The 115,343-nt window shown below is 50.5% G+C and carries 101 protein-coding genes, 2 tRNA genes and 1 pseudogene (2 of these 104 cut by a window edge); 51 read left to right on the top strand and 53 right to left on the bottom strand.

Translation table 11 applies throughout. The features are described from left to right. On the top strand, positions 1–870 hold the 3' portion of the coding sequence (locus GN112_RS00790) for a ribonuclease Z (protein ID WP_155308474.1). Its footprint begins 153 nt before the window's first position; only the last 870 of its 1,023 coding nucleotides appear in the window; its start codon lies beyond the left edge, outside the window; it ends in the stop codon at positions 868–870. A gap of 5 nt (positions 871–875) precedes the next feature. Here the strand turns inward: GN112_RS00790 and mqnC are convergent, their stop codons facing one another. The 10 genes from mqnC to guaB all read right to left on the bottom strand — a co-directional run bounded on the left by mqnC (position 876) and on the right by guaB (position 14,508). Continuing rightward, the gene (gene mqnC / locus GN112_RS00785) at positions 876–2,048 is read right to left on the bottom strand and encodes a cyclic dehypoxanthinyl futalosine synthase (protein ID WP_155308473.1); all 1,173 of its coding nucleotides are present in this window, start codon (positions 2,046–2,048) and stop codon (positions 876–878) included. After that, positions 2,045–2,830 (bottom strand): MqnA/MqnD/SBP family protein, encoded by a 786-nt coding sequence (locus GN112_RS00780; RefSeq protein ID WP_155308472.1) that lies wholly within the window; start codon positions 2,828–2,830, stop codon positions 2,045–2,047. Before GN112_RS00780 ends, mqnC begins: the two co-directional genes overlap by 4 nt. After that, positions 2,827–3,909, bottom strand: a complete 1,083-nt coding sequence (locus tag GN112_RS00775; RefSeq protein ID WP_155308471.1) for a radical SAM protein — start codon at positions 3,907–3,909, stop codon at positions 2,827–2,829. The genes GN112_RS00780 and GN112_RS00775 overlap by 4 nt, the downstream gene beginning before the upstream one ends. Before the next feature lie 104 nt (positions 3,910–4,013). Continuing rightward, complete coding sequence (locus GN112_RS00770; RefSeq protein WP_162458718.1) at positions 4,014–5,795, bottom strand: UbiD family decarboxylase; 1,782 nt, start codon at positions 5,793–5,795, stop codon at positions 4,014–4,016. Between the two features lie 123 nt (positions 5,796–5,918). Then, positions 5,919–6,764 carry a UbiA-like polyprenyltransferase gene (locus GN112_RS00765; RefSeq protein ID WP_155308469.1) on the bottom strand — a complete coding sequence of 282 codons (846 nt, stop codon included), beginning with the start codon at positions 6,762–6,764 and terminating at the stop codon, positions 5,919–5,921. Positions 6,765–6,779: 15 nt separating this feature from the next. Further along, positions 6,780–7,400, bottom strand: a complete 621-nt coding sequence (locus GN112_RS00760) for a 5'-methylthioadenosine/S-adenosylhomocysteine nucleosidase family protein (protein WP_155308468.1) — start codon at positions 7,398–7,400, stop codon at positions 6,780–6,782. After that, a complete protein-coding gene (locus GN112_RS00755; protein WP_155308467.1) occupies positions 7,400–8,206 on the bottom strand; it encodes a 1,4-dihydroxy-6-naphtoate synthase in 807 nt (268 codons plus the stop codon). Before GN112_RS00755 ends, GN112_RS00760 begins: the two co-directional genes overlap by 1 nt. An 11-nt stretch (positions 8,207–8,217) precedes the next feature. Continuing rightward, the gene (locus GN112_RS00750) at positions 8,218–9,354 is read right to left on the bottom strand and encodes a DegT/DnrJ/EryC1/StrS family aminotransferase (RefSeq protein ID WP_155308466.1); all 1,137 of its coding nucleotides are present in this window, start codon (positions 9,352–9,354) and stop codon (positions 8,218–8,220) included. Between the two features lie 139 nt (positions 9,355–9,493). Further along, positions 9,494–13,042, bottom strand: a complete 3,549-nt coding sequence (gene dnaE / locus GN112_RS00745; RefSeq protein WP_155308465.1) for a DNA polymerase III subunit alpha — start codon at positions 13,040–13,042, stop codon at positions 9,494–9,496. Beyond that, positions 13,042–14,508, bottom strand: a complete 1,467-nt coding sequence (gene guaB, locus GN112_RS00740) for an IMP dehydrogenase (protein ID WP_155308464.1) — start codon at positions 14,506–14,508, stop codon at positions 13,042–13,044. Before guaB ends, dnaE begins: the two co-directional genes overlap by 1 nt. A 309-nt stretch (positions 14,509–14,817) precedes the next feature. Here guaB and GN112_RS00735 point away from each other — a divergent pair, with 309 nt between their 5' ends. Beyond that, a complete protein-coding gene (locus tag GN112_RS00735; RefSeq protein ID WP_155308463.1) occupies positions 14,818–15,426 on the top strand; it encodes an L-threonylcarbamoyladenylate synthase in 609 nt (202 codons plus the stop codon). Positions 15,427–15,493: 67 nt separating this feature from the next. On the opposite strand, the gene sppA is transcribed toward GN112_RS00735, so the two are convergent. From sppA to GN112_RS00690, 9 genes are all read right to left on the bottom strand, one after another. Then, positions 15,494–16,384 (bottom strand): signal peptide peptidase SppA, encoded by an 891-nt coding sequence (gene sppA, locus GN112_RS00730; RefSeq protein WP_155308462.1) that lies wholly within the window; start codon positions 16,382–16,384, stop codon positions 15,494–15,496. 247 nt (positions 16,385–16,631) lie between these two features. Next, positions 16,632–18,374 carry a 30S ribosomal protein S1 gene (locus GN112_RS00725; RefSeq protein ID WP_155308461.1) on the bottom strand — a complete coding sequence of 581 codons (1,743 nt, stop codon included), beginning with the start codon at positions 18,372–18,374 and terminating at the stop codon, positions 16,632–16,634. Positions 18,375–18,753: 379 nt separating this feature from the next. Continuing rightward, the gene (cmk, locus tag GN112_RS00720) at positions 18,754–19,413 is read right to left on the bottom strand and encodes a (d)CMP kinase (protein ID WP_155308460.1); all 660 of its coding nucleotides are present in this window, start codon (positions 19,411–19,413) and stop codon (positions 18,754–18,756) included. Between the two features lie 35 nt (positions 19,414–19,448). Continuing rightward, the gene (hisC, locus tag GN112_RS00715) at positions 19,449–20,543 is read right to left on the bottom strand and encodes a histidinol-phosphate transaminase (RefSeq protein ID WP_331457505.1); all 1,095 of its coding nucleotides are present in this window, start codon (positions 20,541–20,543) and stop codon (positions 19,449–19,451) included. A 93-nt stretch (positions 20,544–20,636) separates the two neighbouring features. Next, the gene (locus GN112_RS00710; RefSeq protein ID WP_155308459.1) at positions 20,637–21,176 is read right to left on the bottom strand and encodes a 2-oxoacid:ferredoxin oxidoreductase subunit gamma family protein; all 540 of its coding nucleotides are present in this window, start codon (positions 21,174–21,176) and stop codon (positions 20,637–20,639) included. Positions 21,177–21,186: 10 nt separating this feature from the next. Beyond that, complete coding sequence (locus GN112_RS00705; protein ID WP_155308458.1) at positions 21,187–21,924, bottom strand: thiamine pyrophosphate-dependent enzyme; 738 nt, start codon at positions 21,922–21,924, stop codon at positions 21,187–21,189. Between the two features lie 5 nt (positions 21,925–21,929). Then, complete coding sequence (gene vorB, locus GN112_RS00700; protein WP_155308457.1) at positions 21,930–23,009, bottom strand: 3-methyl-2-oxobutanoate dehydrogenase subunit VorB; 1,080 nt, start codon at positions 23,007–23,009, stop codon at positions 21,930–21,932. A gap of 23 nt (positions 23,010–23,032) precedes the next feature. Then, the gene (locus tag GN112_RS00695; RefSeq protein WP_155308456.1) at positions 23,033–23,257 is read right to left on the bottom strand and encodes a 4Fe-4S dicluster domain-containing protein; all 225 of its coding nucleotides are present in this window, start codon (positions 23,255–23,257) and stop codon (positions 23,033–23,035) included. Positions 23,258–23,335: 78 nt separating this feature from the next. After that, on the bottom strand, positions 23,336–24,085 hold the full coding sequence (locus GN112_RS00690; RefSeq protein WP_231716900.1) for a cobalamin biosynthesis protein CbiA: 750 nt from the start codon (positions 24,083–24,085) through the stop codon (positions 23,336–23,338). Positions 24,086–24,307: 222 nt separating this feature from the next. On the opposite strand from GN112_RS00690, the gene GN112_RS00685 reads away from it, so the two are divergent. Then, positions 24,308–25,486 (top strand): exo-beta-N-acetylmuramidase NamZ family protein, encoded by a 1,179-nt coding sequence (locus GN112_RS00685; RefSeq protein WP_155308455.1) that lies wholly within the window; start codon positions 24,308–24,310, stop codon positions 25,484–25,486. A 65-nt stretch (positions 25,487–25,551) separates the two neighbouring features. On the opposite strand, the gene GN112_RS00680 is transcribed toward GN112_RS00685, so the two are convergent. Together GN112_RS00680 and GN112_RS00675 are read right to left on the bottom strand one after the other, a co-directional pair. Next, a complete protein-coding gene (locus GN112_RS00680) occupies positions 25,552–25,872 on the bottom strand; it encodes a hypothetical protein (RefSeq protein ID WP_155308454.1) in 321 nt (106 codons plus the stop codon). A gap of 362 nt (positions 25,873–26,234) precedes the next feature. Further along, entirely contained in the window at positions 26,235–26,516 is a 282-nt protein-coding gene (locus GN112_RS00675; RefSeq protein WP_155308453.1) for a hypothetical protein, read from the bottom strand. Positions 26,517–27,023: 507 nt separating this feature from the next. Here GN112_RS00675 and GN112_RS00670 point away from each other — a divergent pair. The 4 genes from GN112_RS00670 (at position 27,024) to GN112_RS00655 (ending at position 32,729) form a co-directional block, all read left to right on the top strand. Beyond that, on the top strand, positions 27,024–29,498 hold the full coding sequence (locus GN112_RS00670) for a 1-acyl-sn-glycerol-3-phosphate acyltransferase (protein WP_162458717.1): 2,475 nt from the start codon (positions 27,024–27,026) through the stop codon (positions 29,496–29,498). After that, entirely contained in the window at positions 29,495–31,204 is a 1,710-nt protein-coding gene (locus GN112_RS00665; RefSeq protein WP_155308451.1) for a sugar phosphate nucleotidyltransferase, read from the top strand. The genes GN112_RS00670 and GN112_RS00665 overlap by 4 nt, the downstream gene beginning before the upstream one ends. A gap of 47 nt (positions 31,205–31,251) precedes the next feature. Next, complete coding sequence (gene dapB, locus GN112_RS00660; RefSeq protein ID WP_155308450.1) at positions 31,252–32,079, top strand: dihydrodipicolinate reductase; 828 nt, start codon at positions 31,252–31,254, stop codon at positions 32,077–32,079. Between the two features lie 188 nt (positions 32,080–32,267). Continuing rightward, a complete protein-coding gene (locus GN112_RS00655) occupies positions 32,268–32,729 on the top strand; it encodes a chemotaxis protein CheX (protein ID WP_155308449.1) in 462 nt (153 codons plus the stop codon). Between the two features lie 119 nt (positions 32,730–32,848). On the opposite strand, the gene alaS is transcribed toward GN112_RS00655, so the two are convergent. The 5 genes from alaS to GN112_RS00630 all read right to left on the bottom strand — a co-directional run bounded on the left by alaS (position 32,849) and on the right by GN112_RS00630 (position 39,806). Next, complete coding sequence (alaS, locus tag GN112_RS00650; protein WP_155308448.1) at positions 32,849–35,476, bottom strand: alanine--tRNA ligase; 2,628 nt, start codon at positions 35,474–35,476, stop codon at positions 32,849–32,851. A gap of 65 nt (positions 35,477–35,541) precedes the next feature. After that, a complete protein-coding gene (recA, locus tag GN112_RS00645; RefSeq protein ID WP_155308447.1) occupies positions 35,542–36,579 on the bottom strand; it encodes a recombinase RecA in 1,038 nt (345 codons plus the stop codon). 42 nt (positions 36,580–36,621) lie between these two features. Continuing rightward, positions 36,622–37,194, bottom strand: a complete 573-nt coding sequence (gene thpR, locus GN112_RS00640; protein ID WP_155308446.1) for an RNA 2',3'-cyclic phosphodiesterase — start codon at positions 37,192–37,194, stop codon at positions 36,622–36,624. A 52-nt stretch (positions 37,195–37,246) separates the two neighbouring features. Beyond that, positions 37,247–38,416, bottom strand: a complete 1,170-nt coding sequence (locus GN112_RS00635) for a homocysteine biosynthesis protein (RefSeq protein WP_155308445.1) — start codon at positions 38,414–38,416, stop codon at positions 37,247–37,249. 19 nt (positions 38,417–38,435) lie between these two features. Further along, the gene (locus tag GN112_RS00630) at positions 38,436–39,806 is read right to left on the bottom strand and encodes a M23 family metallopeptidase (protein WP_155308444.1); all 1,371 of its coding nucleotides are present in this window, start codon (positions 39,804–39,806) and stop codon (positions 38,436–38,438) included. Between the two features lie 175 nt (positions 39,807–39,981). Between GN112_RS00630 and kdsA the strand changes: the two genes are divergently transcribed. From kdsA to GN112_RS00455, 34 genes are all read left to right on the top strand, one after another. After that, positions 39,982–40,770 (top strand): 3-deoxy-8-phosphooctulonate synthase, encoded by a 789-nt coding sequence (gene kdsA / locus GN112_RS00625; protein ID WP_155308443.1) that lies wholly within the window; start codon positions 39,982–39,984, stop codon positions 40,768–40,770. A 9-nt stretch (positions 40,771–40,779) separates the two neighbouring features. After that, complete coding sequence (locus GN112_RS00620) at positions 40,780–41,298, top strand: KdsC family phosphatase (protein WP_155308442.1); 519 nt, start codon at positions 40,780–40,782, stop codon at positions 41,296–41,298. Then, a complete protein-coding gene (gene lptC / locus GN112_RS00615; protein ID WP_162458716.1) occupies positions 41,295–41,864 on the top strand; it encodes an LPS export ABC transporter periplasmic protein LptC in 570 nt (189 codons plus the stop codon). Before GN112_RS00620 ends, lptC begins: the two co-directional genes overlap by 4 nt. Further along, a complete protein-coding gene (lptA, locus tag GN112_RS00610; protein ID WP_162458715.1) occupies positions 41,845–42,411 on the top strand; it encodes a lipopolysaccharide transport periplasmic protein LptA in 567 nt (188 codons plus the stop codon). The genes lptC and lptA overlap by 20 nt, the downstream gene beginning before the upstream one ends. A gap of 32 nt (positions 42,412–42,443) precedes the next feature. After that, positions 42,444–43,166, top strand: a complete 723-nt coding sequence (gene lptB, locus GN112_RS00605; RefSeq protein ID WP_155308439.1) for an LPS export ABC transporter ATP-binding protein — start codon at positions 42,444–42,446, stop codon at positions 43,164–43,166. A gap of 1 nt (position 43,167) precedes the next feature. Further along, positions 43,168–44,601, top strand: coding sequence for an RNA polymerase factor sigma-54 (rpoN, locus tag GN112_RS00600; RefSeq protein WP_155308438.1), 1,434 nt, complete (start codon positions 43,168–43,170; stop codon positions 44,599–44,601). 119 nt (positions 44,602–44,720) lie between these two features. Further along, positions 44,721–45,245: a ribosome hibernation-promoting factor, HPF/YfiA family gene (gene hpf / locus GN112_RS00595; protein ID WP_155308437.1), complete on the top strand. Its 525-nt coding sequence runs from the start codon at positions 44,721–44,723 to the stop codon at positions 45,243–45,245. A gap of 86 nt (positions 45,246–45,331) precedes the next feature. Next, positions 45,332–45,790: a PTS sugar transporter subunit IIA gene (locus GN112_RS00590; RefSeq protein WP_155308436.1), complete on the top strand. Its 459-nt coding sequence runs from the start codon at positions 45,332–45,334 to the stop codon at positions 45,788–45,790. Continuing rightward, positions 45,777–46,736 carry an RNase adapter RapZ gene (gene rapZ, locus GN112_RS00585; protein WP_155308435.1) on the top strand — a complete coding sequence of 320 codons (960 nt, stop codon included), beginning with the start codon at positions 45,777–45,779 and terminating at the stop codon, positions 46,734–46,736. The genes GN112_RS00590 and rapZ overlap by 14 nt, the downstream gene beginning before the upstream one ends. Before the next feature lie 51 nt (positions 46,737–46,787). Next, positions 46,788–47,201, top strand: a complete 414-nt coding sequence (locus GN112_RS00580; RefSeq protein ID WP_155308434.1) for a PTS sugar transporter subunit IIA — start codon at positions 46,788–46,790, stop codon at positions 47,199–47,201. Positions 47,202–47,339: 138 nt separating this feature from the next. Beyond that, positions 47,340–48,344 carry a type I glyceraldehyde-3-phosphate dehydrogenase gene (gene gap, locus GN112_RS00575; protein ID WP_155308433.1) on the top strand — a complete coding sequence of 335 codons (1,005 nt, stop codon included), beginning with the start codon at positions 47,340–47,342 and terminating at the stop codon, positions 48,342–48,344. 11 nt (positions 48,345–48,355) lie between these two features. After that, positions 48,356–49,117, top strand: coding sequence for a triose-phosphate isomerase (gene tpiA / locus GN112_RS00570; RefSeq protein ID WP_155308432.1), 762 nt, complete (start codon positions 48,356–48,358; stop codon positions 49,115–49,117). Between the two features lie 24 nt (positions 49,118–49,141). Next, positions 49,142–49,468 (top strand): preprotein translocase subunit SecG, encoded by a 327-nt coding sequence (gene secG, locus GN112_RS00565; RefSeq protein ID WP_155308431.1) that lies wholly within the window; start codon positions 49,142–49,144, stop codon positions 49,466–49,468. 23 nt (positions 49,469–49,491) lie between these two features. After that, a tRNA-Leu gene (locus GN112_RS00560) sits at positions 49,492–49,578 on the top strand. Positions 49,579–50,291: 713 nt separating this feature from the next. After that, entirely contained in the window at positions 50,292–51,572 is a 1,281-nt protein-coding gene (locus tag GN112_RS00555; protein ID WP_155308430.1) for a hypothetical protein, read from the top strand. Between the two features lie 63 nt (positions 51,573–51,635). Then, a complete protein-coding gene (locus GN112_RS00550; RefSeq protein WP_155308429.1) occupies positions 51,636–51,998 on the top strand; it encodes a hypothetical protein in 363 nt (120 codons plus the stop codon). Further along, complete coding sequence (locus GN112_RS00545; RefSeq protein ID WP_155308428.1) at positions 51,961–53,538, top strand: ArnT family glycosyltransferase; 1,578 nt, start codon at positions 51,961–51,963, stop codon at positions 53,536–53,538. Before GN112_RS00550 ends, GN112_RS00545 begins: the two co-directional genes overlap by 38 nt. Beyond that, the gene (locus GN112_RS34765) at positions 53,535–53,672 is read left to right on the top strand and encodes an NAD-dependent epimerase/dehydratase family protein (protein ID WP_155308427.1); all 138 of its coding nucleotides are present in this window, start codon (positions 53,535–53,537) and stop codon (positions 53,670–53,672) included. Before GN112_RS00545 ends, GN112_RS34765 begins: the two co-directional genes overlap by 4 nt. A 138-nt stretch (positions 53,673–53,810) precedes the next feature. Then, positions 53,811–54,932: a bifunctional glycosyltransferase family 2/GtrA family protein gene (locus GN112_RS00535; protein WP_155308426.1), complete on the top strand. Its 1,122-nt coding sequence runs from the start codon at positions 53,811–53,813 to the stop codon at positions 54,930–54,932. A 115-nt stretch (positions 54,933–55,047) separates the two neighbouring features. After that, positions 55,048–55,755: a class I SAM-dependent methyltransferase gene (locus GN112_RS00530; RefSeq protein ID WP_155308425.1), complete on the top strand. Its 708-nt coding sequence runs from the start codon at positions 55,048–55,050 to the stop codon at positions 55,753–55,755. 180 nt (positions 55,756–55,935) lie between these two features. Beyond that, on the top strand, positions 55,936–56,931 hold the full coding sequence (locus GN112_RS00525; protein ID WP_162458714.1) for a GHMP family kinase ATP-binding protein: 996 nt from the start codon (positions 55,936–55,938) through the stop codon (positions 56,929–56,931). Next, the gene (locus GN112_RS00520; RefSeq protein ID WP_155308423.1) at positions 56,932–57,648 is read left to right on the top strand and encodes a nucleotidyltransferase family protein; all 717 of its coding nucleotides are present in this window, start codon (positions 56,932–56,934) and stop codon (positions 57,646–57,648) included. It begins immediately after the preceding gene. A gap of 2 nt (positions 57,649–57,650) precedes the next feature. Then, positions 57,651–58,592, top strand: a complete 942-nt coding sequence (locus tag GN112_RS00515; RefSeq protein WP_155308422.1) for an NAD-dependent epimerase/dehydratase family protein — start codon at positions 57,651–57,653, stop codon at positions 58,590–58,592. Positions 58,593–58,637: 45 nt separating this feature from the next. After that, positions 58,638–59,738 (top strand): NAD-dependent epimerase/dehydratase family protein, encoded by a 1,101-nt coding sequence (locus tag GN112_RS00510; RefSeq protein ID WP_155308421.1) that lies wholly within the window; start codon positions 58,638–58,640, stop codon positions 59,736–59,738. Next, entirely contained in the window at positions 59,729–61,129 is a 1,401-nt protein-coding gene (locus tag GN112_RS00505; RefSeq protein ID WP_155308420.1) for a B12-binding domain-containing radical SAM protein, read from the top strand. Before GN112_RS00510 ends, GN112_RS00505 begins: the two co-directional genes overlap by 10 nt. Then, on the top strand, positions 61,126–62,538 hold the full coding sequence (locus tag GN112_RS00500; protein ID WP_155308419.1) for a B12-binding domain-containing radical SAM protein: 1,413 nt from the start codon (positions 61,126–61,128) through the stop codon (positions 62,536–62,538). Before GN112_RS00505 ends, GN112_RS00500 begins: the two co-directional genes overlap by 4 nt. A gap of 8 nt (positions 62,539–62,546) precedes the next feature. Beyond that, on the top strand, positions 62,547–63,980 hold the full coding sequence (locus GN112_RS00495; protein ID WP_231717212.1) for a flippase: 1,434 nt from the start codon (positions 62,547–62,549) through the stop codon (positions 63,978–63,980). Positions 63,981–63,988: 8 nt separating this feature from the next. Beyond that, positions 63,989–65,200 (top strand): glycosyltransferase family 4 protein, encoded by a 1,212-nt coding sequence (locus GN112_RS00490; RefSeq protein ID WP_155308417.1) that lies wholly within the window; start codon positions 63,989–63,991, stop codon positions 65,198–65,200. A gap of 30 nt (positions 65,201–65,230) precedes the next feature. Next, complete coding sequence (locus GN112_RS00485) at positions 65,231–66,520, top strand: glycosyltransferase (protein WP_155308416.1); 1,290 nt, start codon at positions 65,231–65,233, stop codon at positions 66,518–66,520. A gap of 15 nt (positions 66,521–66,535) precedes the next feature. Then, complete coding sequence (locus GN112_RS00480; RefSeq protein ID WP_155308415.1) at positions 66,536–67,744, top strand: class I SAM-dependent methyltransferase; 1,209 nt, start codon at positions 66,536–66,538, stop codon at positions 67,742–67,744. Next, positions 67,741–68,658: an NAD-dependent epimerase/dehydratase family protein gene (locus GN112_RS00475; RefSeq protein WP_155308414.1), complete on the top strand. Its 918-nt coding sequence runs from the start codon at positions 67,741–67,743 to the stop codon at positions 68,656–68,658. The genes GN112_RS00480 and GN112_RS00475 overlap by 4 nt, the downstream gene beginning before the upstream one ends. Further along, the gene (locus tag GN112_RS00470; RefSeq protein WP_155308413.1) at positions 68,659–69,840 is read left to right on the top strand and encodes a glycosyltransferase family protein; all 1,182 of its coding nucleotides are present in this window, start codon (positions 68,659–68,661) and stop codon (positions 69,838–69,840) included. Between the two features lie 40 nt (positions 69,841–69,880). Continuing rightward, positions 69,881–71,032 carry a glycosyltransferase family 4 protein gene (locus tag GN112_RS00460; RefSeq protein WP_162458713.1) on the top strand — a complete coding sequence of 384 codons (1,152 nt, stop codon included), beginning with the start codon at positions 69,881–69,883 and terminating at the stop codon, positions 71,030–71,032. A gap of 15 nt (positions 71,033–71,047) precedes the next feature. Then, positions 71,048–72,196: a glycosyltransferase gene (locus GN112_RS00455; RefSeq protein WP_162458712.1), complete on the top strand. Its 1,149-nt coding sequence runs from the start codon at positions 71,048–71,050 to the stop codon at positions 72,194–72,196. 8 nt (positions 72,197–72,204) lie between these two features. Here GN112_RS00455 and GN112_RS00450 read toward each other — a convergent pair whose 3' ends face one another. Then, positions 72,205–73,101 (bottom strand): glycosyltransferase family 2 protein, encoded by an 897-nt coding sequence (locus GN112_RS00450; protein ID WP_197743459.1) that lies wholly within the window; start codon positions 73,099–73,101, stop codon positions 72,205–72,207. Positions 73,102–73,143: 42 nt separating this feature from the next. Beyond that, complete coding sequence (locus GN112_RS00445; RefSeq protein ID WP_162458711.1) at positions 73,144–74,787, bottom strand: ArnT family glycosyltransferase; 1,644 nt, start codon at positions 74,785–74,787, stop codon at positions 73,144–73,146. A gap of 162 nt (positions 74,788–74,949) precedes the next feature. Between GN112_RS00445 and GN112_RS00440 the strand changes: the two genes are divergently transcribed. From GN112_RS00440 to GN112_RS00420, 5 genes are all read left to right on the top strand, one after another. Continuing rightward, positions 74,950–75,312 (top strand): glycosyltransferase, encoded by a 363-nt coding sequence (locus GN112_RS00440; protein ID WP_155308408.1) that lies wholly within the window; start codon positions 74,950–74,952, stop codon positions 75,310–75,312. Positions 75,313–75,358: 46 nt separating this feature from the next. Further along, on the top strand, positions 75,359–76,231 hold the full coding sequence (locus GN112_RS00435) for a Druantia anti-phage system protein DruA (RefSeq protein ID WP_155308407.1): 873 nt from the start codon (positions 75,359–75,361) through the stop codon (positions 76,229–76,231). A 55-nt stretch (positions 76,232–76,286) separates the two neighbouring features. Next, on the top strand, positions 76,287–77,690 hold the full coding sequence (locus tag GN112_RS00430; RefSeq protein WP_155308406.1) for a hypothetical protein: 1,404 nt from the start codon (positions 76,287–76,289) through the stop codon (positions 77,688–77,690). 477 nt (positions 77,691–78,167) lie between these two features. Further along, the gene (locus GN112_RS33510) at positions 78,168–78,551 is read left to right on the top strand and encodes a GtrA family protein (protein WP_162458710.1); all 384 of its coding nucleotides are present in this window, start codon (positions 78,168–78,170) and stop codon (positions 78,549–78,551) included. Positions 78,552–79,182: 631 nt separating this feature from the next. Continuing rightward, positions 79,183–80,430: a hypothetical protein gene (locus tag GN112_RS00420; protein ID WP_155308404.1), complete on the top strand. Its 1,248-nt coding sequence runs from the start codon at positions 79,183–79,185 to the stop codon at positions 80,428–80,430. Between the two features lie 46 nt (positions 80,431–80,476). Here GN112_RS00420 and GN112_RS00415 read toward each other — a convergent pair whose 3' ends face one another. From GN112_RS00415 to GN112_RS00370, 10 genes are all read right to left on the bottom strand, one after another. Continuing rightward, a complete protein-coding gene (locus GN112_RS00415) occupies positions 80,477–82,030 on the bottom strand; it encodes a hypothetical protein (RefSeq protein ID WP_155308403.1) in 1,554 nt (517 codons plus the stop codon). Beyond that, positions 82,023–83,828, bottom strand: coding sequence for a tetratricopeptide repeat protein (locus tag GN112_RS00410; protein WP_155308402.1), 1,806 nt, complete (start codon positions 83,826–83,828; stop codon positions 82,023–82,025). Before GN112_RS00410 ends, GN112_RS00415 begins: the two co-directional genes overlap by 8 nt. After that, positions 83,809–85,518, bottom strand: coding sequence for a hypothetical protein (locus tag GN112_RS00405; RefSeq protein ID WP_155308401.1), 1,710 nt, complete (start codon positions 85,516–85,518; stop codon positions 83,809–83,811). The genes GN112_RS00410 and GN112_RS00405 overlap by 20 nt, the downstream gene beginning before the upstream one ends. Before the next feature lie 30 nt (positions 85,519–85,548). Next, positions 85,549–86,727: a vitamin K epoxide reductase/DsbA family protein gene (locus GN112_RS00400; protein ID WP_155308400.1), complete on the bottom strand. Its 1,179-nt coding sequence runs from the start codon at positions 86,725–86,727 to the stop codon at positions 85,549–85,551. Next, positions 86,717–88,777 (bottom strand): tetratricopeptide repeat protein, encoded by a 2,061-nt coding sequence (locus GN112_RS00395; RefSeq protein WP_155308399.1) that lies wholly within the window; start codon positions 88,775–88,777, stop codon positions 86,717–86,719. The genes GN112_RS00400 and GN112_RS00395 overlap by 11 nt, the downstream gene beginning before the upstream one ends. After that, a complete protein-coding gene (locus GN112_RS00390; protein ID WP_162458709.1) occupies positions 88,752–90,827 on the bottom strand; it encodes a tetratricopeptide repeat protein in 2,076 nt (691 codons plus the stop codon). Before GN112_RS00390 ends, GN112_RS00395 begins: the two co-directional genes overlap by 26 nt. 194 nt (positions 90,828–91,021) lie before the next feature. Continuing rightward, a complete protein-coding gene (locus tag GN112_RS34760) occupies positions 91,022–91,402 on the bottom strand; it encodes a prepilin-type N-terminal cleavage/methylation domain-containing protein (protein ID WP_414736133.1) in 381 nt (126 codons plus the stop codon). A gap of 578 nt (positions 91,403–91,980) precedes the next feature. Further along, positions 91,981–93,372, bottom strand: a complete 1,392-nt coding sequence (locus GN112_RS00380) for a sigma-54-dependent transcriptional regulator (protein WP_155308397.1) — start codon at positions 93,370–93,372, stop codon at positions 91,981–91,983. 92 nt (positions 93,373–93,464) lie between these two features. Beyond that, on the bottom strand, positions 93,465–94,109 hold the full coding sequence (gene lepB / locus GN112_RS00375; protein ID WP_155308396.1) for a signal peptidase I: 645 nt from the start codon (positions 94,107–94,109) through the stop codon (positions 93,465–93,467). Positions 94,110–94,281: 172 nt separating this feature from the next. Further along, the gene (locus GN112_RS00370; protein ID WP_155308395.1) at positions 94,282–94,746 is read right to left on the bottom strand and encodes a phosphatidylglycerophosphatase A family protein; all 465 of its coding nucleotides are present in this window, start codon (positions 94,744–94,746) and stop codon (positions 94,282–94,284) included. Between the two features lie 126 nt (positions 94,747–94,872). Here GN112_RS00370 and GN112_RS00365 point away from each other — a divergent pair. Beyond that, positions 94,873–94,970 (top strand) — tRNA-Sec (locus GN112_RS00365). 105 nt (positions 94,971–95,075) lie between these two features. Then, a complete protein-coding gene (locus GN112_RS00360) occupies positions 95,076–95,792 on the top strand; it encodes an alpha/beta hydrolase (protein ID WP_155308394.1) in 717 nt (238 codons plus the stop codon). A 64-nt stretch (positions 95,793–95,856) separates the two neighbouring features. On the opposite strand, the gene GN112_RS00355 is transcribed toward GN112_RS00360, so the two are convergent. From GN112_RS00355 to GN112_RS00330, 7 genes and pseudogenes are all read right to left on the bottom strand, one after another. Next, positions 95,857–96,282 carry a PilZ domain-containing protein gene (locus tag GN112_RS00355; protein WP_155308393.1) on the bottom strand — a complete coding sequence of 142 codons (426 nt, stop codon included), beginning with the start codon at positions 96,280–96,282 and terminating at the stop codon, positions 95,857–95,859. A 54-nt stretch (positions 96,283–96,336) separates the two neighbouring features. After that, a complete protein-coding gene (locus GN112_RS34150; protein WP_231717210.1) occupies positions 96,337–97,035 on the bottom strand; it encodes an OmpA family protein in 699 nt (232 codons plus the stop codon). A gap of 495 nt (positions 97,036–97,530) precedes the next feature. Next, a pseudogene (locus GN112_RS34145) lies at positions 97,531–97,977 on the bottom strand (ExeA family protein); the annotation flags it as partial. A 48-nt stretch (positions 97,978–98,025) separates the two neighbouring features. Beyond that, complete coding sequence (locus GN112_RS00345; RefSeq protein WP_155308391.1) at positions 98,026–99,174, bottom strand: hypothetical protein; 1,149 nt, start codon at positions 99,172–99,174, stop codon at positions 98,026–98,028. Between the two features lie 18 nt (positions 99,175–99,192). Next, entirely contained in the window at positions 99,193–101,475 is a 2,283-nt protein-coding gene (locus GN112_RS00340) for a tetratricopeptide repeat protein (protein ID WP_155308390.1), read from the bottom strand. A gap of 304 nt (positions 101,476–101,779) precedes the next feature. Continuing rightward, positions 101,780–102,769 (bottom strand): UDP-glucose 4-epimerase GalE, encoded by a 990-nt coding sequence (gene galE / locus GN112_RS00335; RefSeq protein WP_155308389.1) that lies wholly within the window; start codon positions 102,767–102,769, stop codon positions 101,780–101,782. 69 nt (positions 102,770–102,838) lie between these two features. Further along, positions 102,839–104,560, bottom strand: a complete 1,722-nt coding sequence (locus GN112_RS00330) for a bifunctional sulfate adenylyltransferase/adenylylsulfate kinase (RefSeq protein ID WP_155308388.1) — start codon at positions 104,558–104,560, stop codon at positions 102,839–102,841. A gap of 639 nt (positions 104,561–105,199) precedes the next feature. On the opposite strand from GN112_RS00330, the gene GN112_RS00325 reads away from it, so the two are divergent. Then, a complete protein-coding gene (locus tag GN112_RS00325) occupies positions 105,200–105,793 on the top strand; it encodes a PEP-CTERM sorting domain-containing protein (protein WP_197743227.1) in 594 nt (197 codons plus the stop codon). Positions 105,794–105,953: 160 nt separating this feature from the next. Here the strand turns inward: GN112_RS00325 and GN112_RS00320 are convergent, their stop codons facing one another. Next, on the bottom strand, positions 105,954–106,172 hold the full coding sequence (locus tag GN112_RS00320; RefSeq protein WP_155308387.1) for a hypothetical protein: 219 nt from the start codon (positions 106,170–106,172) through the stop codon (positions 105,954–105,956). A 187-nt stretch (positions 106,173–106,359) separates the two neighbouring features. Here GN112_RS00320 and GN112_RS00315 point away from each other — a divergent pair, with 187 nt between their 5' ends. Further along, on the top strand, positions 106,360–107,925 hold the full coding sequence (locus tag GN112_RS00315) for an acyl-CoA carboxylase subunit beta (protein WP_155308386.1): 1,566 nt from the start codon (positions 106,360–106,362) through the stop codon (positions 107,923–107,925). Positions 107,926–108,218: 293 nt separating this feature from the next. Here the strand turns inward: GN112_RS00315 and GN112_RS00310 are convergent, their stop codons facing one another. Further along, a complete protein-coding gene (locus GN112_RS00310) occupies positions 108,219–108,707 on the bottom strand; it encodes a response regulator (protein WP_155308385.1) in 489 nt (162 codons plus the stop codon). Positions 108,708–108,709: 2 nt separating this feature from the next. After that, on the bottom strand, positions 108,710–110,227 hold the full coding sequence (locus GN112_RS00305) for a hypothetical protein (RefSeq protein WP_155308384.1): 1,518 nt from the start codon (positions 110,225–110,227) through the stop codon (positions 108,710–108,712). Between GN112_RS00305 and GN112_RS00300 the strand changes: the two genes are divergently transcribed. Next, entirely contained in the window at positions 110,216–110,497 is a 282-nt protein-coding gene (locus GN112_RS00300) for a hypothetical protein (RefSeq protein ID WP_155308383.1), read from the top strand. The genes GN112_RS00305 and GN112_RS00300 overlap by 12 nt on opposite strands. 176 nt (positions 110,498–110,673) lie before the next feature. On the opposite strand, the gene elbB is transcribed toward GN112_RS00300, so the two are convergent. From elbB to GN112_RS34755, 5 genes are all read right to left on the bottom strand, one after another. Next, positions 110,674–111,333 (bottom strand): isoprenoid biosynthesis glyoxalase ElbB, encoded by a 660-nt coding sequence (gene elbB, locus GN112_RS00295; protein ID WP_155308382.1) that lies wholly within the window; start codon positions 111,331–111,333, stop codon positions 110,674–110,676. An 18-nt stretch (positions 111,334–111,351) separates the two neighbouring features. Continuing rightward, positions 111,352–113,307: a heterodisulfide reductase-related iron-sulfur binding cluster gene (locus GN112_RS00290; protein ID WP_155308381.1), complete on the bottom strand. Its 1,956-nt coding sequence runs from the start codon at positions 113,305–113,307 to the stop codon at positions 111,352–111,354. Further along, the gene (locus tag GN112_RS00285) at positions 113,308–114,195 is read right to left on the bottom strand and encodes an electron transfer flavoprotein subunit alpha/FixB family protein (protein WP_155308380.1); all 888 of its coding nucleotides are present in this window, start codon (positions 114,193–114,195) and stop codon (positions 113,308–113,310) included. Further along, entirely contained in the window at positions 114,192–114,947 is a 756-nt protein-coding gene (locus GN112_RS00280) for an adenine nucleotide alpha hydrolase family protein (RefSeq protein WP_155308379.1), read from the bottom strand. The genes GN112_RS00285 and GN112_RS00280 overlap by 4 nt, the downstream gene beginning before the upstream one ends. A 154-nt stretch (positions 114,948–115,101) precedes the next feature. Further along, a protein-coding gene (locus GN112_RS34755; protein WP_269434879.1) for an enoyl-CoA hydratase/isomerase family protein crosses the window boundary here: on the bottom strand, positions 115,102–115,343 show its 3' portion. 133 nt of this gene lie beyond the right edge of the window; 242 of the gene's 375 nt are visible here — the last part of the coding sequence; the start codon falls outside the window, past its right edge; its stop codon occupies positions 115,102–115,104.

The raw sequence follows: 115,343 nt of genomic DNA, 5'->3' as shown, positions 1-115,343 counted from the left end.
TTCGTAACCCATACGCACATGGACCACTTTACGGGGTTCGACCGTGTCCTGCGACTGATGCTGGGACGCGACAAGGAGCTGGTCCTGGTCGGTCCCCAGGGGTTTTTATCGAACCTGTCGGGAAAACTGTCCGCCTACTGCTGGAACCTGGTTGAGAACTATACCAACCGGTTCATCCTGCATGCCATCGAACTGCACCCCGACCGCGCCCGGTGCTGCTGCTACCCCTGTCACAAGGGATTTCGTCCGGATGGAGAAATTCGGGAAACTCCTTTTGATGGCACGGTGCTAAGCGAGGGAGGATTGACCGTAAACGCCGTTCATCTCGATCATGGAACGCCGGTATTGGCCTTTGCCCTGCATGAACGCTTTCACATTCATATTCTCAAAACCGCCCTGGATCGGCTGGGCATTGCGCCGGGGCCGTGGTTGAACCGCCTCAAAACGCTGCTCTACGAAAGCGCCGATCCACAAACGGTTGTTGAGATTCCCGGTCCGCCGAGTGGAAAACCACGGCACTTGAAACTGGGCGAGTTGACCGATTCCATTGTGCGCATTTCACCGGGCGTTCATATCGCTTATGTAGCCGACATCGCCGGCAGCCCGGCCAACCTGCAGAAAGTGATTGCCCTGGCCGAAGGCGTTGACCATCTGTTCGTGGAAGCCGCCTTTGCCGACCGGCACCGCGAAATTGCCCGCCGGAAGCACCACCTCACCGCAGGCCAGGCCGGCGCCCTGGCCAGGTCCTGCGGCGCCAAGCAGTACCATCTCTTTCACTTCTCGCCACGTTATACGGACTGTCCGGAGATACTGGAAGCCGAGGCGTTGGCAGCGTTTCAAGGGCACCATGCCACATCCACGCAGGGATAGGTTGATTATGCCGGGGCGGCGCCCCCCGTACCGACAGGCAACGGCGCGGGATAGATATCCCGGACCTGATAATTTGAATCGCGCCGGGCAGGCGTGAAGCCGGCTCGCCGGATAATCGTGACCACATTGTCAACTGTCGCCCTGCGGTCATGGCCGGCTTCCCGGTGGACATGTTCCTCTACCAGCACGCCGCCAAAATCGTCGGCACCGGCAAGCAACCCCAATTGACCGGCAGCGATGTTCTCTGAAAACCAGGAGGACTGGATGTGCGTAAAATTGTCCAGCACCAACCGGGCCACGGCGATAATGCGCACGTAACGGGCCGGATGGGCGGGCTGTTTCACCTCACGGGCCAGATCGGTCTGCCCGGGTTTGAACGACCAGGGAATGAAACTGGTGAACCCCGCCGTACTATCCTGAAGATCGCGCAGCCGCAGCAGGTGATCGATAATTTCGGCGTCGCTTTCCACGTGGCCGAACATCATCGTGGCCGTGGTCTTAAAGCCGATGCCATGGGCGGTTTCACACACCCCCAGCCACGCATCGACACCGGCTTTGTGGGGCGCGATAATCCGGCGCACCCGTTCGGTGAGGATTTCCGCCCCACCACCGGGAATGGTTCGGATACCGGCCTCCCAGAGCATCCGGAGTACTTCGGCGACGCTGATCTTCTCCTTGTCGGCCATGAAGGCGATCTCGGCCGGGCTAAACGGGTGAACGTGCATGCCGGGGCAAGCATCGCGGATGGCGCGGATATACGCCAGCCACAGGCCGATGTCGACCACCGGGTTGTGCCCGCCTTGCAACAGGACCGTGGTCGCCCCTTTGTCGGCGGCCATCCTTACGCTTTCGGCCAGCTGCCCGGGGGTGAGCAGATAGGCGTCATTGTCACCGGCTTTGCGGCAGAAGGCACAGAAGCGACATCGGGTGACACACACATTGGTGTAGTTGGGATTGGTGTCGACCACAAAGCTCACCCGGGAATCGGGGAAGCGCCGCATCCGCTCCTGGTGGGCCAGGCGCATCAATTCTCCCATGGGCAGATCGGTCAGCAGATCGAGGGCCTGCTTGCGGTCGTAGCGGGTGTTTGTCTCAGCTACTGATTTTTCAGTCATCATCTGTTCGTGCATGGTATCGGCATCTCTTTTACAAATCGTCAGAATCCGTTTGGTGGTCATGTGGCAGGAAAAACCAGCCTGGAGCTATGCTTGTCCAGCATTTTGAAAAACCGGGCCTGCCCCTGGAGATCCTCGTCGTCCAGGCAGCGGCGAATCACCCGGAAATAGCGTCGGATCACCTCGTCGGTGACCCCAAGCGCCTCGGCAGAGGGCCCAACGGCCTGGTCGACAAGCTTTTTTTCCTGCACCTGGAAGACGTCCAGCCAGTGGCCGATGGCCGCCTTCACCGATTCCGCAGCATCCCTGCGCACCACCCAGCGGGCGAAGACAAACGGCAGGCGCTCAAACGCATACCACTTCTCGGCAAGGTCGGTCACATGCAGCCCCTCATCCTTCGCCAACCGCTGGTTTCTGACCAGCGCCCGGTCACCGATGAGCAGTTCGGCATCCGCCTCCCCGCGGTCCCGGACTTGCCGGGGCAGGCGGTCGAACCCCAGCCGGGTCCCCAGCAAAAGGTAGAGCAAGCGCACGCTGGAAGCGGTTTCACGGGTGATGCGCACGGTTCTGGTAGCATCCATTTCTTCAAAAGGAATCCGCGAGAAAAGCATCACGCTCAAACACGGCCCCTTGGCGGCAATACCGAAGCGCCCCACCATTTCAACCCGCTGGCCCAGTTGCCCGAGTCCGCCGACCGGCACGGCCGCCGCGGCCACGTTGCCGGCCATGAGGGCGGAGATACTCTCACGCGGCACCAGGGGAACGAAATGACATCCATCGGGCGCCCCCAACTGCCGATAGGGCGCCATATTGGTATATGGAATCATGGCGATCGGGACACTCATGCCACGCCCACCTGGAAAGAGAAGGCGCCGTCACGCTCCATCGGTGTGAAGCCGGCGGTCCGGATGGTCTCCTCCATCTTCTCCCGGGCCAGACCAACCGGTGTTGCCGCTCCGGCCAGGTGAGCAATCCGTTCTTCGCTGATGGTGCCGTCCATGTCGTCCGCCCCCCAGCTGAGGCCGGCCGCGCCGGTGGCCAACCCGGTCATGGGCCAGTAGGATTTCAGGTGCGGAATATTGTCCAGTACCAGACGGGAAATGGCCAGCACGGCCAGCGTCTCCAGAGGCGTGGGCCCCTTCTCGATAAAATTTCCGGCACCCGGCTGAAACGGCAGGGGGATAAAATAGGCAAAGCCGCGCGACTGTTCCTGTGCTTCGCGCAAGATCAACAGGTGCTGGATGCGCTCGACCCAGGTGTCACCGAATCCGAAAAGCATGGTGGCGTTGGTGGGGATCCCCTTGCCATGGGCCATTTGGTGGATGCGCACCCAATCTTTAGGACTGGTCTTGTTTTTCCAGTGCTGCCGGTAGAGCCGTTCGGAGAAAATCTCGGCCCCCCCACCGGGCATGGCGTCCATGCCGGCCGCCTTGAGCTGGTCGAGGACATCCGAGTCGCTCAGCCCGCCGGTTTTGGCAAAATATTCGATCTCCACGGCCGTATAGCACTTGATGTGCAAACCGGGGAAGCGTTGGCGCAGGCTGCGCACCAGTTCAAGATTGCGCGCGTAGGGCCAGATCTGATTAAGGCCGCCGACAATATGGGCCTCGGTGGGCCCCAGACGCGCGACTTTCTCCAAAATGTCCGCTTCCTCCAGCACGTAGGCATGCGGCGCGTTTTTCGAGGCGGCATAATTGCAGAAGGTGCAGCCGCTGCCGCAGATATTCGTAGGGTTGATTTGAATGTTAAAAACGTAAGTGGCCTGCTCGCCAAAACGCTGCCGGCGATTGGCCAGGGCCGCTGTTCCCAGTTGGTGCAGCCGATCCGGTGTAATGGCGTCGGCCAGCGCAAAGGCTTCTTCCCGGGTCAGCCGCTGGCAGCGGGCGCCCTTTTCCAGGGCCTGAGTAAATAACGAATGGCTCATCAACAACCTGTCCTTACCCGCCCGTTGATGGGTGCTGGGCCGACACCCCAAATGGCGCGGGCCGGGTCCAGTCGAAACGGATTGGGTGGTTGGTTTGCAATTTTTCAGAAATTCGGCAGGCCGAGCGTGTTCCACATCCGGTCGACTTTTTTCTCCACCTGCAGATCAAATTCAACCGGTTTGGGATACCCCCTTTTCCAGCGGGCGTCAATGGTAATGGGAAAATCAAAGATCAGCCGGTTGCCCGCCACCGTCCGTCCGGCCGGATAAATATCGGCCAGCGGGTCGAATCGGGTAAACCACCCCCAAAGCGTCAGCATCGGATCGTCCAGGGGCACATCATCGGAAACGATGACATGAAACAGGTAGTCCCGCGAGGCTGGATGGCGCATCAGCGCCTGACGCAGTGGTTCGATGTCCGCCAGGCCGGACCGGGTGCGAACCACCAGAAAAGCCGGGCCCAGGGCAGCGGTTTCGACGGCATCGGAACCCAGATCCGACGGTGCCGGCGGCGCAGCAGGAGGTGCTCCGCGCAGTGGCGGGCCGCCATCATCAATGGCCATGAGAATCAACCGGCTGCCGGTGTTCATGGCCGAACCGGTAAAATCCAGGGTGTCCTGGGCCGTGGGGGCGAGCAGATGGATTCCGCAGCTGGCATCCAGACGCTGCCACAGGGCACGGCTGACGGCAGTAAAATCTTTCACATTCACCCGGTGGTCGACGGTGATCATCACCTTGGTCAGGGAAACCTGGCCCTCGCCCAGCATCCCCAAGGTGTGTTTGAGGGCCTCTTTGGGGTAACGCTCGCGCACCGACATCACCGCCAGGGCGTGAAACCCGGTTTCCGGGTAGGCCCACAGGTCCACCACCGCCGGCCGGATCATCCTGAGCAGCGGCAGGGTCATCGCCTGAAGGGCCTCGCCCAGATAATAGTCCTCCTGCACGGGTTTGCCGACCACCGTCGCCGGATAGATGGCATCGCGCCGGGCCAAGATCCGCCGGACCCGGAAGACCGGATAATCCGCGGCGTGGGAGTAGTGTCCGAAATGATCGCCAAAGGGTCCCTCCCAGCGAAGATCGCCGGGGGTGACCGTCCCTTCGATCACAAACTCAGCCCGCGCCGGAACCCGGTGACCGGTACCGGGCCGCAAGATCACATCCAGGGGATGGTTCATCATGTAGGCGGCCAGCAGGCGCTCGTCAATGCCTTCGGGCATGGGTGCCACGGCAGCGGCGATCAACGCGGGCGGACCGCCCAGGATCACGCTGACCGGCAGGGGCCGGTCCATGGCCGTGGCCTTGTGGAAATGAAACCCCGCCCCCCGCTCGATCTGCCAGTGCATACCGGTACTCTTGGTGTCAAAGCGCTGCAGGCGGTACATGCCCAGATTGCCGGTGCCATTTTCCGGATCCGTGGTGTGAACCAGCGGCAAGGTGAAAAACGGTCCGCCGTCCTCGGGCCAGCAGGTGAGCACCGGCAGACGGGTCAGATCCGGTGGATCGGCAACGGTTTCCAGCACCGGTCCGCGTTTCACCCTGCGCATGCGTGCGGCACCAAAGCTCAGCAGGTCACGACGGGACTTGAATATGCTTTTCAGACTTGGCGGCATCAGGGTCTGCGAGAGGCGATGGACGCGCTCGCCCAACCTGGCCGGATCGCCACCGAAAACCAGATCGGTGCGGCGGCGGGTTCCCAGCAGATTGGTCACGACGCGGTAGGGTGAGCCGATCACATTTTCAAACAGCAGCGCCGGTCCGCCGGAGGCGATCACCCGGTGCTGGATAATGGTCATCTCCTGATCGGGATCCACCGCTGCGCGAATTCGGGCCAGTTCGCCGCGTTGCTCCAGATGAGTCAAAAACGATCGCAAGTCAACAAAACGCACCGCATATCCTTCCTGCAATATTGGGATTCATTCCAACCATTTTTCTCCGCGCCCCCAAACCGGCAAGCCTCGCAGCCTTGTTTTTCCACGACTGATGATCGGGCACGGTTCCGCGGGTCTCCTTTAAGCGACCATGGGGACCAGGGCACCGGCAATGCCGGCCAGGGTAGAAATGGGGAAAAATCGTTTGGGAACCGGAACGGCGGGGATATACATCATCAATAGGAATACCGCCGTGATGAAAAGTGCGGTCCATGCCAGTGGTCCGCCACCACCCATCAACCACACCACACCGACCAGAATCATCCAGCACAACAGATGCACGGCACCGGCCACCCGCTGGGCACCACCGGCCCCCAACCGGGCAGGCAGGCTGTGAATGTGGTTCCGGCGATCGCTTTCGATATCCATCATCGCGTAGATAATATCCGCCCCGCTGAGCCAGAAAAAGACAAAGCCTGAAAAAAGAAGCACCGTGACGGGGAAACGGGGGTGACCGGCAGCGGCCACAAACGCCCCCAGGGGAGCCAGGGCCAGACAGAGGCCGATGCCGAAATGACACAGGGGGGTGAACCGTTTGAGCAGCGAATATCCCAAAAGCGGCACCAGCGGGATGGGCGAAAGGATCAGGCACCAGTCATTCAGCGCCGCGCAGGCCAACAGGTAAACCAGAACCCCGCTCAGGGTCACGGCAATGGCCAGCGCCAGGCTCATTTTTCCGCTGGGCAGTTCCCGGCCGGCGGTGCGCGGATTCAACAGATCAATATGCCGGTCGAGCACCCGGTTCATGGACATACCGAAAACACGGGCGCCCACGGCGGCCACAACAATCAGCAGCATCACCCGGACGGATGGGAAACGGTCACCGGCCCCCATCCAGGCACCGGTAAAAATAAGCGGCAGGCTGAAGGCCGTGTGCTCAACTTTGGTGAAATTCAGAATTTTTTTCAGCGTGGATTCAGATGGCATCGTCTTTTGGATTCGCTATGGCTTCAAGTGTAATAACAGGGTCTCTGCAATTGTCGTCGCAATGCGGTCAATGTTGCGGGCCACATCCTGGCGACCATTTTCATCGGCGTTGTCGCTGATCCCCTTGATCATGGCACAGGGTACCCCATAGTGCTGGGCCACCCGCGCCACGGCCGCCCCTTCCATGTCCGCGAGATCGCCAATCGACGCCAGTTGCTCACGCCAGTCAGCGTTGAAAACCGGCCGGTCGCAGGTCACCAGTCGGGCGGTGCCAAGCGATGCGAACCAGGTGGGGTCGCAGGCCACCGGCGCCTCAGCATGGCCAAAGCGGTCACAGTCGCCTTCCACGGCCGTGCTGACCCGGAGCAATTCTTCGCATAGGGGGCGATCGGCCGTGCCGAGCCAGCCGCACAGCCCCGCGTTGATCAGGACGGAGACCCGCCAGGCCATCACCAGGTGGACGGCGGCCATGGCAGCCGCCACCTTGCCCATGCCGCTGACCACCACGATGGTATCCAACACGACCCTTTCTGCCGGTCGGAATAACGGAAACGGTTTTCCGGCGACTTCAACGGCCGCGGTTTGCACGAGAAATGGATCGGCCTCCTGACGGGTAGCAAAAACGAGACCGACCATCAGATGGCTCCGGCATCCCGGGCCATGCGGTCCAGGGTGTCGACGGCCTGAAAGCCCTGTTCGGGGAGCGTCAGGGTAAAGTCGTTGACAAAGGTCCGGATGTGGGCCGTGAGTACCGGCTCATCCATCTCCTGGGCATGCTGGCGGATGTAGGGCAAGGTTTCCGCAGGCGCTTGCATGGCCTGCCGGAGGCTGGCGTGGATCGCCGAATCCATTCTCCCGATCAGGGAGTCGCCGAGATCATGGCGCGCCGCAATGCAGCCCAGGGGAATCGGCAGCCCCGTCCGCTCCTCCCACCACGCGCCCAGATCCACTACCGGCCTGAAACCGGCCGCTTCAAAGGTAAACCGGCTTTCATGAATGATCACCCCGCAATCGGCGTCACCCGAAGCCAGGGCATCGAATATTTTGTCGTAGGTAGTGAACACCCGCTGCCGGGCCTCCGGACACCACAGGCGGAACAGGAGGTGGGCGGTGGTCCAACGGCCGGGCAGGACCACCCGGCAGCCGGTAAGATCGGCCCGGGTCAACGGACGCCGGGAGATCAGCACCGGTCCGCAGCCAAATCCCATGGCCGCACCACTGGAAAGCATGCGATACCTCTCCTTTACCCGCAGCCAGGCATAAAAGGAGAGCTTGCTGACATCCAGTTCGGCGTGCATGGCCATGGTGTTGAGGGTCTCGACATCGTGAAGCTGCGGCTTGATCGCATAGCCGTCGACCCCCACATCTCCGCTGGCAATGGCGTTGAAGATGAAGGTGTCATTCGGGCAGGGAGAATAGCCAAGGCTCAGTTCCTGTTCCACGCCTTATCCCCCTATGCGTTGACAAAGGCCGCGATCGTATCGACCACATACGCCTGCTGGGCTTCGGTCAGCTCCGGATAGATGGGCAGGGCCAACGTGCTCCGCGCGGCTGCTTCGGCGACCGGGAAATCGCCGGCTGCGTACCCCAACGGCGCGAAGCAGGCCTGCAAATGCAAGGGCACCGGGTAGTAGACTTCGCTGCCGATCGACTGCGCGGTCAGGTGATCCTTCAGCGCGTCGCGCCGCTTATCCACGCGAATGACAAACTGATTGTAGATGTGCCGGCTCTCCTTTTCCACCGGCAGATGAATCCTGTCCATCAATCCAGCGGCCGCGAACAACTCCCGGTAGCGGGCGGCATTGGCCTTTCGCGCCGCGCTCCATCCGTCCAGGTAGGCCAGTTTGATGGCCACGATGGCTGCCTGCAGGGCGTCGAGGCGAAAATTCCCTCCCACGTAATGATGATAGTACTTGGCATGGCCCCCATGGACACGCAGTATTTTCAAGTGCTCATAAACGGCCGGATCTCTGGCAGTAACAATGCCGCCATCGCCGAAAGCCCCCAGGTTCTTGGAGGGAAAAAAGGAGAAGCAGCCATAGTCACCCATGCTGCCCGCACGCCGGCCGTGGTATTCTGCGCCGATCGCCTGGGCCGCATCCTCGATTACCACCCACCCGTGTTCGGCAGCCAGTTTCAGGATCGGATCCATGTCGGCGCATTGGCCGTAAAGGTGAACCGGAACAATCGCTTTTACCGTCTGACGGGTCGCCTCGTCCATGGCCGCCACCGTCTCCTGCAGCCGGTCGGGCGAAAGATTGTAGGTGGTCTCGTCGATATCCACAAACACCGGCGTGGCCCCCACACGCCAGACGGCACCGGCAGTGGCGAAAAAGGTGTAGGGAGTGGTGAGCACCCGGTCTCCCGGACCGATTCCGGCCGCCATCAGGGAGAGAAGCAGGGCGTCCGTCCCCGACGACACCCCCACGGCGTGGCCCACCCGGCAGTATTCGGCGATCTTTTTTTCCAGGTCGTCCACATGGGGACCGAGAATAAAATACTGGCTTTCGTATATCGCTTCGGTGACTTCGAGGACCTGGTCCTTGATGGTCTGGTATTGAGCCTTGAGATCCAGCAGCGGCACGTTCATGGCTGGGGTCCTTTTTGCTTGCTATAGTGTTTAAGATAATGTTTTTGGCAAGGCCAGAGGGAGGAAGCTGTATAACCTATACCGCGACGACCGATAACGCCGCCCAAAAACATTATCTTGAATGCTATAAAATGGGCGATCAGTTGCGGGCGTACTGGCGGCCGTTGCCCCGGCGGCCGTTGTTTGCATCACTGCTGCGCATGGCGCTGGCCGCATCGCTGCACCGGGTCTGGACGGCATCGTAGCCCAAAATGGCGTTGACTTCGCGGGTCATGGCGTCGCAATAACGGATCCGCAGGTCCTCGGTCATGGAAATCACGGCTTCGGCCTGATCCTTCAGGCAGATATGCACGTAGCCACGGCAGGACCCCGGATAGCGTTTGAGGGCTTTTTGCACCTGGGTCAGGGTTTCGCGACTGGTGCTCTCCGGGTCGACCATCAGACGCACCTCGACCGTCCAGGTCTCCTCGGCAGCCTCCATGGGAATGATCTCGTCGGCAAGAATTTTGACCCCGTTTTCCTCGACCTGGGCCACGCCCTGGACCAGCACCGCCGTATCCACACTCAACAGATCGGCGCAACTGGAGTAGAGCGACGGGAAGACCACGACTTCTACCCCGCCATTCAAATCCTCGACCGTAGCAAATCCCATGAGCTCTTCCTTGCGCGTGCGGATCACCTTGGCACTGCTGATGGTGCCGCCGATGCGCACGGCACTCTTGTCGGCAATCTCGCGGATGCTGATGGCATCCACATTGGTGAATTTCTCCATGATCGGCCGATAACGATCCAGCGGGTGACCGGTAACGTAAAACCCCAGCGTCTCCTTCTCCTGCTGCAGTTTTTCGTGATCGTCCCACTCGTCGATATTGGGAACCACCGGCAGGTTGAGGGTCATCTCCTGCCCGCCCCCCATATCGAAAAGGCTCATCTGGGCACTGTTTTTTTCCCGCTGGATGCGTTGACCATAGTCCAAGGCCTCTTCCAGAACGGCCATCAACCGAGAGCGGTAAACACCGGTGGAGTCCAGCGCACCGCAGCGAATCAGGCTTTCGAGAACACGTTTGTTCACCTTGGTCAGGTCCACGCGCTGGCAGAAATCGAAAATCGATGCAAAGGGTCCGTTCTCTTCGCGTTCCTTGATGATCAGATCGACCGCCGCCTCACCCACATTCTTGACGGCGGCAAGGCCGAAACGGATGCGTCCCTCCACAGCGGTAAACACCGTGGCACTCTCGTTGATGTCCGGTGGAAGCACTTCGATGCCGTGGCTGCGGCATTCGTTGATAAACTTGACCACCCCGTCAATGGTGTCAATTTCACTGGTCAGCAGGGCGGCCATGAACTCAACGGGAAAATGGGCTTTGAGATAGGCGGTCTGATAGGCGATCAGGGCGTAGGCGGCACTGTGGGATTTATTAAAACCATAGCCGCCGAACTTCTCGATCAGGTCGAACAACTCGGTGGCCACTTTCCGGTCCACGCCGTTTTCAACCGCACCGTCGACAAACTTCTCACGGTGCTTGGCCATCAGGGCCTCGATCTTCTTGCCGATAGCCTTGCGCAGGCTGTCCGCATCGGCCATGGTGTATCCCGCCAGGACACCGGCGACCTGCATGACCTGCTCCTGGTAAACAATGACCCCGTATGTCTCCTCAAGAATCGGGGCCAGGCTGTCGACCGGGTAGACCACCTCCTTGCGGCCATGCTTGCGGTCCACAAAATCGTCCACCATACCGCTGTCCAACGGTCCGGGACGGTATAGCGCCACCAGGGCGGTAAGATCGCCGAACGACTCCGGATGAAGGCGCACCAGCAGGTTCTTCATGCCGCTGGATTCCAGCTGAAACACGCCGGTGGTGTCGCCGGACTGCAGCAGGTCGTAAGTCTTCTCATCGTCAAAGGGCAGATGGGCCAGATCGGGGACATCCTTGCCCTGGGCGTCAATGCTCTTGAGCGCATTGTCGATGACGGTCAGGTTGCGCAGCCCCAGAAAGTCGAATTTCACCAGGCCGATATCCTCGACCTTTTTCATATCGAACTGGGTGACCACCTCGCCCTTTTTGCCTTTGTACAGGGGCAGGTACTCCACCAGGGGTTTGTCACCGATCACCACGCCGGCCGCGTGGGTCGAGGCGTGACGGGAGAGCCCCTCAAGGGACCGGCTGATGTCGATCAATTCCTTGATCCGCGGATCGGCGTCGACCATCTCGGCCAGCTTGGGTTCCTCCTTGAGGGCTTTGTCGATGGTCATCTTGAGACTGTCGGGAATCAGCTTGGCAATGGTATCCACTTCGGCCAGGGGCAGCCCCAAGGCACGGCCCACGTCCCGGATCACCAGTTTGGCCTTCATTTTGCCGAAGGTGATGATCTGGGCCACGTAATCCCCGCCGCCGTACCGCTGGACCACGTAGTTGTAGACCCGCTCCCGGCCGTGGATGCAGAAATCCACGTCGATGTCGGGCATGCTGATACGCGACGGGTTGAGGAAGCGTTCGAAGATCAGACCGTGCTCGATGGGATCCAGGTCGGTGATGAACAGGGCGAAAGAGACCAGGCTGCCGGCGGCCGATCCCCGGCCCGGTCCCACCGGGATACCGTTTTGTTTGGCGTAACCGATAAAGTCGGCCACGATGAGAAAATAACCGGGAAAGCCCATGTCCTTGATGGTCTTGATCTCGTATTCCAGCCGCTCGCGATAGACCGCCTCGTCCAGATCAGGGGTATTCTCGCGGATGACGGCCATGCGCCGCTCGTACCCCTCACGCACCATTTCGTCAAACAGCTGGTCGGCGGTCTTTCCCGATTGGGGATCGAACTGGGGAAAGTGGTAGGTGTTGAAATCGAACTCGATGTGGCAGCGGTCGGCGATGGCCACGGTGTTCTCAATGGCCCCGGGATAGTCGCTGAAATAGCCCTTCATCTCTTCGGGCGACTTGAAGTAAAGCTGGTCGGAGTCGAAGACGAAACGGTCGCTGTCGGTGATGACCTTCTGGGTCTGAACACAGAGCAGGATCTCGTGGGCCTTGGCGTCCTGCCGGTTGAGGTAATGGCAGTCATTGGTGGCCACCAGCGGAATGGAAAGCCTGCCGCTCAGTTCGACCAGGCCCTGGTTGACTTTTTCCTGGGCCGGGATGCCGTTGTGCTGCAGCTCCAGGAAAAAATTGCCCTCGCCGAATATCTTCTGGTAGTAAAGCGCCGCCGCTTCGGCCTCGTCCATGTGGCCGGCCAGGATATGCTGGGGGATATCCCCCTTCAGGCAGGCCGACAGGGCGATGAGCCCTTTTGCGTACTCGGCCAGGATCGTTTTGTCAATGCGCGGCTTGTAGTAGTAGCCCTCCATCTGGGCCACGGAGGCGAGTTTGCACAGGTTGCGATAGCCGGTCTGATTCTCGGCCAGCAATACCAAATGCCGGGTGCCCTGCTTGTCCAAAGGGGTCTTGTCCGCCAGGGTCCTGGGGGCCACGTAGCACTCACAACCGATGATCGGTTTGATCTCGGCCGATGTGGCCTGCTGGTAAAAATCCAGAGCGCCGAACATGGTGCCGTGGTCGGTCAGGGCCACGGCCGGCATGCCGAATTCCTTGACTTTTTTAAACAGATCGCCGAGCCGGATGGCGCCGTCGAGCAAACTGTACTGGGTGTGCACATGCAGATGGACAAAATCGGAAGTGGCTGGCTGGCTCATTAGTTGTCCACGCGGTAGTTGGGCGCTTCCTTGGTGATGATAACGTCATGGACATGGCTTTCGCGCATACCGGCGGCGCTGATCTTCACAAAACGGGCTTTTTCGCGCAACTCTTCGATGGTGCGACAGCCCACGTATCCCATACCGGCTTTGAGGCCGCCGATGAGCTGGTGGATATTGCCGGACAGGGTTCCTCGGTAAGGCACACGACCGACGATTCCTTCGGGCACCAGCTTGTCGTCACTCTCCTGTTCGGTCTGGTAATAGCGGTCCTTGCTGCCTTTTTTCATGGCCTCCAAAGAGCCCATTCCCCGGTAGACCTTGTAGCTGCGGCCCTGGAAGAGAATGGTTTCTCCGGGACTCTCCTCGGTACCGGCAAACAGGCCGCCGATCATGATTGTGTGGGCACCGGCGCCAAGCGCTTTGGTGATGTCACCGGAAAACTTGATGCCACCGTCGGCGATCAGCGGAACGCCGGTCTTTTCCGAAACCGTGCGGCAGTTGACGATGGCCGATATTTGGGGCACTCCGATACCGGCAACGATGCGGGTGGTGCAGATGGAACCCGGTCCGATGCCAATCTTGATACCATCCACCCCGGCATCCACCAAAGCCTGCGCGCCTTCACCGGTGCCGACGTTGCCGGCCACCAGCTGCAGGTTGGAAAATGCGGCCTTGAGCCGCTGCACCGAACGGATGACATTGCCCGAATGGCCGTGGGAGGTGTCGATCACGATCACGTCGGCGCCGGCCTTTAAAAGGGCCTCGGCCCGTTCCATCATGTCCGGGCCCACTCCGATGGCGGCACCGACACGCAAACGGCCCATGCTGTCCTTGCAGGCATTGGGATATTTTTTGATTTTTTCGATATCCTTGATGGTGATCATGCCCGTCAGACGGCCGTCTTTATCCACCACCAGCAGTTTTTCGATACGATGCTCGTGAAGCATTTTCTTTGAATCTTCCAGACTGATGCCTTCACTCACCGTCACCAGTTTCTTGCTGGTCATCACGTCGTTGACCTTTTTGGTCATGTCCGTTTCGAAGCGCAGGTCACGGTTGGTAACGATGCCCACTAACTGATCGCCGCGCGTCACCGGCACACCGGAAATGCGATAGCGGGCCATCAGGGTCATCACCTCTTCGATGGGCCGGTCCGGGCCGATGGTCAACGGATCGACGATCATGCCGCTTTCCGATTTTTTTACCTGGTCCACTTCCATGGCCTGATTTTTAATGCTCATGTTGCGGTGAACAAATCCGATCCCGCCCTCACGGGCCATGGTGATCGCCGTCTGTGCTTCGGTGACCGTATCCATGGCGGCACTGACGATGGGGATGTTGAGGGTCAGCTCACGGGTCAGGCGGGTACGGGTATCGACATCTTTGGGAAGCACATCGGAATAGCTGGGAAGCAGCAGTACATCATCAAAGGAATACGCTTCCTCTGGGATCAGGTGGGTCATGGCGTCCTCCAAATTCATATGGAAATGGGCCGGATGGTCGGCGGTGGTATTCATGATCGGAAAGTGTACCGGTTGCCGCTGTGCGTTTGTGAAGGCGAAGCAGCATACGCGTCAGGTCAAAACCGATTAAGCAAGCAAATTAACAAATGCATGCTGCTTTATCAATCTTTATTTGGCGGCTTGACACACCTGGCCGACCATAATAGAGTACCTTTTCTCGCGATACGCACAGTTCTCGCCGTTGGGGTTTCCGGAGGCGATCTGAAGCTTGCCATTTCGCGGTTGACCCACAGGAGCCGTGGCGCCATCATGCTGTTTACCATCAACCCCGATAACCCTCAGCAGCGGCTGATCGACAAAGTGGCGGACATTCTGAAAAATGGCGGGCTGATCGCCTACCCCACCGATACCTATTACGGCATCGGCTGCGATATCATGAACAAACGCGCCATCGAAAAGATTTATCTGCTCAAACAGCGCCACAAAAACCAGCCATTCAGTTTTATCTGTGCCGATCTGAAAAACATCAGCCAGTATGCCAAAGTATCAAACTACGCGTACAAGACCATGAAACGACTTTTGCCGGGTCCATACACCTTTATTTTGACCGGTTCCAAACTGGTTCCCAAAATCATGCTCACCAAACGCAAAACCGCCGGCATCCGGGTTCCCGACAACAACATCTGCCTGGCCCTGGTTCAGGCATTGGGCAATCCGGTCATCTCCACCAGTGCCACCCTGCCTGACGGTGACGTCTTTCATGATGCATCGCTGATTCATGACCATTTCGGTTCCCGGCTGGATGCGGTGATCGACGGCGGCCCGGTTTCCGGCATGCCCTCCAGTGTCGTCTCCCTGGAAGATGACGTACCGGAAATCATCCGTGAAGGATTGGGTGACATCGCTCTTTTCGAATAACCCGCTTTCCCCGGCTTTCAGACGAAGGATACGCGCAGGCGCCGATATCGGGATTTTTACGAATCCGTCAGGGTTGATAGCGGTACTCGGCATAAACCCCCGGCTGAAACAGCTTGGACAGCCAGCCCGGAACCATTGACGCGGAAAGCAGATAGCGAATCAGGGACAGTTTCTCTTCCGGCGCATAGACCGGAACCACCGGTCCATCAATACCGCCCAGTTCCCCGGCCCACGCCAGGGCATCCTCAAAGTTGCCCAAGCGGTCGACCAGCCCCTTCTGCAAGGCCGTTTCACCGGTAAAAATGCGACCGTCCGCAGCTTCAACCACCTTCTCGCGCGCCATCTTCCGGCCTTCGGCGATGGCGGTGACAAACTGTTCGTGAATACCGTGGGTCACCGCCTGAAGCAGTTCCCGTTCATCCTCGCGCATCTCGCGGGTGGGGGAACCGGTGTCTTTATAGGGGCCGCTTTTGATCACCACAGGGACCATTCCGATCTTATCCAGCAGTTGCTGAAAATTGGTGTAACCCATGATAACGCCGATACTTCCGGTAATCGTTCCTGGATTGGCCACGATGCCGTCCGCCGCACAGGCCACATAATAGCCACCGGAGGCGGCAACGGCCCCCATGGAGGCCACCACCTTTTTGGTGCCGACGGTCTTTCGAATTTCACGGTAGATTTCCTGGGACGGCCCGACAGCCCCGCCGGGAGAATCGATTCGCACCACGATGGCTTTGATATCTTCATCTTCCCGGAACTGACGAATCTGTTGGAGGGCATCCCGCGCATCGGCGATGGGACCTTCGATCTCAACGACCCCAACCGCCTCGCCATCCCCAGCCCCGGTGCTTTTGCCAATCCACACCGTCATGGCCATCGTCCCTAAGATCAGTACGGTAAATAGGGATAAGGTGATCATCAGAAAAAAAAGATACGGGTGGCGTCTTTTAAACATGACTCGTTCCTCATTGGGTCGTCATTGGGTTGAAAACAGCCATTTGGCCGTATGTCCGGCCGATAAAAAGGCCGCTGGGGAATCGTCGGGGCCGCATTCCGAGTAATTTCGGTGTCGGTAAAGTAGGAAGAGTCATCAGTACGGAAAGTCGGTTCCTCCCATAGGTATCGCAACCCGGCGGCCGATACAAAAAAGCCGGCGGACCTGTCTGGCAGGTCCGCCGGCATCAAATCAACCATCAGCGGTTTTATTGGTCTTCGTTGTTGAGTTTTTCCTGCAGGTTTTCACGAAGGATTTCACCAAAGCTGGACGTTGCCGGCCCCATGTTGCTGACATACTCGGAGAGCAGTTCCTGGTCATCCTCCATGTCGAGCCGTTTGATAGAAAGGCCGATACGGCGTTCATCACTGTTGATATTCATGACTTTGGCGGTCAGCATCTGTCCCACTTCAAACTGGCCCACCGGCGTCTTAATTTTCTCCTTGCTGATTTCGGAGACGTGCACCAGCCCCTCGATTCCCTCTTCCAGTTCGACAAAGACACCGAAATCCGTCACGTTGGTAACGGTACCGGTAATCTCCTTGCCGACTTCGTAACGTTCGGCCACCGTATCCCACGGATCGGCCTGCAGTTGCTTGACGCCGAGGGAGAAACGCTCCTGGGCCTTGTCGATCTCCAGTACGATGGCCTGGATGACATCCCCCTTTTTGTAAATTTCGGAAGGATGCTTGATCCGTTTGGTCCAGGAGATATCGGAAATATGCACCAATCCGTCGATGCCCTCGTCGATCCCGATGAACAAACCGAAATCGGTAATATTCTTGATTTTGCCCTCAATCGTGGTCCCGACCGGGTATTTGTCGCTGATCACATCCCACGGATTCGGTGCGGCCTGTTTCATCCCCAGAGAGATGCGCCGGTTCTCCGGCTTGATATCCAGAACCACGGCATCGACGATCTCACCCACGGACACCACTTTGGAGGGATGCCGAATTTTTCGGGTCCAGGACATTTCAGAGACATGGATCAAGCCTTCGATGCCCTCCTCCAGTTCGACAAAGGCACCGTAATCGGTCAGGCTGACCACCTTGCCGCTGATCCGCGAATCGACCGGATATTTTTCGCTGGCACTGGCCCAGGGATCTTCGGTGAGCTGTTTCATACCCAGGGAAACCCGTTCGCGCTCCAGGTCCAGGCTGAGGATCTTGACCTGAATCTCATCGCCCACGCTAAACAGCTCGGACGGATGCTTGACCCGCCCCCAGGAGATATCGGTGATATGCAGCAGCCCATCTACCCCGCCCAGATCGACGAAAACACCGTATTCGGTAAGATTCTTGACAATACCGCCGACCACTTTGCCTTCGTGGATGGAAGCCAGGGTCTTGGCCCGCTTCTCCTCGCGTTCCTCTTCCAGCAACACCCGCCGGGAAAGCACGATGTTGCTGCGCTTGCGGTTGTACTTGAGGATCTTGAACTCAAATTCCTTGCCGACCATTTCATCCAGGTTACGGATCGGCCGGAGATCGGCCTGAGATCCGGGCAGAAAAGCCTGAACACCGATGTCCACGGAGAACCCGCCCTTGACACGGCTGGTAATGGTACCGGTGATGGTCTCGTCGGCTTCGTGACGAGTTTTGATATCGTCCCACACCTTGACTTTTTCGGCTTTTTCCTTGGAAAGGACGACCACTTCGTTTTCGTCATCCCACCACTCTACCATCACTTCGACGGTGTCACCCACCTCGGCCTTGACCACCCCATCCTCTTCAAACTCACGGATGCGGATCTGGCCTTCGGATTTGTAGCCGATGTCGACCAGAACGTGGTCCTTGTCCACTGAAATGATCTTTCCGTTGACGACCTCACCCTCGGCAAAGCGCTTGAAGCTCTCTTCATAGAGATCCATGAGCTCGGCCATGCTTTCGCCGGTCACACTGTCTTTCTCAAATTCTTCTTCTGTTGATTCGTTGTCTACAAAGTTGTCCATGGACTGATGGTTACCCCCTTAGCCTCTTTTATTTACTGCAAAATGCAGTTGCAAGCAGTATAGCCTATGGACTCTACAAGAATTTTCATCGAAATGCAATGGTTTATTTATGGCGGACCAAGGCGATCATATTTGTATGTATTCTGATCGGTGGCGTGAGCGCAAACCCGTCGCCCCGATTCAATCAATGCCAAATGGTAAAATCCAAATGTCAATTGAAGGATCCTATCGATTATAAATGGACAGAATACCACCAGTTGGCATTTTTCATTGGATATTTGACATTTGTGACCCGTCGATAGCGGGTAAAAAAGCAACAAATAGTTACATGCGATTGCCCTGTGTGGCGGACCAGGGGCATGGCCCGCTGCCATGCGCGTCATTTCAGCAGGGGCAAGACGTGCGACATCATCAGATCGACCACCTGTCCGGCCGTCATGCTGGAAGAGTCGATGGTCAGGGCGTCGGCAGCGGGTTTCAGGGGGGCGATGTCCCGCTGACTGTCGTTTTCATCCCGGCGCCGGATATCCTTCTCGATCACAGCTAAGCTCTGCCCCTTATCGGAATACTGGCCAAACCGGCGCTGGGCCCGTTGCCGCACCGATGCATCCAGGAAAAACTTGACGTCAGCCTCGGGGAAGACCACGGTCCCCATGTCGCGCCCCTCCGCCACCACCCCGGCGGAGCGCCCGATTTCACGCTGAATGCCAAACAGGGCGCTGCGAACCACCGGCCGGGCCGACACTGCCGAGGCCAGCATGGTGATTTCCGGCGATCGCAGGCGCTCCGTGACGTCCTCTCCGTCCAAAAACAACCGGTCGGCCGCCATGTGAATCCGAAGGTTAGCGCACAATTGGTCCAACCTCTGATCATCCTCCGCCGACACACCGGCAAATTGGGCGGCAACGGCAACCGCCCGATACAGCGCACCGGTGTCCAGGTACCGGTAACCCAATTTTTCGGCCAGCAGTTTGCTGACCGTGGTCTTGCCGGCACCGGCCGGCCCGTCGATGGTGATCAGCAGCATGGTTGCGGTCATGACAACTTCCCGGGAAATCGCGTTTCATTTATGCATTACGCCTGAATAACCGATTCGAGCGCTTTCATAAATCGCTGGTTTTCATGTTCAAGCCCCACGTTGATCCGGATACAGGTGGGGAATCCATAGGACTGCATGGATCGAACGATGACCCCCTTGCGCAGCATTTTTTCAAATACCTCCGCCGCCGACCGGTCCATATCGATGAGAAAAAAGTTGGTCTCGGTCTTATGGTAGGCCAGCCCCAGGGCATCCAGGCCGGCGTAAAGGGTTTCGAGCCCCCGATGAACCAGATCGACGCTTTTTTCGAGAAAATCCGTGTCGTCAAGGGCGGCAACGGCGGCGGCCTGGGCCATGGAATTGACGTTGAACGGCTGCCGGACGCGGTGAATCACCTCGGCCAGGGCTGCCGGCATGATACCGTAGCCCACGCGCAGGCCGGCAAGCCCGTAAACCTTTGAAAATGTACGCAGGGTGACGATGGGCCGTTTCAGATCCATCGGCTGTCCGGTTTTCAGGCACCCCGGGTCCCTGGCAAATTCAATATAGGCTTCGTCGACCACAACAACCACCCCTTCCGGCAGCCGTTCCATGAAGGCCTCGAAGGCCTCGCGGCTGATGACGGTGCCGGTCGGATTGTTGGGATTGCAGATAAAAACCAGCCGAGTATCCGCATCCACCCGGGCGGCCATGCCGTCCAGATCCATGCTCAGGTCCTTTAACGGTATGGAATCCACTACCGCACCGGCGGCATTGGCGCTGATATCGTACATCAGAAACGAGGGCTTGGGCACCACCACCCGGTCGCCGGGCCGCACCAGGGCGCGAATCAGAAGCGCAATGATGTCGTCGGAACCATTCCCGATCACCACATTCTCCGGAGCGATCCCGTTCACTGCAGCAATTTTCTCGGTCAGGCAATGACCGGCGCCGTCCGGGTAGCGGTGCAGCATGGCAAGACTGTTCTGAATAGCCGCCAGGGCCTTTGGACTGGGACCCAGGGGATTTTCATTGGAGGCCAGCTTGACCGAATCGCAGATGCCGTATTCACGCTCCAGCGACTCCAGCGGTTTACCGGGAACATAGGGGGCGATGGCCTGGATATAATCGGGGATATTGAGTTTCATCATTTTTCACCGGCGGAACAAAACTGCCGGGATACGCATCCCGGCAGATGATCAATAGCCGTCCCCGCCACCGTATGGCGGTAAAGGGACGCGATTCTACTTTTTCTTCGCCGCTTTTTCTCCGGCGGCCACGGCATCCATGTTGAGGGGAATCAGCTTGGGTTTGTTTCCGAACTCCTCACAGATGCAGTGCTTCAGGGTTTCCATGGAAACAACCCCGCTGCGGGCCACGAAGGCGGCCAGGCACACGATATTGGCGGCACGCATGTTGCCCGCCTCTTTGGCGATCTCCATCACCGGCACGCGCAACTCATCCACGTCGTCGCGGCCGCTGCCGAAGTTGATCAGGGAGCTGTTGATAAAAATAATGCCACCCGGTTTCACCGTGGGGGCGAACTTCTCCAGCGAGGGGCCGTTCATGGCCACCAGGTGCAAAGGGTTTTTGATGATCGGCGAGCCGATCGGCCGGTCGGCCACCACAACGGTGCAATAGGCCGTGCCCCCGCGCATTTCCGGGCCGTAGGACGGTACCCAGGCGACCTCGAAGCCCTCTTCCATGGCGGCGTGGGCCAGAATCTTACCGATCAACATGATGCCCTGTCCACCGAATCCGGCAAACATGATTTCGCTCTGCATGGTACCTCCTTTATGCCGGAACTTTGTAGTCACCCGGCTGATAGTACTTCAGCAGGGTATTCTCGGTCCATTCCACGGCCTCCACCGGCGTCATACCCCAGTTGGTGGGACAGGTGCTGACCACCTCCACCAAACTGAAACAACGGTTTTCCATCTGGTAAGTGAAGGCCTGTTTGATCGCCTTCTTGGCCTTGGTGATGTACTTGGGCTTGATCACCGTCTGGCGTGTAATGTAGGCCGGCGTTTGCAGGGCGGCCAGCAGTTCGGCCATCTTGATCGGCATACCCACCTCCGCCACGTTGCGGCCCAGGGGGCTGGTGGTGGTGCGCTGGTCAGGCATGGTCGTAGGCGCCATCTGCCCACCGGTCATGCCGTAAATGGCGTTGTTAACGAAGATCGTGGTGAACTTCTCCCCACGGTTGGCCGCGTGGATGATCTCGCCCATGCCGATACTGGCCAGATCGCCGTCGCCCTGGTAGGTGAAGACCATCAGGTCGGGCCGCACGCGCTTGATGCCCGTGGCCATGGCCGGGGCCCGTCCGTGGGCCGCCTCCTGAAAATCGCAGTCAAAATAGTTGTAAGCCATTACCGCGCAGCCCACCGGCGCGATGCCCACCGTGCGTCCGCGGATGCCCAGTTCGTCAATGGTCTCGGCCACCAGACGGTGGATCACCCCGTGGGTGCAGCCCGGGCAGTAGTGCGTATAGGCGTCGGTAAGCACGTCCGGTTTCTTGAATGTCTTTCCCATGGATCTTACTCCTTTCCGGCAATCCGCGCTTTGACCACACTGATGATCTCCTCGGGGGTGGGGATATCCCCGCCGCACTTGCCGTACCACTCCACCGGCACGCGGCCCCGGATGCAGCGATCCACATCCTCCACCATCTGTCCCATGCTCATCTCGATACTCAGCACATGCCGGCATGACGGTTTGGCCGCCGCATCGGCCACGGCCTTTTCCGGGAACGGGAACAGGGTCTGGGGGCGAATCATGCCCACCTCGATGCCCTCGTCTTTCAGCATGTCGATGGCCGTGCGGCAGACCCGGCTCATGGTGCCGTAACTGACCAGCAGCACCGGGTAGTCACCATCAATGTTGTACGCCGCGGAACGGACATCCTCGGCACGCATGCGCTCATACTTGGCCTTCAAGGCCAGGTTGTTGTCGTTAAGCTGGACCGGATCGAGAAACAGGGATTTCACCAAGTTACGGGTTTTGCTTCCCCGGTGGTCCATACCGTTTGAGGCCCAGGCGTCCTTGTTGGACGGCTCGGTCTTGAGATGGTCGGGAAACTCCACCGGCTCCATCATCTGCCCAATCAGTCCGTCGCCCAAAATCATTACCGGGTTGCGGTACTTCTCGGCCAGCGGAAAGGCCATCATGACCATCTCCACCGCCTCCTGGACGGATGCCGGCGCCATGACGAGCAACCGGCAGTCCCCGTGGCCGATTCCCTTGGTGGCCTGGAAGTAGTCTCCCTGGGAAGGCAGGATACCGCCCAGGCCCGGGCCCCCGCGCATAATATTAACAAATACCGCCGGGCACTGGGCCCCGGCGATATAGCTGATCGCCTCGCTCATCAGGCTGATCCCCGGGCTCGATGAGGTGGTGAACACCCGCGCCCCCGCGCCAGCGGCGCCAAAAAGCATGTAGCCCACGGCCACCTCGCTCTCGCCCTGCAGGAAAACCCCGCCCACCTCGGGCATACGCCGCACCAGATACTCGGCCACTTCCGACTGCGGGGTGATCGGATAGGCGAAATAGTTCAGGCATCCGGCGCGGATGGCCGCCTCGCCGATGGCCTCGTTTCCCTTCATCAGTATTTTTGCCATGCTTTCTCCTTCACTGGCGCGGCTTAGGCGTCAGATTCCTCGGTCTCGATGATCGTGATGGCCACATCCGGACACATAATGCAGCACATGGTGCAATGGATACAGTCCTCCGGGCGCGCCTGATAGGCGGGGAAATACCCTTTGGCGTTCACCTCGGTCGAAATCTCCAAAACGTTCTTGGGACAGACCGTGATGCACAGGCCGCAGCCTTTGCAGCGGTCCTTCTCGATGATGTGTTGATAAGCCATTCGTCGCTTCGCTCCTTTGATTTGAAATCTCAAATTTGAAATTTGAAATTTGAAACGATAATCGCTGCCCGTTCCGTCCTAAACCGCCGGTTCAAAGGCCTCGGCCAGTTTCCAGGGCGGTACCAGTTGTCGTCTCAACGGCAGGATCGGGCATTGGATGTTCCGTTCGTCCAGACCGGCCAACAGCGTCTGCAGCGCCGTGACAAACACCAGGGGAACCCTTGCTGCCTCGGCCACCTGACGGGCAAACCGGTATCCGGCAATAATGTCGTCTGCGGTGGTCTCTTCGATCAAATTCGCGTTGCCGACAATACCGGTAATTTTCATTTTGGCCTTTGCCTCGATAGCATCCCGAATCGTCAGGCATCCGGCAACGGTCTCGGTGTACGGGCGGTTGGGGTTGATCACCTGAAGCACCTGAACCGCCTGTCCCTGCATGGCATCGGCCAGGGCCGCCAGCACCGTTGCACCCACGTCATCGCCGCCGACGTCAAGCAACGTGAGCCCGGCCGGGCGTCTTAGCATGCCGGAAACCTCCGGGGTGAGGATGGGCAGATCCGCCTGCATGTACTGCGCCGGCGGTAGCACCACATCGATGCCCAGGCGACTCAGGGAATGACGGGCTTCACGGGTTCTGAAGTAGGGATTGACCAGATCCAGGTCAGCCAGACGGACCGGCGTTCCCCGGGCATTCATGTGAACGGCGAGATTGACGGCCACCTCGGTTTTTCCACTACCATACGCACCAACGATAATAACAATGCCGCTGAGTTCCAGTTTCAATCGATACAGGTCCTTTGCATTCGCGTTGAACAGTGCCGTCTTCACGATGCTGATACCTGCCGGAGGATGTCAGGAAGGACGGCCAGTTGTCGGAAGCGCCCGACAAGGAAGTGTGATACATATTTTTTAAAAACGGCCGTGTCAAGGAGTTTGCCGGAAGGTCGGGGTTTCGGCTTTCGTGACGTCGGCAGCTATGCTAAAGGAATCTCATTTTCAACGGGCCGGTCACGACAGCAACCCCAATTGTCAAAGTAAGGAAAAATATAGATGGTAACGGTTAAAACAGGACTCGAGGTATTTCTTGAGTCTCCGCAATCATGGGTCAAGGGGCAGCGGCTGGGCCTGCTATGCAATCCTGCGTCGGTGGATTTCCGGCTGGTGCATGCCCGCCATCGCATTGCCAGCGCCGTGCCGGGTCAGCTTACGGCGCTCTATTCCCCGCAGCATGGTTTTTTTGCCGAGAAGCAGGACAACATGATCGAATCGGGAGACCGGCTGGATCCGGCAACCGGGCTGCCGATATTTTCCCTTTACGGGGAGACCCGTATTCCGACGCCGGCCATGCTGGATCCCATCGACACCCTGCTGGTCGATCTGCAGGATGTGGGCACGCGGGTCTATACGTTCATCTACACCCTCTCCCACTGCATGGAAGCCGCCAGGCAACTGGGCAAGCGAATCGTCGTCCTGGACCGCCCCAATCCCATCGGAGGCCGCATGGAGGGCAACCTGCTCAAACCGGAATGCGCCTCGTTCGTGGGACGCTATCCGATTCCCATGCGCCATGGTCTCACCATCGGTGAGCTGGCCCTCCTGTTCAACACGCAATTTAAAATCGGCTGTGAACTCGAGGTGGTGGCCATGCGGGGATGGAACAGAAACATGACCTACGAGCAGACCGGTCTGCCCTGGGTGGCCCCGTCGCCCAATCTGCCCACCCCGGCCTCGACCCTGGTTTACCCCGGTCAGGTGCTCTGGGAGGCTACGAACATCTCCGAAGGCAGGGGCACGACCCAGCCGTTCGAGCTTTTCGGCGCCCCCTTTATCGAACCGGACGCCCTCTTGGAAAAGATCGATAAGGAGTATCGATCCGGCGCGGCACTCAGACCGGTGGCCTTCGAGCCCACATCCAACAAATGGGCCGGTCAGTTGTGCCAGGGGTTTCAGATCCATGTCACCGACCCTGAGGCCTACCGTCCCTACACCCTGTCGCTGGCCATTTATCAGGCCATTTTTCAAATGTATGAAAAATGCTTCGGCTATAAACAGCCGCCCTATGAATACGAATACGAACGCCTGCCCATGGATCTGATTATCGGCGATCCGGAGATCCGCAGGGCAATCGAAAATGGGGTGCCGCTCTGTACACTTGCCCAGGCGTGGTCGTCTGCCCTGTCGACCTATCGCCGTCAGGCCGAGCGCATCGGCCTTTACGAAACCGACTGACCCATGACGTTTTAACATTCCGTCGATGGGTGCCTTGGCTCATCAGGCACTGAAAGGGTGGACGGTTATTTCACCGGCCGCAGTACATGGGTCTCCTGCAACTTTTTCCACATCGCATGAATAATGACCATGGTCGGGTCGCCGTCGGTGCCCGCTTCTGAATCGCCAGCCGCTTCCAGGCAGGCACTCAGAAGAATATCATTGCCGCTCCACAGGCGGAAATCCTTGGCGATCTGAAGACCGACCATGCGGTTAATCCAATCCAGTTCTTCCGGTTCCATTGCGCCCAGCCGCGTGCGGTCCAGAAGCGGCAGGTCGGCCAGGAGTAATTGAACGGCGTCGTCAATAGTCAAGGGCAAGTCGTTGTCGATCGGCTTTGGAAACATGAAAACTACCTTTGGTGCACCTCATCCTAACACAATATGGGACTGGTCAACGCATTTTCCATTCGTGCCCATTCATCAAGGCCCAACTGACCGACTTTGGATAGACACGAGTTAACACCAGGCAGCCGCCTCCCAGTATGGCTAAGGTAACGGCCGCACCCTCCACGATTGGCGATCCTCCGGCTGAACCGGCAATGGGTCGCCAAAGCAAATGAGCCTATGTAGAAAATCCGGAAATGTCAAACTGAAGAAATATCGTTCTCTCTAAGAAATGGCCGACAGCACGGACAAGGTGGGCAAACAAAAGCCCCGACCGGAAAATCGATCGGGGCGTCATTTTCAAATTTGCGAGGGGATTATGCTTATTTTTCTGACTTCAGGGTTTCGATCTCTTTTTTAAGGTCGTCGATCTCTTTTTTGTATTTTTCGGTATCGTCATCGGCATCACTGGCATCGGCTTCAGTATCGTCTTTTTTCCAGGTATCCTTGAGTTCATCAAAACCCAGATACAGGGCCAAGCCACCGCCCAGCAGCAGCATCACCGGAATCGCACCGGCCAGGAGCTGAAGGAATTCGCAAAACCATACAGAAAGGCCAATCAGGCCAAGAACCGCTGCCACCGCTCCACCAATTAACGTTTTCATAGAGAATCATCCTCCTTCTAAAACCTTATTTTGAGTTAGACTAACTAAAACGGATTTGCCGACCTGCTGTGGAAATAAGTCGCCGGTTCGACGTGCCTGCCTTTTCCCGCCGCCTTCCAGCATTGCCGGATGATTTGCCTGTTCATGGATATTAAATGAGATTTCAAATAGATAGCAACTTGGTAACGATACCATCAAGTTATAAGGCAATAACATAGAAGCAGGGGCAGCGCAAGCATATTTTTCTCCGATGAATCTGGCATTGCAAAGGGGTAATGCTTTTGTTATTTTTCAAAATTATTGCCAACGACCATCTTTTCCGGAATCTAACACGCTCAAATTATGAATAATCAAAAAAAGCGCCGTATCGCTTCGATAGCTTCCCGATTTCGCCATTGGATCGATCGATTGCTAAAAAACTCATATGATCACTTTTTCTGTTTTTTGCTCAGCCCTCCGGGAAAAATTTCCGGTTTTTTCCTGTCCCGCCTGTTCTCGGGAATTTTCATGGGTGCTGAACAGGCCGATATTCTGAAAAATATTCCCGACGATGCCATCGTTGTGTATACCATTAAATACAAAAGCCGGTTCGAATTTCTCTTTGCCCATACCCGCTACCGACAACTGCGTTTGCCCACTCCGCAACTGTCGTTTGACCTCGACATCTATTTCTGGCAATCCCTGTCGCGCATCTTCCGCATCTGTCTGGCCTATCTGGATACGCTCGTTCGGCTGCGCCGCATCCCATCCCCCTATCGATCCGATTACTACCGCCGTGCGTTGCTCGAATCGGGCTGTGCCATGCTTTTCCTGGTCGAAAAAAAAGAGTTTTACCGTCGCTTCGTGAAAGAGAAAAACGATCCACTGGAATACCTGATCGACTTGCAGAAAACCATCGCCCGTCCCATTTACCTGGTTCCCCAATTGATGTTTTTCAGCAAGCACCCCCAGCCGGCGATGCCCAGTTTGCTGGATACCGTTTTCGGGACGGCCCAACGCCCCGGAACGCTGAGAAAACTGGCCACTCTGGTTCGCTTTCCCGGAAAGTTTTTCACCGAACTCTCGCAACCGCTCAATCTGCGCCAGTGGCTCGGTCAGCGTGTCAACCCTGAGAAAAGCGCCGATTACCTGGCCCTTCAACTCAGGCGGCAACTGCTGATGCAGCACAACCGTCACCGCCAGAGCATCACCGGACCGGTCTTAAAGTCCAATGAGGAACTGAAAGAGTCGATCCTGACCAGCGACCGCATACGCGGTTTCATAAAAAAACACGCCGAATCCAGGCAGGAACCGATCTACAAGATCAGGAAACAGGCCGACGGCTATATCGACGAAATCGCCGCCCGCTACAGCCCGCCCATGATCCGGATCATGGCTGCGGTGGTGGGGTGGATTATCAACTGCATGTTTGACGGGGCCGTCATCGACAAGGCCGGTCTCTCCCGGGTCAAGGCCATGTCCCGCAAAGGCCCCCTGATCCTGATTCCCTGCCATAAAAGCCATATCGACTATCTGATTCTTTCCTACGTGTTGTATAACCACAACATGCCCTGCCCTCATATCGCCGCAGGCAAAAACCTCTCCTTCTGGCCTCTGGGCCCGATCTTTCGGTCCGGCGGAGCGTTTTTTCTGCGCCGGACATTCAGGGGCGCGGTACTCTATTCACGTGTTTTTTCCGCCTACATCCACAAACTGCTCGAAGAAGGGTTCAATCTCGAACTGTTCATTGAAGGCGGTCGGAGTCGCAGCGGCAAGCTGCTCATGCCCAAGCTGGGAATGATCTCCATGCTCCTGGAGGCTTACCGCAATGGTGCCTGCGAGGACATGATCTTTGTTCCCGTTTACATCGGCTACGACCGGATCATCGAAGAGCATGCCTACATCCACGAGGTGGAGGGAGGCAAAAAAGAGGATGAGAACCTCAGCCAGGTGCTCCGGGCGCGTCGTTTTCTGAAAAAACGGTATGGCAAAATTTATATCAATTTTCATGATCCCATATCCACCCGGGAGCTGGTTGCCGACGGTCCCGCCGCACTGGACCGGATGCCCCAGAAAGAGATCAACGCCCTGTGCCGCAACCTGGGATGGCGGATCATCAACGCCATTGACAAACAGACCGTGGTCACCCCCCATGGACTGGTAGCGGCCGCCATTCTGAATTTCCCCAGACCGCGTTTCACCCAGGAAGAGCTGATCGACATCGCCAAACTATACCTGCGCTGGGCCACCATGCAGAAAGCCAAGCTGGCCGACACCATCATTCTCAACACCACCGGCGCCATGGAAAATGCCATCGAGCACTATCTGTCACGCAAAATTATTGAAAAGGCCCTCGGAGACAAGGATTTGAACGAGGCACCGTCCGGCTACCGGGTCAATTCCGGCAAGCGCAGCCTCCTGGAATTTTACAAAAACAACAGTGTCTCCTATTTTGTTCCGGCTGCGTTCACCGCGCTGGCCATTCTGAAAAAAGACGCCTTCCAGTTCAGCGCCGTGGATCTGCATAACGAATACAGTTTTTTCCAGGATTTTTTCAAATATGAATTTGCCTTCGATCTGGATCGGCCGGCGGTCCACTATGTGAGGAAAACCATCAAAGCGTTCATTGATGACGCCATTCTCATGCCCCACCCAACCATACCTGACAGATATCAGATCACGTCCGCCGGGTATCGCAAGTTGCGATTGTTCGCCGCGTTCATGAAGCCCTATTTTGAATCCTATAAAGTGGTGCTCCATTTTCTCAGAACCAATCGCAAAGAGAAGCTGGAGACCAAGGATCGGTTGAAAAAGATCCAGGGCATCGGCCTCCAGATGGTCAAGAACAAAGAGATCAACCTGATTGAATCAGTGTCCCGGATCAACTACAGCAATGGGCTGACCTATTTCTCCGCAAGCGGCATTAAAAACCATGCCGATGAGCCCCGGATCGCCCATTTTGAAACGCTCATCAACACTTACCTGGCATTGATCAACCCATGAAGGCGCTAATCTTGGCTGCCGGGTTCGGAACCCGCCTGGCCCCTTACACCGACACCATCCCCAAGGCCCTGTTTCCGGTTGGCGGCACACCGGTCCTGGGCAGGATGATCGTGCACCTGAAACGTGCCGGGTGTACGGAAGTTGCCGTCAACACCCACCACCTGGCCGATCAGATCCATGCCTATTTGTCGGCAAGCGACTTCGGGCTGCCCGTACATCTGAGCCGGGAGACCGCCATTCTCGGCACCGGTGGGGCCATCCGCCAGTTGGCCGCGTTTTGGGATGCTGAGCCGTTCGTGGTGGTCAACGCGGATATTGTGACCGATATCGATATCGCCAGGGTCTATGAAACGCATCGCCGGGCTCGCAGGACGGTGACCCTGGTCATGCACGATCGCCCGCCGTTCAACCAGGTGGGGATCGACACGAATAATTGCATCCGCGGGTTTTCCCGGTTCTCCGGCCGCGCTACCCCTCCGGGCCAACGGAAGCTGGCCTTTACCGGCATTCATGTGATGGACAGGCGGATCGTCGAACGAATTCCCGATCACGGTTTCTGCGACATCATTTCCGTCTACCAGCAGATGATCGATGACGGCATGCCCATCCACGCCCATGTGACCGACGGTCATTACTGGCAGGACATGGGCGATCCGCAGCGCTATCGTGACGCCGTTGTGGATGCCATGGCACCGGATGTCTTTCAGTCGGTATTCGGCGGCACGCCCCCAGCGGCCATCGATTGTCGGCCGCTGAGCGGTGACGGTTCCGATCGCGGCTGGTTTCGTCTGAAAAGCGGCACGCAGCAACTGATCCTGGCCGACCACGGCATTACCCCGGACCCCACGGGCAGTGAATTCAACGCCTTTGTCAATATCGGCGACCATCTGTACCGATCCGGCCTCCCGGTCCCGCGCATCCATGCCCGTGATCCATTCAGCGGTCTGGTTTTTCTGGAGGACCTGGGCGATTGCCATCTGCAGCAGGCCGTCAACCAAGCGCGTACCCCCGATGTTGTCGAACGGCATTACCGTCAAGTCATCGATGTCTGGATAAACCTGACCGCCAAGGCCGCGGACACCTTTGATCCCTCCTGGACCTGCCAGAGCCCGGCCTACGATGTGGCCCTGATTCTGGAAAAAGAGTGCCGGTATTTCGTGGATGCGTTTCTAAACGGCTGCCTGAATCTGGCGGTCGATTATGCGGATCTACACAAGGAGTTCACTCAACTGGCCCAGGCAACCATGGCAAACGCGATCGAAGGATTGATCCACCGCGATTTTCAATCGCGCAACATCATGATCCGGGGCGGCCGCCCGTACCTGATCGATTTCCAGGGAGCCCGCAAGGGGCCGATCCAGTACGACCTGGCCTCCCTGCTCATCGATCCCTACGTCAATCTCGACACTGGCCTGCGGCAACGTCTGCTGCAAACGGCGGTTGAACCGGTTTCACATCGACGAAGGTGCGATCCGGATCAATTCATGCGCGGGTATCACTGCTGTACGGTGACCCGCAACCTGCAAATGTTGGGTGCATTCGGATTTCTGTCGCGCGTCAAAAACAAACCCGAATTTGAGAAATGGATTCCGGCAGCCGCCGGCATGCTGGAAAACCACATTCAGCTTCTCGAGGGCCTGCATCTTCCCCAATTGCAGGCAATCGCTGGAAAAATAGCCCGCCTGACCTCGCGCGTGGCGTTGTAACCGGCAAACGCAAAATACCCGACTCATAAAAAAAAGGAGACATCCCCATGGAACCCATTAAGATAATGATCAACGGACTGCCTGGAAATGTCGCTTCGACCATTGCCGTCCATGCCGCCAAAGATCCCCGGGTGATCCTGCTGCCCCACTCCCTGACCGGTCCGGAAATCGAAACCGACCAGGTTCCCATCGACACGATGATGGTCGAGCTGATCCGGCCGGACCGGTGCGAAACGCGGCTGAATGCCGTTGCCAAAGCGGTCGGCGATTTTATCAGTGTCGATTTTACCCACCCCTCGGCGGTTAACGCCAATGCCGATCTGTACTGCCGGTGCCATCTGCCGTTTGTCATGGGCACCACCGGCGGGGATCGGGAGAAACTGGTTCAACGGGTCACCGATTCCGACATCTGCGCCGTCATCGCCCCCAACATGGCCAAGCAGATCGTTGGTTTTCAGGCCATGCTGGAATATGGGGCCACCACTTTTCCCGATATATTCAGGGGGTATTCGCTTTCGGTTCGGGAAAGTCATCAGGCCGGCAAGGCCGACACCAGTGGTACGGCCAAGGCGGTGGTGTCCAGCTTCAACCGCATGGGCGTGGAATTCTCAACGGAAGAGATTGAAAAAGAGCGTGACCCCAAAATCCAACAGCAAGACTGGGGCATCCCGGAAGCCTACCTCTCCGGTCATGGATGGCACACCTATCGATTGACATCGCCGGACGGCACCGTGATCTTTGAATTTCAGCATAACATCAACGGCCGCGACGTCTATGCCGGAGGAACCATTGATGCCATCTGTTTTCTGGCAGGCAAGCTGAAATCAGGCTGCCGCGCCAAAGTATTCAGCATGATCGATGTGCTGAAAGGATAGGTTCACGGTCGGCATGAAATCCGTCTTTTTTACAAATCAACGGTTAAGTTGATGAAAAAGCGGCCGATGATACCCGCATAACATCGTGCAGCCCAGGTGAATCCCAAGCCGTCCAAGCGCAATTCGGACCGTGGCGGGTCCAACAGGTCGATTATCTGCAACGGCAAAAACCACTCGATGGGGGAAACATGGACGTCAAATACATCAACCCGTTTATCAATGCGGTAAAAAATCTGTTCAATACGATGATCAACGTCCCTTTCAAGCTGGGAAAACCCAGCCTGAAAAAAGGAAATGTTCCAGAACATGAAATCAGTGGAATCATCGGCCTTTCCGGAACCGTTTCCGGCTGCGTGGTGATCAACCTCTCCAAAGCAATCGCCCTTCAACTGGTATCGGCACTGATCGGCGATGAGGTCACCGAATTGGATGACGACTGCACCGACGCCATTGGTGAAATCGCCAACATGATCGCCGGTAACGCCAAAACTGATTTTCCCTCTTCCGGAACGTCGATCAGCGTTCCCAGCGTGGTGGTCGGCAAGCATAAGGTCTCCTACCCGTCCGGCCTGCCCATCATTTCGATTCCCTGCATCACCGATAAAGGCGAGTTGGTCATCGAGGTGGCACTGAAAAAAAACGGCGAATAAAAAACGTTTGCCGGCAGCCGCTGTCCGTATCGGCAAAAAACAAAAACCACCCACACGGCCAAATGGTCGTCGCGGGTGGTTTTTTACATTTTTTGGAATGATTGCCGAAGTGTTCCCGCTTATCCCTGCTCAATCAGTTCGCGGGCCTTTGCCAGTGCCTGGTCCAGATTCTGAGGCCGGGTGCCGCCGGCCTGGGCCATATCCGGTCGCCCGCCACCACCGCCGCCCACTTCGCTGGCAATGGCTTTAATCATCTTGCCGGCATGAAATCGGTCGGTCAGGTCCTTGGTCACAACCACAATCAGCAGCGCCTTCCCGCCGGCCTCTGCCCCCAGGACAACAATGCCCGATCCGATCTGATCCTTGAAGCGGTCGGCCAGTTCCCGAAGGGCCGCCGGCTGATCCACGCTCACCGCCTGAACGATGGTGCTGACCCCGTTGATTTCAAGGGCCTGGCCGCCGCTGTCCTTGGCCTGGATTTCGGCCAACTGGGTCTTGAGCTGCTGGGTCTCCTTTTCCAGACTTTTCAGATTGCCAAGCATCGCTTCAACCCGTTTGGCAACCGCGTCGGGTTTGTCTTTGACCAGGTGGCTCACCGCCTGGAGGATACGACCGGTTTTCTGGACATGATCCAGGGCCGCCCTGCCTGTCAGGGCCTCGATGCGGCGAACACCGGAGGCCACGCTGGCCTCGGAAATGATTGTAAACAGGCCGATGTCACCGGTCCGGCCGGCATGGGTGCCACCGCAAAGCTCGCGACTGAAGGGTTCCAGGCTGATCACGCGCACCCGATCCCCATATTTTTCCTCGAACAGAGCCGTGGCTCCTGATGCCACCGCGTCCTCCATGCCCATTTCGTCAACCGCAACGGGAACATTCATCCGGATTCGGCCGTTGACAAAGGCTTCGATACGCTCCAGGCTTTCGGGATCGATCTGTGAGAAGTGAGTAAAATCGAATCGCAATCGGTCCGGTGACACCAGTGATCCGGCCTGTTTGACATGATCCCCCAGTTCATGACGCAACGCCGCATGCAGAATATGAGTGGCCGTGTGGTTGAGCGCGATATCGCCGCGCCGCTGGCCATCCACGCGAAGCATGACCGTTTGACCGTTTTCCAGGCGGCCGCTCTTGATTTCACCCTTGTGGATAATGATCCCCGTGGGGTCCTTGACCGTGTCGTCGACCCCGATTTCCATGCCGGGAGCCGTGATGGTGCCATGATCGCCCACCTGACCACCGGCCTCACCGTAAAACGGTGTCGCCGTGGTGACCACTTCCACCCGTGTGCCCGCATCGGCAGCGTCCACGCCCTGGCCGTCTTTGACCACGAGCACCACCTGGGCTTCACAGCTCAGGGTTCCATAACCGACAAATTCGGGCTTTTCGCCGGATGCGCTGAGCTGACGATAGGCATCCGAAACCCCACTGAAGGCAATCTTCGAACGCGACTTTCTGCGCTGCTCATCCATACGTTGCTCGAACCCGTCCGTATCCAGGGTCAATCCCTCGTCTCGAACCACGTCGCGCACGATATCCACGGGAAAGCCAAAGGTATCGTACAACTTGAAAATCAAATCACCGGGAACCTGCTTGCTGCCCTTGGCCCGGATCTCCCCCAGTGTGTCATTGAGCACCCGCAGCCCGTTGTCCAGGGTTTCGGAAAATCGGATTTCCTCGTTCTCGATCACGTTGGTGATAAATGCGGCGGCCGCCTTGAGATCCGGATAGGCCGGTTCCATGATATCAAAAACCACCCTGGCGGTATCATGCAAAAACGGCTTGGCCAGACCGATGTTGCGACCGTAGCGGATCGCCCGGCGCATGATGCGACGCAACACATAGCCCCGGCCTTCGTTGGACGGCAGGACCCCGTCGCCGATCAGGAAAGCGGCCGCCCGGCTGTGGTCGGCAATCACCTTCATGGCCACGTCGTCGCTATCGTTATTTCCATAGGGCCGCTCGGCCAGTGCCTCCGTGCGCTGGATGATCGGAAAGATCAGGTCGGTTTCAAAATTGGTGTCGACGTTCTGGATGATCGACGCCATGCGCTCCAGGCCGAGACCGGTATCGATGCTGGGTTTGGGAAGGGGGGTCATGACACCGGCCGCATCGCGGTTGAACTGCATGAACACCAGATTCCAGATTTCCAGAAAGCGGTCGCAGTCGCAGGCCACATCGCAGTCGGGACGGCCGCAGCCGTGCTCCGCGCCCCGGTCCAGGTGAATTTCGCTGCAGGGACCGCAAGGCCCCGTGTCACCCATGGCCCAAAAGTTGTCCGCCTCACCGAGCCGGATCATGCGTGATTCGGGGATGCCGATCCGCTGGGTCCAAAGATCCCAGGCCTCGTCATCATCCAGGTAGACCGAGGCCCAGAGTTTGTCGGCCGGCAGCCCGTATCCGTTGACCAAAAGGTCCCAGGCGAACTCCACCGCTTTTTCCTTGAAGTAATCGCCGAAAGAGAAGTTGCCCAGCATTTCGAAAAAGGTGTGATGCCGGGCCGTGTACCCGACATTTTCCAGGTCGTTGTGTTTTCCGCCGGCCCGCACGCATTTCTGTGACGTGGTGGCCCTGCGGTAACCGCGTTTTTCCTCTCCAAGAAAGGTCCGTTTGAATTGCACCATACCGGCATTGGTAAAAAGCAGTGTGGGATCGTCCTGGGGAATCAGGGACGAACTGCGCACCACCCGGTGGTTGTGTTTCTGAAAAAAATCGAGGTAGCGTTGTCGAATCTCATTGCCGGTCATAACCATCTCCTGAAAAGCTGGATCACATACCCGGGCCGGTCCATCCGGTCCTTTTTCGGGTGGTGCTATTTCTTATCGCTTTTTTCCTTCTTTTTCTCCGTCGAGGGTGCCAAAAGACCCACCGCTTCGCGGACCTTCACATCCACGGTGGCGAACAGGTCGGGATTCTCCACGAAAAACTTTTTCACATTTTCACGCCCCTGGCCGATGCGCTCCCCGTTGTAACTGTACCAGGAACCGCTCTTCTCGATGATGCCGGCGTTGACCCCCACATCGAGCAGATCGCCACTGCGCGAGATGCCTTCCCCATACATAATATCGAACTCGGCCTCTTTGAACGGCGGCGCCATCTTGTTCTTGACCACTTTGACCCGGGTCCGGTTGCCGACCACATCCTGGCCGTCCTTGATGGCGCCGATGCGCCGGATATCCAGGCGCACGGATGCGTAAAATTTCAGGGCATTGCCACCGGTGGTGGTTTCCGGGTTGCCGAACATGACCCCGATCTTCATGCGGATCTGGTTGATGAAAATCACCGATGTCATGGTTTTTCCGATGTTGGCGGTCAGTTTGCGCAGGGCCTGGGACATGAGCCGCGCCTGCAGTCCCATGTGGGCATCGCCCATTTCGCCCTCAATCTCGGCCCGCGGAACCAGGGCGGCAACACTGTCGATCACCATCACATCAATGGCGCCGCTGCGCACCAGCATATCGGCGATCTCCAAGGCCTGTTCCCCGGTATCGGGCTGGGAGACCAGCAGTTCATCGCAGTTGACCCCCAGCTTGCGGGCGTAGCTGGTGTCCAGGGCATGCTCGGCATCGATAAAGGCGGCAATGCCGCCCTGTTTCTGTGCATTGGCCACCGCGTGAAGGGCCAGGGTCGTTTTCCCCGAACTTTCCGGTCCGAATATCTCGATCACCCGCCCACGGGGCAACCCGCCAATCCCCAACGCCCGGTCCAGTTCGATGGCGCCGCTGGAAATAACGGGAATATTCTCAACGGGCCGCGAGCCAAGCTTCATGACGGCGCCTTTTCCAAACTGGCGTTCGATCTGCCCCATGGCGGCTTCGACCGCCTTGGCTTTATCCGGTGAAGTGGTCATATTCTCCTCCCATAAATCGATGCAAATTCTGCCCGAGTATTATTAATCCGATAGGGGGGCGCTGTACAACACGGTATATTCCGCTCCGGACGGCTTTAACACGCTTTGGTACAGGCAAACCCGGCCGACCCGGAAAGGCGCCAAGGCCGCTGTCTGCAGCCGATCCAAAGATCCGCCAAGGTCGTCGGGATCCATGCGTTTGCGGGGCCGGCCGATGGTCAGGTGAGCACGAAAGGCGCGTTTTTCCTTTTTGAATCCGACCGCGGCCAGGGCCGTTTCAACGGTTGTCTGCAACATTTTCAGCATCCCGGTTTCCCCGTCCAGCCCCACCCACAGCACCCGGGGCTTCCGTCGGTTGGGAAAAACGCCGACCCCCCTGGCGTTCAATGTAAAAGCGGGCATGGAAACGGCAGCAGCATCCAGTTGTGCGCCGATCACAGGAACCTGCGACGGCTCAATGTCACCTAAAAATTTAAGTGTCAAGTGGATGTTTTCGGGACGCACCCAGCGGACATTGATCATCGGCGAATGCAGCTGCTGCTGAATCTGCTGCAGGAAATCGATCACCGGCGCGGGCAGCGGTACGGCAACAAAGGCACGCAGGGGTTTGGGCATCGTCTTTTCCTGTTCCACCGATGTTCAGCGCCATATCCCCCAAACCCGCGCATCACGGTGCCGGCAAGGTAAATTGCGGTTCACCCAATTCGAATGTACCACCCGTAATCCACGTTTTCAGAGTTTCGGCAATCTCCCGTGCCTTGACCATGCTGGAGAGCGGAACAGTGGGAACGTCCTTCCCGTTGAGGGTAATGGCCCCGCTTTTCAACTGGGCATAACTGACCTGCCCCAGATCGCTGGATTTTCCCTTGGGGTAATCGTTGCCGTAATCCACGATCTGGGTGAAAATCTGATCGTCGGAAACCGCCGTGAAACGGGCCATCTCTTCGTTGAGGATCGGAATCGGCACCCCCAGTCCGACGGCCAGCGAGCAACCATACCCCTGAATGCCCACCCCCACCAGCCAGTCCGGACTCATCTGCTTCATATCGCCCATCACCCACAAGGTGCCGGCAGGTGTCAGCGGGGTACCGTTGGCGGCACGTTTCACGTCGGGACGGTGCTGGGTGCCATGCCAGGTCACATACCCGACGCCACCGCCAAGAAAAATCCGCGTTCCCAGGCCAATGGTGCGGTAAAGCGGATCATTGAACAGCGGGCTCAACTGGCCGGCCGAGCAGTAATTGGCGTTGCCTGCCTTGGGTTTCAAGGCGCCCATATAGGTGTATATCGTTTTGTTGGTCAGATTGACGGCGCAGTTGTAATTCTGGTATCCGTTGCGCGGATTGCACAAGGTCGCCTGGGGCACCGACTCAATGGTCAGGGTGGTTTGGTATTCCCGTCTGGGATAGCAGTCCGTGCCATAGGCGGCGGCTTTGAGGTAAATTTTCTGACCTGCCACCAGATCCTGGATCACATGCCCGCCGCCATAGCGAAATTCACCGGGATAGACCCTGTTGAGAGGGTCATCCTCACACGGTTCGGTCGCGCCGATATAGCAGTCCACCGCAGCCACCCCGCCGTAGGCAGGCACATTGTTCATCCATACCTTGGACGCCTTAATTCCCGGCACGGAATGACCGAAATTGATAAATGCGCCCGATGAGCACATGGGGGCAAAAGTCCCGGTAGTAACCACATCCACCTGCCTGGCGGCCGCTTCGGGTCCATTGTCGTTGACGATGTCGATCATCTCTTCGGCCGTGACGACAACCACGTCGCCGGACCTGATTTTATCGTTGATCTGTTGGTAGGTTTTCTCAACTTTGAAATTTCCCATGCCGCTATGCACTCCTGTATCAATGTTCCGCGTCATTCATTTTGGCGCTGATGTTGTTCTTTATCCAAGACTCGTCCCACCACTCCACCGGGTTGACGAAAGTCTGGTGAACCAAAATGCCGTAATGCAGGTGATCGCCGCCGGCCATGCCGGTCATACCGGTTTTGCCGACAGTCTGACCTTTTTCGACCATCTGCCCCTCGGCCACATCGATTCGACTCAGGTGGGCGTAAAGGCTGAACAGGCCGAATCCGTGGTCGAGCACCACCGTATTACCATAAATTCCCTGGTCGCCGGTAAAGGCCACCTTGCCGCCATTGGCCGCCGGGATCGGCGAGTGGGCCGTTGACGCCAGGTCAATTCCCATGTGGACCTGCCGGTCAATGACCTTTCCGCCATAGAAATAGGTCCGATGGTCGGCAAAACGCGCCCGGTTGGCCGATGCCGGCAGCCGGATAAAGGGGCCGTCCCACAAAATCTTTTTTTCCGATTGGGCCGTGATTTGAGTGAACGCCTGATTGTCCCGCCGGCGCAGTTCGCGGTTGACCTTGAGAAAGAGATCGAGTCGGTTGCCCCCGGCCATCTCGGGAAAATAGCGCTCGAAATCAGGCATCTTGGTGTTAAAAAAATTGTCCGAGAGGTTGATCGCATCTTTTCTGAACGTCCGGTTGTTGATGTGATACACCATGCCGGCTGAGGCCTGGTTGCCGGCAAAATCCTCAGCCGTTACCGCCAAACGCGTCTCTTTGCCCTGGGTATAATCAAGGGCGAAAAAGGCCATATGGATCGTGGGGTCGGAAAAGTACCCGCCATACCCCGGGTAAAATCGCTCACCGACAGTAACGCCACTTTTCGGGCAATCCTCCGAAATCCGGTAAAGGGCCATGCCCGAGCCGCCCTGATTGAGATTGTGGGAACGGCTGATCATTTCAATGGACGGGGGACGGGTGTCGATCTGAATCTCTTTTTCAAGAACTCCCCGGTTGCCCTTGGTCCACTGTCGCAAGGAAAAATCCCAGGCCACGATGCGGATCACCGCGTTGCCGTCTTCCAACCCCAGCTCCTTGGGCGAAATCGTCGCTTTGATCTGCACCGATTTTTCCTTGCCGCCGGCGAAGAAACCACCCGAGGGAAAACTGCGTTGCAGAATTTCCTTTTCGTTTTCGTCCACCAGAAGCCCCATCCAGACCTTGCGGATACCGCTGCCCGTATCGTCAACGGTCACGGTAAGCGTACGCGATGCGCCAATAAAGGATGATTCGAGTCCGAGTTCCAGCGCCGGAGCGGTGCCTTCCATACGAATAATGGTCAGCCATACGGCAGGGATGCTGACAAGCAGCACCAGGATGACCACCAGGATCGGTTTGATCGAACGACCTTTTCTGTTCAACAGCAATTTTCCTTTCGATGGTTTTGGTCTGCGAAACCGGCCATGCCCTTAAATTGTGGACATTACCAGTTAAGCCATCTGTAATCAAGGGCCATTTTCTGACCACTTGACTTTTTAACCTACCGAGGATACATAGGAAAACATGTTTTCAACAATCGATGAAAGATGAAATGCGATGAAATCCCAACGCCCTTTTTTTTTGGTTAGCGGTCCTTGCGTTATCGAAGACGAGGCCGTTACCCTGCGCATTGCCACCCGGCTCAAAGCGATCACCGACGATCTCGGCATCCCGTTTACCTTCAAGGCCTCCTATGACAAGGCCAACCGTACCTCGATTACCTCATTCCGGGGGCCGGGCCTGACCGATGGTCTACGAACCCTGTCGCGGATAAAAGAGACGCTGGGCGTTGCCGTGATTTCGGATGTCCATCGGATCAGTGAGGTCGAAGCGGCGGCAAAAGTCCTCGACGTCATCCAGATTCCCGCGTTTCTATGCCGGCAGACGGATCTCATTCTGGCCGTGGCCACAACCGGCAAACCGGTAAATATCAAAAAAGGCCAGTTTCTGGCCCCCTGGGACATGGTCAACATTGTTGAAAAGGTGCGTTCGGTTTCCAGTACCCAACCGATGATCACCGAGCGTGGGGTAATGTTCGGATACAATAACTTGGTGGTGGACTTCCGTGGGATTCAGATTATGCAGCAGACCGGCTGCCCGGTGATTTTCGACGCCACCCACAGCGTCCAGCTGCCCGGTGGGGCGGGAAAAAGCTCGGGGGGCCAGCGCGAGTTCGCTCCGGTGCTGGCGCGCGCCGCCGTTGCCGCCGGAGCCGACGGAATTTTTCTGGAAGTTCATGAAAACCCCGACAAGGCCCTTTGTGACGGCCCCAATTCCCTTGATCTGGACCAACTGCCCGACCTGTTGACCCAGCTGATGGCCATCAAAACCGCAGTGACTGCCTGAAAGCAACCCATGATTGACACCCGCCTTGCCCAGATTGACCTGCTCCTGATGGATGTCGATGGCGTACTGACCACCGGACAGGTGATTTACGACGACGCCGGCCAGGAAACCAAAGTTTTTCATGTTCGTGACGGACTGGGCATCCGCATGCTCATGGAAGCCGGATTGACGGTGGGCATTGTCACCGGACGCCGTTCCATGGCACTGGTCCATCGCTGCCGGAACCTTGGCATTCAGCTGCTCAAGGACGGTATCCACGATAAAGCCGCCGCCTTGGCGGAAATTCTCGCCGAAACCGGGGTCCCTGCAGAAAAAACGGCGTTTGTGGGGGACGACCTGCCGGATCTGCCGATCCTGCGGCGTGTCGGGGTGCCCATTGCCGTGGCCGATGCCCACGATCTGATCAAACAGACGGCGATCTGGACCACGCAGTCTGCCGGCGGCTGCGGGGCCATCCGCGAAATCAGTGAACGGATCCTCATGGCCAAGGGCGTATGGCAGCCGTTGATCGAGAGGCTGTTCCCATGACATCGCGCCGGCTGATCCAACGCTTGCTGCTGGCGGTGGTGGTGGTGTCGCTGATCGCCATTGTCACCGTTTTCATCGGTTATCGCCGGGCGACCCACGATCCCGAAATGCTCATGGATCTGATTCAAAAAAAAGCCGACATGCATCTGGATAAGGTGCGCCAGACCGCCAGCAAAAATGGCATTCGCGAGTGGCATATGGAAGCCCAATCGGCAACCCTGCTGGAAAAAGAGAAAATTATGCAGTTGGTCAAGCCCGATGTGGAGTTCTTTATGGAAGATGGAGATAATGTCTTCCTGACCGCCGATCATGGAGCCATTCACACGAACTCCAACCGCATCACCGTTTCGGGACGGGTTTCGGCCAACAACCGGCTGTACCGGTTTAAAACGGAAACCCTGGACTACGATCCGGAGCACCGTGAACTTCGCGCCGACACCCCGGTGGTCCTGTCCGGGGAGTCATTCACTCTGCGGGCAGACCGCATGGCCATGAACCTCGATACCCGAATCACGCATTTTGAAGGCGGTGTGGAAGGAATCATCAGTGAAGATCTTCAATTGTAAATCCGTCAGCCCCTTTTTGCCGGTCCTTTTTTTCTGTGGCTGGGCACTGTTTTCACTCTCCGGGCAGGCAGTTGCCGATACCGGAAGTCAACCCGTAGCATCAACCGCAACTGCCCCTCAACAAATCCACATCACCTCCCAACGGCTGACATCCGATACCGCCAACAATCAGGCGGAATTTATTGGCAATGTCCGTGCCACCCAGGGAGAGACCCAGATCACGGCCGACAGCCTTAAGATTTTCTTCTCCGAAAAATCCGGTGCCACCGATGCCTCGCCGGCCCAATCCATGGAGAAACTGGTGGCCACCGGAAACGTGGAAATTAAATTCGACAATAGGCTTGCTGTTGCCAGGCAGGCAGTATATATAACAGCTAAACGTGTCCTGATCCTTACCGGTCCCGGCGCTACGGTAACCAGTGGAGACAACATCATCACCGGTGAAACCATCACCTTTTACCGGGAAGATGGACGCTTTACCGTCGAAGGTGGAAGAAATGGTCAGGTGAAGGCGACCATCCTCCCTGAAGAGGCGGGGTTGGAGTAGCCATTGAATATGCGCAATGTGGATATCCGGTGATGGCCTCGTTATCGGTTCGTGATCTGGTAAAAGTGTATCGCGGTCGCAAAGTGGTCGACCACGTCAGCCTGGGGGTGGAAAGTGGCCAGGTGATCGGTCTGTTAGGCCCCAACGGTGCCGGCAAGACCACGACATTTTACATGACCGTAGGGCTGGTACGGCCGGATGCAGGCAGGGTGTTTCTCGATGAAATGGATATCACGGACGCCCCCATGTACATCCGGGCCCGGCAAGGGGTGGGTTATCTTCCCCAGGAAGCATCCATTTTCAGGAAATTGACGGTACGGCAGAACATTATGGCCATCTTGGAGACCCTGCCCCTCTCCCGGCAACAACGCAACCAGCGGACCGACAGTCTGCTCGAAGAACTTGGAATCAGCCATGTGGCCCATTCCAGGGCTGCAGTCCTGTCCGGTGGAGAGCGGCGTCGGCTGGAGATCTCCCGGGCATTGGCCACCGATCCGGCCTTCATGCTCCTGGACGAGCCCTTTGCCGGCATCGACCCATTGGCGGTGATTGACATCAAGAATATCATCGCCCATTTGAAAAACCGAAACATTGGTATTTTGATTTCCGATCACAATGTCCGCGAAACCTTGGGCGCATGTGACTCGGCATACATTCTCAGTGACGGCAAAGTGATTGAAAACGGAACACCGGAACAGATCGCTTCAAGCACCATCGCCAGACGAATTTATTTAGGAGACGAATTCAAACTTTAAGATGGCAATTGAACTCAGACAACAACTTAAACTGACCCAGCAGCTCATCATGACGCCTCAGCTCCAGATGGCGATCAAACTGTTGCAGCTGTCCAGACTTGAGCTGGTGGACACCATTCGGCAGGAACTGGAAGAAAATCCCACACTGGAGGAAGTCCAGGAAACCGCCGATCGAACCAAGGAGGGAGAACCCGAAGAGGCGCCGGCAGCTGCTGTTGAAGATGCACGCGAAGTCACCATTGAAGAAAAAATCAATGATGAGATCGACTGGAGTAACTACATCGACGAGTACAATGCGCCCGGGAAAGTCAATTTCGAATCGGAAAACCGGGAAACGCCCCAATACGAAGCCTTTGTCTCATCCAAGGAGTCGCTCAGCGACCATTTGCTGTGGCAGCTGTTGATGCTCTCCCCCACGGATATCGAGAAACAGGTGGGCAGCCTTATCATCGGCAATCTCAATCGTGACGGATACTTGCAGCTCTCCGTCGAAGAACTCTCGCAACAATCCGGTATATCCATTGAAATGGTCGAGGATGTCCTTGAAACCATGCAGTCTTTCGATCCGGTGGGTATTTGTGCCCGGGACTTGCGGGAATGCCTGCTGCTGCAGGCCCGCCTGTTGAACCTCGAGGATTCGCTGGTGACAGACATTATCTCCGATCATCTTAAAAATCTAGAAAATAAAAATTTCAAGGCTATCTGCAAGGCCTTGAAAGTTAAAATGAAAGACGTGGTTGCCGCCGTCAATGTGATTCGGGCGCTGGAACCCAAGCCGGGGCGGCAGTTCAATGAGGAGACTCCCCACTATATCATCCCGGACATCTACGTTTATAAAAGTGAGGGTGATTTCGTCATCGTACTCAACGATGACGGCATGCCCAAATTGCGCGTCAATCCCTTCTACAAGCGCGCCATCACGCACAAAAACGAAGTCAGCACCAATGCCAAAGACTACATTCGCGATAAAATGCGTTCCGCCGCCTGGCTGATTCGCAGTATTCACCAGCGCCAGAAAACCATCTACAAGGTGATGGAAAGTATTCTTAAATTCCAGCGCGACTTCTTCGAAAAAGGTGTCATTCACCTCAAGCCCATGGTCCTGAGGGACGTGGCCGAAGATATCGGTATGCATGAATCCACCATCAGCCGGGTCACCACCAACAAGTATGCCCATACGCCCCAGGGTATCTACGAACTCAAGTATTTTTTCAACAGTTCCATCCGGCGGGTGCATGGCGAGGATATCGCGTCTGCCAGTGTACAGGCCAAAATAAAAAAACTGATTGAAGGTGAAAACCCCAAAAAACCATACAGTGACAGCAAGATGGCCGAAATGCTCAAGGCCGACAACATTGACATTGCACGCCGAACCGTTGCCAAATACCGTGAAATGATGGGCATTTTATCCTCCAGCAAAAGAAAGCAGTTTTAATGGTTTCCCAACCACCGGTCATCGAAATCGCCCTATCTGCAACACGATCCGTCAGGCCATGCCATCAATGCTGAACCCCCTCGCTCGTCGACCTGGATTTGCAAAAAGGAGCCTGCCTAATGAACACATCCGTTCGATTTAAAAATCTCGAGTCTTCCGAGGCCTTGAGAACCTATGTGAGCGAAAAACTGAACCGCCTGGAAAAATATTTCAACGGACCGGCAGAGGCCAATGTCGTTTTGTCCATTGAAAAATTCCGCCACAGTGCCGAGATTAATCTTACCGGTGACCGGCTCTCCATCAACGGTAAGGAAGAGACTGAGGAGATGTATGCCGCCATTGATATGGTGCTTGACAAGATGGAGGTTCAGATAAAAAGGAGCAAGCAGAAAAGCCGGACTCATCGCAGCAAGGGAAAAAACTTCGCCACCGATGCTGCCAAAGGGACAGACGATTCCGCCGGTCAGCCACGGGTACGGATCCACCATATTGAGTACAAACCCATGGATGTGGATGAGGCGGTCATGCAAATGGATCTGACGACGGACAGTTTCCTGGTATTCACAGATGCCCGTACGAACATGGTGAATGTGCTGTATCGGCAAAAAGATGGCCATTTCGGGCTGATCCAACCCCGACCGTAGCCTCGAAACAAAAGCCGGTCAAAACCATACCCGGCAGGCAGCAAACGATCCACATGGCGACAGATGCCCGATCGGATGATACTGTAATGAAAATATTGGATGTTCTCGACAAAGAAGCGATTCTTGTAGATTTAAAAGCCAAAGACAAGATCGGTATTCTAAATGAGCTGGTAGCGCCGACGGCCCGGATTACCGGCATTGACCCCAATGACATGGTCCGCGTGCTGATGGAACGTGAACGCCTGGGCAGCACCGGCATTGGCGACGGAATCGGCATTCCCCATGGCAAACTGAAAAACCTGGAACGTTTGGTACTCGGATTTGGGCTGAGCCGCAAGGGAGTTGATTTCGAATCCATTGACGGCCGCCCGACCCACCTCTTCTTTTTGCTGATTACCCCCGAGCATGCGACGGATCTTCACCTGAAATTGCTGGCGCGTATATCCCGGATGCTGAAGAAAGACTCCCTCAAGGAGATGCTGATGAAAGCGGGCAGCGCCGAGGAGGTCATTGCCGTCATCGGCGGGGAGGATGACGATTTCTAATGGTCCGGGATCATTACGGCAACGCCCCGAACAGCCTGATAGGCTTAACGCATCAGGGGAAAAAGACACCGTGAAAAAGAATCCCATTACCATCGTCACCGGACAGGCGGGTTCTGGGAAAAGTACGGCCTTGGCTGCATTTGAGGATTCGGGCTGCTACTGTGTGGACAACATGCCCGTGGCACTGCTATCACAGTTTTTATCCTTGCCAGCCGGCAATGCCGGTGCATTTAGCGGTTTGGTGTTTGGCATGGACGTTCGGGACAGCGGGTTTCTCCTGAATTATGAAACCGTTGTTAATCACCTGCGGCAAAAACAATTTCGCTTTCGGCTGATCTTTCTCGAAGCCGATGAAGCAACCCTGGTTCGCCGATATAGCCAGACGCGCCGTAAGCATCCTCTGTCCATCGACAAAAATCTTCACGATGCAATCCGTGAAGAGCAAATTCTTCTGACCCCACTGCGCGATAAGGCCGATCGGATCATTGACACCTCCACACTCAATGTTCACGAACTCAAAACCATCGTTCGGAAAATGGCCACGGACATCACAAAAAATGGCGCAATGCAAACGGAAATCCTTTCATTTGGTTATAAATACGGTCTCCCCGCGCAGGCAGACCTGGTCATGGATGTCCGTTTTCTGAAAAACCCCTACTTCGTTGAAACGTTGCGGCCACTGAACGGGAAAACTGAAAAAATTCGCACGTTCGTCTTGAATAATGAGCAAACCTGTTTATTTTTACGGAGATACACCGACCTGCTGGACATTTTGATTCCCCAATATGAAGCCGAGGGGAAAGCCTATCTCACCATTGCCATCGGCTGTACAGGAGGTCGTCATCGTTCTGTGGTGATTGCAAAACAAATTTATGATCATATTGTGGCGTCGGGTCGTAAAGCGGAACTGGCCCATCGCGATATTGATAAATCAATTTCACCATAAAAGTATTTTTCGGTTCCGTTATTTCCCCAATACCATGAAAGACGGATTGATATGATTGGCGTTTTAGTAGTGACTCATTGCCGACTCGGAGATGCATTGCTGGAAGCAGCGGACTTCATTCTCGGTGAACGGCCGGAGGCGATGGCCGCCGTCTCCATTGACCTTAACGAAAACGCGGATAAACTGCGCAACAAAATTGCCGATAGTATAAAAAAACTGAAAAGTGATGAAGGCATTCTGATTTTGACGGATATGTTTGGCGGAACGCCGTCCAATCTCAGTTACGCATTTCTGGAGGAAGGACGGGTCGAGGTCATTTCCGGGGTCAACCTGCCAATTCTGATACGCGCGGCCAGTGCCCGAAAAAACCAGTCCCTCTCAGAACTGGCAGTCAACCTTGAGTCTTTCGGGAAAAAAAGTATCTCATTGGCCAGCAGCATATTAAAGGGAAATAAACGGGAATGAAACGCCTGCCGGGGCTCTTTCCCATCCTGTAAATCGGGAACGACGAAAAAGTCGATTCAGTTCGGGGGCCGCCCCTTTTATTATTTAATTCAGATCATCGATCATCGGCTTGTGGCATTAACCACAAAGGAGGACGGGATGGCAATAAAAATAGGGATCAACGGATTTGGCAGAATTGGCCGTGTGGTATTTCGTGCGGCCCTGAATCATCCGGATGTGGAGGTCGTTGCGATCAACGATCTGACCGATGCGGCAACCATGGCGCACCTGCTGAAGTATGATTCTGTGCATGACAAGTTGGACATGGAGATCAGGGCCAAGGAGGGAGCCATCGAAGTCGATGGCCAAACCATCGCTTATACGGCGATCAAGGATCCTGAAAAGCTGGCCTGGAAAGACCATGGCGTTGACATTGCCTGCGAGTGCACCGGCCTTTTCCGTGACCGTGACAACGCCGCCAAACACCTTACCGCCGGTGCTCGTAAGGTCATCATCTCCGCCCCGGCACAAAACCCGGATGCGACCATCGTCATGGGCGTCAACGCCAATAAGTATGACCCCAAACAGCACCATATCATCTCCAATGCCTCCTGTACGACAAACTGCCTGGCGCCGGTGGCAAAAGTGATGCTGGAAAATTTTGGCATTCAAAACGGACTGATGACCACCATCCATTCGTATACCGGAGATCAGCGTCTGCTTGATTTCCCCCACAAAGACCTGCGACGCGCCAGGGCGGCCGCGCTGTCAATGATTCCGACGACCACGGGTGCCGCAAAAGCGGTCGCCCTGGTGCTGCCCGAGTTGGAGGGCAAACTGAACGGGCTGGCTATTCGCGTACCCACCCCCAACGTCTCCATCGTCGATGTGGTGGTTAACCTGGAGAAATCCGGTGTCAACAAAACCGACGTCAACGAAGCACTGAAAGAAGCCTCCGAAGGGGCTCTTAAGGGAATCCTGGGCTATTGCGACCTGCCTTTGGTCTCCTCGGACTTTAACGGTTGTCCCCTCTCCTCGATCGTTGATGCCCAAACCACCTATGTGGTCGGCAACATGGTCAAGGTACTCTCCTGGTACGACAATGAAACCGGTTATTCCAACCGCATGGTTGATCTGGCGGCAATGATCGGCAAACACCTGTAGGAGGGAAGCTGATGAACAATCGAACGCCACTGATTGCCGGAAACTGGAAAATGCATAAAACCGGTGCCCAGGCGGTGGAAGCGGCCAGTCGAATAAAGACACTGGTCACTTCGGCAACGGGTGTTGAGGTGATGATCGCACCGACGTTTACCGCGCTCTACCAGGTGGGCCAGGTTTTGAAAGGCAGCCCGATCGCGTTGGCCGGGCAGAATCTGCACTGGGAATCCCAGGGCGCCTTTACCGGTGAAATATCCGCCCAGATGCTGGCTGACGCCGGCTGCAGCCAGGTCATTGTCGGCCACTCCGAACGGCGTCAGTTTTTTGGCGAAACGGATGAAACCGTCAATATGAAGATCAAAGCGGCGTTATCCGCCAATCTGACGCCAGTGCTGTGTATTGGCGAATCGGAAACCGAACGTGAAGCCGGGAATACATTTTCTGTGCTTGACAAACAGGTACGAGATGGTCTAAATGGTTTTGCTTTTGATGGGCAGGCGGACATCGTCGTCGCCTACGAGCCGGTCTGGGCGATCGGAACCGGAAAGACGGCCACTCGCGAACAGGCCCAGGAAGCGCACCGCTTCATCAGAAATCTTCTCGACTCGCTTTTTGGAAAACCTTTTGCCAGCGCCGTCCGGATTCTTTACGGCGGGAGTGTGAAGCCTGACAACGTAAAGGCATTGATGGAAATGCCTGATGTTGACGGCGCACTGGTTGGCGGAGCCAGCCTGGATCCCGAAACATTCAGCAAGCTGGTCTTTTTTAATGATTAACAGAACGGTTAAAGACGATAACTGATGTCCATATTTCTGATCATTATCCATGTGGTTGTTTGCATCGCCCTGATCATGATTGTTCTGCTGCAAACCGGTAAAGGGGCCGATATGGGCGCCGCTTTCGGTGGGGGCAGCAGCCAGACGCTGTTTGGCAGCACCGGGGCATCGACCTTTTTAAGCAAGGCAACCACGGTTGCCGCCATCGTGTTCATGCTCACCTCCCTGACCCTAGCGTACATGTCCGGCGGGAAGGTATCGAAATCGGTTGTATCAGATACACCGGTACCGATCACGCAGCCGGCGACAACCGATAATGCGGCAACCGACAACAATGCAAATGCGGAGTAGCCGCTCACGCGATCAATAAATTTGCCGAGGTGGTGGAATCTGGTAGACACGCTATCTTGAGGGGGTAGTGGCCAACGGTCGTGCGGGTTCAAGTCCCGCCCTCGGCACCATCAATAAAAAAAAGGGTTTACAGAGAATTAAATCTGCAAACCCCTTTTTTTTGCGGTTTTGTGGAGATTAGTGGGTGAAAACGCCGGATTTATGTGGTGTGCCGGTGGCTCTTGGAAAAATTTCTGTATCAAGATTCGGCTTTGGGCAACATTTTCATATAGGTAACGTATGGTGTTGACCATGGCGTCTTTCAAATCATCTGCATCGACTCGGTTGCACCTGTCGAACATTTGCCTGGTACTATGAAAAAAAACGTGTGGATCCGATACGATAGATTTCTGATGACGCTCTTTTATAAGAATGGACCGGACCGGGCATGGGGATTGTTCGGACCTCTGAGTCCTTGGTGATATTTGAGGTCAACGTGATCAATTCAATCGATTCTTCATCTCCACATGTCGGGTCCATTCGAGTTGCAGGATCTCCCCTCGCCTCATGCCGCGATAGAAGCCCAATACGAGGTGGTGCATTCTTCGCCAGACAACTCCAGCCGAATATTATTAATACCTGAATTAGTGGCCTAAATTTTGCTGCAAGGCTTGGGGATGGTGATCGTCTCGCATACCAGGCTTTTTGGAAAAAATTATCACCTTTCTCAAAGATATTAACAGGATATGTTTTTTTCCCAGATTATGGGCATAACAGACCACCAAGCAAATGCTTATAAATGGTTCGCTCTTTGATAACGTTGCTACTTCTTAGATTACATTTTATGAGACCTGTTCGCCCCACTATACTATTAATATTGGTAATTTCAGGATCGCTCATTTATTTTTGCGGTCTTGCGGTTGGTCCACGGGTATCTCAGCAAAGCATCGATCAAAATCACTTATGGTTAGAAAATATACAATTTTCTTCGTATTTTGGTGTTAGCTTGAATTGCGATTCATACTTCTATATGGTTGGTGCTGCTGACACACGAACAGTGTTTGCACATAATTCAGTAATACAATCTCGCCCACTATTACCCCTTATCGCTCATCCTTTAAGTAAGCTATTAGAGGTAGTTGTTTTTAGATCATTGCCTAGAGCGTCCAAGTTATTTAACCAATTGTTGCATACTTATATTGCATACATTTTACTTAACTTATTAATTCTAATTTGGGCTTATTGGTTATATTTTAAGATAGTGGTCCTCCCAAATAATATCAATAGTACTCCCACCTCTTTAATTATAGGTACCTTTTTAATTGCTAACGACATTACCAAGGCATTCTTTCTTTCCCCACATACTCAGATGCTTAATCTACTGGTGCCTTTGTTGGCTCTTTACGCTTTACTTAAACTGCGTATTACAAATATTTCGCGTCAAACATATGTTTATTCTGCTTTATTATCGGGTTTGGGCGTACTAGCTTACGGTAGCAGTATTGTAGTCGGTGCGGCAATTTTGTTGGCTAGGCTTTACCGCTATATCAGTATCAAAGACACCAGCGCTATTATAGCATTGTTTGACCTGTTAATCCTATTTGCTATATTAATAGCCCCTAACATAATCTGGTGGGGAATTGTTACCTTGATCACCGGTGAATTCTATTCCTATGAAGTTTATCGTTGGAATCAAATTGTGTGGATGCTGGACGTGTTTGACAAAGGTTGGCTATGGTTAGCGAGTTCACTGATAAGTAACCTGCAATTTTTCATTTTATCAGCACTGCGTCACCTGATCCCGATAGTTCCTGTAATTCTACTATTGACATGGTTTTCCTGGTCATATCATTCATTACTTAAAAAAGTTTTAAAAAGTAATGTCTTTGTCTGTTCTGCTGTTATTGCTATTATATTTCTAATATTTTTCTCTATGGTTGGCTACTGTGTTGACCGACTGGCTATATCACCAGCGGTGATGGGTATCGTAATCATCGGATTGTGGACTTCACATCTTGAAACGAAATTGAATGAAGTGGGGCGGCAACAACTTTTATGCTCCACTGGCATTCTTACGATGCTCCAATCTATTTGGATGGTGGTTAAATATGGACCTAATTATTAAGTATGTTAGCGATCGGGAGATCATGGACGCCGGCACGATCCATAAAAGCAACCAGGCAGCTCGATGCTATATCCAGGCGCAAATGCAGGGCGGCAAATTATTGACACTGCCAAAAAACATGAAAGCGAATGGAGAATGATGTTTGCCATCCACACAAAAACCAAAAGCCTTTCAAGGTGGCTCAAAAAGCCATTTGGTTGGCCAGATGTTGGCCATGAATTTTTTGTACATAATAATATCAACGAGTTAAATACAATCGTGCGGGTTCAAGTCCCACCCTCGGCACTATCTAAAAATAAGGGTTCAGGAAAAATGCATCTTCCTGAACCCTTTTCTATTTTCAACCGAGCGGTTAATAAACAATATAGTGTGCATATTGGTATACAATATGCGTATTCTTTATCAATCTGCACGCCAAACGGGTAAGAGATCGCTCCTGAAGCCGATGCACGGGACGCACAATATTTTGCTCCCTATATCGTTCGACGGCATGGGCTCCGCAAAACAAATTGATGCTCACATTGGCCTGTTTTGCGCATGGCCTTGCTATATTGGAGAAAGAATGCGATTCCGCCAAGATCACCGTTCAACGCAATCGGTTGATGGTACAAACAAACCAAATCAACGCAACATGGAATATATAGTCGTCGCCGCCATCCTTCTATTAGGCTTCTATCTTCGTTTGGCAATGGTATCCGGGGTACAAATCGATACCCCTTTTCTGGAAGATGCTCGTCAATATACCGCTTATGCCTATAATTTCAGCGAATACAAAGTCTATTCACTCGATTTCAATGGACTGATCGATAAACGCATCCCCCCTTCTCCCAATGCGCTGCGCGCACCTGGTTACCCGCTCTTTCTTTCCCTCTTCACCGGTTCGAAAAATCTGGATCAGTTTGCCGTCAACGTTTTTTATTTTCAAGCAATCCTAAGCACCATAACCATCGCCGTCGTCTACATGCTCGGCCGCACCCTGCTAAGTGTCCTCGGCGCTGCGATCGCCGCAGCGCTTACCGCAATCAGTCCGCATCTCATCAATCTCAATATTTACCTGTTGACCGAAACGTTTTTTACCTTTGTACTCGTGCTGACCATGGGTGCATTGATATTGTCCAGGCGATATGAAAACCGGTATTTATGGATCGCCTCAGGCATGCTACTGGCGGTTGCGACCTTGATCAAACCGACGATTCAATACTACTTTCTTTTCTTCATCGGATTTGTTTTATTGGACCGCGAAAGCCCGAAAGCTAAAAGAATCAGCATATTATTCATTGCCGCATCGTTTCTATGCATATTTTCGATATGGCTGTTTCGCAACCTGGTGTCCCTGGGATATCTTTCAGATCCAGCAATCACCATCAACACGCTTCAACATGGCATGTATCCTCACTTCATGTACAATGGGCAGGCCAGTACCTTCGGTTTCCCCTATCGCTTTGATCCGCATAGCCAGGAAATCTCAAGCTCATTATCCAGTGTGTTGGTGACGATTGCCCATCGATTTTACACACAACCGCTGACACATTTGGTCTGGTACCTCTCCAAGCCATTGTACCTGTTCCGATGGGAAATGATTCAGGGTGTCGGCACATTCATTTATCCAGTAAACCATTCTCCCTATGAATCATCATGGCTGTTTATGCGCATCTACAGCCTGATGCGTGTCATTCATCCCATCGTGGTGGTTTTAAGCCTGGCGGGAACGGTTCTTGTTTGGCTTCCCGATCGCATGTTTACCATGACAGTCCAACAACGCTTTGCCGGGCGGCTGATATCCCTAACTTATTTCTATTTCATTCTGGTCCACATCGCTGCAGCGCCATTTCCACGCTACTCGATTCCAATTCGCCCGTTTACCTATGTGCTCGCCTGGTTGAGCGTTTCCTTGACAGCAACCATGATGAGAAAAAAATTGGCTTGGATGCGCAATGCGCCACTTGCGATAAAGAAGCATCGATGATCGATCAAAAAAAGGCTGTTGTAACTGGAGGCGCGGGATTTATCGGCTCACACCTCTGCCACAAATTGATTCGTGGGGGCAAAGACGTTCTGTGCGTCGACAACCTTTATACTGGGAAAAAGAGGGGCTGGTAAAAAACATTGATTATTTTGATGATGTCATCTCACAGTCAGGATGAATCATGGAATGCGTCCCCACTGCTAAAACGATCCGCGTACCGTTTCTGATGACACGTTTCCCGTTCTGATTTAAAAAACAGGAGTGTATTGGACGTGAATACCTCTAACCCCGAACTGGTCAAGCTATCGTTGATCATCCCCTGTTTCAATGAAGCGGCCACGCTCGCGTCGTGTGTTTATCGGGTGCTGAATATAAGGGAAGCGTGGCTATCCGTGGAAATTATCATCGTTGATGATGCCTCCCGGGACGAAAGTCTTCCCATCGCCAAGGGTCTTGAAAAACAGTACCGGGAAATCGTCGTTCTGACCCACAACGTGAACAAAGGCAAAGGTGCTGCGCTAAGAACAGGCTTCAAACAGGCGACGGGAGATTTTGTTGCCGTACAGGACGCTGATCTTGAGTATGACCCCATGGAAATAAAAAATCTGTTGGTTCCATTGATCAATGATCAGGCAGATGTGGTCATCGGCTCCCGGTTCCTATCGTCCGGCGCCCACAGGGTGTTGTATTTCTGGCATTCAGTCGGCAATCGTCTCCTGACATTGCTGTCGAATATGTTCACGGATCTTAACCTGACCGACATGGAAACCTGCTACAAAGTGTTCAGACGCCAGATTATCCAATCCGTTGATTTGAAAGAAAACCGCTTCGGCTTTGAACCGGAAATAATTGCCAAAGTCGCACAGATGCGCGTGCGCATCTTTGAAATGGGTATCACGTATGCCGGCCGGACCTACGCGGAAGGTAAGAAAATCGGTGTCAAAGACGGTCTCCGGGCATTGTACTGCATACTCAAGTATAATGCCCACAAAGCACCGATACCAATGCAACTCCTGATCTATCTGTTCATTGGTGCATCGGCAGCCATCTTGAATTTGTTCTCATTTCTGGCCTTGTTTCATTCCGGCCTCGGCTCATCGACATCGATTGTGGTCGCATTCGTTATCGCTGCAGTCTTCAATTATCTGTTGTGTATTCTGATCTTGTTCAAACACCAGGCGAAATGGAGCGCCCCACTGGAATGGTTGACCTATTCGCTGGTAGTCATTTGCATCGGTTGGTTCGATTTTTATATGACCCAAAAACTAATAGTCATGGGGTTACCACCAAGCATATCCAAAATGACATCAATTGCCGCGGCCTTCGTGCTGAACTTTTTGGGCCGAAGATATTTGGTATTTCCGGAAAAACGCAGTGGTCCATGGCGTCCTTAGGATATATAATCATCGTACTGCATAACATTCGATTTTCGATGGTATCGAATGATGAATTTATTCGTTATTTGAAGCAAGCGAATAAACACGATCCTCTCTTGATAAAGGTAAGTATATGAGCAGTAAGCCCTATCGGCAATATTTTGGTAGAGACTTGGAAGCCATGGGTTCGGCAGAAAATTATCATCATTGGATCATCGATGAATTCAAGCCTTATATCCGAGGCCATGTTGCCGAAGTGGGTGCTGGTAGTGGCAATATATCGGCATTGCTGAGGGAGTATGCAGAACGATTAACCGCATTCGAACCTTCGGATAATATGTACCCTTTGCTTTTCAGGCGATTTTTGCACGACAGCAAAGTCTGCACCATCCATAATACACTCAAGGGTCAACACCAACAATTTACTTGTGCTTTAGATACTTTGATATATGTCAATGTATTGGAACATATTGAGAATGATGAGAAGGAGCTTGCGCAGATTCATGAAGCATTGAAACCCGGTGGCCACGCATTGATTTTTGTTCCTGCCTTGCCGTTTCTGTTCTGCAATTTTGATAGACAAGTCGGTCATTTCAGGAGATACCTGAAAAAGGATTTGATCATGCTATCAGAAAAAATAGGTTTTAAATCAATAAAAGCCAAGTACTTCGACTTAGCAGGTATCATCCCGTGGCTCCTTTTTTTTGTCCTTTTAAAACAAACACTGAACAGCAGAAATGTTAATTATTATGATAAACATATCATACCAATTACCCGTATTTTTGAAAAAGCCATAGCCCCCCCAATTGGGAAAAATATTCTTTTTATCATTCAGAAATGATAGGCTTTACCCATAAGTTCTCATTAAAGAAAAATAGGAGAAGCTCAGAAAGAAGCAAAAAACTCAGTAAGTGCTGGTTAAGTTTTTATAATCTTTAGTGCTTAGCACCAGTTCTTGAGCTTGCTAATGACGCTGCAGCACTGATTGTACGAACCCAATAACTTAAATTGGAATTTTATCGTGATTATCTCCAAAACCCCAGTAAGGCTCAGTTTTTTTGGCGGTGGAACAGATTACCGCGAATATTTTGAAAGAAAAGACGGCGCGGTATTGGGCGTAACGATCGACAAACATATTTATGTGAGCGTCAATGTCCTGAGTGATTTTTTCGAATACAACATCCGCGTCGGCTATTCCAAATCAGAACTCGTCAATAAAATAGATAATATCGTCCATCCAAGCGTTCGAGAGACTTTGCGATTCAAAAAAATATCCGGGAACTTGGATATCCATATTTTTGCCGACCTTCCGGCCAAGACAGGCCTCGGTTCGTCATCTTCATTTACAGTCGGTTTATTGAATGCCCTTTATGCCTTGGAAGGGAAAGCCGTATCAAAAAAAAGATTGGCAGAAGAGGCAATCTACATCGAACAGCAAATGATAAAAGAGCATGTCGGCTGCCAGGATCAGATTCACGCGGCCCACGGCGGTCTCAACATTATCGAATTCAACCGATACGGAACCACCGTAAGGCCAGTGGTCATATCAAAAGAGAAATATCGTCTGCTGAACGCATCTTTAATGGTCTTTTATACCGGACTGACGCGGTATGCCAGTAAAATTGCACAAGAACAGATATCGAATACCAAAGAACGCCACCTGGACGGTTATCTCAGCCAGATGCACCAGATGGTTTATGATGCTGAGCACATTATCTCTGATGAAACGCCGGAATTAATGATTCGGCGTCTGGGCGAAATGCTCAACGAGGGCTGGCAGCTGAAAAAAAATCTTTCTAAAAAAATAACCAATGCAACCATCGATGCTGCTTATGAACAGGCACTTCAAGCGGGTGCTTACGGTGGCAAACTGGGTGGGGCCGGCGGCGGCGGGTTTCTTTTTCTGCTCGTGCCTGAAGGAAAGCAGGCAACCGTTCGCAAGGCATTGAATCATATGATGGAAGTGCATTTCCATTTTGAAACCGAAGGCTCCAAAATAATATATCTGACTCAGTAAATGAAACCAACACACGATGCCATCATTTTAGCCGGGGGATTGGGAACGCGTCTGAGAGCGGTTGTCCCAGTCCTTCCCAAGCCGCTTGCACCGGTGGGAGGGAAACCATTCCTCGATATTCTGCTCAACCAACTGCGGACTTCGGGTTTTATTAAAAACGTCGTCATTGCTATAGGATACAAAGGCGAGTGGATAGAGAAGCAATACGGAAAAAGGACCAATTGCGGTTTTACCATCATGTTTTCAAAAGAGGACAAGCTGCTTGGGACAGGCGGCGCTATCAAAAAAGCACTGGCTTTGACAACCTCGCAAAGTGTGCTTGTTTTAAATGGGGATAGCTACATTGAGGTGAATATTTCGGAACTGATCCAGTCTTATCAAAAGAACAGGGCTTCACTTTCCATGGTCTTGAAGGAAGTGCAACATGCCGACCGATATGGCAGTGTTGTAATGGATGAAACCAACAGGATCCTGTCTTTTTCTGAAAAACGACAAGACATCGGTGCCAGCAAAGGGCTTATCAATGCGGGTATGTATCTTATCAACGCATCCGTTTTCGACGCAATACCGAAGGAAACCGTATTGTCTCTGGAAATGGATATCTTGCCGGAACTGGTAAAAGAACGTTTATACGGATTTGTTTCAACAGGGAAATTCATTGACATCGGTATTCCTGAAACATATCAAATTGCAGATACCTATCTGGAGGGTGTATAGAATTGAAAAAAGAACCAATCCTCATTACCGGTGGAGCAGGCTATATCGGTTCCATTTTGGTACCACTTCTTTTGAACAAGGGTTACGCGGTCACTGTTTTAGACACTCTGATGTTCAACCAGTATTCGCTTTTAGATTGTTGCGAGAATCCCGATTTCGATTTCATCAAGGGAAACATATGCGATGAGCGTTTAATGAAACCCTTGCTTCCCAAATTTGATACGATTATCCCGCTTGCAGCGATTGTCGGTGCGCCAGCGTGCAAACTGAATCCATCCCTGACAAAAATGGTCAATTACGACGCACCGTTGATGATGCTTGGGATGCTGTCCCCTTCGCAACGAATCCTCTTTCCGACAACCAACAGCGGATATGGCATTGGGGAGAAGGATACGCTATGCACCGAAGAATCGCCGTTGAACCCAATTTCTGAATATGGGAAAATAAAAGTTGCTATTGAGAAAGCACTGTTAAGCCGTAACAATTCAATCTCTTTCAGACTGGCGACCGTATTTGGGGTCAGCCCACGGATGCGGATGGATCTTCTGGTAAATGACTTTACCTACCGTGCCTTCAAAGACAGATCGATCGTGCTTTTCGAAGAGCATTTCCGGAGAAATTACATTCATATTCGTGATGTTGCCAATACATTTCTGTTTGGCATGCAGCACTACGAACGGATGAAAGGTGAGGCATTCAACGTCGGATTGAGCAGCGCCAATCTCACCAAACGACAATTATGCGAAAAAATAAAAAAGCATGTACCCGGGTTGTACATCCACGCCGCACCCATTGGGGAAGATCCTGATAAACGTGATTATCTGGTCAGCAATGAAAAAATTGAGTTGCTGGGCTGGTCGCCGAGATACAGCCTGGATGATGGGATCACAGAGCTGCTAAAGGCTTACCGGATACTGCAACCCAATCAATTTGCAAACGTATGATGATTTTAACAACTATCCCATGGGTGTAGGAACCGCCGTTCCTATTTGGCTACTGCTACTATGCCTCAAAAGATACTCATAACCGGCGGCACGGGTTATGTCGGCCATGCATTGGCCAACACCTTGTTACGCAATGGAAAAGATGTATATGTGCTAACGCGGGATGCCCACTCACGAGCTTCTCGTGAGCTGTCGCATTGCGGCATAAAACCGCTAAAAGGATCGATCTCTGATTTATCTTCGTTAAAGTCGATAACCATCTCTTTTGACACGGTTTATCATCTTGCAGCAGCCGTCGATTTTCGTAAAGAGAATCGAAAGGCGACTTTTAACGTCAATGTCGAAGGGACGGATAACGTCGCTCGCGCTTCTTTATGGTGGAATGCGAAAAACTTCATTTTTGCCAGCAGTGTTGAGGCTGTCGGCCCGCTGCTCGAAAAACATTTCTTCAGTTCGGAGGAAACCGACTGCCATCCGTTAAATCCGTATGGCGAATCCAAGCTTCTTGCGGAGAATCTTCTCCAAAAAAATTATTTCCACCAACTGAACGTTAAAATTCTTAGAATCGCCAATGTATATGTCATCGTACCACAAATCTTATATGCACTTCTCAACAGATCCCTTTTTCTGCGTTACTCAGATTTGTCCCGGGATAAATATATACAACCGGTTCATCTGCAAGATTTAACCAAGGCGATGATTCAATGTGCTGAGTTCCCATCCTCTTCAATTTATTTTATTGCAGGCGATGACTACGCAGCCATTGGCCAATGGTTCAATCTTATTGCAAATAAAACCAAACTTTCAGATGTGTGGGAAAAAAGAAAGCGTGTAATTTCGTCCGCCTGGGAAAAAAAGAGAATCAGGACGCTAGGCCTGCTCGATTATTGGACACAATTATCGCCGGAACATGGTGGATGGGTCTATTCCAATCAAAAAGCAAAAAACGATTTTGGTTTTAACCCAACCATTAAAATAATCAATGGCATCGACTACGAGATATCGCGTTTATCCGACATGGGAGCGATCACGCCGGTCTCATTTCCAGAAAACCTCATGAGTTATTGCAATGGACCGATGTTATTGCTTTTATACCCGTTCATTAAAAACATTAAACGTTTGATAAACAAGGCCAAATGTTTCTAATCATCAATCCTCCAAATCCCCCTGGGTACGTAGCAAACAAAGATGTAATGGGAGGCCTGGGTCAACTGTACGGCCCGGATGCAAAAACCAGAATTCCCCCCATTGACATGGTTTATGCCGCGGCATGCCTTAAACACAATCAGGTACCATTTCGTGCGATCGATTGTTTAGGAGAGGATTTAGGCCTCGGTGATTTCCTGAAAAAAGTAGGTAGCTCCAGGCCTCCTGCATTTATAGCCCTCAGAACCTCAATGCCGACGTTTGCTTGGGATTTGAAGGTATCGGCTCACTTGAAAGAGATAATGCCCGAGGCAACAATCATTTTTTTCGGCGCTGTATGCAGTATCTTTGCCGACGATTTGATCCGGTATAATGCAATCGATATACTGGTTACCGGCGAAGCCGAAGTTATCCTTCCTTGCCTTGCGGTGCAACCGGTCGATCAAGTGGATGGAATCTACTACAAAAAAAATGAAACCATTATAAAAAACCCCAATAAAGCTTTGGTTGGGGATCTCGATGCCCTGCCATTTCCGGCCTGGGAATTTTTTCCCTACCAGAATTATTTTATTCCGGATCTCGGCGACACACGACCGGTACTGACCATCCAGACGTCAAGAGGGTGCCCTTTCAATTGCAACTATTGCCCGTATCCCCTCGCGCAAGGCCATCGCTGGCGAGCTCGAACGCCGGAAAACATTTTTTCTGAGATCGAATATCTGATCAAAACACATGAAATGCGAAGCTTACTTTTCCGTGATCCTGAGTTTACGCTTGATCAAGAAAGAATCCTGAGGCTTTGCGACTTGATCATAAACAGTCAATTGAAGTTCTTGTGGCGTTGTGAAACAAGACCGGACACCCTATCGGAAGACCTTATCCCCAAAATGGCGCAAGCCGGATGCATCGGCATAAACCTTGGAATTGAACACGTAAACAACACAATCTTGGCCAAGGTTAAGCGCAAACCCGTTCATCCGGATCATATATTGAAAATCGTTCGGACCTGCGCACAAAATAAAATAGCCACTTTTTGTTTTTTTATCATCGGACTTCCTGGAGAAACGATCCCAACGTTTATGCAAAATGTCGCTTTTGCCAAAAAATTAAACCCGGATCGGCTCCAATTTACATTTGCCACACCTTACCCGGGCACACGATTCCACCAATGGGCCGTGAAAAACAAGTACATTACAAAAAAAAATTGGCAACACACCGATGGTTTGAATGTCGTCATGAGAAATGACACCTTGCGACCTTTCCAATTGAAGTTAATGCATAAATATGCCAGCCTGGCATGTTCTCAACGATTGAAAAGTACATTGCTGAATACGGTCCTGAATAAATCGACCAAATTATTCCTTAAAATTTTAACCAAAATAAGAAAATGATCAAACGCATACTTCTCATCAATCCACCTCACACGCTTAAGAAACATACAGGAATTATTGATGCAAATCCACCACTTGGATTGGCCTATATAGCAGCGGTCTTAAGGGATCGCTACGATGTCCGCATATGTGATGCGGTTATTGAAGGAATCGACAACAGGCTTTTCCACGATAACGAGCAGATGACTGTGGGTTTGCGTGACAATGATATTTTGTCACAGATTCGAGACTTCGCCCCCGATGTCGTTGGGGTGTCCAGCATGTTTTCGGACCAGTACCATAACGCGCATCGCATGTGCGCGTTAGCAAAAAAAGTGAGTATGGGTATCATTACCGTAATGGGGGGGGCACACGCCTCCTATAACAAACTTACGGTCATGCAAGACAAAAACGTGGATTTTGTGATTGTCGGTGAGGGTGAGGAAAGTTTTGGTAAATTGCTTTCCAGTATCGCCAACAATACGCCGCGAAATACCCTTGATGGCCTTTGCTGGCGTGACGCCAATGGCGAGGTCAAATGCACTCCCAAAACATCGTTTATCAAAGACCTTGACCAGATTCCCTTTCCAGCACACGACTTGTTACCGATAGACAAGTATTGCCGCTACACGAAACACAGGGGGCTCTCCAAAGGATCCCCCTATTGCTCCGTGATCACTTCGCGGGGATGTCCGGCAAACTGTATTTTTTGCTCGATTCATTCTGTATGGGGGAAAAGTTATCGCACGCGCTCTCCCGAAAACGTTATCGCGGAAATCAAGCATCTGAAAAGCCACTATAATATAAATGAAATTGCCTTCGAAGACGACAACTTGACTTACGATAAAAACAGAGCGATAGCAATTTTTGACTTATTAATTGAAAACCAATTGGACATATCTTGGTCGACACCCAACGGTGTTGCCCTTTGGTCTCTGGATACGCAGGTACTCGATAAAATGAGGGACAGCGGGTGTTTCTCTGTCGTTCTGGCTGTTGAATCCGGTGACCAGGAAGTTCTCTCAAAACTGCTAAAAAAGCCTTTAAAATTAAAAAAGGTCGAAAAATTGGTTCGCTATGCCAAGAAGATAGGCCTCGAGACAGGTGGCCTTTTTGTAATTGGTGCTCCCGGAGAAACCACCGACCAGATGCATCGCACGATCAAATATATGTTCACATTGCCTTTCAGTCAAAGATACTTGTCGATACTGACCCCCTACCCTGGAACAAAATTGTGGGACATATGCAAAAAGAACGGATATGTGCATGCTGACATTGATTTAAGGGAATTGAAATTGTACCAGGCAAACATTTCCACTCCAGAGTTTAAAGCAGAAGAGGTTCAAATCATTTACAACCTGGCCCAACGAGCAATCAAACGGCGAAGAATTTTCAATGCCATCGTCAAACGCATTAAGAATGCATTTTAAATAAATTGATGCATCTTGAACGTATTAAAAAAAATATAAAAAATTTTTTCTTTCTATTAATTTCAAACATTGGTGGAAAACTCCTCTATCTTTATTTCATAACCTATATTGTCAAAGAACTCGGACCCGAGGAGAGCGGTGTCCTTTTCACAGCCCAATCGTTCACCGCAATGTTCACCTTTTTATTTTCTCTCGGCATAGACATGCTTATTATCAGGGAAATTGCCAAAGACAGATCAAAAGCGGGTCTTTACACAGGCAACGCCCTACTTCTGAAAACCTTTTCTTCACTTTTTTCAATTCTATTTATCTTAATATTCGCATCGATACTTGACTACCCAAAAGATATCTTCCAACTGATCATAATTTTAACAATCGGAATAACTATCGTTAATTTTACAAGCACATTCGAGCAAGTTATCAAGGCCTACGAAAAAACCGATTTTCTTGCCGTTATTTCTTTTGCTGGAATGGTCTGCCGCGTAATAACCCTGATAACTACCATACGTGTAGGCCTTGGCGTATTCCACTGTGCAATTGTAATTGTAATTTTTGATATAATTGTTGGTGTGGCCAGTGTCTTCTACACCTACCGAAAAAATTTAATCGCCGCCTTTCAAATAAGAAAAAATGAACTGACGCCTATAATCCATCAGGCCCTTCCGTTTACTTTGGCGACCATTTTTGCTACTGTCTATTATCGCGTAGATACGGTGATGATATCTTTGATACAATCAACCGACGAGGTTACACGCTATCACGCTTCTTATCGTATTCTAGAAGGACTTCTCATCATACCAAATATCCTTGGAAGCGTTCTTTTTCCGATTTTATCATCCTTTCACTACGATAAAAAAGTATTAATTGATCTTAACCGGCATATTCTAAAATATGTGATGACGGTTTCACTTCTTCTTTCCAGCGTATTAATGGTCAATGCGGATTCAGTTTACATTTTATTGTTTTCAAATGAATTGAATGATTCAGTCCTTATCTTTCAAGTCTTGCTGAGTTCATTGCCGGTCACTGCCTTTTGCTGTGCATCCGCCACTCTTTTTTCGGCAACTGGACGACAACATATTAACTTGATAATCACAATCATCGTATTGGTTACCAATATTATCATGAATTTAATTGTGATCCCACGGTTCGGTGCTTTGGGGGCATCCGCGACAACACTTACGAGTGAGGTCATCGGTATTATTTTTCATCTGGTCTACAATCGCGACTACATTAATGTGGTTTTCTTTATCAAGGAATCTTTACGGCCAGTCGCAGCATCTGCATTTATGGTAGTTTCCCTTAACTGGATGAATTTATCATCCCTGTTGGTAAACCTTCTCGCCGGTGTTCTTTTTTTTACAATCGGCCTTTTCTTTGTGGGGGGAATCAAAAGAAGTGATCTGACATTTGTCCGTTCCCTGATAGGCCAAAATATTTAGCAACTCCTATGAAAATATTAGCATTTACATCCCTGTATCCTCCCTTTTACAAAGGTGGGTATGAAATTGCAGCCAAATCCTTTATCGACAGCCTTCGCAGAAAAGGCCATCGGATCAAGGTTGTCTCTTCGAGATATGGGGTCACTCATCAGACTAAAACCGAACCTGGTGTTCTGCGCAGTCTCCACTACCTGAACTACAACCACCTCAATGAACCTTTTTACAACAAATTTCCATTTATCTGCAGTATTTTAAGCGCCATCCGTCGGTCTATCCTGACAATTTTCAACGGAATCATTGCTGGAAGGATTATCCAAAGGTATAAACCCGACATATTGTTTTTATGGGATATGCGCGAAATTTCATATCATACTGTTTTCTTCAAGGTCAGGGAATCAATTCCAGTTGTAATAATGGTAGAAGACAAGGTTTTTAACTGGCATACAATCAGCAATTGTTTTTTATCCGCATTTCCATTCAACAAAGCGTATTGCCGTTTTGATCATGTATTCTGCGTCAGCAGCGTAATGAAAAAGTATGCTCTATCCACCGGTTACGCTTCGAATAGAATTTCTATTGTCCCAAACGGCATTGCGAATGATTGGTTGATAGAAAAAATAGACTTTAAAAAGCCTTCAGGTCGACTACTGTATGTCGGCAGACTTTCTAAAATCAAGGGCATCCACAATATTATAATGTCGTTACATTATCTTCAGAAATGCTATACAGAAGATATCGTTCTTACAATCATTGGCAGTGGTGACCAAGATTATATCGCTTATCTTAAATCCTTAATAACCAGATACAATTTGATGAAAACAGTTCGTTTTCAGGGAAAATTATCTTATCAAGATCTAAAATATATTTACACCCAGCATGATCTACTTATCGTGTCTTCAATTTACCAAGAACCATTCGGGTTGATACTCATCGAGGCAATGTCAAGAGGGTTGCCCGTCATCGCCAGCGATATTGGCGGTCCATCCGAGATAGTTGAAGATCAAATCACCGGTCTTCTCTATTCTCCTGACGACCCAAAGGATCTGGCAAAAAAAATAGAATACATTTTAACTGATCATACACTTTACAATACGATTCGAAAAAATGCACTTTCAAAGGTAAAACAACATTATTTGATCGACAAGGTCGCTATCAAAATAGAACAGACGTTACATGGGCTTATAAAAAACAACAAACATGAATCAGAAACGATTAGTTGAATTCAATTATAATATTAGGACCTTACTCATATGATAAAAAACCATCGAAATGTTTTATTTGTTGTAGACAGTTGCTGTTTTCCAGTCCGAGATGGATCTTCTGAAAGGTACCTTTCCTGGCTTGACTACCTTAATAAATACGGCTACAAAGTTTTCTTTTTATCCTTTGATTATTTAAATATATACTGGTCTCAACATGCACGACATCAACTAAAACAGTTTACAGAAAAATTTTTAATTATCAATACTTACTCTTGTAAAAGAAAGCTTCTTTTTTCGGTAGCTTTAAAATACATAAGTCGCATTTTTCGAAACAGTTTATTTTCACTGAGTGCTTTTGAAAATGGGCTTCAGAGACAGAACTATTCCAAGATATATGATTATATATCAAACAATCATATTTCCACGATTATCGCCAATAAGATCACGAGTGCTACGCTCATGGGAATCGGTCAAATTGACACCCACGATGTTCTTAAGATAATCGATATTCACGATATTCATGCAGACCATTTTCATCATATTCAAAAAATAGTTGATCGGTGCGCTTTGTCGGATTTTTTAAACGGCCCCTACACGGGTTCCTTATCCAAAAAATTGCTGACGATACTAAAGCCTCTTGATTACGGAGCCATGAAAAAGGAAGAACTGGACATTCTATCTTTTTTTGATAAAATAGTGGTCACTTCGATTTCAGAAAAAGCGCATTTAGCAAAAATTAAAAACATTTCATATAAAATAAAATACTTGAATCCTGTGTTTATCGACACCCATCATAACCGTTCGATGAGAACGGATACATGCGATTACGATTTCGGATTTATCGGAAGCCGATCAATCTTTAATATCGAAGGTCTGCTTTTTTTCAAAAAAAAGATACTTCCTATATTACAATCGGCCAAAATTGCATTTAGCTGCCTCATTGCAGGTTCGGTATGCAGCGCTGCAGAGACAATTTTCTCCTCCGATGACAATTTTCAATATGTCAAATACGTTAACATGATCGAAGAGTTTTACAATTCCGTCAAGATTGTATTCATTCCACTTTTATCCGGTTCGGGCATCAGCATTAAAATGCTCGAAGCACTGGGACATCGACGACCGGTTATCAGTACGACCATCGGTGCGCGTGGTCTCGATTTAATACCTGGGCACGATGTCCTTGTTGAAGATGATCCCCAAATATTTGCCAAGGAAATGTTACGGTTGTTGAACAACAGCCCCCTGAGAAATCAGTTATCAGCAAATGCGGCAACGACAATCGTCACGAAATACGGGCTGGACACGTACCACAAAAATTTACACGCAATATTATTATAATTTGGAGCGTGCATCATGAAATGCCGAATCTGCAATTCCAGTCGTCTGAGCCTTGCAATTGATCTCAACGCGCAGCCTTGGGCGAATAATTTCTTGAAAAGGGAGGAAATAGGAACAGAATCCTTTTATCCGCTGCGTGTCATGCACTGTGCCGACTGTAAAACTGTCCAGCTCGATCACACGGTTAAAAAAGAAATCATGTTCGGCAACCATACCTATCTTTCGGGTATTACCAAGTCACTGAGTGATCACTTTCAGAAAGTCGCCAAATCGGTCGATGCCGTCTTTTTTAAAAACGAAAAAGAAAAATCCGCACTGGACATCGGTTCAAACGATGGGACTCAGTTAAAACATTTTCAAAAGTTGGGTTACCGGGTATTGGGTGTAGAATCATCCACGACCATCGCCCGGATCGCAAACGATACCGGGGTGGAAACCATCAATGCGTTTTTCAATTTTCCCCTGGCCCAGGAGATAAACCAGACATTCAAGGTCATCAATGCAGCCGGCGTTTTTTTCCATCTCGAGGAACTGCATTCCGTCACCAGGGGCATTAAGGAACTCCTCGACTCGAACGGCGTCTTTGTCGTTCAATTTTTGTATATGAAACGTATCGTCGAGAACCTGGCTTTTGATCAGATTTACCATGAGCATTTGCTTTACTATAATTTGAATACTATCGATGTACTGCTGAACCGCCATGGTCTCTCCATGTTTGATGCATATGTATCACCGATTCATGGCGGATCGGTCATCGGATTCGTGACGCATGCGGGTCGCCGCTCCCCAACGGAACGATTGATAAAGTTGCGTCAGCGGGAAATCGAAGAGGATTCCAATGAATTTTCCACCTATCAGGAATTCTTCAAAAAAATCGCCGAGAAAAAACGCATTACACTCGATTATTTAAATGCCCAAAAAGCCAAAAAGAAAACCATATACGGTTTCGGAGCCCCTGTGAAAGGCAACACCATGCTCAATTATTTCGGAACCGGAACCCAATATTTTGATTATCTTGTGGAAAAAAATGAACTCAGGCGGGGACTCTATTCGCCCGGTATGCATATCCCCATCGCCATCGAAAAAGAATTGAAGCAATTGCCCGACATCTACTTCGTGCTGGCATGGAATTTTAAAAAGGAAATTCTGAAAAACAACCAACACCTTCTGGACAAGGGGATCGAATTCTACTTTCCCGTCGATCCCGTGGAGACGGACGAATGAAAATACTGGTTACCGGAGCGTCCGGTTTCTTGGGAACCTTTCTTTGCAACAAACTCGAGGACAAGGGCCATGATATTTTAGGTCTCAATTCAACAAATTGTGACCTGACCGATGAAAGAGCCATTTTTAATCTGGGACACGATAAATACGACTTGATTTTTCATCTCGCAGCTTGGACCCAGGCCGGGGATTTTTGTCTGCGGCATCCCGGTGAACAATGGATCATCAACCAAAAAATAAATACCCATTTGCTGACATGGTGGCAGGCCTGCCAACCCCAGGCGAAATTGATTGCCATGGGGACAAGCTGCTCCTATTCTACCGATAGACGGCTTAAGGAGGAAAACTATCTGTCCGGACAACCGATTGATAGCCTATTTTCTTATGCCATGACCAAGCGGATGCTCTACGCCGGGCTCATTGCTTTGAATCGGCAATACCACCTGAGATACCTTTGTGTCATACCATCAACATTGTACGGTCCCGGTTATCACACGGATGGACGCCAAATGCATTTTATTTTCGATCTGATTCGGAAAATTATTCGCGGGAAGCTCTATGGAAAACCGGTCATTCTCTGGGGCGACGGTAGGCAAAGGCGCGAGCTCGTCTATATCGAAGACTTCGTCGATATAATGCTTCGGTTGAATGACTGCTGCGAGAATGACATTATCAACATCGGCAGCGGCAAGGAATATTCGATTCGACACTTCGCACGGCGAATATGTGAAATAGTCGAATACGATTTTGATAAAATTGTTTTTGACACGGAACGGTATGTCGGTGCGAAGTCCAAATGTCTTGCAATTGATAAACTGCTTCATTATATACCTAACCCGAATATGACCGACCTCGACATCGGATTAGAAAAAACGATCCAATGGTTCAGGCAAAATCAGGCCGCGCTCCTATAAATGCAACTCAACAAGCCGCATAAAAAAACAATCAGCCCTCTTTTTATCACTCTCGCTCCCAATTTAACCAAAATCGGAGAAGGGCACCATCATATCTACAATGCGACAGTCCAGGAGGCCGTCGAATCAATGGGGTGGGCCTATAGAATTGCGGTTCCGCACCTCGCAGCTTCTACCATGTTTCCTGACGGATGGCTTCGCTGCCTTCCCATGCCACCTGCCAGGACTTCCAAGAAAGCCATTCTCAGCTTCCTCAAGCTCGCATTTGTCTCCATTCTTCCCTTTTACCGTTTTTTAACCACCAACGTTGACCATAAAAGAACCATCATCTTCATCGAATCCATTAACCCCTTCTCGCTGATTGCATTCACCATCGCCTTCACCGCAATTGCAAAAAACAATCTTGCCGTATGGTTCCTCTGCCGTGGTGAGCACTCATTCTCCGGTTTTAATAAATTCAGGGGGCTTCTGGAAGCAGGTTTGCAAAAAATCATTAAACACCTTTTACCCCCCGGCAGGTTCAAACTCCTGTCCGATACTGAGTTGTTTGCCAAATGGTACGCTACATATTTCAGGCACCCCATAACGGTCATGCCCATACCGCATACCGACATTCCTACCGGTCAATCTGATCCACCTAGGCAGGATACGATAACCTGCTGGATGGCCGGACAGCAACATGCCATCCTCTATAATGTCGCGATCATAAGTAAAATAGCCCATACAATTTCTGAAAACGCCAATAAACTTTTGTTTGTCGTCAGTGAAAAATGCGATCTGGAACCCGTCCCGGGTGGGGTAAACCTGAAAAAAATAGGCGCTGTATTGACGCAGGAGCAATATCTTTCCATGTTCGGCAAATGTGACATCGTTCTATTGCCGTACAACCCTGCCATCCATTCCATGCGGACATCCGGTGTTTTTGTGGAATGCATCATCGCCGGAAGAATGCCAGTGGTTTCAAAAGGAACTTGGATGGCCTCCGAACTGGCCGGGCACCATCTGACCGAACTCGCTGTCGACTGGCATGCGCCGGGTCTTATCGATCTCCTGATTGACCTTCATCATAACGAACCTGTCAGAAGAAAACTCCGGGAGATGAGAACCGCGTACCTCACATTTCACAATAAAACGGCCTACGCACACAAGCTGGAAACCATACTGGACCAAAGTTTCGGGTAACCCATTGAATATCTGTCTAGTCAACCATGATTTTATACCAGTGCGCGGTTCAGGCCAGACCGTCTATGCGGAAAAGATTGCACGCGGCCTGGCCGATGGTAATAATGTGACTGTGATTACCGCACGCCCCCCGGGACTGTCGGGAATCGAATACATCGACAATATTCGAGTGGTCCGTTTGCCCGTTCCCCATCACGACCCCTCCCAGTGGATTGCTTTCGGTTATATCGCCGGTCAATTTATAAAAAGGCAGGCAGGTCGTAAAAATTTCGATATCATCCATTTTCTGGACGGCCACCTGGGATACGCCGCACCCAAGGGATTTGTGGCAACGCTACACCAATCCTTTAATCAACGCCTTAAAGGGAAAAAGGGAATTCCCTACCATTCTTCTTTATGGAATTTGATTCAACGCTATCCCTACTACAAGGTATCGAAAATATTGGAAACGCTGGCCCTTGGAAAAGCTGAGGCATGCCTTGCCATCAGCCATGCCACCCGAAACGAGTTCATCCAGAATTATCGCGTCGACCCGAAACGTATTGACGTGGTTTACTCCGGCATCGATACTGATTTTTTCAAACCGGTTGATGCCGGGCGCCAGCGCAAGGCATTGGGTCTGACAAATGAAAAGGTCTTGCTGTATGTTGGTTTTTCAACCCCCAGAAAAGGCCTCGAAGATTTGGCTGCCGCGTTGCGGCGTTTGAAAACCGACAACGTCAAACTCGTTCTGGCCGGGAAATGGGAAAAAGGGTATAGGCAGTCCTTTTTGCATCGCCTGGGTAGGAACGTGGACAAGGTTATCGAGGCAGGATATGTAGATGATGCGCAGATGCCGGCGCTCTATTCGCTGGCGGATATATTTGTTTTACCATCGCTTCTTGAAGGCTTTGGATTCCCATTAGTAGAATCCATGGCATGCGGCACGCCGGTTATCAGTACCAATGCCGGCGCCATTCCCGAAGTTGTCGGAAACTGCGGGCTTGTGATCCCGCCTCAGAACCCCGGAATATTGGCTGAAAAAATTGATTTGCTGCTGTCAGACGAATCGCTAAGAAATTCATTAAAAAAACGATCCCGGGATTGGGTCCTTTACAATTTCAGTCAGGCGGTCATGATGCGGCAAACGTTTTCTTTTTATGAGAGGGTCATGGCGCAAAAAAAGCGCACAGCAAGGCATTTTGCCTTATAAATGCGGGAAAAAGGGTTGATTTTGAAAGTTGTTTATTTTGGCATTTACTCCAAAGGCGTCGAATATCCAAGAAATAATAATTTGATGCGTGCCTTGCGCCGCAATGGTGTGGATGTTATTGAAGCGCATTTCGAACTCGCGGGTTCATTTCTCAAGCGGATGAGCGTGGTAAAGGAACCTCTGCAAGCGCTTCTTTTTTTTTTCAAGCTGTTGACCAGTTTTGTCTGCCTAGCGTGGAAATTCATCAGACTGCCGCAGGCGGATGTCATCATCGTGGGGCATCCAGGATATTTTCACGTACATTTGGCATGGATTCTTCACCGACTTTTTAGGAGGAATTCGACGCTCGTCTACGATGTTTTTATCCCCCTGTGTGAAGCACTGGTTGCGGACAGGGAATTAATCGTTTCAGGCAGCTTCTTCGGGCGGCTGCTGTATCGGTTTGAACGATCATGTTGCCGTCTGGCTGATTTGAACTTGATCGATACCGATACCCACGGTAATTATCTGATTGAGACCTTTGCGGTCGATCCTGCAAAGGTGGCGCGAGTCTTCGTTGGCGCAACCATCGCTCAGCAGGCCGAACCATACCAGGTCGCTAAACAAAAAACCTTCAGTGTTCTCTTTGTCGGTACTTACATTCCTCTTCACGGCATTGATGTTATTCTCGAGGCTGCCCGCATTCTTGCCGATATACCACACATACGGTTTATTCTTGTGGGAACCGGCCAATTGCGGCCTCCGATGGAGCTTCTGGCCAATAAATGGGGACTCCAAAACGTTGAATTCATCGATTGGATATCAACTGAACAATTGGGTCCCTTTATTCGTTCACACGACTTATCTCTGGGAATATTTGGAACGACCTCAAAAACGAACAGAGTTATCCCTTCCAAGGTATTCGATATCTGTGCTGCCGGGGTGCCTTTTATAACAGTTGACTCTCCCGCCATCCGGGAAGTTTTTTCACATGGCGAAAATGCCTGTCTCGTCCCTTCGGGCAGCCCACAGGCACTAGCCGAAGCCATTCGTGAATTGGAAAGATCCCCAACCCTGCGAAACCATTTAGCAGCGGGGGCTAGGCAAACGGGCCGGCACATGTTTTCATTGAAATGCATCGGTGCCGATTTCCTTGACCATCTGCATTGTATCCGCAAGGGTTAATTCAGCACCTACTCATTCCCGTCTTTATACCTGGTAACGGGCCGATCGGCAACCCGGCGTTCAAACCGCATTTGACAAATCTGTTCCGATACCATCCCCATCATGAAGATGATCACGCTAGAGATGAATAACAATGCGCTCATGTTGGTAAAACGCCCCTCTGTGACAAAGGAGTAAAGGTAACGGACAACTCCCAGCATAAACATGATAAAACTGACAGGCAAAAAAACTCTCAGGGGCGAGTATAATGTACAAATTCTTATGATTATCATAAAAAATCGTACTCCGTCTTTAACCACACTGATCCTGCTCTTGCCAGAAGTCCGCTTTTGTGCTTTGATCGGCAGGTATTTGACGCTCCGGCCATCCCGCAGCACGCCTAAGCTAATCGTTGTCGGATATGAGTAAGTATTGGGAAGAAGATAAATATAGCTTCTTGCAATGTCCGATTTAATCGCGCGGAATCCTGATGTAAGATCCTTCACATTAAATTTTGTAACGTATGACGCGAGCCAATTATAAACTTTGTTGCCAATCGCACGAGGGAAAGATGCCTGCCCCTTGCTATCTCTTGATCCAACAACCATATCATAGTCCGGGAAAAAAGATAAAATTCGGCCGATATCCTCCGGACGATGTTGCCCATCGGCATCCATAAAAAGCAAAATTTTTCCCGTTGCGACACGAATCCCCGTTTTAACGGCAGCCCCATTACCGATGTTATAAGGGTGGGAATAAACAGTTGCACCCGATTTATTTGCCACTTGCACCGTATCGTCGGTGGAACCATCGTTAACGACAATCAATTCGAATCCAGGATATCTTTCCTTTATTTCAAGCAGGAGCGATCCAATATTATCGGCCTCATTATACACGGGAATAATGAGGCTGACTTCGGGGGGCACTATCTTTTCCATCATAAAACCTTTTTATCGATTCCGTTGATCTCATTTTTTCGTTGCGTTCAACGCAAACAATCCATAGCCACCATGTTTGCCGATTTGAGTTGCACGTCTTTGGAAATAGGTTCTTAAAAGTGCTTCATTCTCATGGTCGAAGGTCCTTTTGATCCAGGATTGCGTCAGATCGAAGCGTACTAATAAATGCGTTATCCCCAAATTGCTTAGATTTGCACCAATTTGATCAATGGAATCGGCGTCGTTCACCGCTTCGGATAAAATTTTGGGATCCCAATAAATCTGTCGGTCAAAATAGTAAATACGGTCTCCGATAAATAAGCAAAGAATAATTGAATTTTCGTGGAGTTGGCTGTTAATATATCGAATAAGTTCATACTCCGGCCGGAACCGTGTAATATAGTCTTCACGGGAAACTTCTCCGGCAATATAAGGCTCAGGATCGATTTTTCGGTAAAGTGCGTGGACATACTGCGCATTCCAAGCGAGCATGGCAATAATAAATACACTCGCAAATCCCATGAGAAGTGATGCCTTCCACTTTACTGCGTATGATTCTCCCAAACGTCGCAGGTTGGCAAGGGAATACATGCAAAGAACCACCAAGGGTGGTATGATCGGACCGATCCAGCGAATGCGCATATCGATTTTGAAAAACACGAACAACAGATAGGCGATGGAAAATAACGACAAGATTTTGGATTCAAACCGGCGGCCGTTGCCTTGTTTTTTGCCGCCCCATATCAGTAGCAATGGTAAAATCAGTAGAAATGGATTTAATCGACCGTCAAAATGTTTGGGATTGTCATCGACGCCTTCAAAAAATATGCGAATGGGAATCAGGACAATTTGCCATAAAGACTCTCCATAGACAGCCTTCCGGACAGAAAAATGAGTCCAATCGCTATTGGCGTACTGCTTCTTTTCTTTTTCAGGCGCCCCGCCCCCTTCATTCTCAGCCACATACTTTTCTTGTGTTTCGGCAGCGTTGGAAAAAACATTTTTGTATAATGGATAAATCGGATTTCCCGTCATATACCAATTTCTTATCATCCACGGAGAAAACACCAAAAGAGAACCGACCGCAAACACGATGCCAAAACCCAACGCCTTGAACTGGTTGACGGGTTGTTTTCCATTTAATGCCTCCTCGTTCGCCCTTCTTACATACAATACGGGAACAAAGCAGGACAAAAGAATAAAAACGATCAAGCCGTTGTATTTAGTCCCCATGGCAAGCCCGCAAGACAAGGCCGACAAGATCAAATATCGAATCCTGCAATCGTTTTCGATCCAACCGATCAAGGAAAACAAGGCTCCTGCCGAAAAGAAGATTAGGCCCAAATCGACGTATACCGTCGTGGATAATTTGACGATAACGGGAATTGAGAGGAAAAAGAGGGCGCCTAGCAATCCATATGTCCGATCTAAGCGCCGTTTTACATGGGTATAGATCAGTATCGCCGTAAAGAGGGCAAAGGCGAAATGGATGTATTTGGGAACAATGTCGTTTCCAAAATATAAAGGAACCATGTATAGCAGATCAAGATTCATGGGGTAATAGGAAAACGGGATAGATGGCAACTCCTTAAAGATGCCTTTCTCGATCCACATTTTCGGAACGGCGAGGTGATGGGTTAGGGCATCCCGACTTACAGGGGGCACTGTTGACATTAATCCGATTAATGCTGTCTGCAAGAGGAGGAGTGTCAATAACAATCTGAAAAGACACTTATTATTGCTTGCTTTCGGGGCAAATCGCATCTATTGAAATTTTCGAAAATCGGATACTTACATCTGAAGACTGTTTATAACCATCATAATGATAAGGCACACATGCGTCCGACAACTTGTATCATACTACCAACCTACAATGAAGCAGAAAATATCCGCTGGGTTGTCAGTGCAATTTTTGCTCAGTCGGAAAAAATCGACAGTCACGAGCTTCATGTACTGGTCGTCGATGACGATTCCCCTGACGGCACTCAGGACAAAGTTCGTGACATGATGGGCAAACACCCCAATCTCCATCTCGTCACTGGAGAAAAAAAAGGGTTGGGAGAAGCCTATAAACGCGGAATGGCTTATGCCATGAGCCAACTCGCCCCCGATTTGATCTTTGAAATGGACGCGGGTGTAAACCCAAATTGGGGCAAATTTACTAACAGGCGTAATGGTACCGATTTTCTCGCTCTTTGAAAAATAAAGCTGGACTCAAAACGCTATCTTCGATAAGGTGTCGTCCATGAGTGAGAGCATGACCATTCAGGGGCGCAAATTATTTTCCGAAGATATTGAACTGATTCGTCGGCTGATGGCCGACAATCCGGATTGGCACCGCAGTCGGTTATCCATCGAACTGTGCCGAATGTGGAATTGGCGCACCGATAAAGGTCAGCCCAAAGATATTGCCTGCCGTTCAATGTTGCGTAAGCTAGAACAACGCCAGTTCATCGTGCTGCCGCCACCGTTGCGACCGGGAAATCATTCCCGGCAGATACCTGACATGCCTCATCGTCGCGACCCCATCGAGGGAGTGCTGGACGATCTTCGTCCTGTTGAAATCATCATGGTCAGTGGCCGTTCAGACAACGATCACCTTTTTCATTGTCTAATGGATCGCTACCATTATTTGGGGTGCCGGGGTCACGTTGGCGAGCATATGAAGTATATGGTCTATGATCGCCACGAAAGGCCCCTGGCCTGCCTGCTTTTTGGATCGGCAGCCTGGAAAACAACACCACGAGACCGTTACATCGGATGGAACGTGGCTACACGCCAAGGGAATCTGAAGCTGTTGACCAACAACACCCGGTTTTTGATTCTACCCTGGGTTCGCATTCCCAACTTGGCCAGTTTCATTCTGGGCGCTTGTCTCAGGCGGTTGCGGTCCGATTGGTCCACGCGCTATGGTCACGATTTGTGCCTGGTCGAAACCTTCGTCGATCGTTCCCGCTTTGAAGGGACCTGTTATCAGGCTGCCAACTGGCTAAAATTGGGGCAAACCAAAGGCCGCAGCCGTCAAGATCGCTATCGAAAGTTGAAGGTGCCGGTCAAAGACCTGTACGTTTATCCGTTGACAGCCGATTTCAAAAAGCGCTTATGTGCCGCAGGCTGAAGCTTCGCTACTTGCACGGCAGGCATTCGAGAACCTGCTATCTGCGAGGCGAGCCATGGAGACCACTGTCGATATTCAAAAGCTGCAACGGACCATTGATGAAACCCTTTCCAATTTCCAGACACATTCCGATGCCAACCGGCTGATCATCGATCTGCGCACAGCCCTCTTCTCCACAATTGAGGACTTGATTGTATCTTCCATTGAAAATCTGTTTTCCGATCCATGTTTTTTTAAAGCCGTAAAAAAGCTGGCAGCAAAACTCGGATTTCGCTTCAAGGGATTCAAACCCACCAGCATTCGGCTTTTATCCGGCCGATCGCTACCGATTGAATCCCCTTATTTTGCCAAAGCGCTTCCGAAATCTCGCCGTGGTCGTAAAAGGAAGAAACGGAAACCGAAAAGCGGTATTCACCTGGGGTTGGCCTATCTGGGTTTTATGGATCGTTGCAGCGCTGTTTTGGCATCGGCGTCTGTTCAGGCAAGCTTATTGTGTCCGTCATTTGAGATTGCCAATCGGACCTTGTCTTCTGTTGGCATCGACATGGATATTAAAACGATCCGGCGGTTGTGTATGCACATGGGCAATCGCTCCATGGAGAATCGGCATCGGATAACATTATCGGAAAATGACCATGTAACCGGCCGCGTTTTGTTCGTGTGCATTGATGGTGGCCGCCTTCGTGAACGCCGGACCAAAAAGGGGCGGTTGGCTTCCCATCAAAAACGGAGAGGATATTATTCCGACTGGCGGGAGCCGACACAAATCGTTATTCAATGGCTCGACGCCCAGGCAAATCCGATCAAGGAAATTGCCCCGCTTTACGATGCCACGATGGCCGACATCAACGGTGCGTTTGAATTATTGGAAGATTATCTTCGTCAAATCGGCGTTGACCAGGCCGACGGAGTAATTTTCTGCGCGGATGGCGATCGCAGATATTGGAAACGATTTTCCTCACTGGCAGAAAAGCTTGAAGCCAAGACGTGTTTCCAAGTGATCGACTATACCCATGCCAAACAGAATTTGCATATTGTCGCGGATCATCTTCCCAAAACCCTTGAAGCCAAAGAGCGAACGGCGATTCTCAAGAATTGGAAGGACCTGTTATGGCAAGGAAATTTGATGGAAATCCGAAATCAGATTCGTCAGTACATCACGTATCCGTCGAAGCTAAAGAAAGCATTGAACAAGTTCAACAATTACTTTGTGAAAAATCTCCGCCGCATGCAGTATGCGGCCTTTCGGTTATTAAATCTGCCGACCGGCAGCGGTTGTGTTGAAAGCGCGATACGTCGCGTGATCAATCTTCGGTTGAAAGCGCCGGGTATTTTTTGGAAGCGTGAGACCGCTGAGGTCATGCTTTTTCTCAGGAGCACATTACTTTGCGGGCGTTGGGATAATATGCTGGAACACTTGCTACAACTGAATCGAGGAACATTTGAAGCTTGCCCCTAAATGGGATTGCACCCAATGGACGCCGACCGGCAACACGACCCGGAATGCATTCCGACATTTAATTACCTGGCAACCCGTGGTTTCAGTTTAATCATCGGCTCTAGATTTGCTCCCGGAGGGTCCACCCCCAATTTTTCATTGAGAAGAAAAGCCATAAGTTTGCTCGGCAACTGGATGATTCGTTTTTTCGGTGGAATTCCAAGAATTCATGATTGCACCTCCGGGTTCCGGTGCATCAAAGCCGACCTGATTTCAAAATGCAATCTCAGCTTCCTTTCGACACGAGGGTATTCATTCCAGTCGTCCCTACTTTGCGAACTGCTGAGAAATGGCGCCAGGGTCATCGAAGTACCGATCGTCTTTCCTGATAGAATTTATGGCGAATCCAAATTGTCTTTCAAGGACCAGATCGAGTTCCTTCTCAATATCGCCAAAATCCGTTTCAGGCAGTCCGAGGAATTCGTCAAGTACTGCATTGTGGGTGTCTCCGGATTATTGGTCAATCTTGGGTTGTACATTATCCTGACACGGATGTTCCATTTTAAACCAGCCTTTTCCTCTCCAGTCGCAATAGAAACATCGATCATTTCCAACTTTTCCTTGAATCATTTATGGACCTTTAAAAAAAGGCATAACGAACAAAGGCTGATTAAAAAATTGACAAACTTCCACATTGTGGCAGGCATTGCAGGATTATCGAACTATGCGGTTTTTCTCCTTTTGATCAACTATTTTGGTTTATACGATATCATTGCCAACCTGACGGGCATTGCCTTCGGAACATTGATCAATTATTTCTGCAACTCTTTGTGGACCTGGCGGGAAACCAAATCAGCCAATCCGGACGATTCACCCGTATAAGACCTCTTATCCCAGGCCTGCAAAAATTTAAATATCCCATTGAAGAGGAAATCGTTTTTTGTCGATACGGATGATGGCTAAATATCATCCAAACAACATAATGAAGAATACGATATAAACGTTAGGAAATCGTTTTGAAAAACAAGACTGCTACTTTGGATAATGCCAATTCTATTTTTCTTTTGATTTCCTATATATTTCTCATGTATTTCATACTTCTTTTTTTAATAACAAATATAGCAAATATATTTTATCCATACTCTTTAGAAAACGGAGAGGGGTTAATTCTTCGCTATGCCTCCCTTTTATTGGATTTTGAAAATATTTACAATCCAATTGATGGAAACAACCTACTTGTCGGGTGCAACTATCCGCCTTTTTATATCTTTGTCAATTCTATCCTAATAGGTATATTTGGGATTACATTCTCACCCCAGGAAGAATATTATGTTTTTTCGCTACCATAGGCATTGGTTGCTTAATTTATAGATATATACTAGATTTAGTTGGAGATAGATGCTCTGCGATATTAGCTGCTATGGTATTTTTCTCATCGCCTTATATTAATAGAATGAGTATTTTTGCAAGACCTCACATATTTTCTGTTTTCCTGTCTTTTTGCGGAATATATATGATTATCCACGATAATATAGATAAGTTTGGAAAGAAAAAAAATACGATTTTAAATATAAATTCTATAGAAATATATGCAATATTCTTTTTAGTACTGGGAACCTTCACAAAGCAAACAGCCATCTGGTCTGCTTTCGCTTATTTTTGTTGGATTATTATTTGGAATCAACGACGCTTAGTACATACTTCAGTGTTTTTTTTATTTGGTGTATTCTTAACACACGGGATTATGAATATTATATATAATGGCACCTATCTCTCATGGGTAGGGCTATATTCCATAGGCCAATATTCACTAAAACGACTTTATATTTATTGGATTTTTTTTATTAAAGAAAACATTGTGATTACCCTTCCTATCATACTATCGATAGTAGTGGTAATATTTATTCTTATATTCAGAATCGTGGTCAATCGTCTCCTTAATCCTGCTAAGAACTGGCATAAGACCATAGACTTTAAACCTATAATACCACGATTCACCAATCAGATTGGAAAGAATTTGTTTGTCTTGTATTCATTCTTTATTTTGTTGTCTTGTTTATTTGTAGCTAGAGATGGGTCCTCCGTTGCTTATTTTACAGAACTCATCGCCATAGGATCTGTATGGTTTGGTATTGGTTGGTTCCGTCTAAATCTTTGGCTAAAGAATAATCAATCGTTCCAATTTGCATTACCATTATTTTTTTGCATTTTAATTAGCATTCACTTCTATTTATCTTTTGAACTTATAAAACCAATTCCAATCTTTTTTAATAAAAATACATATTTTCGAGATCAACAGATTGTAGAAATTTTAAGAAATACAAAAGATTTTATTCTTTGTGAAGATCAATCATATTCGATATTATCAAATCGTGAACCATATTTTGTTAACTCATTTATTTTTTCAAATATGGCGAAACGTGGAATCTGGGATCCCAAATACATTATTGGTGATTTACAACGAGGGAAAGTTAGAGCGATCTGTATAAACTCCAGTATTAGAGACCCAAACCAGTTGACAACATCTCGCATTGGAAATCAAATTATAGAAATAGCCAAATCAACCCACAAATATGAGTTAAAAATTTATAACCGATATATCTACTTCTACAGTGAGGATGATTGGTATGATGCCATGAAAAGAATCAATAGGATGAATACATCTATACCTCATCGCCCCAATATAGGTACCGAAAGGGATAAGAGAGAAACATCAATCAACACCGATTTTCGCGCAAACTTTAACCGTCATACTATATAAGAATTTGTAGGCGCCAATCCCTACCAAAAAGGCACTCCCATCATCTTCATCGTTTCACGTAGATGACGGAAATATTATCTTCCGCAGCCAACTTCCACCGATGATCGATTCTTCCGAGAAATTTCCCCAGCGGCGTCATCTTATCGACTAGAACATGTGAAATATTATATTTTTTCATGATCTCTTGCCATCCATCCTTCATTTCCAGCACCGTATCATATTCGTCGGCAATATCCGGACCATAGACATCGATTCTGCCGTCTATAAACACCTTTTTTCCGGGTAGTTGAAGAATGATCAACCCACCGTACCGGTACTGGTTGAACAAGTTTCCGGGTGTTCCACTTTTTTTTAAAACCGCAATATTTTCAAGGGGGTATTTCAGTTTTTTGATCTCGCTTTTTAGTATAACTTTCCCCTTTCCTGCAAAAATCATTGCACTCACAAAAACCATGGATAGTACAAGCGTTGGAACCAGAAGATAATAAAAATATCTGTATCTCCTGTTCAAAGGTTCCGGCGAGTTTTCCTCTCCTTGGGTCGCCTCGGTTGGAATTCCCGCGTCGCTGCTCAGCAAAGCAAGGTTTCTATCCGGTTTGACCATACGGGCATATAATTCGTTAATTTTATCAAAAAAAAAGGGCATCGAAACCGCAATCGCATTAGCGGTTAGACGATGATGCTTGATGGCATAATAATTAAAGAAAACAAGCAGCATGATCTCCGGCAGCGAGGACGCCCTACGTGAAAAATAGAGCACCGCAATCAACATTAAAATAAAAACAAAATAATACTGGCTATTTGACATCGATGCCGGATACCATTCGGCAATGAAATTCAACGGTATTTGCGCATTGCTGCGATAGGCCAGCGGATACAACAATGATGCAACACCATTCGGATTGACAAGACACATCAAAATTGAGGAAAAAAAAACCAGTACGAGTTTCTTGTCGAAACGAAATTTTCCCGAATCAAAGCGTCTGCCCACCACCTTGCCAGCAATATGAATACCTATATAAATCAATCCGATAAAGTAGCCACCATGCAGATTGACCCAAACGACAAACATGAGTGGAATAGCCACCAATAACGCTGATCGTTTCTCCTGTTCCCACCGCCCAATCAGATAAATAAGAAGCAGAAAAAACGGCAATGAAAAGATCTGTGGCCGAAAGCCCCAGGTTTTATGAAAGCCGATCAGGGCAAAAACAGTAACGAGTAGGCATAAATTCCGCCCAACAATAAGCCGGGATCGCATTTTCAGAATCAAGAACATCAGCAATGCCGCTGATGCGGCAGTCATTGACTTGATCCAGATCAGTCCGGAAAAGCCGAATCTGGAATACAACAGGTAGAAAATGATCTCGCTGCCCCATTCGTGCAAAACCCACGGCCTGCCATATGCTGTGTGGGAATAGATATCCGATTTTGGAAAATGATCATTTAGTATCAGCCTTCCCGTTTCGATGTGCCACCATATATCATATCCCTGGATATCGTTTTGAAACAGGGCATAAAAAAGAAAGGCCGCAGCAAAGAGGATAACCGCCCAGGCCACTTCCTGTCTATGGTTCACACAAAATATGGGGTTATTCACTTGCATTCTTTTGTTTTTTATACATTTTTTCCTGATCCAACCGCCAGTTGGCATATCCTATTTTTGCGAGGTAGACAAGATGAGAGGTTTCCCTTTTCACACCAACGCGTATTTCTCCCCGATCTATCGTACCACCCGAATCACTTTTACTTGCAACGTTATTCGCGTATTCTTCGGAATCAGTATTCAAGGCATGGATAAAATTGGATTCGGCTTCCCCAGAACGCCCCATTCCCATCAATGCAAGGCCCTTGAGAAAATATAGTTCACCCCGTTGATGGGATGGGTGGTTCAGGGGAATCAATGTTTCCAGAACCTCCAACGCTTCTCTGAAGCGCGACTTAACGATCAATGCGCGTCCAAAATCGATACGCATAGTGTACTTGTCAGGCGCGAGATTGACCGCACGGGAAAAATGATCAAGCGCCCGGTCGTATTCTCTCTGGCTGGCCAGTAGTCGCCCCATGGCATAGTGGGCAAAATAGTTATGCGGATTGACTTCCAGTGCGTGTGCGAACAACGTCCCGCTGCTCTGCCAGTGCTTCACCTGATGGTACGACGCAAGCGTCAGCAACCCAATGATCAGGCAGCAGGCGACGGCCACCATGATTGGGTTCAGCCATCGCGTTGCAATTTGATATGCTCCCCAGGAAAATACAATGAAAAGGCCGATCTGGGGAATGTACAGGTAACGGTCAGCCATGGAAAAATCGCCGATCTTGATTATGCCGATTGTTGGGATCAAGGTGACGATGAACCAGAACCATCCAACCAGAAGGGGCTTAGCGTACCCACCCCACCGCCATGCCGCAGCACTAAGGGCCACCACCAGCAAAGTGGCCAAGGATCCCTGAATAAAAGGGATATCGTTATCGAACGGGTAAAATACGGAAAGGTTTTCCGGCCAGAAAGTTTTTAACAGATAGCCGATGTATGCCATGGCGGCGTTGAAAATACGGTCGCCAACTGGATACGCGGCATACGATCCCACACCTCCGCCCTTTTGCTGCGCCCAAAAGGCAATCAAGCTAAAGGCCAGGGCCATTGTGAATAGAGTCAACTTGTCTCTCAGCGCCTGACGAAAAAAGAGCAACCATTGCATGCTTCTACACGGACCGATGGCCAATCGCTGCAATGGCCATATATCCAACAAGATCAATATGCAAGGCAGGCTAACGAGAATCGGTTTTGACATCAATCCCAAACAAAATAGGGCAACCAGAAGCGATTTTCGTGCCAGGCATGGCTTTTGGATCAACCGGTAGTATTGCCATATCGTCAGAATCCAGAACAATCCGCCCAATAAGTCCTTGCGGTCTGATATCCAGGCCACATTTTCGACATGCAACGGGTGAACAGCAAACAGTAATGCCAGCAGCGCACTTGGCCATAAATTCTTTGTCGTGTTTCTGAAACAAAGAAAAATTACGAACGTATTAACAATATGAAGGAAAAGGTTGGTGATCAAATACCCACTTGGATTGACGCCGTACAATTCGGTATCGACCATTAAAGAAAGCCAAGTTATTGGATGCCAGAACTCCGCATGCATGGTGGTAAAGGCCCACTTTATCGATTCAGGAGTCAGGCCACTTCTGACTTGATCGTTGCCGGTAACATACACATGATCGTCAAGACTAATAAAGTCGTGCGTAGGCAATCGATGATAGATCAGGAAAATTACCAAAACAAGTAGGAGCAGGACGCAGTATTCGACCTTTGTTACCCGGTCGGTATTAAGACTTTCTTGGTGCCAGGTTCGATAACCACCACTATCTTTATAACGGCTGGGTTTCAATTATCGATATTTCCAAATAGACTTGGTTATAATATATTGCTTTTTGATCAATTTTTTCAAATTCCCTCCCCCAGTTTAACACCTGCCCCTTTAGAGGGAGATTTTTTTCGGCTGTTTTCTGTTGAAACAAGATGATACTGTCAAAAAACCGATTTTTCAAATCAGACAAAATTTTTTCTTTATGTCGGTTGGCATATTCGAACCCTATGGCACTGTAACCTATACCGGTGATCTGCACGGGCCACTTTGTAATGACAAGTGGGTTATCGTAGGTTTTTCGTTTTAAGAACTCACGGCATGCTTTGTTGGAGCGGTTCTCCATTAGGCTGGAAACAAAACTGTTCCGCATCGCTATGGGATGATAAAGAAGTAAAATGATAATAGCAAAGCACAAAAGTGTCCTGTTTGACAACTTTTGAGGGTACGCCAGCTTAAATATGATCGGGGTTAGCGCTGTAGCTAATGAAAAGACGATAAAAAATCTCGCCTGTGTGGCAAGCGAATACCTCCCTGCATGATGCGATAAGATGATAACCAAATTGGTAACAAAACATGTCATTAAAATTCCGCAGAAAATCTTTATCTTGGGCTGCACCATAAGTTTGCCGGTTATCAATTGAAACATCACAACACAACCAATCACTACGGAAGCCCCATTTAATACCCCGCTATACGGCAGGAAGAAGTCGATATTTAGAAAGTTGGATAGCAACTCATGGCCGTTTCGAAAAAACATACCAACTGAAAAAAGGGAAGTGCCTGCGGGATTTTCGTACCGTCCCGTAACAAGAAGGCGTTGCCAGATGTATGGCATCATGAACAGGCCTGCAGATAGTAATAGCCATGAATTCCGCTTCAGTTCGTCTTTTTTTAATTGCGTAAGGCAAAACAAGCCGATTATCATTGAATAAACAAAAGATTCATGCCGGATATTAGCGAGAAGCACCAAGGTCATCCACAACAGTGAAAACCGTTCATTTGTCGACGCATGGATGAATCCGAAGAGAAGAGCCAACGCCAGACATAGAAAAACGGCAGCCATCATATCGTACCCGCCGCCGGTGCCGTAGATGGCGATGACAGGATGGGCGGCACACAGCAGTATCGCAGTATACGATGTGGAAAGGTCACTTACCTTTTTGAAGCAGATTCCTACCCCACTGAAAAACACAAACAACAACACCATATTCAGTATGAAAGCGTGATAAAAATGATATCCAGCGATGTGATGGAAAAATTGTAGCAAAAATGGGAATAAAAGTGGGCGTATTGGTATTTCGGTGGTAAGTGGCGAGTAGCTTCCCCAGAAATTCAACCCCTCATTAATTTCATATGGTGTCCGAAAATACAGAAGGGATTGGGATACGGAGAGCAATACCGGTTCGTCATTCAATGTTTTGAAGTCAACCGGAGTTGTACTAAATATAATTACCGTCAGGAGGCCTGCCACAACAAAATAATGCCAGTTGCGGGCCATAAAGCCCTTCTGGTGAAAACCGGTTACTTTAAGATATCGAATTAAATGGAAGGACCATACACCAACCATCGCCAGTAGTACATAATATGAAGTGTTGACAAACAGCCATTTTAGAACATTTCTATCGAACACCCCCCATAATGAGGCAAAGATGGATATCGCGATAGCAAAACCAAAGAAAACATTTTTCCATATAGTCGATTGCCTTGACACAAAGCACACCTTTTAAATGATGCAGTAAATCTATGGAGAAACACCTTCCAAGTTGGAAAACATTTCTGAAGGTAAAGTGCCCAGAAACAATTTCCCGTCAACAGTGTATCCTGGGGTTCCTCTTACGCCAAGCTTTATCCCAGTGAGGATATCAGCGTTTAACATTCGCCGCAAATATGCATTTTGCGTTGCTGCAAATAATTCTTTGGGATTTAAACCAATTTCATCGGCAATCGATTTAATATCAATTGTTTTTTTGCTCTGCTGTGATGAGAATAAGAAATCGTTCATTTGCCAAAACTTTCCGTGGATGGTTGCAAATATTGCAAGTAGGGAAAGTTTACCGGAACCCTGATGGTAAGGTTCTTTTACTAATGGGTTATAGACACTATCCATCGGAAAATGCCTATGGATAAGTCTTATCTTATCCGGGTATTTAGCAACTATCTGTCTAATATAATAATGCATTTTCTTGCATTGAAAACACTGATAATCTGTATATTCCATGATAGTGAGTTGCGGAGTCGTTGCTCCGATCCATGGGTGGCCATCAGCCGTTATACCATTGGGTAGATCTCTTAGATAGGAATCATTTTCAATACGCCAGTAATGGGGGATAATGTTTGCTATAATTATCAAAAAAGTAATGGATAATACGGTAAACAGAGTTACAACAAACATATTTTTTATAAAATACTTGACATCACCGATAAGACCATTAAAAATGCCACATTTTCCAAACCTATTAAATATCAGTAATGAAAAATAAACTAATGCGAAGTTTACTCCATATGTTACGATACACATGATACAGTAACTTTTTATGATTTTGGATGATATTATCGCGAGAATAATGCTGCCTATAGAATATATAAAAGATAGTAATATAATTGTAGGCCAGACATACATCCCTTTAGAACGATACTTCCAGGCAATGCTCAATAAAATTGTAATAAAAATATATCCAATAAGTCCCCAAATGGCAACAGGAATGTTAAACATTATGGAGTAAGGGCTTTGGGATACAGTATCACAGTTAATTGCCTTTGTTATAGCGCAGAAACTTTCATATTCAATATCAGTATAAACCCGATAGTGTGATATAGACAAATAAATAGTGGTTATCAATCCTATAGCCGCAATGGTCATAATGGTAATATAATAGGTTGAAAATGGTAAAGGATTGATAACCTTTGTTCTATTCTTCATTTCTATATCGCTTTATTTTGTCAATCATTATTTTTGCCGTAATATCTGGACTGAATGGAATGCTATTTTCCATTCTTTTCGCATTACTCAATTGGTCAAGAATAATATCTATACTAAACATAGTAAATAGTTTATCTAATATATTTTCTATTTTTAGTTTATTGGATTCATTATACAAAGAATCAATATATGCAAAATAAATGTAAATGTTTTTTGGATGGTTAAGCAGGGCTTTGCTTAAGAAAAAATTAGCATTTCGATAAGCGCCGGTTCGACTAAGGGCCATTGAAATGTTTATCAATAAATTCCAATTAGATGGATCAATTGACAATCCTTTTTTGTACCACCTTATAGCGTCATTAAAACAATTATGTTTATATAATATGAAGCCTTTTAGATTAATATGCCTGACGTCACTTTGATCAATGGCCAACAATTTATCTGCCTCCTGCATGGCCAACGCGTAATTACCAACACGAATCAGTTCGGAAGCTAAATTAATTCGTGCTAAACGATTCCCTTCATCAATTGCGACTGCCTCACGATAAAACCGCATAGCATTTTGGCTATCATTAAATAGCCAGTAAATATTGCCAATATTATTTTTGGACTTACTGATAGAAGTATTGGAAACGTTGGGCAATCCAATCGATTTCTGGTATAAAGCCATTGATTTCTCATAATTGCCCCGATCTTTATAAATTCCTGCAATATTTTGGTACGGACGAGGATTGTCCGGTGCCTTATACATGGCGTCCATCCATAAACTTTCCTCTGTTGACCATGCCTGGTTTCTAATGTAGGCAGCAAGACCGATTCCACAAATTGCCAAGGTGGTGGATATGACAACAACAAACGCAACAATCGACTGTCTTTTGTAATAAAAATTAATTAAAGCTTTTATGCCGGCGGCAATGGGCACAAATAAGAACATTGACGGCAGATAATTACGGTGTTCAAAAATAAGTTCCAGTGGTATAATAGTTGATTCAATTATTTGATTCAGAAAGTAAAAGAGTATCGCCAAGGCCACTAAGGGGCGACTCTTTATTTGTGATATTCCAATTCCCAACAAACCAAAGACACAAAGTATGGAAGGCAAAGTCATGATTGGATGAAACAATGATGTTGAAATCTTAACGTCATGGACAATCGATAAATGGCTGTTAATTGGAATCAGTAGCTGTTTCAAGTAGAAGAGCACAATTCGTGGTTCTGTCAGTATCCTTTGAGTAAATGTAAAAGGCCTATTTTCATATCCAGAAATTAGGGACGACCACTCTACTTTATAAAATATCGCTACTAAAAGGATAGCGATGAATACAGAAAATATGCCGATTCCCCTTATTCGTTTTAGAGTTTTTAATTTATCAATATCCTGATAAAACAAAAACTCCAGCAGGAGGATAGATATGGGAAGCGTTACCGTGTTTTCCTTTGTGACCATCGCCAGAAAATAGGAAATAACTATTCCAAAAACGAGTAGACAGGCTTTGCGTTTGGACGTTGCGATCCGGGCTTTGAGATAGAGAAATATTCCTAATATGTAAAATAAGGATGCCATTGAGGCCATCCGTTGAACGATGTAGGTCACCGCTTGAACCTGAATCGGATGAATCGACCACATTACCGAAGCCAATAACGCAATACAGTATTCATCGCCTTTATAGGCAACTGAAACATTGGGGGACCTAAGCAGGATTAAAATGGAGAGGAAGAGAACAAAGGCGACGATAATATGGATCGCCAGGTTAATCAGATGATAACCAAACACGTGATGCTTACCGAAATACCAATTGATAGCAAATGACAAGTATGCTACCGGTCTGATGAGCTTGTTATTATTAATCGGGTTGGCATAGAGCGCTTTTGTTATGGAATCCATGCCGATATCTGATATATGGATCCCCTTATTACTGACAATGTTGGGAAAGTCGTCAAAATGCCAAGAGGCACTAAATGAGTTGCTATAAACAATGGTGGTAAAAATAAGAATCAGAAAAAAGGCATTCCGATTGCGCAAATCAATTCCTTTTGAATTTTTGATCAATTGCGTAAGTTTTTTCTGAAAAAGTTTCAATTTTTATAGAAATTAAATTTTGAGCTATTGTTTTCTGCCTCAATGTCATCAAACTCTCTTCACATTTTTCTCTTAATTTTCCCAAAGCAAGTTTCAGATTTATGTTTTTAAATATTTGATCCAAATAGAACACTGCTTGTTTTAGCCTGTCGGCTTTTATGCTGTTAGTATATAAAAAAACAAGCGTTTCTATGTCCGAAGCATAATATGGTTTTGAAATCCTTGTAAAAATTTCTGCCTGACGATAATATCCGATTGCGGCCAACGTCTCTGATATTTTAATTTTAACAATTTTAGAATCGGGTTCTATTACCAAGGCATGCCGGAAATGCGTCAGGGCAGCGGATAGCGTTCCCTTTCGGGATAGAACAAGGCCTTTCAGATAATGGTACAAACTTGATTGTTTCTCCGACAAATTTTCAAGGCACCGGTCAGCTTCTGACAATCGGCCCATCTTAATCAAAGAAGTTACCATATTGGTTTGAATTTGAGAGAACTCCGGTTTTAGTGCAATCGCTTTCTTAAACGTGGCAATAGCCGCATCGTAATTCTTTTGGGCAAAGTAAATAGCAGCCATTCCATTCAGAACAAGAGCACGAGTGTAGTCGGGCGTTGCAGATTGGCTCCTTAAAGCTTTTTCATACAACGCCATAGCTTTTACATTAGCGCCTCTTTTGGCATAGTGTCTGGCAAGGAGGTAGGCCGGTCTAGCGCTATTCGGTGATTTTCGGGAAGCGTCGTACCACAACGCCCAATCACTTGCCCACACCATGTTTCTTTTATACGTGCCGATCCCCATAAATACGATTAACAATGATATGGATAAATATATAAACAGTTCCATCGGGTGATGCTTCCGCCGATGATAATATCCTATCAACTTATTGAAACAAATAGCAATTGGCACGAAAAGGAAAAGGGATGGAAGGTAATTGCGATGTTCAAAAATCAACTCCAAGGGAATAAAAGTAGACTCCACCGAATGATTCAAGAAAAAAAACAAAATTGCAAAAGAAATAAAAGGGAACTCCCTTATATTAAAAAACGCCCACAAAATCAAAATGCTAATTAGTATCAGAGAGGCAGGCGTTACCCATGGATCAAAAAATGAAGTCGATATCACGATATCGTGTTCAATGGAAAGTCTAGTTTCCACAGGATAGAAAAGTTGACTGAGGTAGTAAATTAGAATTCTAGGTTCCGTCATCAATCGCTGCGAAAGAGTGAATGAGCGTGCTTTATATCCCCCTAACAGGGAAGAAAAATTTCCTATGAACAATAGGATACCAACCAACGCCACGGTAAATACGACAGAAAGACCGATCACAGAAAAAATTTTTTTATTTTTTTTAATTGAAAGATCCTGAAAAAAAACCGCCTCTACCAGGATGAGTGACAAAGGGAAGATTAAGGTATTTTCTTTTGACCCGAAAGCGAGTAAAAAACAAATAAAACTGCAAACATATTTCCACCATGCCTTTTTAAGACAACCTTCGATTCTTGCTTCGACGTATAAATAAAGTGCCAAAAGAAAGAATAAGGTGGATAGGGAAGCCATTCGTTGCACAATGTAAGTAACCGCTTGTGTCTGAATCGGATGGGCTGCCCATAAAACCGCAGAAAGCAGTGCTATGAAATGAGAATCTCGGCGATCATAGCCCACAATATTCGGGCATTCAAAAAGACGGGTTATGGTTATAAAAAGAAGAAGGCAACAGGATAGATGGATAGCGATGTTAACGACATGATAGCCAACAACTGAATTTTTGCAGAGCCTCCAGTTTAATGCAAACGTTAACATTGCGACCGGACGGTATAACTTTCCGGTGCTTAGTGGATGGGCACGTAAACTATCAATAATCCCGCGATAGCTTATTTGATCCAAATGTATGCGATTGTTGTTGAGGATATTCGGTTCATCGTCAAGGTGCCAAGAGGCGTTGAGCGTGTTGGAATAAATTGCACCAAGTAAAATTGCAATCAGCAGGAATGAGACTGTGCTACCTTTTCCGACCGTCATCTTTTTATCTATCATCGAATTCAGAAATAAGAAACATCCGGCCCCAGGAGGGGATTATCCGCAATCCTACTGATTTTCCTGATCTGGTCCAGAGGGATAGGTTTTCTATGATGAAATAAAGGGGGGCGTTTAAGGTGCCCCCCTTTATTAAAAGCAATACTTATAAACTAAAATCCAACGATTCTCAGCGCAAGTTATCGCATCACCTTGGTGAAAACACTGCTATTCCAGTCCGTCTGAGAACCCTGGTAATCACTGGGACAGCGACTGCTGACATCCGTCACGGTAATCGTAATATTGTCAATACCACCGCTCAATGTGGCGGAATTGGAAGCGCCAGTCGGGCCGGACAGAGTGTTCATGCCGATATCCGCCAAGGCAGGCACTGTGATGTGCGAGGGGATGGCGAAATAATCTGCCAATGCCGATGCAATGTTGTTGGCATCCGATTCCGCCGCACTACAGAATGCTTTATTACGATAGGCGATAAAGTTGGGAATCGCGATGGCAGCCAAGATACCAATGATGGCGATAACGATCATCAATTCGATCAGGGTGAAACCTTTGTTGTCCATCTTTCTCATTTTACTAAGCATGTAAAACCCTCCTGAAAATTAATTAATGTTGGTGAAACGATCCGGTTTGCATCTGGTTTAAGTGATTTTCCTCCTTTGCAATTTGTTAAGTATTTAAAGCATCAAAAATGCCACATTTGAATAAAAATATATTTTTTTTAACTTACTGTTTTTTTATATATTTCCAAAATTTCCACACTTACCAAATGAAATAATCCGTCTTTTCTCTGCCAATTAGAACCAAATTTTGGTAACGCGTGCCAAAAATTGTCATGGGTTGATTTGAGATGTATGGTCTTGATCAGGAGTCGTACATAAACCTTATCGCACCAATAAATAAAACATTTAGACTTTTTTCATTTCACGGATCATTACAGACCGGTTACGCATTTGAATGGCAAATATCAGGATCCGGACATCAGGTACGTTGCAAATCAGGCGACTTCCAGAATCGGAAACATGAGAAACAGATGGATTTGAGTGGAACCTTAAATTGTGGAATCGAAGATCAATGAAGTGCAGTTGCGGAGCATCCCCATATGTTAAGGGTCATTTTTTCTGCACACGTTTATAAATAGCTAATTTACGTTCAGCTTGTCAATCCTGTATCGAAAAGAGCGGAGGCTCAGGCCCAACAACTCGGCCGCCTTGTTTTTATTCCCCTGGGCACATTCCATGGCCTTTTCGATATATGCCCGTTCGATTTCCTCCAATATGCCATCCAAGGCAACACCATGGGCCACCTCGTCGACATCGAACCGCCGGTTGCGGACCCCTTCGATCCAGCGTTTTTTATGAATCGACATGGTCAGGCTGTCCGGCAGCAGGATATTGGTGTTGGACAGGGCCACGCTTCTTTCGATCAGGTTCTCCAATTCGCGGATATTGCCGGGGAAGTCATATTTCTTTAACAAATCAATCGCATAGGAAGAAAATTTGGTGACCTGTTTACCTAATTCGTTAGAATACTTTTCCAGAAAATGTTGCGCCAGTGACAGAAGATCACCCTTTCGTTCCCTTAACGGTGGAATTTTGATTTCGATAACATTCAATCGATAAAACAAATCCTCCCGGAAATTCCCGGCGATTACCTCATCCTCCAGTTTTTTGTTGGTAGCCGAGATAATCCGGATATCCACACTGACATCCCGGGTTCCGCCGACCGGCCGGAAAACCCGCTCTTGAACCGCTCGGAGCAGCTTGACCTGCATGGGGACACTCAATTCAGCCACTTCATCAAGAAACAGGGTGCCCTTGTGGGCAATCTCCATCAACCCTTGCTTGTCTGCGCTGGCCCCGGTAAAAGCGCCCTTGCAATGCCCAAAGAATTCACTTTCAAGCAGGTTCTCGGGAATGCCACCGCAATTAATGGTCACGAACGGCTCATTTACCCGATCACTCTGTTCATGAATCGCCCTTGCAATCAGTTCCTTGCCGGTGCCGCTTTCACCGGTAATCATCACGCTGCTTCGCGTTCGGGCAACCTGACGGATCATTTCATAAATATGCAACATTCGCGGGCTGTTGCCCACGATTTTACCAAAATGAACGCTTTCCTTGAGTTGATTGTCGAGGGCATGTTTTTCTTTTTCCAGGGTCTTTCGCTCCAGCGCGTTGGCGATGGTCTGAAGCAACTCTTTGTTTTCAAAAGGTTTGGGAACATAATCGAAAGCGCCCTGATTCATTGCCTCCACCGCCGTCTCGGTCGTGGCAAAAGCGGAAATCATGATCACGGTAACATGCGGGTTTTTCTTTTTGGATGCCTTCAACACTTCCAGGCCGGTCATATCCCCCAAGCGGATGTCGCAAAGCAAAAGATCGTAAGGTTCTTTTTCAATCGTCGCCAGCGCCGATTTGCCATTGGCCGCGCAAAGGACGCCGTACCCCTTCTTTTCCAGCATGAATTCAAGCAGTTCACGCATGCTCAACTCATCATCAACAACAAGTATTCGATAGGGTGTTGCAGGCATTAAGGTGCTCCATGAACAGATTCAGACGAATGGGTCATTTATGATTGGTACCATTGAGAAAGGCGCCCCTATCCAGTATGCACAGGAAGCCATTATTCAAGAAGGTGTCCCAACCGGCTCCAGCGAACATCAAAGTCCTCCTTATCCCAGGACCAGTATATAATGAACGCCTTTCCTTTTACGGCAGCAAAATCGACAAAGCCCCAGAAGCGGCTGTCATATGAAAAATCCCGGTTGTCCCCCATTACAAAAAGTTTCCCCTCGGGTACAGTAATGGGTCCTAAATTATCACGGGGCTGCATCTGGGATGGATAAATTTTTAGATCTTTAAATACCCCGTGGCCATTAGCAACGCGGGTTCCGTTCACAAACAGTTTCTTGTTTCGGATTTCAACAATATCTCCCGGTGTACCGATGACCCGTTTGATAAAATCTTTACTCGGATCTTCAGGAAATTCGAATACAATGATATCCCCCTGTTTCGGATCCTTGATGGGAATGAGCGTTTTTTTCACGAATGGCATTTTTACGCCGTAGATAAACTTATTGACCAGGATATGGTCACCAATCAATAAGGTATCTTTCATTGATCCAGAAGGGATTTTAAATGCCTGAACCACAAAAGTCCTGATAAATAAGGCAAGAATGACGGCAACCACAATCGCTTCGATATTTTCGCGCAATACCCCTTTTTTCTTGGGTGCTGCGTCCGCATCTGCATTTTTTTTCAAAATCAAGGCCGACCTTTCATGCAGCAATTATAATTTTGGAGTGTATCTATACAATATATAGATTAATACTAATTAATTAACCACAATATATTGATAAAAACAGGCCAAAATTACAATTACTGCCTTTCATGGATAATCACGCATAAACGATGATTGATATGCCCCCTTTTTTGGGCAATCAATTCAAAAGAAAAATTCCCATATGAAGCAAGGCGTTGGCGCACACCCCGGCAATGAGATCATCGAGTACAATTCCCCATCCCCCGGGGACGTTCCGATCCACCCACCGGATGGGAAAAGGTTTTAATATATCAAACCCCCGAAACAATGCAAAACCCGCCAAAACGCAAAGCGGTGAAAAGGGGTGCCCCAGCAACGCCACGGCCATGCCACAGATTTCATCGATGACCACCTGTTTCGGGTCGCTTTGGCCCATACGCATAGCCGCCATATGGGCGGTCCATACACTGAGCACAATCAGGCCGATAACGAGTGCAACCGCCACACCAATATCCACAGATGCTAGCAGCAGACACAAGGGTAAAGCAGCGATGGATCCAAATGTACCCGGTGCGACAGGCGCGTAGCCGACCCATCCGCCAGTGGCCATAAACAAAATCGCTTTATCTTTGAAGCTTTTCATTGATTGATCCAATAAAACGATTTGTCAAATATCCGCAACAGGTTAAGGATATTCTTGGATTCACTTGATCTGCATAAAAATATTGACAAAATAGCCCATTCGCTTCATAAAAGAGCCGAATTACACGGAAGTGCGCAGCTTACTGGTGAGGCTCCCGGACTTCAAATCCGGTGTGGGGCGCTAATACCGTCCCGGGTGGGTTCGATTCCCATGCACTTCCGCCATTTTTTTACCCCCTAACCGCAAAAATGCGGTCTCGCAAAAACGAACTCTCCTATACTCCAGTGGTAACCAGAATTCAAGCATATGATTTTACTTAGAATGAGAACATGCCAACAAATACAGTGAATCAAGTTGAATTTGCGGCTGATGGGTTGGCTTTATCCGGGACACTCCATTTCCCAAACCAGCCGCCATCGGTGGTCATCATTGGCTGCCACGGCCTGATGGCCGATAAAAACTCACCCAAACAGATCGATCTGGCCGGCCGCTGCACAGCCTTGGGCATGGCCTACTTCCGATTTGACCACAGGGGATGCGGAGACAGCGACGGCAATTTTGAAACGGATACGACCCTTGAGGGTCGCATGGCCGATCTCATGGCCGCTGTCGAGGTGATGGGAAAAACACTGGGCAGTCTACCTGTCGGTCTGTTTGGCAGCAGCCTGGGCGGAACGGTATGCCTTGCTGCCGCAGAGCGGATCTCCCCGTTTTCAATTGTCACTCTTGCCGCACCAATGCAGAGCCGGTCCATCCAATTGCCGTCTGACTCTCCACAATCGCTGAAAAATGAAGTTCGTCAAAATCGGCTCCGGTTTGACATTTCCTCAAAAATCGCGTCCGTTCACAACATTCTTATCGTCCATGGCAGCGATGATGAAACCGTCGACGTTCAAAACGCCCACAACATTTACCGAGTCGCCCAAAAGCCGAAAAAATTACTGATATTGGAAGGCGGAGATCACCGGATTACCGACCCAGCCCACCAACGCCACTATGTTCAAGAAGCCGTGCAATGGTTCAAGGATTGCGTCGCAACCTCGTGAATGCCCCCTGCAATAAAAAAGGCCTCACCCATAGCGTGATGCCTTAGGATCGGGGATGAACAAACTACTTGCGACTGACGGCACTATGGATCAGCTCTTTTTGATAAGGTGTTAATTTTTTGTTAAACTTTACACCCACACCATCTGCCTCGGATCTGACGATGCGCCCGGAGATCTTAAAGGTTTTCTGAAGTGACGGCACATTGAAAATCATCGAAAGCGTCTGCCCGATGGTCAATTCGGCTGCCGTTTCAATAAAAACGCCACCATTGCTTAAGTTATTAATGAAATCCTGATACACGCGATCATTGGCCGAATAGTCCACCGGAAAAAAACAGGGGATTCTGGAATCCTCACGGTAATCCAATCGCTCCCATTCCCGGAGCAGTTCAGCCAGCATTTTTTTTCTCTGGAGACTTAATTTCGAAACCGCCTGAATCAACTTTTCAGTCAGTTGGCCGGCTTCTTCCGAATATGATGATTCACCCATGGGTCAAGCCTTGTCAGAAAGATTGGACAAAAGATCGAATCCGATTCTCGTTAATTATTCCGGTGCAACAATCTCGATCACCACTTTTCGTTGCGCGGTTTCCGATCCCTGCGCTTCCGGTCCCATGGCAAGCGTTTTGACGGCCAGTGGGGCAACGCCTCGCCCGACCAAATAGGTTTTTACCATATTCGCTCTGAATTCAGAGAGTTTAATATTATATGAACGTACGCCGGAGCTGTCTGAATACCCTTTTAAGATAAGCTTTGCACCAGGATTTTGGACACAGTATTTCGCCACCATGTGCAAAATGCCATAGGACTGATCATCCAAGCTATTGGAATTGAAGCCGAAATATACTTCCGGGGCAACCCCGTAGGTCTCATTGATCATTTCCAGGGTTATCAAAGCTTCTTTTTTTTCAGTTCCTGTGGATTGTGGTGCGTCGTTTATCGCTGTTGTCTTATCAGGTTCCGTCTTGGCCTGTTCGGACCCGGCGGATTCGATTTCGGATGAGCCCGGGGGTTGGCCGGTCTGCGCCACGGATACAATGCCACTGTCCTCACCCGTGGGGGTGGCGCGTGAGGATTTGCCTTGAGACGTATTGGACTCTGTTGAACGGTCTGCCGTCGCGATCGCCGATGGTTCGTCCGTGCCGACTCTCAGCGCGGATGGAGGCCCGCTTTCACGGGTGAAAAAATAGACCGAAATCAACCCAATCCACAAAACCATGAGAGCGATGAGCACAATCATCATGGGGTGCCCCAATGGTCGGTTGGCGTCACGATGGCCGGTAACCGTCGCAGCGTCACTATTTTCATTCACCAAGGATTCGACTACCGGTTGTTCCACCACCGCCTCTGGCGTGGCTCTGCTCTTATGAATGGGAAACCCATGGGATATTTTCAGCTCTTCGGCACACTCGGTGATAATTTTCTCATCTATTTTCGTTTTTTCTTTAACGTATCCGGTCAACAGCGCCTGGTCACAAACAATGTTGATCAGCCTCGGGTATCCGTTGGAAAATGTAAATACCGCTTTGATCGCCCGGGGCGTAAAAATCGGTTTATCCGTTCCGGCAATTTCCAACCGGAAACGGATGTAGTCGCCGGTTTCCGCTTCGGAAAGCGGTGTAATGTTGTAATTAATCGTAATACGCTGGCGGATGGCCCGGTTACGGGGCCTGAGAATAATTTCGTTGAACTCGCTTTGGCCCACAAAAAAGATATTGATCAGTTTGGTATTGTGTTTCTCGATGTTGGAAAGCAGGCGCACCTCTTCCAGCATCTTCTGGTTGAGATGCTGGGCTTCGTCAATGATCAGCAGAGCCTGCCTGTTCTGCTGGTAAAGGCCAAGCAGAAAATTTTTCAAATAGATGAGAAATTCGCCTTTGCTCTTGAAACTTTTGTCCATTTCAAAAGAGTCGGCGACAAAATTAAAAAAATCCATCTTGGCCAACCCGGGATCGGTGACCATGGCCACGAGCACATCTTCTCCCAGGCTGCCAATGAGTGCATTGAGCAGTGTTGTCTTGCCGGTTCCCACGTCACCAGTAAGCAAAAGAAAGCCCTTGTTATCGAGTATGCCGTATTTCAAAACAGCCAGGGCTTCCTTGTGCTTTTCACCAAGCCACAGGAATTTGGGGTCGGTGCTGATTTGAAATGGTTTTAACTGTAATTTATAAAAATCCAGATACATTTTGAGCGTCTCGAATGTGCGGACGTTACCACTAACACCATGTCCGGTTTATAATTTGTCGAGAAAAGCAAGGTCCTTGTTTTGGGTCAATTTGGTTCCGATTACCAATACCTCAACCCGATGGTTGGAAATATTTCTGAAATAAAGCCGGCCTTTGTAAGCGAAAATGACTTCGAAGACCGTTTCTCGATTTTTTTTCCCAAACACCTTGCGTTTGATGGTCACCTGCTTGGGATCGTCATTTAGTTGATAGACCACCTCTTCGACCTTGATTTTCATCTCTTCGGTAAGATCCATGAATCCGGCGACGGCCCGATCATGAACATCGATATTTTTATACAGAGCACCAAAGCGTTTTTTAACTGCGGCAATGCCTTTCAGGGATTGACGGTTTTGCGCGTCCTTCTCTTTTTCAAACTGTTCGAGTTTTACCTTTAAGTGCTCGATTTCTCCAAGCTGTTCATTTTTCAGGGCCTGGTGTTCAGCAATTTTTTCCTCAAGGCCCAGCAGTTCGTCCATCATTTCGTCTTCGGTCGCCGACGCCTTGCGGCGTTCATCATCCAGCGTTTTCCTCATCGTTTCGATTTTTTCTGAAAGACGGTAACGCTGGGTTTCGAGCTGTTTCAATCGATCAAGACCGTTTTGCCGGTCCTTTTCCAGATCATCGAGAGCCGCTTTTCTGGCCTGTTCTTCGGCGGTGGCCAATTTCAGCCCATGCTGGTAAAAAATAAAAAGCACGAGAAGCGCGACGAGCACGCAGAACAGCAAAATTGCGTTGGCGATGGGGGTATTGTGATCAATCTTGACGTCGATCGTCTTGATTAACCCCTCACTCAGTATTTTGAAGTTTTCCCGGGCAATGGCAACACTGTCACCGACACCGATTTCCGACCGCTGGTCATTGTAGGCATCGGGATAAAGATAGACCCCGTCATTGGTCTTGACGGTAATGGCAACGTGCACCCCCCAATCGACCAGTTTTCGATTGGAAATGAATGCATCAATATTTTTCCGGATGGCGTCCTGCAGGCGGATGCTGCCATCGAACAGGTCACGGGTGTCGCCGGTATAGGTTGCCGAAAGTTTACGATCATAGCGTGCCTGAAGGGTATTTTCGATAAACTGCAGTGAAAAAACGTATACCAGTGGCGGCAGCAGCACACAAAGGATCAGCGTTTTAAATGGGAAATAGCGCATCGACAGATCCCTGGCAAGTTATATCTCCGACAACATCTGTCTGGCCTCATCGGCGCTGTCAAATTTTTCATCCAACCTCAGCGCTTTTTCCAGATAAGCCTTGGCCTTTGTTTTTTCACCTTTTTTAAATAGTGCCGCCCCAAGGTGGAAATTGACCGTTGCGTTATCCGATAATTTCTCCAGGCTGTCTGAAAATTCCTGAACGGCATTTCCGTAAAGCGCTTTTTTGTAATAGATCCATCCCAACGTGTCCATCACACTGGGATCATCGGGCAGCTTCTCCTTGGCGATCCGGGCGAATTTAAGGGCCTCGTCGATGTTTCCATCACGGGTTGAAAGCAGGTAGGCCAAGTTGTTGGCCGCTGGCGCGAACTGGGGATTGATATCAAGGGCAGCACGATAATGTTTTTCAGACATGTCGTACTTTCGCTGCATGTCATAGATGGTCCCGAGGAGCATGTGCGGTCCGGCCTGGCCCGGCTTCTTTTGAAGAATCGATTCGTATTGATCAATAGCCTTCTGGGGCTGTTTCTCAGCCAGATAGATCCGGGCCAGCGCATAATAGGGCGGCATAAAATCCGGATTGAGTTGAATCGCCGCTTCAAATGCCTTCTTGGCAGCGTCGGTTCGTTTCTGGGCCATGTACAGGCCGCCTTTCAAATTATTAATAATGGCCTGGTGAACTTTGGAATCGCCAACCTTTTTCAACTGGGCATCGCATCGTTCCAGGGCGGTGTTCAGCTCTTTTTTAGCCCCATAAACCAGCACCAGGTTGGTAAATACATCCATCAGCATGGGGTTTCGGTCCAGCGCGGAATTGAAACTCGTCAGTGCACCGTCATAATCTTTTGTCGCCCGTTGCAAGACGCCCAAACGAAAGTAACCGGCCGGACTTTCAGGATTCTCGGCAATCAACAGTTTGAAGGCAATTTCGGCTTGGCCGGTTTTTCCCTGGGCCATCAGGGCGTTGCCCAGGATCATGCGAGCTTGAAAGTTTTTCGGATTGTCGGATAGGACTGCCTCACTCAGCTTCTGGGCCTGGTCAAAGGCCCGCTCGCGCATGGCAATATCGGCCAGCAATATATTGGCTTTTTCCTGTTTTGGATTGAGCTCTGCGGCCTTTCCCAGGGACGTTTTGGCACTTTGTAGTTCACCTTTGCCCAAAAGGGCGACCCCTTTCAGATAATGCGCTCGGGCGGATCGCGGTTCCTCCTTGACCAACTGATCGAAAATACCGATCGCCTCGGTAAAGTCCTTCTTCATGGTGGCGATCTCGCCTTTCATCATCCGAGCAGGAAAAAAATTGGGCCGCTCCTCCAGAACCTTGGCCAGGTGATGCTGCGCATCTTCCATTTTCTTGTGTTTCAGAAAAAAACCGGCCATGGTGGTCATAATATTAACGTCGTCGGGTTTAATCTCAAGGGCCTTCTCGTACATGGCCAGGGTCTTTTCAACCATGTCCGAGGCATCATAAAATCCGGCGGCGACCATGTATGGTTTAATATCTGTCGGGCTGATTTCAATGGCCTTGAGATATGCATGTTCTGCATCAGACGGTTTTTTCATCTGAAAGAAAAAATTCCCCAAAACGATGTACAGTTCCGAATTCCCGGGATTTAATTCGATGGTCTTTTCAATCTGGGACCGGGCCCTGTCAAATTCCTTGCGGCTGGCATAGAAACGGACCAGTTCCAATCGGGGTTTAATCGCTTTTACATCCAATTGGATGGCTTTTCTCAGTTGTGCTTCGGCGTCGTCAGGCTTTCCCTGGCGCGCATAAACACGGGCCAAGCCCATATATGCACGAGCTTGATCGGCATCCAGGTCAATGATTTTGCGGAAGACGGCCGCCGCCTCATACAAATTTTTATCCAGATCATGCAACCCGGCCATCAAAAACAGCGCTTCGATGTTATTGGGTTCCCTGGAAAGCACCGCTTCCACCTTTTCACGGGCCTCATCAGGCTTCTTCCCCAGCATATAGAAGGTGGCCAGCTTGAGCGCGGCATCGGTATTCTCCGGATCCAGTTTGGCCACCATGCTGTACTCTTTGAAGGCACCCTTGGGGTCACCCAGTTTCAGATAGGTCTCCCCCAGGCGTTCATAGGCATCGATATATTCCGGATCGATCTGAATGGCATTGCGGAATTCCAGTTCAGCGCTCTTGTATTCGCCTTTTTCAAAATAGGTTGTCCCCTTCTCAAAATGGGCGGCTTTTTTCTCTTCATCCGATGAACACCCAGAAAAAAGGATCGCAAAAATTATGAAAACTACCGGAATTTTAGTCCAACACCGTTTCATTCAACCTCTCCTGTTATTCTGTTTTTAAACATAACGCGAATATCGGGCAAACGGCTCATTTCTGAAGGGGTACGAGTTAACTGCTTACCATTTTCCTGCCAATTCGGCCATCTTTCTCCCCCACAGAAAATGTCAGTGTGGATTAGAGGACACCTGTGACGTCTTTTTTAAGCCTCTTAAAAATACCACCCATGGTATGCCAATTTTATTTAAAAACCATATATTGTATTTAAGCCCCTTTTTAAGCGGAAATCTTATTATATGGTCACATTGCAGGATGAAGTCGGAGAAAAATGGAAAATGCTCAAGATATCTGTTTCAAATGCCAGTTCCAGGCAGTCCGGATGATTTTTTCAAGATCGTCATAAACCGGCACCCAACCGAGCCTGTTTTTAATTTTTTCTGAACTGGCAACCAGAACGGCAGGATCTCCCAAGCGGCGGGGTCCTTCGACAACCGGAATCTTTTTTCCGGTGACCCGTTCGGCAATCCGGATCACCTCTTTAACGGAGTAACCGCTGCTGCTGCCCAGGTTGTAGACCGCACTCGCCCCACCGTCAAACAACGCGTTCAGGGCCAGCAGATGAGCCTGGGCCAAATCGTTGACATGAACATAATCCCGGATACAGGTACCATCTGTGGTAGGGTAGTCCGTACCAAATACCTGTATATTGTTTATATGACCTGAAGCGGCTTTCAGCACAATGGGAATCAGATGGGTCTCGGGATCGTGCATTTCACCAATCTCGCCCGACGGGTCCGCGCCCGCGGCGTTAAAATAACGCAACGCCGCATATTTCAACCCAAAGGCAGCGTCGCAGTCGGCCAGCATGCGCTCCACCGCCAGTTTGGTGTTTCCGTATGGATTGGTTGGCTGGCGTGGGTGATTTTCTGTAATGGGGATCGCTTCCGGTTCGCCATAAACCGCCGCCGTCGAGGAAAAGATGAAACGCAAAACCCTGTGGCGCACCATGGCATCCAGCAGGTTGATTGTCTCGGCCAGGTTGTTGCGATAGTATTTAAGCGGCTGATCGACCGATTCGCCAACCTGGGAGAAGGCCGCAAAATGCATGACCGCGGCAACGTCATGGTCGCTGAAAAGCTGGTCCAGCAGACCGACATCTCCCAGCCGTCCCTGAACCAATTGGCCACCATGAACCAACTGCCGGCTGCCTGTGGACAGGTTGTCCAGAATAACCACATTCCACTTGGCCTCGACCAATTGCCGCACCATGTGGGAACCGATATACCCTGCTCCGCCGACAACCAGAACACTCTTTTTTTTTGGATTCATTTTTTCGCCAATCGCCTAAATACCTTATAGAGTATAGAGTCAACCTTCATCCTACCCCCTATTGCGTATTCATATGAACCGTCTCTGCCCCAGATAAATTAAAATCTCCTGGGCCGCCTCGTCCGGGGACTTCCCGCTTGTATCGATCCGGACTTCCGGCGATTCAGGAATTTCATAGGGATCATCGATTCCGGTGTATCCTTTAATGAGACCGGCCCTGGCTTTGGCGTACATCCCTTTTCGGTCACGTTTTTCGCATACGTCCAGCGGCGTCGCCACATGGACTTCGATAAAACCGCCAACCGCCTCGATACTGGCGCGGATCTCGGCACGCGTGGCAGCATAGGGCGCAATGGGCGCACAAATGGCAACCCCCCGATTTTTGGTGATTTCACTAGCTACAAAACCGATGCGCCGGACATTGATATCCCGGTGCTCCTTGGAAAAGGAAAGTTCGTTGGAAAGGTTCTGGCGGACAATGTCGCCATCTAACAGGGTCACCGGACGCTTTCCGATTTCCAGCATCTTGGCGTAAAGCACCCGGGCGATCGTCGACTTTCCGGCTCCGGAAAGACCGGTAAAAAAAACCGCAAAACCCTGTTTTGCAGGTGGCGGATAGGCCTTTTTCAGTTCACCGACCACCTCCGGGAAAGTGGCCCAGCGGGGTATTTTTCTGCCGCTGCGGATGCGATCGCGAATATCCAGGCTGGACAGCGAAATGCTCTCCGCGCCTTCGGTCACTTCATCTTTGGGGGAAAATTCATCTTCAAACGGCAGGTATACCAACTCATTGAACGGGACCACACGGATGCCAACGGATTCGGCCAGGTTCTTAACAAACGACTGGGTTTCGTCACTGTCATAAAATGGGCCGGCACCATTTTGTCCACCCGGATCCGCATGCTGGTGTCCGATAATAAAGTGGGTGCAGCCATAGTTTTTGCCCACGATGCATTGCAGCAGAGCATCACGAGGTCCGGCCAGGCGTGTAAATATGGGCAAAAGGCTCATGATCGCCGATTCCGGCGGGAAATAGCCCACGGCATGGCGGTAGCAGCGCACCCGGGTGTAATAGTCAAAATCCCCCGGGCCGGACATCCCCACCCCTGGCAGCAGAAGCAGGTTGGCCCGGCTTTTTTGCATGGCGCGGATGGCCATTTCGAACTCGGGCCGGTGAATCGTATTTGTCGTGTGAAACCCGACAATCCGGTTCCAGCCCAGTTTTTTATAAAGGCTGCGAACCTCCGGTGGCGTCATGCGCAACTGCTTGAAATCGAAATGCAGAGGCAGGTTCAACACTTCCAGCGCACCGCCCACATAAAATTCACCGGTATTGCGCAACAGGTGGGCAACACCGGGGTGGGCCCGATTCGTGGTCCCATAGAGCAGTTTGGCCTCTTTTTCCTTGTCCGGCTTCCAGATGTCTTCCACATGCATGATGGCGAGCAGGAATCCCTCCGGGTCCCGAATAACGATCGACTGACCGGCCTCGAGTGGACGGGCAACCGTCTCGGATATATCGAGGCAGATGGGCACCGGCCAAATGGTTCCATCCTGCAGTTTGGTTCGGTCCAGAACAGATTCGTAATTGCTGCGGTTCATAAAACCGGTCAATGGTGAAAATGCGCCTGTGGTAAGCAATTCGAAATCGCACAGCTGGCCATCATCCAACGTAATACTGATCAAATCGGTGGAAATCTTCTTGAGCAGAGCCGACCGCTCCGGGTCCACCAACAGGTTAACGTAGTTACCGCCGTGGTAGTTTTCACCACGCAAATCTGCATGAGTCATAAAAATGCGTTGCCTTTCAGAAGAGTCCGTGAAGATTGTGGGCGTGAGTATTCGTTCAGCCACTATCTCTATATTGTATTTTCTTTAAGCTATCAAGCGTTTAGATTGATGCTGCCTCGAAACCATTTACGGTAGTTAAGCAGTGACCGCCTGAATCCAAAACGGTTTTGGTGACATTTGCCCGGGATTGCTTTTACGAATTCATCTTGTTTGACTATGCCTCGGTTGTGAGGTGTGGAGGATGGGTTAGAGGGTGATGGTCAAGAAGCATTGTCCCAGGATTTATCCGACTCCATAAGCGAAGATGTTTAAAGCGGAGACGACAAAACGGCAGAGAAGAAGGACTCAGAACCAGCTGTCGACGTTTTCGATGATTCGCCATAAAACCTCCCGGATGGTGACGGGCCGGTTTCATTAAGCTGATTTCTACCTCCCTTTATATTCTACATTTTTCCCAACTGTTTAAAAAACCCCATATTTTTTATGTAAAAAAAGTAATACCCAGTCTTATTTTTTTAAAAAAAAAATCTCATAACATACTGTAATTATATATTATAAAATATTTAACGAATCATGGCATAAACGATGCTGATAACTATAAAACAAATATGGCGTCTATAATAGAAAAGGAGACAAATCATGGTAAAAGTATTTAAGCCAATATTTTTTTTATCTTTTTGCATGTTATTATTTGCGGGTTTAACGCCCAATGCAGAGGCCCTCACAATTGATGCAGAAAATCTAGATGCGTTGACATCTTCTGACATTAATTATTGGACTGGGAGCAATCCCAATAACCCGGATGCAGATGATGTAGAGGAAATAGTTGGGTATGAAGGTGATTTAACGCTTTTGTACAAGGATGATTTTGATGATGGCGAATCTGGTACATATGCCTCATCCTACGATACCGATTATGAGGATGGTACGAATGATCCTAATGATGCAACAATAAGTTACGAGAGTGGTGATACTATAAGTGAGTATCCTTTGTACCTTATCGTCAAAGATGGTAACCATACTCCAACATGGTATATTTTCGATATATCATCTTGGAACGGAGAAGATGACATCGTACTTTTAAATTTCTGGAATACTGATGATGGTGGTGCCATATCTCACGTCGCCATAGTAGGTGGTGTTGCTCCAGTTCCCGAACCCGCAACCATGCTATTGCTGGGCACCGGTCTGGTCGGTCTGGCCGGCCTCAGCCGTAAAAAATTCAAGAAATAAGGCGATTGGCGGAAAAGAATATACCAGGATGCGCAGGATATTCATTCGTATTCAAGGCGGGCTTTTTTACGCATAGTGGGACTATGTGTGGAAAAGCCCAACGCAGAAGACGGATGAAAAGACAAGCAGGCGGGTATATTCTTTGACAGAAATCGCCTAATCAATCTCGCACCCATTGGGTAGTTTTTTTCACAGGCAGAACGGAAATCCGTTCTGCCTGTGGTATTTTTCTCTGCGTCTCTGCGTTCTCGATCATAATGGGGAAGGCCTCGAAGATGTTATCCTCCAGATCCGATCCCTGGGTACGGTGGGCCTCGTCGATCATCAATAGAATGCGCTCGAAATCGTTGACCAGGCCAAAGGATTTGCCCGAGGGCATGGCCTGATAGGTGCCCGGGCTTCGGCCACCTTCAGGCTCAACACCATTTGGCGCTGCTGTACGTCAATGATCTGCTTACCGGTTCTATTTTTTGGTGTTGACCGCCTCCCTTTTATAGACATTTGCTCAATATCAGTATATTGATACCGGATTCTGAACGGAAAACACCAAGAAAGAGGCAAACAACATGTGGCGCAAAGAGCTTGATGAACTGGCCAAGAGAAAACAACTCGCCCATGGACTGGGAGGCGAAAAAAATATCGCCAAACAGCACGCACACGGGAAAATGACTGTACGAGAGCGCATTGACATCCTCTGCGACCAGGAGACCTTTCTGGAAAGGGGGCTTCTGGCCGGTGTGCCCACCTACGACAACCACGACCCGCATGCACTCAAAAGCCTGGTGCCCTGCCCGTTTGTCATGGGTGTCGCGAAAATCGATGGGCGCAGGGTTGCCGTTCATGGGGATGACTTTACCGTCAAAGGGGCATCGGTGGGCCGGATGTATAAAAGCAAGGGCGCCTATTTCGTTAAGATGGCCCGCTCCCTGAAACTGCCCATGGTGCGCCTGGTGGAAGGTGCCGGCGGGTCGATCAAAGAAATCCTCGAGATCGGCTACACCGAGCTCCCCAGTTCCGGCGACGAGTGTGCGCAGGACCGGGTGGAGGTGATGTCCGAAGTTCCGGTGGTGTCCGCCGGGTTCGGCTCCGTGGCGGGGCTGGGAGCCCTTTACATGGTACAAAGCCATTTCTCGGTGATGGTCAGAAATATGTGCCATGTTTTCGTAGGCGGCCCGCCTTTGGTCAAATCCGCCTTTGGAGAAGATCTCACCAAAGAGGAGTTGGGCGGGTACCTGCTGCACACACGCCAGACCGGCGTGGTGGACAACGATGCGGTCGACGAGCGAGACGCCCTGAATCAGGTGAAACGGTTTCTGTCCTATCTCCCTTCCAACGTATGGGAAATGCCCGCTCGCCATGGGGATCGGTATGATGTTCCCAACCGCCGGGAACCGGATCTGCGGTCAATCATTCCCCGAAACAAACGCAAACCCTATAACATTCGCGAACTGCTGCGCCTGGTATTGGACAGGGACTCGATTTTTGAAATCGGAAAATATCAGGGGCGCTCCCAGATTACCGCACTGGCACGCCTGAACGGGTATCCCGTCGGCGTACTGGCCAACGATCCCCGATTTTTGGGAGGGTCCTTCAATTATGATGTGGCTGAAAAATTTCAGCGTTTCATTGACATGTGCGACACCTTTCACCTTCCCATCGTCAATTTTCCCGATCAACCCGGATTTACCATCGGTTCCCAAAGCGAACTCCAAGGAACCATCCGCAAGGGTGTTCGGGCCAGTTTCGCGATGATCCAGGCCACCATCCCTATGGCGGTGATCTATATCCGCAAATGTTTTGGGGTGGCCGGTGGGGCACAGAAAAGCGGGCTCCGATTGAGTTGGCGGTATGCCTGGCCCTCGGCAGTATGGGGCAATATCCCGGTTGAGGGGGGCGTTTATGCGGCCCACCGAAGAGAAATCGAGGCGGCCGACAATCCTCGGGAATATCTTGAAAAACTACAGGACACCTATCGTGCCGTGGCCTCACCCTTCAGAACCGCAGAGGCATTCGGCATCGAGGATATCATCGACCCGGTGGAGACCCGACCGCTGCTTTGCGAGTGGGTTGAAATGGCCTACCAGATTGAAAAGGACAATCTGGGGCCCAAAAAACGTGGTATGAGATGTTAGGTGATAAAACATATTTAAAGCTTTCCGGGTTTGGGGTCTTAAATTGATCCGTGCTTTTTAAATACTATTAAGTTACAAAATGTCTCCTGAATGCCCCTTCGCTTCGAAGCCATATTATAGTTCGGAGCCACTTGTTAAAGTCGGATTCATTCCGTCCGAGCCAGTCTTGGCCGGTCAAAGAACTTTGTACTCTCAAGTAAATAAAACAGAAACAGTCGTATTGTTGTGACAGTTTATCTTCTGTATCGCAATCGGGATCTTATTTGCTCATTTTTTGGCAAAATTTCAAAGGATCATTTTGATCGCATCATATAAATGATTATATATTTTAAAGTGTTGTGGACCTCCGGTACTGCCATCGCCACCTTCTCCATAAATAAGGTCACCCCGTTATTATAGGCCGCCTCCATCGTCTGTTGATCGGGCTTTATCGTATAGGAAATCATGGGTAAGTTGGGAAATGCTTTTCGCATTTGCGACAAAGTTTCAAGACTGATTTCTCCTCCTTTTTTCCGATCCCCATATTTTTTCAGGGCGTGTTCAGGCCAATAATAATCCATGATAACAATATCGGGTTGTTCTTTTTCAACAATCTTTTTCCAGGCTTCAATTTCGCCTGTTTTAATAAGCGTGAAGGTCACTCCCAGCCTGTTATTCGGGTCCACAAGCGCCTTTTCAAGTGAAGCAACCCAGTTGTCATCCCAGACCAATTCATTCTCATCATGTACTTTTCTAAATAACTCGCTGAAAATGTCATCAAAAAATAAAATTTTTACATCCATAATTAATCCCCCTTTTGGTTAGACTCAAAGAAAGGAAAAGAAAGGTACAAGCGATACGGATTTTGGTATTTTCTAAAATTGCCGCCAAGATCTTTGATAATTCTTTTTACCTGTGGTTGCCCCCGTCCAGATACCATCTTATAGGGAAGGCCGTTGTCTTGCAAAATGATCGCAATTTGGTCTTTTTTCTTCCAAATTGTAATAGTAATCTGACCGATTATGGAGGATTCCAAATTCTTCCGGGTCTGGATGGCCCGTTGACTATTGGCAAACAGATTCTCAAAAATGGTTTCAAGCTGCTCATAACTCGTCCGGGTGATACAATTGGCAGCTATGGCGTTTTTACTTTTTAGGTTGATATCCAACTCAGGATAATGAGCCATTTTTTGACTGAAAAAAGCCCTTATCCAGGTAGGTAGATGGATATTTTTAGTACGAAACTTTAAGATATCGACTTGATCATGAAGTTCGGATAAGAGAGACTCAAGGCTGTAAAGTGAATGGGTCACCTCTTTATCCAAAAGGATTTCTGGATACTTCTTGGCCAATGCCGCTTTCAAGGCCCCGAAGCAGTAAAATCCCGGATTGTGAATACGCAAACTGATTTCAGATAAGTGATGCGTCGCCCTTTCGTTCAGCAAAAAAGATTTCAAAAGAGAGTTATAAAGCGAAAGGAACGGGTTCATGTGCAGGTAGTTCCAAAACTGAATTCGATGGGAAGCCAGATAGATGGCACCCAAGTCCTGATTGAGTATATGCAGGGGGTAAATGACATATGAGCCAATTTTATCGATACAGTCCAACAAAAATCGCTGTTCTTTTTTCTTGACCCCCGTGTAGTTCTTAACCCGATCCCGAAATCGCAACATTCTTCGATCCCGTGCTTGACCTTCAAAAGGATACGAAATGTCCGAACTGTCGGAAAGGATGCTATCGGATGAAGGAATAAAGTCAGGGAAATAGACTTCCTGGACCTCATCTCCCTGCCATGCCACCAGAGTAAGTTCGGTGGAACTGTTACGGCCTCCTCGCCGAAAAAAGGCAAATCCCAAATCCGCTGAAGAAAGAGATCGATACGGAGTTACGGCATCGGTATAGTCTACCCTCGCGTTTGAGGCGATCAGTCGGGCCATAATATTGAGCTTCTGATGGGCGATGCGAATGGCCGTGCGGTTTTTGATGTCCAGGATATAGTCCATGATCAGCGACCCGTAGCGGCTGACGAATTCCTCAACGGGCTGTTTCTCGATGTGGCCGAACGCCGTTTTCCCGCGATAGCGGCTCAATTCTATGGTGCAGAAAACGTCGTTGCCCCGTTTGATGGGCATGATCATGGTGCTGGACACGGGTTCTTTAATGGCGGCCACGTAATGGGGATCCATGGAGGGGAAAAGATCCAAAAACGGGTTGCGCCGGCCTGGTGGCGGGGTCGCCCAGATGTCCCTGGTAACCAGCGGTCTGCCCGTCTCCATTACCGTTCCGGTAAACCCCTGGGTGGGATCCAGCAAATGCAGTTTCATCTCTTTTCTCAACCAGGGGACGCCATCCTTGACGATACACACTTTTTCCACCCGGCCGCCCTTGGGCAGCAGGTTGATCTGGCCGATGTCGGCCTGAACGCCGGTCATCAGCAGATTCAACACTTCATAAGCGATCAGGTCGACGGCGTTTTCTCCCTCCGTGAGTGCCAGCATCGGCAACCGGCGAAACAGTTTTTCCGCGTCGATAAGGGGGCGCGCCGGTTCACCGGGAACGATCCGGTTGATTTCATCAGCGGGCGTCGGGATTGACGAAGGCATTGGCCTGTGGATCATAACGCACCTTAGTTTAAGATAATGTCATTGGCAAGGCCTTGAGGGGAGGCTGTATAACCCATAATGCGACGACCAATAACGCAACCCAAAAACATTATCTTGAATGCTATATTGAATGGCACCCTGGTTCTGTATGCCTCCTCCGGTCCGGTCTATGCCAAGGCGATCACTTTTTTAACCAGTTTTTCAATGCCGGCTGCGACGTCCTTGATGCCGGGACCGAGCATGTATGCGGGCGTGGTGACGATTTTATGGGTCTCGTCAACGGCGATGTCATCCACCGTGCAGAGCTGGTGCCGGACACCGATGGCGGCCATGGCGCCGATCACGCCCTCCTCGCTGCCCACGGTCAGCAAGGGCTTTTTTTCCTTGAGGGCCATGCCCACGGTGGCCGGGGCGATGCACAGGGCGCCAATGGGTTTGCCCGCTGTGATCATTGCCTCGAGCAGTTGCTGGACCTGATTGTTAACCGCACCGTCTGGCCCCTTGAAGGCGAACTCGCTCAGGTTCTTGGCCGCACCGAACCCGCCGGGCAGAATCAGGGCATCGATCTGGTCAGCGGTGACCTCGGCCAGGTTCCGGATTTCGCCCCGGGCGATGCGCGCCGACTCCACCAATACGTTGCGGGTCTCGTCGGTTTCGGCCTGGGTCAAATGGTTGATCACGTGGGCCTGGTCGATGTCCGGAGCCATGCAGACCGCCTCGGCGCCCTGCTGGTCCAGGTAGAGCAGGGTCAGCACGGCCTCGTGGATTTCGGTCCCGTCGAATACACCGCAGCCCGACAAGAGTACGCCAATTTTTTTCTTTGCCATGGTTTTCTCCTTGGTCAATTATTCCAGCCCTTCGGCCACCAGTTCGGCAATGTCGAAGGCCTTGGGCTCCTCGGTGAACTTCTTGGTGCCGTCGGTGATCATCAAGAGGCAGAAGGGGCAGGCCGTGGCAATGCGCTCGGCCCCGGTGTCCAGGGCCTCTTTGCTGCGCACCTGGTTGATGCGCGTGCCCACCTCCTCGGCCCAGTAGTTACCGCCCCCGCCGCCGCAGCAGAAACTCTCCGCCCCATGACGGGGCATCTCCACCAGCCGGCCCAGGCGGCCAATCACGTTGCGGGGGGCGTCGAAAATACGGTTGCGCCGGCCCAGGTAGCACGGGTCGTGATAGACGATGGACTGGCCGCCGGATCGGGGTACGATCTTCCCGCCGGCGATCAACTGGTCGATGAACACCGCGTGGGGGATCACCGTGTAGTTGCCGCCCATGGGCGGGTAGTGACGCGTGAAGCTGTTGTAGCAGTGCGGACACAGGGTGATGATTTTCTCAACGCCCAGGTCGTCGAACTCCTCGATATTGGTCTGGGCCAGCTCCGAGAACATGAACTCGTTGCCCATCTGCTTGGCCGGATCGCCGGTGCAGCGGGACTCTTCCAGAATACCGTAGGAGACGCCGGCCCGATCCAGGATGCGCACCATGGCCCGGGCGATCTTCTGGGCGCGTTCCTCATAGGTCACCGAACAGCCGATCCAGAGCAGGTACTCGGTCTCCCCTTTCGCAAAGATCGGCACGTCAAGATCCTTGCACCACTCCTTGGGCCCGGACCCGGTGCCGAAGAAGGGATGGGCGCGTTGCTCCAGGCTGGTCATGGCCTTGCCCATCAGCTCGGGAATGCGCGACTGCTCCATGACCAGGTTCTGGCGGAACTTGAGGATGGTTTTGGGCTGGTTGATGCAGGCCGGGCAGGCTTCCATGCAGGCCGTGCAGGTGGTGCAGGCGAACAGGGCTTCCTCGGTGATGTCGTCGATCAGATTCTCGTCTTCCACCTGCCCGTTGGTCAGGCGTTCGGCCAGGGTGACCATGACCCCCTTGGGAGAAAGGGGCTTTTCGGTACTGGCCGCCGGGCAGACCTCATGGCAACGGCCGCACCACAGGCAGGATGCATAGTCCAAAAGGCGCTTTCTGGTGAAATCGACCAGACGGGTGCAACCCAGGGTCGGCATCTCCTCGGCATCCTCGTCGTCAAAGGAGGAAAAATCCATTACGCCCATCTTACTGCCGGGCATGGGGTCGGCCAGGGCCGTATTGGTGGGTACCAACAGGATGTGCATCATGGGCGAGTAGGGGATATACGCGATGAAGAGCATGCACAGCAGGCCGTGCCCCCACCAGAGGATGCGGTGGGCCGCAAGTGCGCTGCCGGGCAGCCAGGCGGCCATGAAGTTGCCCACAAAGGCGTACGGGTCCGGACCGGTGGCAGCAATGCGGATGCCCTCCACCAGAAAGCCGGTGATGATCACGGCCATTAAAATGCCGATCTGGACGGAAAATCCGATGCGCGCTTTGGGGGTCACCAGTCTTTCCGGCGGCAGCCATCGTCTGATGAGAAAAAAGAGCAGTCCGATCAGGGCGGCAAACCCGGCCAGGTCGAGAAAAAAGGACATGAACCAGCGGTTGAAGCCGCCCTGGAACACCGGCAGGCCGAAAAGCACGTTGAGTACCACCAGTGTGGTGCCGACCCCCAACACCAGCATGCCCCAGAAAAGAAAGCCGTGGGCCACGCCGGTGAAGATCTTTTTATAAAGCTTGGCCCCCAGGATCCCCTTGGTCACCAAGGCATAGACGAACACCGGGCCGATCTTGCCGGGCAGGTCGACGGCCTTTCGCACCCGCACCTTACCCTGGCGGATGCGCAGCCAGTGTCCATAGGCGCCCCGGGCAAAGACAATCACGGCCACCAAAGCAAACAGATCGATCAGAATGCCGTAACTGATATTCCAGTAGGGGATGCGCGTCATTTATTGCTCCTCTTTGAGGGCCTGGATGAGTGCCGGAACCACTTTCTTGTAGTCCTCGACAATCCCGAAGCGGGCCCGTTTGAAGATGTTGGCGTCCTCGTCCTTGTTGACGGCCACCACGCACTTGGCATTGGCGATGCCGGCCAGGTGCTGGCTGGCGCCGGAGATGCCCACGGCCAGGTAGACCGATGGGGCCACGATATTGCCGGTCTGGCCGATCTGCAGGGTGGGTGCGGCCCAACCCTCGTCAACGGCTCCGCGGGAAGCCCCCACGGCCGCGTTCAGAATAGCGGCCATCTCCCGCAGCAGGGTAAAGTTCTCGCCGCTGCCCATGCCGCGTCCGCCGGAGACGATCACCTCGGCGTCCTCCAGGGGGATGCCTTCGCTCTTGGCGGCCTCTTCGCTGATCAGGGTGATCGTTGTGCCGGTCCCGGTCAGGGGGACGGGCGTGGTGGTACCCGCCAGGTCGGCCGGTTCGAAGTACTTGCGGCGTACGGTCAGGATGGCCGGGGCCTGGCTGATGGTAAAGGTGGCCACGGCCTTGCCACCGTAGATCGGCCGGGTGACGGTCATGTCCGCGGATGCACCGATCACCTCGGAGAGTACCGGTGCGCCCAGACGGACGCCCAAAGGACCGGCGATCTCGGTGCCCAGGGTGGTTGCCGAGAGCAGCACCAGCTGGTAGTCGCCCTCGCGGATCAGATCGACCAACGGGTCGATCAGGTTGGCGCCCACGGCCGTGTCCGTAAAGTAGGCTTTGGTGTAAGTGCCGGGGACGTCCCCGGTGCCCAGGGCGAGAATGTCCGGCGTGTCACCGAAGATGCGGCCCACGGTGACCAGTTCGCCGATCCGTTTGGTATCCATAACCTCGACGATAAGGGTTTTCATAGGTATCGCTCCTCCCGTAATTTGCTGAGCAGGGTTGTGGCGGTCTCGGCCATGTCCTCTATTGGCAGGAACTCGCAGACCGATTCCATTTTGGGAATTTCCACCGACACCTCTTTTGCGTTCATGGGCGTGCCCGGGATGCCTTCGATCTTCTCGACCGGTTTCTTCTTGGCCGCAAAGATGGCGCGCACCACGGGGATGCGGGGCACGTTCTCGGGAATGCTGGTAATGGAAAGCACGCCCTTGCCGCTGAACTGCAAATTGCGGGTGCCGTTCTCATGGGCCTGGGCGACCATCCAAAGATCCCCCTCGGATTGGATACGGCTGATCTGGGGCAGAAACTGCCAGCCGAGCATGCCGGCCAGGATGCTGTGCACCACGCCGCGATCCATGTCCGCGGACTGCTGGCCGGCAAGCACCAGGTCCACATCGCCCAGACCGTCGATGGCCATTTTGAGGTTCTCGGCAATCACGAAGGGATCGTCCGAATCGCCCATCACCAGGTGGAGGGCGTCTCCGCCCATGGCAATGGCTTTCCTGAGCACGGAAATATCCTCGGTTTTGCCGTAAGAGATGATGGTCAGTTTTGCCTTGCAGGCCTCCTTGAGTTGAACACCGGTCTCGATGGCGTTTTCGTCATAGAGTCCGATCATTCGGGTGTAGCGGCTGTGGGCGCGGCTGTCGGTGAGTTCGAAATCCGCGCTGGGCACCTCATAGTCGGGCACCACTTTGGCGAGTACGGCGATGTGCATAACAAACCCTCCTTTTCAGGGTATCCGCATTTGATGGTTGTTGCTTTGGTTTACCCGATGGCAACGGGTAAGAATGTCAAATGCTGGCATGCTGTCGATCTATAATTGATACGATCCTTCAATTGACATTGGAGCGTTGGCATTTGACATTATGCTATCGGCCTTTCCATTCCGGCGCTCTCTTCTCACTGAACGCCTGAAACCCCTCTTTTCTGTCTTCGGTATCCCGCAGGGCGCCCCAGAGCAGGTGAGAAAAGGCGATGCCGTGATCCAGGGGCATGTCCAGTCCCATGACCGCGGCCTGCTTGGCGGCCTTGACGCTCAAGGGGGCGTTGCCGGCGATGCGGGTGGCATACTTCCCGGCCAGGTCCATGAGACCTTCCGGTTCGACCACAT

Origin of the sequence: Desulfosarcina ovata subsp. ovata, assembly GCF_009689005.1 — a bacterium.
In the GTDB taxonomy this organism is placed as follows: Bacteria; Desulfobacterota; Desulfobacteria; order Desulfobacterales; family Desulfosarcinaceae; genus Desulfosarcina; species Desulfosarcina ovata.
This window is presented reverse-complemented; position numbering and strand designations above follow the sequence as displayed.

Coding starts and splice junctions, on each gene's coding strand:
- mqnC (WP_155308473.1), bottom strand. CDS start 2,048: ATGACCACCAAACGGATTCTGACGATTTGTAAAAGAGATGCCGATACC.
- GN112_RS00780 (WP_155308472.1), bottom strand. CDS start 2,830: ATGAGTGTCCCGATCGCCATGATTCCATATACCAATATGGCGCCCTAT.
- GN112_RS00775 (WP_155308471.1), bottom strand. CDS start 3,909: ATGAGCCATTCGTTATTTACTCAGGCCCTGGAAAAGGGCGCCCGCTGC.
- GN112_RS00765 (WP_155308469.1), bottom strand. CDS start 6,764: ATGCCATCTGAATCCACGCTGAAAAAAATTCTGAATTTCACCAAAGTT.
- GN112_RS00760 (WP_155308468.1), bottom strand. CDS start 7,400: ATGGTCGGTCTCGTTTTTGCTACCCGTCAGGAGGCCGATCCATTTCTC.
- GN112_RS00750 (WP_155308466.1), bottom strand. CDS start 9,354: ATGAACGTGCCGCTGCTGGATCTCAAGGCTCAATACCAGACCATCAAG.
- dnaE (WP_155308465.1), bottom strand. CDS start 13,042: ATGAGCCAGCCAGCCACTTCCGATTTTGTCCATCTGCATGTGCACACC.
- guaB (WP_155308464.1), bottom strand. CDS start 14,508: ATGACCCACCTGATCCCAGAGGAAGCGTATTCCTTTGATGATGTACTG.
- GN112_RS00735 (WP_155308463.1), top strand. CDS start 14,818: ATGCTGTTTACCATCAACCCCGATAACCCTCAGCAGCGGCTGATCGAC.
- sppA (WP_155308462.1), bottom strand. CDS start 16,384: ATGTTTAAAAGACGCCACCCGTATCTTTTTTTTCTGATGATCACCTTA.
- GN112_RS00725 (WP_155308461.1), bottom strand. CDS start 18,374: ATGGACAACTTTGTAGACAACGAATCAACAGAAGAAGAATTTGAGAAA.
- cmk (WP_155308460.1), bottom strand. CDS start 19,413: ATGACCGCAACCATGCTGCTGATCACCATCGACGGGCCGGCCGGTGCC.
- hisC (WP_331457505.1), bottom strand. CDS start 20,543: ATGATGAAACTCAATATCCCCGATTATATCCAGGCCATCGCCCCCTAT.
- GN112_RS00710 (WP_155308459.1), bottom strand. CDS start 21,176: ATGCAGAGCGAAATCATGTTTGCCGGATTCGGTGGACAGGGCATCATG.
- GN112_RS00705 (WP_155308458.1), bottom strand. CDS start 21,924: ATGGGAAAGACATTCAAGAAACCGGACGTGCTTACCGACGCCTATACG.
- vorB (WP_155308457.1), bottom strand. CDS start 23,009: ATGGCAAAAATACTGATGAAGGGAAACGAGGCCATCGGCGAGGCGGCC.
- GN112_RS00695 (WP_155308456.1), bottom strand. CDS start 23,257: ATGGCTTATCAACACATCATCGAGAAGGACCGCTGCAAAGGCTGCGGC.
- GN112_RS00685 (WP_155308455.1), top strand. CDS start 24,308: ATGGTAACGGTTAAAACAGGACTCGAGGTATTTCTTGAGTCTCCGCAA.
- GN112_RS00680 (WP_155308454.1), bottom strand. CDS start 25,872: ATGTTTCCAAAGCCGATCGACAACGACTTGCCCTTGACTATTGACGAC.
- GN112_RS00675 (WP_155308453.1), bottom strand. CDS start 26,516: ATGAAAACGTTAATTGGTGGAGCGGTGGCAGCGGTTCTTGGCCTGATT.
- GN112_RS00670 (WP_162458717.1), top strand. CDS start 27,024: ATGGGTGCTGAACAGGCCGATATTCTGAAAAATATTCCCGACGATGCC.
- GN112_RS00665 (WP_155308451.1), top strand. CDS start 29,495: ATGAAGGCGCTAATCTTGGCTGCCGGGTTCGGAACCCGCCTGGCCCCT.
- dapB (WP_155308450.1), top strand. CDS start 31,252: ATGGAACCCATTAAGATAATGATCAACGGACTGCCTGGAAATGTCGCT.
- GN112_RS00655 (WP_155308449.1), top strand. CDS start 32,268: ATGGACGTCAAATACATCAACCCGTTTATCAATGCGGTAAAAAATCTG.
- alaS (WP_155308448.1), bottom strand. CDS start 35,476: ATGACCGGCAATGAGATTCGACAACGCTACCTCGATTTTTTTCAGAAA.
- recA (WP_155308447.1), bottom strand. CDS start 36,579: ATGACCACTTCACCGGATAAAGCCAAGGCGGTCGAAGCCGCCATGGGG.
- thpR (WP_155308446.1), bottom strand. CDS start 37,194: ATGCCCAAACCCCTGCGTGCCTTTGTTGCCGTACCGCTGCCCGCGCCG.
- GN112_RS00635 (WP_155308445.1), bottom strand. CDS start 38,416: ATGGGAAATTTCAAAGTTGAGAAAACCTACCAACAGATCAACGATAAA.
- kdsA (WP_155308443.1), top strand. CDS start 39,982: ATGAAATCCCAACGCCCTTTTTTTTTGGTTAGCGGTCCTTGCGTTATC.
- GN112_RS00620 (WP_155308442.1), top strand. CDS start 40,780: ATGATTGACACCCGCCTTGCCCAGATTGACCTGCTCCTGATGGATGTC.
- lptC (WP_162458716.1), top strand. CDS start 41,295: ATGACATCGCGCCGGCTGATCCAACGCTTGCTGCTGGCGGTGGTGGTG.
- lptB (WP_155308439.1), top strand. CDS start 42,444: ATGGCCTCGTTATCGGTTCGTGATCTGGTAAAAGTGTATCGCGGTCGC.
- rpoN (WP_155308438.1), top strand. CDS start 43,168: ATGGCAATTGAACTCAGACAACAACTTAAACTGACCCAGCAGCTCATC.
- hpf (WP_155308437.1), top strand. CDS start 44,721: ATGAACACATCCGTTCGATTTAAAAATCTCGAGTCTTCCGAGGCCTTG.
- GN112_RS00590 (WP_155308436.1), top strand. CDS start 45,332: ATGAAAATATTGGATGTTCTCGACAAAGAAGCGATTCTTGTAGATTTA.
- rapZ (WP_155308435.1), top strand. CDS start 45,777: ATGACGATTTCTAATGGTCCGGGATCATTACGGCAACGCCCCGAACAG.
- GN112_RS00580 (WP_155308434.1), top strand. CDS start 46,788: ATGATTGGCGTTTTAGTAGTGACTCATTGCCGACTCGGAGATGCATTG.
- gap (WP_155308433.1), top strand. CDS start 47,340: ATGGCAATAAAAATAGGGATCAACGGATTTGGCAGAATTGGCCGTGTG.
- tpiA (WP_155308432.1), top strand. CDS start 48,356: ATGAACAATCGAACGCCACTGATTGCCGGAAACTGGAAAATGCATAAA.
- secG (WP_155308431.1), top strand. CDS start 49,142: ATGTCCATATTTCTGATCATTATCCATGTGGTTGTTTGCATCGCCCTG.
- GN112_RS00555 (WP_155308430.1), top strand. CDS start 50,292: ATGAGACCTGTTCGCCCCACTATACTATTAATATTGGTAATTTCAGGA.
- GN112_RS00550 (WP_155308429.1), top strand. CDS start 51,636: ATGCTATATCCAGGCGCAAATGCAGGGCGGCAAATTATTGACACTGCC.
- GN112_RS00545 (WP_155308428.1), top strand. CDS start 51,961: ATGCGTATTCTTTATCAATCTGCACGCCAAACGGGTAAGAGATCGCTC.
- GN112_RS34765 (WP_155308427.1), top strand. CDS start 53,535: ATGATCGATCAAAAAAAGGCTGTTGTAACTGGAGGCGCGGGATTTATC.
- GN112_RS00530 (WP_155308425.1), top strand. CDS start 55,048: ATGAGCAGTAAGCCCTATCGGCAATATTTTGGTAGAGACTTGGAAGCC.
- GN112_RS00520 (WP_155308423.1), top strand. CDS start 56,932: ATGAAACCAACACACGATGCCATCATTTTAGCCGGGGGATTGGGAACG.
- GN112_RS00505 (WP_155308420.1), top strand. CDS start 59,729: ATGTTTCTAATCATCAATCCTCCAAATCCCCCTGGGTACGTAGCAAAC.
- GN112_RS00500 (WP_155308419.1), top strand. CDS start 61,126: ATGATCAAACGCATACTTCTCATCAATCCACCTCACACGCTTAAGAAA.
- GN112_RS00495 (WP_231717212.1), top strand. CDS start 62,547: ATGCATCTTGAACGTATTAAAAAAAATATAAAAAATTTTTTCTTTCTA.
- GN112_RS00490 (WP_155308417.1), top strand. CDS start 63,989: ATGAAAATATTAGCATTTACATCCCTGTATCCTCCCTTTTACAAAGGT.
- GN112_RS00485 (WP_155308416.1), top strand. CDS start 65,231: ATGATAAAAAACCATCGAAATGTTTTATTTGTTGTAGACAGTTGCTGT.
- GN112_RS00480 (WP_155308415.1), top strand. CDS start 66,536: ATGAAATGCCGAATCTGCAATTCCAGTCGTCTGAGCCTTGCAATTGAT.
- GN112_RS00475 (WP_155308414.1), top strand. CDS start 67,741: ATGAAAATACTGGTTACCGGAGCGTCCGGTTTCTTGGGAACCTTTCTT.
- GN112_RS00470 (WP_155308413.1), top strand. CDS start 68,659: ATGCAACTCAACAAGCCGCATAAAAAAACAATCAGCCCTCTTTTTATC.
- GN112_RS00445 (WP_162458711.1), bottom strand. CDS start 74,787: ATGTCAACAGTGCCCCCTGTAAGTCGGGATGCCCTAACCCATCACCTC.
- GN112_RS00440 (WP_155308408.1), top strand. CDS start 74,950: ATGCGTCCGACAACTTGTATCATACTACCAACCTACAATGAAGCAGAA.
- GN112_RS00435 (WP_155308407.1), top strand. CDS start 75,359: ATGAGTGAGAGCATGACCATTCAGGGGCGCAAATTATTTTCCGAAGAT.
- GN112_RS00430 (WP_155308406.1), top strand. CDS start 76,287: ATGGAGACCACTGTCGATATTCAAAAGCTGCAACGGACCATTGATGAA.
- GN112_RS00420 (WP_155308404.1), top strand. CDS start 79,183: ATGATTATCCACGATAATATAGATAAGTTTGGAAAGAAAAAAAATACG.
- GN112_RS00400 (WP_155308400.1), bottom strand. CDS start 86,727: ATGAAGAATAGAACAAAGGTTATCAATCCTTTACCATTTTCAACCTAT.
- GN112_RS00390 (WP_162458709.1), bottom strand. CDS start 90,827: ATGACGGTCGGAAAAGGTAGCACAGTCTCATTCCTGCTGATTGCAATT.
- GN112_RS34760 (WP_414736133.1), bottom strand. CDS start 91,402: ATGGACAACAAAGGTTTCACCCTGATCGAATTGATGATCGTTATCGCC.
- GN112_RS00380 (WP_155308397.1), bottom strand. CDS start 93,372: ATGCCTGCAACACCCTATCGAATACTTGTTGTTGATGATGAGTTGAGC.
- GN112_RS00370 (WP_155308395.1), bottom strand. CDS start 94,746: ATGAAAAGCTTCAAAGATAAAGCGATTTTGTTTATGGCCACTGGCGGA.
- GN112_RS00360 (WP_155308394.1), top strand. CDS start 95,076: ATGCCAACAAATACAGTGAATCAAGTTGAATTTGCGGCTGATGGGTTG.
- GN112_RS00355 (WP_155308393.1), bottom strand. CDS start 96,282: ATGGGTGAATCATCATATTCGGAAGAAGCCGGCCAACTGACTGAAAAG.
- GN112_RS34150 (WP_231717210.1), bottom strand. CDS start 97,035: ATGATGATTGTGCTCATCGCTCTCATGGTTTTGTGGATTGGGTTGATT.
- GN112_RS00345 (WP_155308391.1), bottom strand. CDS start 99,174: ATGCGCTATTTCCCATTTAAAACGCTGATCCTTTGTGTGCTGCTGCCG.
- GN112_RS00340 (WP_155308390.1), bottom strand. CDS start 101,475: ATGAAACGGTGTTGGACTAAAATTCCGGTAGTTTTCATAATTTTTGCG.
- galE (WP_155308389.1), bottom strand. CDS start 102,769: ATGAATCCAAAAAAAAAGAGTGTTCTGGTTGTCGGCGGAGCAGGGTAT.
- GN112_RS00330 (WP_155308388.1), bottom strand. CDS start 104,560: ATGACTCATGCAGATTTGCGTGGTGAAAACTACCACGGCGGTAACTAC.
- GN112_RS00325 (WP_197743227.1), top strand. CDS start 105,200: ATGGTAAAAGTATTTAAGCCAATATTTTTTTTATCTTTTTGCATGTTA.
- GN112_RS00320 (WP_155308387.1), bottom strand. CDS start 106,172: ATGCCCTCGGGCAAATCCTTTGGCCTGGTCAACGATTTCGAGCGCATT.
- GN112_RS00315 (WP_155308386.1), top strand. CDS start 106,360: ATGTGGCGCAAAGAGCTTGATGAACTGGCCAAGAGAAAACAACTCGCC.
- GN112_RS00310 (WP_155308385.1), bottom strand. CDS start 108,707: ATGGATGTAAAAATTTTATTTTTTGATGACATTTTCAGCGAGTTATTT.
- GN112_RS00300 (WP_155308383.1), top strand. CDS start 110,216: ATGCAGTTTCATCTCTTTTCTCAACCAGGGGACGCCATCCTTGACGAT.
- GN112_RS00305 (WP_155308384.1), bottom strand. CDS start 110,227: ATGAAACTGCATTTGCTGGATCCCACCCAGGGGTTTACCGGAACGGTA.
- elbB (WP_155308382.1), bottom strand. CDS start 111,333: ATGGCAAAGAAAAAAATTGGCGTACTCTTGTCGGGCTGCGGTGTATTC.
- GN112_RS00290 (WP_155308381.1), bottom strand. CDS start 113,307: ATGACGCGCATCCCCTACTGGAATATCAGTTACGGCATTCTGATCGAT.
- GN112_RS00285 (WP_155308380.1), bottom strand. CDS start 114,195: ATGAAAACCCTTATCGTCGAGGTTATGGATACCAAACGGATCGGCGAA.
- GN112_RS00280 (WP_155308379.1), bottom strand. CDS start 114,947: ATGCACATCGCCGTACTCGCCAAAGTGGTGCCCGACTATGAGGTGCCC.